Genomic DNA, 115,343 nt, shown 5'->3' with positions numbered 1-115,343 from the left:
GTCATCTTCCGTATGGCACTATACCAGTGGCAAGGGAGCAAGGTTTGCTGCAATAGGTATAGTTGCCTACGGAGGACTGTTTTGTAATAAGGGGAATAATTTAATAACAATATATACATAAAGACAAATTGAAAGAAATGAAAAAACAAGTACTTACAGTAGTAGCTACTGCGATGACATTGTGGGCAACAGCACAAACAACAGTAAAAGACACGGTGTCTTTAGGGGCCGGAGGAGCTAATCAAGTATGGTATAGTTTGAATAATGATGAGCAAGCTGTTCAAGCGAAAGAGAATTGGGATCTGGCTTTTGATACAAAGGGCGTAAATACAGGGATTCGTATCAATTCTGGTGCAGGTGTTGAGCTTTGGGGCTATCCTAAAGGTAAGGTGTCGGCTTGGAGCACAGTAGATACTACAGGGCTAAGTACTTGGCAAAAACGTTGGGACTCAGATACTTCATGGAACTATTGTGCAATGGGTAACTATGCTAATCCTAACGACCCGTTCGATCTAGATTGGGGTAGATACGATTTGAATACACATCATGTTTTAGGAGACTCTATATATATCATTAAGTTGACTGACGGCTCGTATAGAAAGTTGATCATCGAGTCGTTGATCAGTGCTAAGTACACCATTAAGTATGCGAACCTTGATGGTAGTAATGAAAAGACTGCAACTGTTGATAAGACAGGATTTAATGCAGCTGCATTCGGATACTATTCTATCGTGAATAATAAGACCGTACAAAGAGAGCCTACGCATGGCGATTGGGAATTGCTTTTTACAAAGTACACCGCATTTGTTCCTACTCCATATCCGGTAACAGGCGTGTTGCATGCAAGAGGTGTTAAAGCAGTAAAGGCAATTAATATCCCTAATGCAAATGCATACAATAATTACTATGCACACACCTTCAGTCATGAAATAAATACATTGGGTTATGATTGGAAAAAGTATACAGGTACAGGTTATGATATAGCTGACTCTACTGTTTATTTTTTACAAAAAGAAGATGGAGAAATATGGAAGCTTGTGTTTTCAGGATATGGAAGTGCTAACACTTCTATCATGTTCAGTAAAACAAAATTAGCAGCAGTAACAGTAAAAAATAAAGTGCAAGAAACTATTGCCACAGTAGCCGTATCTCCAAATCCTTCTTTTGGTAATGATGTTACGGTAGTGTATAGCTTTGCGAAAGATGAAAAGTTGGCGAATATCTCTGTATATAGTTTGACTGGGAAGCTGGTAATAAGCGAAAAGCTTGATAGTAGTAAAGGGTTGCATCAATATCTGATACCTGCTTCTAAACTAGTGTCGGGTACTTATGTAGTTGTTGTCTCTACTGCTGACGGACGTGCTACACAAAAACTGATTGTACGATAAGTATGATTTCTAAGTGATACATTGGTTTGTATACAACACCTGCTACACATGTAGTGGGTGTTTCTTTTTTAACAGAATTTGAAGGAAAGTCTTGTTCCCCTTAACATTGTGTCAACAAACAATCTTATAATTTTGTATTGTATTAATAAATGTGATGATGGGAAAAATTTCTACAATTAGTGGTGTTAAGCAAGTAAAAGAAGGTGTACAACTTTTCAAGAATAGAAAAACACTTACGTGTATGCTACGCGAGGTGTGGAAAGGGCGCTATAAAATGTCTTTTGCGACAAATTTATTTTTGATACTGGGTATCGTTTATGTTGTAACTCCTTTTGATTTTGACTGGATACCTTTCTTAGGATGGATAGATGATATCGCAGTTGTTATCTTCCTTATAAAGCGTTTACAAAAAGAAACTCAACGTTTTAACAGACATAAGGCTATGGAGCGCAAGAAGACTTGCTAAGTTACCTAACGCCATTTGCTACATAAGGAATGTGAATGCCATACTTCTTAGCAAACTTTATTTTCGCAATGTCTTGCTCTATTGGTGCAATATAAAACCGTTCTCTTAGTAGATTGATGCGAGAGAATGGTATGCCTTTATAGTGTCCTTCCATGTTTTCTATGTTGTTTCTTCTTACTATCAAGAAAAACTTTTCACCTTTCTTTATCTGAATATTTAATTTGTCACTATCGGCATTTCGTAATGGGAAATCGAGCATGTGAGCCATGTCTCTAGGGTGTATGTTCCCTTTCTTTATTTCTCTTAGGTAAAGAGTGTCACTATGTATTTGTGTAATTCCTTGTCTTTGATAATTATGCGCTATAACGGCATGCCATAAGTTAGAGGAAAACTTCCATTCATATTCCTGAAATTGCCCTTCGTTTATAGAGTAAGCACTGTTGTTTTTATTATTATGGTAGTAGTATATCAAGTCTTGGCTACTTAATTTCATTTCACTCATTATGTCATTTTGGTATATACCTATTGTCTTATCTGAGGGGAAACCATGACCCTCAATTAGTTTGGTGAGCTTGTCTATTCTTTGTTTTATTTGAGGTTTGTACCTTTTATTATAGTCAGTTTCCGATTCGTTTTTTAAAGGGTTTTTCTCCATTTGATCAAACGCAAAAATGTCATACATTTTCTGTAGCGCTATAGTGTCTATTCTATTTAGATAGTGAGGCCTGTTTCTATGATATAGTGTTATAATAGAGTCTTTGTGCTTTTTGTAGAAAGGGTGCTTTTGTATAAAATAAAACTTGATGAGATGGCGAGGAAGTAAGCCATTTTGTGTTGCCTTATCTGCTAAGGTCAGGAATGCTTGTTCGTTATTAGTTAACAATGATATTTGCATTGCCAACATGACATCGCTAAGAAAAACAAAGTCATACTGTTTAAAGGTGGTTAAGTAAGTCTTTAACCCCTCTTCAAGTTTCTCGTTGATGAACAGTTGCTTTTCAGCATTTATTATAGACTTATGGTATTGGGTGTAGTCTTGTGATAGGCCGCTTTGAGCTATTATGAACAGAGAGAAGAAGAGTAGCATGTTTCTCATTAGTACTAATTATAAAAAAGGAAAGGTTATAGTGTTTAGTTCTTGATGAGTAAATTCTTACTATGGAAGTTCTTAAAAGTGATATTTGTCATGTGTTAATATATTGGTTATTGTTAACTTGCCCTAATAACCAACCTTAATATTATCATGCAAGTAGTAAAAAAGAAAGTTGTAGAACGATCTTCTTCAGTTTACAGTATGGGTTTTGTTGGCGCGCTCATCTACTTTATACAACACGCTACAGGTTTTTGGGACGGTGTGCTAGGTGTACTGAAAGCAGTTGTATGGCCAGCCATTTTAGTATACAAGGCGTTGGAAGCATTAGGATAAAGATATCCCGCTCTAATAGTAAACAATAGCATAATTAAAGTATGTAAGAACTATTAGCTGTTCTTTTGTACTCGTGCCCTTATGTCTTTTAGCGTATGGTCTACTAATAGTACTCCGTCTTTGTATACCGTTTTTAGTTCACCTTTTTGCTCTTCATCTTTACTTACGCTGTCGAGCATTTTATATGCACCATTTTCTTTGATCAATGTTATCAGGCCCTTTGCAGAACGTTTGGTGCCATCATCAGTAATAGGGTTTTTATATATAGCCCTGCCTTCACTATTTACTTCTCCATATGTTGCCTTCATAGCAAACCCAAAGGTGTCTCTTGTGTTGTATTGATAAGTAAAAGAACCGATACCTAATACAATGTTTGTAGATGCAAAACCTTTGTCTTTTAATCTCTTACATATCTGTTCTGCTCTTTCTAGTGTTATGCTATCCCCATATATAGCTCCAATATGAGCATCCAATTCTTTATAACCTTTTGTGTTAGTTATACCTCCGAATACATCCCAAAGCAGTTCGATCACGCCCTTTTGCTCTTTTGTAGTTTTTCCATTAGGATCACCGCAAATGATATTAACAGGGTCTCCACTATCAGGTCTTATTACAACTTTGCCATCTCTTGCTAATATCTGTTCTTTAAGGTTTGGTAAGTACTCGGTCAGTACTTTCCACAAGTCCCATGTGTCAGATACTATAGATACTATACCATTAGGATATATTTGGGTTATTAGTCGTTCAAAAGTGTTTTGCTCACCTTCATTAGTGCCCATGCACATTACAGAATGCTCTGTAGCAGCTACAGAACCTCCAATGAGCTCTTGCCCAGCATCTGCGTTATAGTATTCTTCCAGGAAGTCAATAGCTGGTATCGTATCTGTTCCCGTAAAGCTTAGTAAATGACCAGCAGCACTCATCATTGCAGCTTCCAGCCCAGCCATGCCACGCATAGAAAAGTCATGACCTTGCCAGTTCACCATTTCTTCTGCTGTAGATGTTTCCTTAGCATAACTGTCTAATAGCCTTCTATATTGCAGTGCTATTGTGGCAGAGGTACAAGGTAGCCACACAGTAGTTGATAGAATGGTTTCAAAATAGTTGGTTAACCAAAAGAAATCAGGAAGTGTATTGTATACAGTGAACATAGGCGTTCTTAAAGGCACGCTATCTCCTTCCGGTATTGCTTTAATAATTATTGGTAAATATCCCAAGTCATGCAAAGCAGCAATGTGTTCTGTGCCTACTTTGTTTTCTCCAAGATAGTTGTTGATACGTTTGCTATACTGTGTTACGATCTTCTCTTTTGGTTGGTCAAAGAAGTTGTGTTGAAAATCTTCGATCATATACTTTTTTATGAAGTACTGTAAGCCAAATAGTATAACATTATCCACGCCTTTTATTCTACTCTGTCTTGGTGTCCAGTTAGAGTACACCATGGTTGTATGTTCAGGGTATTGTCTTCTGTGGTCTACTTTGTAGCCGTCGGTATATAATAGCGGATTCATAATCGTGTGTTTATAAAATTGTAGATAGGTTAATTTCTGTTAGTTGATCATCGGGTTCATTGGTTTTAAATGAATCAGTAGTGTAAATATGTTCGAACTGCTTTTTTAATTCATCAAGACCTTTGCTGAAAATACCATGACTTACTATAAGGTATAGTTTACCTGCATTCTTCTTTTTCAATTCTTTAGCAAGCCCTATGAACGTACCACCTCCATCACAAATGTCATCTACTATAACACAGTCTTGCTGGTTTAGATCTTTTGTATAAACCCTAAAGCCTGATAGCTGTCCTGTTGTTGTATCTCTTGTTTTAGAACATTCTACAACATCGTAATGTTTGAGGTAACTAGCTAGTTTGTATATTTTTTTCAGTGCACCACCGTCAGGAGAGATTAGTTTCAGGTTACTGCTCAATTTTTGGGTTATTTTTTTTACAAATTCATGGTTGTTGATCATATGACAGTTGTTCAACAAAGCAGGTGTTACGTCAGAGTGAGGGTCAAAGATAATAACCTTGTTCAACTGTAAACTATTGATCAGGTCAGTATATACTTTTATGGTCAATGCTTCACCAGTAGCATTTATTCTGTCTTGTCTTGCTCCTGGGAAATAGGGTATAGTTAACGATATATTGTTGATTCCCATGTTTTTTAATGCATCTACTGCAGTTAGTAAATCACCTATATCTCTAAAATCCTTTATCCTGCTAGTGATCATTACAGGAGTACTAGCGTCTATCTTTGTTAATATCTTTATATGAGGTTCTCCTCCAGCAAATCTGAATAATTCATATTCTATTCTTTCTCCTTTGTAAGGGCTGAATTGTTTATCTAGATGAAGTAACATTTGCGTTTAATTTACACAAATGTAGATGCTTTCTTCTATTCGACAAAATATTATTGCGTATTTTTTACGCTAATTTGATATCGAAGATGAAACCTTCTTTTTCTAGAGCTTTATATTTGGCTTTGTTGAACTTGTAAAGCCTTGCTGGGCGACCGCTTCCTATGTTTTGTATTTTGCTGGTTTCTTTTAGAATGTCAAAGCTTAATATCTTTTTCCTAAAGTTTCTGCGGTCAATTTTTTTGTCAAGTATCGTTTGGTATAGATTCTCTAAATCAGAAAAAGGGAATAATGCGTCTAGCAGTTCAAAGCCTATGGGTTGATAAATGATCTTAGCTTTAAGTCGTTCAAGGCCTTTGGGTATTATTTTATTATGGTCGTAAGCAAGTTTGGGTAGGTCGTCTATGTGATGCCATTTGGCGTCAATAGCGTCTGTAGTAGCTTTAAGTATATAGTTGCTAGGATTTAGTAGAGCCAAATAAGATACACTGATAACCCTTGCTCTTTTATCTCGATCTACATCATCTCCGAATGTATAGAGCTGTTCTATATAGTTAGCCTCAACTCCGGTTTCTTCTTTTAACTCTCTTAGTACAGCTACTTTTAAAGACTCCTTGTCTTGCACAAACCCTCCGGGCAAAGCCCAGTTGCCCTTCTGTTGTCCATATTTTTGTTTTATTAAAAGTACCTGCAATTGATTGTCAGTATAGCCAAAGACGACTGCATCAACCGCAACTTTTATATTTTGTTCAATACTCATCGGCGTCTATTTCTAAGAACAAAAGTATAATGTATCTGCTATACTATATTACTTTTATCAATACTGTTTTGTTTTTATACGGTATATGCCCGTCCAAACTAGGCATAGTAATATGAGAATAGATAAGGAAGGGAGTGTGAACCAGAAACTAAATAAAGTGCAAACAATAGCATTGTCGGGTTGGTCATAGATCACTTTAACCTTTTCTCCCATTTTGTACTCTTTAAAAAAATAAGCTCCAGTAGGTTCTGTTGTTATATAATCGGTGCTTTCTACTAATATGCTTCTCTTGTAGTCTAGGTAGTTGTTGATAGCATTTGATACACTAAACTCAGGGCCAGCTGCTGTTGCATATTGATGAATGGAGTCCAATTCTTGTCTGCTTAGTGACGAAAAATCAATATTAGGTCTTGTTTTTCTCGCAGGACCTTTAAACTTTGCTATGGGATATGGTACAATATCTCTGCCGCCACCACCTCTAAAAGCACTACCATAAGTAAAGGTCTCTTGGTCTATAACGGTGCCTTCAGTCTTTTCCATTTGAGCATAATTGCAGCCTTTGAAAAGTAGGTAGATAAGAAAAATGATAGCATAGCCTTTAATGCTGCCCATAATATAGTTGAGATTAAGGCTTTACAGCTTCTGGCAAAAACTCACTTACATCACCTCCATAACGTAACACTTCTCTTACCAGTGTAGAGGATAATGTGGAGTACTCAGGTCTACAGCTTAGGAAAATAGTTTCTACGCTATTCGTTAAAGATCGGTTCATGTCGGCAATAGCGCGCTCATATTCAAAATCTGTTATGTAGCGTATGCCCCTCATGATGAATTTTGCTCCTATCTCATTGCAGTAGTTTACTGTAAGTCCGCTATAAGTGCCTACTTCTACTTTAGGTTCGTTTTGGAAGATATTGTTTATCCACTCCATGCGTTGCTCTAAAGTAAACATGGGCTGCTTAGTGCTGTTGGTACCTATGCCTACTATTATTTTGTCAAATAGCGGTAGCGAGCGTTCTATCAGGTCTACGTGGCCTTTGGTTATCGGGTCAAATGTTCCTGGAAATAAACATATCCTTTCCATAAGCAGTTTAGTCTATGTTGTGAAAATAAGTAAAAACGGTTGTACCGTAGTTCTTCATCTTCAAAAAGTTGGGATGCTGCTGATAGTCGTTGCGAGGAGTGTGTTCATGCACAAAGATACCATCAGGTGCCAACATCTTTCTGTCAAACACTAACATCGGTATATCGTCGATGTTTTGTAAAGCATATGGAGGGCCGGCGAAGATAAAATCGTATTGGTCGGTACTGTTCTTCATAAAGCGAAAAACATCGCCTTTGATAATATTGAAGCGGTCTTCTATACCTAAAGTCTTTATCGTCTTTATGATGAAATTGATGTTTCCTCTATCTTGTTCTATTAGGGTGAGGTCTGTAGCACCGCGTGAGGCCAGCTCATAACTAATGCTCCCTGTACCGCCAAATATATCACAGGTTTTAGCGCCTTCAAGATCCATCATGTTCATAAGGGTGTTGAACAGTCCTTCTTTGGCTAAGTCTGTTGTAGGTCTTGCAGGAGTTTTAGCCGGCGGTGTAAATTTCCTGCCTCTAAATTCTCCTCCTATAATGCGCATGCGTATAATTGTTGTAATAAATAGATAGTGCTTGTCCAGCTACGGTCGTTAGATACTACATTGCTGCTGCCGTCTTTCAAATCAGGGAAGTATTGAGATAGTCCTGTTATCAGGTCTGAAAGATTACGATTGGTAGCGGTACATTGTAGGCTTAGCTCTCCATAGTCTATACCGTTCTCCTTACAAGCATGTTTCAAACGAAAGGCAATATCTTCCACATTGTTGTACGGGAATACCTGATGCCAATGTAATGTTCTGTTTTTGTAGAGAGTAGCATATACCTCATCACTGCCTATGCTGCATTGCATAGAGCATTCGGCCTTAAAAGGCTTGTAGAATTGATAAGAAGCGAATGGTAATATCTTAGCTCTGGTAAAGTATCTGCCTATCAGGCTTTGTATCGCCGATGGCCAAGCATACATATAGTAGGCATTGTCTTCGCGCACACTGTATGGAGATATTATTTCATTACTTTCTATAAAGTATAATTGCCTCAACCAGTTTTCTGCCTCCTCTTTTTTATACAGTGTGTCTGGTATCAAAAGAGATTTTTCCGTAGCTACAAATGTTGCTACTACCTTGTGCGGCGTAGACAGCATGGAGTCGTTTAAGAACTGATGCTCGAAGAAATCGAGTATCCATGTAGGCAGGTCACTTTTATAATCGTTGTAGCGTATCGTCAATAGATCGCCACGTTCACTAAAGCCAGCTACCGATATGCCTCTAGGAAATAATACCAAAATCACCTTCTCTACTTGAGAAAGTAGAGAATCTCCTGTATGGATCTTATAAACCTGTTGGTTAAATGCAGTATTTGTTAGCTCAGACATAGAAAGCACACAATTATAGAATAAATTTGCGACACTTACGAAAATGCAAGTGGGCACAAAATACAAAGTTCGTGCTTTTTACTGTGTTTTTAAAGCGAGTAACCAGAACTGTGCAATTATCTATATCAAATAAAGACATAATAAAGCTATCAGCCCCTATTGCGGTAGCTATGCTTATACCTCAGATTAGCTTTCTGACCGATACTGTTTTCCTGGGTCGTTTAGGGGAGCGTGAGCTTGGCGCCAATGGTATGGCAGGTATTTTCTATTTGATATTGGCGATGGTTGGTGTGGGGCTAACTAATGGTATACAAGTGCAGCTGTCTCGCAGGGCAGGCGAAGGTAATTATAAGGGTTTGGCCAAAACCTTTACCAATGGGATGATGCTGTGTCTGGTATTTGGTATCCTGCTTATGGGTATTGCGATGTTTGCTGCTCCTGCAATATTTACGGCAACACTTCATGATACAAAAAATGCTGATCTAAGTATTTCTTTCCTAAATGTACGTATGTGGGGCTTACCTTTTCTTATGCTTACGCAGTTGGCCAATGCGTTTTATATCGCTACTGGTCAGTCCAAATACTTGATTCATGGTTCTATTGCTGCTAATGCAGTGAATATAGTGCTGGACTACGGGTTGATATTCGGGGCTTTGGGCTTGCCTGAAATGGGTATGGAAGGTGCGGCTTTGGCCTCGGTGATATCAGAAGTGGTTTTCGTAATAGTGATGTATGGCATTTTTTATGCTAAGAAGATGCAGGTGAAATATCCTATACTAGAGTCGAAAAGCTTTGATTTCCCGTTAGCCAAGCAATCGCTTATAGTGGCAGCTCCTCTCATAGTACAGTTCTTATTCAGTATAGGAGGGTGGCAGATATTTTTTATATATGTAGAGCATCTTGGCACAAGAGAGTTGGCAGTAAGTCAAGTATTAAGAAGTGTATTTGGTGTAGCAGGTATTGGTCTCTGGTCATTAGCAGCTTCTTGTAATACAATGGTGAGTAATGTGATAGGGCAGGGCAAGCAACGGTTGGTGATCCCTGTCATTATCAGGACCATTAAAATAGCAGTAGCCTATGCCGCTATGCTAGGTATATTGCTGGTTATCTTCCCTGTTGAGTTTCTAAGCCTTTATAGGGACGACGCTGAAATGATAAAGCTAGCCATCCCTAGTTTGCGTATAGTAGCAATATCGTCGGTACTAATGGGCGTTGCCACAGTCTTGTTTAATGGTGTGATGGGGACAGGTAATACACGAGTGAACCTATTTATCGAAATAGGTTGTGTGCTTTCTTATATCTTGTACTGTACCATTGCCATTGAGCAAATGAGATTGCCGCTACACTGGGCTTGGATGTCTGAGTTTGTGTACTGGGGTACTTTGACCATAGCCTGTACACTTTATTTGCGTACAGGCAAGTGGAAAGGGAAATCGGTGTAGTTTAAGCAGCTTGCTCCGCTATTTCACTCATATTGATGCCGTTATGGCTTTCCTCAAAGGTACATTCGCCATTTTTGATAAGTAGTACTTGTGGGCTCTCATGGTGCACTTGAAATAGCTCTGCCACTTTATTAGAGATGTCTCTGTAGCGGATAAGGTCTAAATAATAGAATTTTATACCCTCTGGTTGTACCTCTCTTTCCAGTCTTGTTTTAGCCATAGAGCTGATAGAGCAGCGTATACTATGCTTGAAAATGACCACTGGTTGTGTCTTACTTTCTTCAATAATAGTGCTGAGTTGTGCTTCTTCGTGTAGTTCGTTCCAATTCATGGCATAAAATTAAGACGCTATTTTATTAGTTGTGTTATATCTCAATAAGTAGATGTTATAATTATATATGAGCTACGCTTTGCGCAATTCCTACATTCTCTCTACTTTAGCCCAATAGAAAATTGATTATCAATGAAGCATGCATTTGTATTTCCAGGACAAGGGGCGCAGTTCTCAGGAATGGGAAAAGAGCTGTACGAAGAGAGTACGCTAGCTAAAGAGTATTTTGAGCAAGCCAACGAAATATTGGGCTTCCGTATTACAGACGTTATGTTTAGCGGTACTGCAGAAGAGCTAAAGCAGACCAAAGTTACACAACCTGCGGTATTCCTACACTCCGTTATTCGTTTTCTTACTGCTGATGGTTTAAAACCTGATATGGTAGCAGGACACTCACTTGGAGAGTTCTCTGCTTTGGTAGCTAATAAAACATTGTCGTTTGAAGACGCATTGAAATTGGTAGCTAAACGAGCTGCAGCAATGCAACGTGCTTGTGAGATCAATCCGAGTACTATGGCAGCAGTATTAGGCCTTGAGGATGCTAAGGTAGAGGAAGTGTGTGCTACTATTACAGACGAGGTAGTTGTGCCTGCTAACTATAACTGCCCGGGTCAGCTAGTGATTAGTGGTAGTATAGAGGGTATCAACAAAGCCTGTGAGCTAATGAAAGAAGCAGGTGCTAAGAGAGCATTGGTGTTACCTGTAGGTTGTGCATTCCACTCTCCGCTGATGGAGCCTGCTAAGGAAGAACTAAAAGAAGCTATATTAAATACAAGATTTGGCAACCCTGCTTGTCCTATATATCAGAATGTGGATGCGAATCCATACATCACACCTGAAGATATACAGCAAAACTTGATCAACCAATTGACAGCACCTGTACGTTGGACGCAAACTGTAGAGCACATGATCAAAAACGGAGCTACTCAGTTTACAGAAGTTGGTCCAGGTAATGTATTGCAAGGGCTTGTGAAAAAGGTAGACCGCCAAATACCTACTGAAGGTATGAGCTAAATAAAAATGTACAATTCTTTAAAAGGCATACTAAACTAGTATGCCTTTTTTATGTCATATTATTGCTATATTGCATATAGCAACAGAGTTGATTCCCCTCCCAATTACTTATAGTTTGTAAACTGTTGTGCAATGAAAACAATTAATCTAATAATTACACTATTAGCATTATTGCTAGTTGTAAAAAATACATCAGCGCAAGAACATATTAACTCGATTAATAATTGTCCTGCATGTATTAAAGAGGCTAATGATGACGATTTGAAATGGGAGAAATATGCCAAAAATTTACAAAAAGCACCACGTAAAATAGTAAATACATCTAATGGTCCTTTGTATGAAATACCTGTGGTTGTTCATGTACTACATATGGGTGAAACTTTAGGAAGTGTAAACAATCCTACAGATGCTCATATTGTGAATTGGATCGAATACATTAATCAAGTGTTTGATTGTAAGTGGCAAGCTTATCCTGATGAAAATTCTGGAGGAGTTAAAGTTCCTATTAGGTTGGTATTGGCTCAGAGGGATGAAAATTGTAATTCAACAAACGGTATTACAAGAACAAATGGATTAAATATTTGGTCTAAATACATAAATGGTATGTCTGATACCGATTATGCGGGTCCTCTTCCAACACAAGTTAACTATCACGAAGTGCTCACAAAGCTCAAATGGGATAGGGGTTTGTACTATAATATCGTTATCGTTAATGAAATTGCTGATACAACAAAAGTGACGGGGCTAACAGGGTCCCCAAATTCTTGTTTTGGCCCAGTAATATTTATAGAAAGTGATGTAGCAGCGGCAGGTAACCCGGAAATACTAGCAGAGTTAGGGAAGGCCTTTTCCTTAGATTATACTTTTAATGGTGATGGGCAAGGTGCTACTTGTCCCCCCAATAATAATTGTTTGACATCAGGAGATAAAGTATGTGATACCGAACCGCATAAAAGAGGTTTTGTTTCTACTGGCTGTTCGGTAACAGACATCAATCCTTGTACAGGTAGCTCAATAAATTATACTGATGCGAACTTTATGAGTTTTTCTCCACGTGTTTGTCGTAATAGATACACACAGGGGCAAGTAAATAAAATGGAGTATAGTCTTAAAAACCATATTATGTGGAAGAATTATTTACTTGAATCTGATGCTGTATATCCTCCAGTTGTAAGCAATAATAGTTGTAAGACTGATTTTAGTTTATTTGACACCGCAAGTACTTCTGTGGCAGGTTTTAGTTGGTTCATTTTTAGTGAGATCAATGATTTTGGATATTATTACCAACATCAAAGAAAGAACCTATATGAAGACCATTCTTGTTGGCAAAAAACAAAAGTTTATCAAGGGCGTTCTTATCCTATTGAAATAGACTTAGGTAAAGATCTGCAATATGTGAAAGTATATATTGATTATAATAATGATGGGAGTTTTCATAGTACGCAGGAATTAGTTTCTTCCAGTATCTCATCTGGTCGGTACAAGGATACATTGTCAATACCAACAACTAATGTGGTTACTTGCAAGTATTTGCAAATGCGTGTTGTGACAGAAAGAGCTAGTGCTTCTAGCCCCGGCCCTTGTACTAATTTAGAGAGAGGGCAAGTTAGGGACTACAGTGTTTATATTAGTCCAGAATCTATATCGCAAATATCCATAAAGCATATAGGGGGTAAATTGCCAGCCTGTGAAGGAGATTCATTGCAGTTTGAAGCTACAATACTGAATGCTATTCAAGGTTCCCCAGTATATTGGGAGGTAAATAAGAAAATGGATTTAGGGTCGCTTAAGCCAGTAGTAAGCAATCATGTAAAAGATGATAAGATTAAAGCCGTATTGATATCCGCTAATCATGTTTGTGTAACACAAGAAGATAGTGTCTTTTCAAACATAATAAATATACCATATAAACAGCAAAATGTTCGACCAACAATTTCAATAGATAATGGGAAAATTGCATCTGATATATATCCTGTTGATTGGCATGAATCAATGAGTGGATTATTAGTGAAAAATTCTTTTACTACTTATTCGCCTTCCGTTACAGGTATCTATTATGCATATAATGTAGATACTACTGGTTGTAGTTCTATTAGGTCTAATAATCTATATAGTTTTCCTTTGAATGTAAAGGAAAGTGAAAATGACAGAATCAGTGTATATCCAAATCCTGCTTCTATATATTTTGAAATTAAAACATTGTATAAAACAATAAATACGATCTCTATTTCAAATAGTTTAGGACAAGTAGTTGGCTATTATACTAACGTAGGGCAGTCTTTATATGTAAATACTAAACAATGGCAAGCTGGTATATATACAGTTACGATTCTGCTAGATAATGGGATACAGCATGTTAGCAAAGTTATGATTGTAGAATAGTAACAAGTGTAAGTCTTTATTGGGATTTCCTTACAAAGTAGTTGGCAGGTCCGTCAACATATGTGCTCGATAATATAAGCTCGTTATTGCATAGCGCAATAGTGCCTTGTGTGTGTTCGTAGTCTTGAGTGAGTTGCAATTGCCATTCTGTACTTGATAGTTGTTTTAAACTCCACACACCAGTAGCTACAGTTACACCACTCTCTGTAATATGGTAGGTAGATGCATCATTAAAATGTATCAATACATGCTTAGATGCAAAGGTTGTTTTTTGCGTCCATGGGTTGAATGTTTTTTCCCATTGCCAATTGCCTAAAATGTTATTGGTTATTTGAGAAGGGTAAGGGTTACTTGCTTTATGGCAGTTGTGTATTGCATCAAAAGGTATGGGGTTGGTCTCGTTGTTGGGTGCTATAGTGTCGCTACTTTTCCTTGTGCAGGCACTTGTGCTAAGTAGCAGTAAGGTTAAAATGCTATATGTTATTAAGGATAGTGTATTGCGCATATAGTAGATCGGTTAGAGCTAACTAAGTTAAATGAAAATAGCGAGCCGTATGGCTCGCTATTTGTTAAAAATATTATGATGAGCGGTTATCTCATATCTACCACTTCCACATTTTCGTTGCCTTTTGCCTTTGTATCAAAAACAAAGAAGCTATTGTCTAATGCAGGGTTGGTTTTAAAGTTGCTAATATCGTAAGCGTAGTTGCTGCCTTCTTTACTGGTCATTTCGCTACGTATGATAATGTCTGTTTTCTTGTCAATATACAGCTTTACGGTCTTCATGTCTGCTGTGTTATTAATAGCGGTCATGGTAATAACGTCGCAAGCTTTACCATTAACAGTTTTTGTTCCGCCGTATACAGACTTGTACGATTTGGTGTAATCTCCCGCAAATATTTTTTGAGGGGAAATTTCTTGTTCTGATGCTACGTATTCGCTAATGGTAACTTCGCCCATCTCCTTCATATATCGGTATAGATTTTTGGCATCGGTCATTATTTGCATGCCTTCCATTTCTATACGGTACATCTCACCTTTAAGGTAAAAAGCACCTTTTTTGGTTTCGTTCAGTCCGTTATCGTTGGATATTTTCATTGTAAAGTCTGCTTTAAGCGACTTTAGTTTTTTAAAGTTTTTGTTCACCTGCTCCAGTACAGCTTTAGCTTTAGCATCGGTTTGAGCCATAGTTGGCAGTGCTAATAGCATAACAGCTGTTGTTATCGCAATCAAAATTCTAGTCATAATCTACGTGGTGTTATATGTTAATACAACTTTCTTGCTGCAAAGAAAGTGATTAGTTCTTTAAGGAAAGTTTAAAATAATGTTACCGTGTGCTATATAGTATTCAAAAACTGTTCCAATTCGCTTTCGGTATGCATTAAAACCTCTCTTGGTTTGCTGCCTACAGATGGGCCTACTATGCCAGAGGCTTCGAGTTGGTCCATGATACGTCCAGCCCTGTTATATCCAAGGTTAAAACGACGTTGCAACATAGAGGTGGAGCCAGACTGTGTTTGTACCACTTGGCGTGCACATTCGGCAAATAATTTATCTCTATTGGTAAGGTCTACATCTTTACTACTACCGCCTTCTTCGCCTTCGTACTCCGGAAGTTCAAAAGCAGAAGGGTAGCCTTGTTGTTCCCCGATAAATTCTACGATCTCTTCTACTTCGGGAGTGTCGACAAAGGCACATTGAAGTCTTAACAACTCACTGCCGTATGAGATAAGCATATCACCTCTTCCTATCAATTGCTCTGCACCGCCAGCATCTAATATCGTTCTAGAGTCGACTTTAGCAGATACTTTAAAGGCGATACGTGCAGGGAAGTTGGCTTTGATAGTACCTGTGATAACGTTAACAGAAGGGCGCTGTGTAGCGATGATCAAGTGGATACCTACAGCACGTGCCAGCTGCGCCAAACGAGCGATCGGCATTTCTACTTCTTTGCCTGCTGTCATGATCAAGTCGGCAAACTCATCGACCACTAACACTATGAATGGAAGGTATTGATGACCATTCTCTGGATTCAGACGACGTTTGATGAACTTGTCGTTATACTCTTTTATATTTCTAGCTCTAGCCTCTTTTAGCAGGTCATATCTATTATCCATTTCAATACACAAAGCATTTAGTGTATTGATCACTTTTTTAGTGTCGGTGATAATAGCTTCTTCCTCATTAGGCAGCATTGCTAAGAAGTGCTTTTCGATAGTTCTGTATACGGAAAGCTCTACTTTCTTAGGGTCTACCATTACAAACTTTAATTGTGCAGGGTGCTTCTTGTATAGTAGTGATACAAGTATTGTATTGATACCTACAGATTTACCTTGACCTGTAGCACCTGCCATAAGTAGGTGTGGCATTTTTGCCAAGTCTACTATGTAAAGTTCGTTGTCTATTTTTTTACCTAGAGCAATAGGTAAGCTCATTTTTGTATTACGAAACTTTTCACTAGCCAATAAGCTGTTGATGCGTACTATTTGCTTGTTGGCATTAGGTACTTCAATACCTATAGTACCCCTACCTGGTATAGGTGCAATGATACGTATGCCAAGAGCAGCTAGGTTTAGTGCAATGTCATCTTCAAGGTTACGGATCTTTGAGATACGTACACCCTCAGCAGGTACGATTTCGTATAGGGTTACCGTAGGGCCTACTGTAGCGCTAATGCGTTGTATCTCTATACCAAAACTGCGTAAGGTTTGGATGATTTGATTTTTGTTTTTCTCCAGCTCTGCCTTGTCTAGAACAATGGACTCTTGCGAGCGTTCTTCCAGCAGGTCTAGGGTAGGGAATTTGTAGTTTGGTAGGTCTAGCTCAGGAGCATAAGGTTCTCCGTCTTCTATGCTTATGTGTCCACCATGTTTTGGTGTGGTTTTCTCGTCTTCTTTTTTAGTGACTTCAAATGAGATGTCCTCTTCTTCAGTCTCTTCTTTTGCAGCTTTCTTTGGAGTAGGTGTCGGCGCAGGAGGTACTTCCATTGTTACCTCTGTACTCGCTTCTTCCACAGGTACTTCAACAACATCCTCCTCTTTTTCTGCGTAAAGCTCATTGATAGTTTTAGGAGTGTCTTCCTGTTTTTCTATCAGTTGCATATCGAGCTCTTCATCAATTTCTTCGTCTACTTCTTCTTCGCTATTGAATAGTATTGTTGCGTTATCGTTGTTTAGTTGATTGGCACTTTCAGGAGGTGCAGCCATCTCTTTTAGTGCGTCATCAGTATCGTCTTCCTCTAGTTCTTGATTTTCTTCTTTGGATGTGCTCTCTGTTTTCTCTGGCTTTAAGGCAGCAGCAGCTGTAGCCATTTTGTTGGCCGTTCTTCTTGCTTTTTTGATAAGAGGTGAAATATCTAAAGCAAATACAACGAATAAGAAAAAGCATACAATAGCAAAGAGTACCATCCCCGTACCCGCAGTGCCCATTATGCCATTAAGGTAGGTTATAGCCTCGTTGCCCCAAGCTCCACCAAAAGGAAACTTCGCGCTAGGCATGGTGTATGCTAGTATTGGCGCTATTAGTAGAAGTGCTATAGATAGCCAGCGTAAATATTTACTAAGGTTAGTTTTTTTGCTATTGTATAATAACCTAAAAGCGAAAAGGCATAAAATAATGCCAATTGCTAATGCAGCTATACCTACACCCTTGTATACGAGTACGTGGGATATAGCAGCGCCTAAACGACCACCCCAGTTGGCGACAGAGCTTTTGTCTTTAAAAACAAAATGATTTAATCCGTGTTCAGATAGGAGCAGGTCTTGGTCTACCTGCCAAGTGAAACAATAACTAATGATGGAAAAGCTGACGAATACACCAGCTAATAAGAATAAAATGCCCAACCCAAGTTTTGCTTGTTTTAGGCGTTCTGTATAGTCTATTTTTTCCTCCTTATTGTTAGAACGGTTGCCGTTATTTTTCTTCTTTGTTGTAGCCATTGTTGCGGTTAGCAGCAGTAAAAGTACAATTTTAATGAAGTTATAACCCAATATCGGGTCTATTAAAAGATTGATGTTTGAATAATTTGTTAAAAAAATTAATTTTAATAATAAATATTTCTCAGATATGTCCTGTAGGTAATATTAACCGAAAGTGTAATTATACCCAATGTTCATTAATAGACACAAGATTGCCCTAGGTAGACTGCCAATATATTTGGTAGTTGCGGTATGCTTATGTGTATTTAATAGTGTTAAGGCTCAAGTACAGGATTCGGTATGGATAACATCGAATCATACTGCACAAGTTTTGGCACAAAAATTTGCAGGCCCTGGAGTTATTGTTACCAACTCAAAACTTGTTTGCCCTTCAGGTGCTAGCGGTATATTCACTACACACAATAGTAATCTGGGTTTAGATAGCGGTATTGTGCTTACTACAGGGTTGGCTGCGTCTATTACACTGCCAACACCATCGGGGCCAGTACACTTTGCAGGTGCAAATGGAGATCCTAACCTTTTTGCTAGTAAAAGGCATTTTGCTATGGGAGATCAAGACCTGACCAATTACGTAGGCAAACCTACATACGATGCTTGCTATTTAGAGTTTGATTTTATTCCTCAGGCAGATAGTGTGACGTTCGAATATATTTTTGGTTCAGAAGAATATGTTGACTTCTCTTGTAGTGATTACAATGACGCTTTTGCCTTTTTTATATCTGGACCAGGTATTGTAGGGAAGAAGAACCTAGCATTGATACCTAATACAAAGATTCCTGTAAGCATTAACAGTACTACAGATGTAAATATTAATACTCCTGTACAATTATCGCATTGTACTAATATGGGGGCAGGATCTCCTTTTTATCAGTATTATGTGCAAAATTCAGGAACAACAGTTACTTACAATGGCTTTACTAAAGTGTTTAAAGCCTCGGAAGAGGTGATGCCTTGCAGCACTTATCATTTGCGTATGGTAGTGGCCGATGTGAGTGACGATAAACTGGATTCGGGAGTGTGGCTTAAAGAAGGAAGCTTGTCTACTAATGTACCAAAGATCACCTCTTCAGGAGAACCCAATTTAGGTAGTGGAAGGGCTGTGTGTTTAAGAGGGTGCACACCAGGTAAGTTTACGTTTACTAGAAAGTATGCTAATAATAAGCCACTTATCATAAAATATGTTATTACAGGGTCTGCTCAAAATGGTATAGACTACAAAAGGATCCCTGATTCGGTAATAGTGCCAGCCAATAGTGTAAGTGTGGACCTGCCCATAGAAGCGCTACGCAGATCACCTGCTGTAGGAGGGAGAACTGTGAAATTATTAATCTATGCTGGTAATAATTGTGGTATGCAGCCAACACCTATTGATAGTGCTGAAATCGATATTTGGGATGAGTTATATGTGGATATACTTACCCCAGACACAACAATATGTGAAGGTAACAGTATTGAGATAAGAGGATGGGGCGAAAAAGGGTATACTTATAAATGGTCGCCAACTAATGGAGTATTACACCCGTCTCATATAAATACAATGATAAAGCCAACATCTAAACAAACATATAAACTTACGGCTAGTTACCCTGGCTGTCAGGATATATATAGAAGTATTACGTTAGATATTGAGCCTTATCCTATAGTAGACGCAGGTGCTGATATTGATATTTGCCAGCACGACCAGCAGCTTATAGAAGTGAATGTTGCGCCTAAATCTTTTAATAATTATAGCTTTTTTTGGACGCCTGCAAACGATTTAAATAGCCCGAAAGGTAAATTGGTGAGATTGTTTGCTAACGTGAGCACTAAGCTTAAGGTAACGGCAAGAACACCAGCAGGTTGCGCAGGGTCTGACAGTATCAATGTGACCGTTCATCCAGGAGATTTCGGGTATATAGTAAGTGATACATTAGCATTATGTCCTTTAGATACATTAGGGCTTGAGGTGGCAGGAGGAATTTCTTATACATGGTCTCCTAATCAGTATTTAAGTACTACTGATGGGCCTAAGGTTAAAACTTTCCCTATAACCAGTATGTTGTATGATGTGAATATTGTAGATGCTTATGGTTGTAAAGATACGTTGAGAGTTCCTGTAGAGATGAGTGATGGGGCCGTTTTGTATTTAGGAGATGATGTTACGCTGCATCCGGGCGAACGCCATCAAATGCAACCTGAAGGAAATTGTGTGGAGTTTACATGGTTCCCATGGGTAGGTTTAAGTTCGCCTTATTCTGCAACACCTTTTGCACAACCTGAGGTAGATACAAGGTATGTGGCACATGGCATAACGAGAGATGGTTGTGCTACAGATGATACTATAAATATCTTTTTGAGGAACACTATATTAGATATACCTAACGCATTTAACCCCAACGGAGTAAATAAAGAATTAAAAATTATTAAGCGAGGCATTGCAACTTTGAAATATTTCCGTATTTTCAACCGTTGGGGAGAGAAAATATTCGAAACTTCGGATATAAATAAGGGTTGGGATGGTAAGTATAATGGTGTGGAACAGCCTGTTGGAGTATATATATATATGCTAATGGCAGAAGCAGATAATGGAGAGCCATTTATACAAAAAGGAAATATTACTTTATTAAGATAAACACTTATAAGGATTATATAACATGATCAGGAAAAATACCATTAGCCGTGTAAGCCTGGTAGCCGCATTGGCATTATCGATGTTTACAGGTAAAGCACAGGATGTTCACTTTACGCAGTTTAACGCAGCACCATTAACTGTCAACCCCGCTTTTACGGGTAACTTTGACGGTCAATATCGTGCATCTGCTATATACCGCGATCAGTGGAGAAGTGTTACGGTACCATTCAAAACATATGCAGTATCTTTTGACGCACCTATTGTGAGTGACCTTACTATAGACGATTACTTAGCAGCTGGTGTACAACTTTATAATGACCGTGCTGGTGATGGTAACTTGTCTAACCTAACAGCATTAGCGTCAATAGCATATCATAAATTCTTAGGTGCTAATACTAATAAGGCTTTATCTGTAGGTTTTCAAGGAGGTTATACTCAAAAGAGTATAGACCTTTCTAAATTATACTTTCAGGACGAATTTATAAATGGCGGTTTTCAACCAGGTGTTTCTGGTGAAAACCTAAATAACAAAGTAAACTATTTTACAGTAAATGCAGGTATCTCTTGGGCTCACATGGTAGGTTATAAGTTTAGCTATACTTTAGGCTTAGGGGCTAATAACCTTAACCAACCACAAGAGTCTTTCCAAAGACAAAAGAATAGTGATGTTGGTTTAGGAATGCGTTACACTGGTCAATTAGGTATCGTAGCTTATGTTAGCGAAAAATTGAGCTTAAGACCAGCTGTATTATACCAATCGCAATCTACAGCTAGCGAAATAGTTGCGGGTAATGAGTTTCACTACATCTTAGGAAACAACCCTGAGATCCGTAATTATACTACAGCTATCTTCTTAGGAGGTTGGTATAGAAATCAAGATGCTATCATGATTAATGCTGGTGTTGAGTTCAAAGGACTACGTGTAGGGTTGAGTTATGATTATAACACATCAGACCTTAAGAATGCATCAAACGGTAACGGAGGATTTGAAATATCATTAACTTATGTAGCACCACATCCATTGTCTTTTGCTCGTAAGCTGATATATCCTTGTACTCGTTTCTAATAACGAAAATGAAAAAAAGATAGAAAGGGTAAAAAAAAACACAAACTCTTTCTTTTATTTAAACCAATTTTTACTTTTATACCCATTAACAATGCTCACTCATATGAGAAAAAAATGGCTTTTACTGTTTCTAGCTACATTTGTAGTATCAACTTCAGTACAATTTGATGCATCTGCGCAGCGACAGAAAAAAAATAAATACAGAAATCAGGCAAACGATCCTGTAGAAAAACTTCCATATCACAGGAAGCTACGTTGGGCAGATAACCTTTTCCGTGCTGGTGGTTATTTTGATGCAATTCATTACTACCAACAATTGAAGCAAGAGCAGCCTCGTAATCCGTATTTGACTTATCAATTAGCAGAGTGTTATTGGTTAACTCGTGACTATATACCTGCAGCACACTATTTTGGTGAGGCTTATGGTATGGCTTCTAAACTTTACCCTGAAGCTATTTACAAGCAAGCGGTAATGACAAAGATGTCAGGAGACTATTCTAAAGCTGTAGATCAGTTCAATCAATTTATAAAAGATAATCCTAAGACATATAAAAAGCTTAAGAAAAGAGCTTTACGTGAGATAGAGGGTTGTAGTATGGCTGTTAATTCAATGAAAGATCCTCAGCCAGTTAATGTTAAGAATGCTGGACCTAATGTGAACAGTGCTTATACAGAATCTGCACCTTATCCATTAGGAGATACTGCACTTCTTTTCTCTACTATGCGTGCAAATGATCCTATCGTTATTGATAGAAGTACTGCTACGCAAAACTTCTTCTCAAGATTTATGGTGTCTAAGAAGCAGCAGTATACAAATGAAGTAGATTCTTTTGAATGGCCGCTATACTTTAATGACGGAGATTTTAATTCTAACAAAGAACACGTTGGTAATGGTGTATATAGCCCAGGTGGTGAGCGCTTTTACTTTACAAAATGTCGTAGAGGTGATTCTATGACTACTATGTGTAAAATATATGTATCTGAGTTCAAAGGTTCTTCTTGGAGTAGTCCTGAACTATTAGGTAACGATATTAACTCTTCAGGTTCTAGTAGTACACAACCTTTTATAGCTAAAGTGGGTAAGAAAGAAATTTTATTCTTCTCTTCAAATCGTACATTACAAAGTCGTGGTGGATATGATATATGGTATTCAGTAATTGACCCACGTAATAATACTTACCGTCGTCCTCAAAATGCGGGTAAGCAAGTGAATACGAAGCAAGATGAGGTTACTCCTTACTATAATACAGAAGAAAATACACTATACTTCTCTTCTAATGGATGGGTAACTATGGGTGGTTTTGATGTTTACTCTGCTGTAGGTGGTCCTTCTAGATATAAGAATGTACAGAACTTAGGTTACCCTATCAATACATCTGCTGATGAATTATACTTCATCAAAGATTCTTATGGTAAGCCTGATGCATATGTAGTTTCTAACCGTATTGGAGCTATTGCGCTTAAAAACCCTACTTGTTGTGATGACATATGGCGCATACAATATGAGCCAACATTAACAGTTCTAGGTCAAGTTAAAAACAACAAAACTGGAGAATTGATCAACGAGGTTGTTGTTAAAATGGCTGACGAATCAGGTAATGTTAAAAACTACAATTCTACAGATGGTACTTTCAGTTACAATCTTATGAGAGGACATTCTTATGTTCTTACAGGAGATAAAGCTGATTTCAGTACACACAGAGCTAGTATAAGCACTATGGACGTTAAGCGTACAGATGATGATGATACAGTTCGTGTTACTATCTACATGGATGAGATCATTAAGATCCCTACTTTTGAAGTACACAATATCTATTACGATTACAACAAAGATGAACTACGTCCATCTTCTGTAGCTTCTCTAGATACTCTTGTTAACTTCATGAATGATAACCCTTCATTAAGTGTTGAGATCTACTCTTTCGCTGATGCTCACGGTAATCCTGATTATAATAGAGATCTTTCTTTACGTCGTGCTGAATCTGTAATGAGTTACCTTGAGTCAGCTGGTATTGAAAGAAGCAGAATGACGGCTAAAGGCTTTGGTGAGTCTATGCCAGCAGCTGCGAACGAAAATGCTGATGGTAGTGATAACCCTGCAGGTCGTCAGTTAAACCGTCGTACTGAATTACGTATTATATCAGATGATGGAACTCGTAGAGTATTGTTTGATAGCTCTAAGCCTGGTAATATGAGTACTCAGAGTCAAAACTTAGAAATGTCTGAGGGTATGAGTGATGATGATGATATGGGTGGTGAAATGGATTATGGCGATCCAGGTAGCAGAGTGAACTAATATTGACACACTATAACAGATATATTATAGGCTGTACTTTTTGTACAGCCTATTTTTGTATGACAATCTATTTCTTGTATGAATTATATAAAAGTTTCTTTTCCTGATATTAATGAGGATTTGGCCGAAATGGTCATTGCTAGCTTAAGTGATATTGGTTTTGATGGTTTTGAAGAAACTGATACTCATTTAGCAGCATTTGTAGCAGAAGATAAATGGAGTGAGGAAGAGCTAAGCACAGTAATTGAACAGTATGGCATTAGTTATAGCACGGAAGATATCGAAAATGAGAACTGGAACGCTAAGTGGGAGAGTAGTTTTGAGCCTGTAATTGTAGGTGATTTTTGTGCAGTAAGGGCTGATTTTCATAAACCTGTAGATGGTGTGCAGTATGAAATTATAATAACACCTAAAATGTCTTTTGGCACAGGGCATCATGCAACAACGCAGCTGATGATAGAGTATATGAGCAGTATAGATTTCAAGCAAAAGACAGTACTTGATTTTGGTACGGGTACAGGCGTGTTGGCTATATTGGCAGAAATGCTTGGTGCTGATAATATAACAGCTATTGATAATGATGAATGGTCGTATGAAAATACGATTGAGAATAGTGAACGAAACAATTCATCGAAGATTACCACATATCATGCTACTTTAGATAAGGAGTATGGTAATAAATACAATATTATATTAGCGAATATTAATAGAAATATTCTACTGCAGTATATGACAGAAATGTATGCTATGCTTACTGATGAAGGAGTATTACTGCTTAGTGGTATTATGCCGGAAGATAAGGAGGTTATCTTAAATGCTGCTGATGAAGCAGGCTTTTTCCAATCTGAATATAAGGAGATGGGGAACTGGGTAGCGGTTAAAACATATAAATAGGCAATTTTGTTATACTTTTCTTAAAGCTCCTTTTTAACTATTTGATTGTCAGTGTTTTGTGTTTGTTTGTGGAATACTATCCTAGGATAAGTTGAAACAAAATAGTATATTCACCCCTTCACCGATTTAATATAAGTATGGATATAGCAATTCTGATTACCCTTGCATACTTGATTGGCTCGATACCTACAGCTGTTCTAGTAAGCAAAAGAATTTTTGGTATAGATATTCGTGAACACGGTAGTGGAAACTCCGGTGCAACGAATACATCAAGAATATTAGGGGCTAAAGCCGGGATTGCTGTAATGCTTATAGATGTTTTAAAAGGTGTCTTAGCCGTTAAATTATCTGTTATTTTTCTTTCAGGTTGGGATACTGAACAGTTAGTTAATTTACAAGTATTCTTAGGCTTAGCAGCTGTATTAGGTCATATTTTCCCTATTTGGGCAGACTTTAGAGGTGGTAAAGGTATTGCTACATTATTTGGAATGATCGCAGCAATACAGCCCTTAGTAGCAGTAAGTCTTATTGGGGTTTTCTTATTAATGCTTTTTGTAACACGCTATGTGTCTTTAAGTTCTATTAGTGCGAGTATAGCATTTCCTTTATTGATCCTTTTTATTTTTAGAGAGCCCGAGTTAAGCTATAGACTATTTGCCATAGCAGCAGCTTGTTTAGTGGTGTTAACACACTACAAGAATATCAATAGATTGATCCAGGGAAACGAAAGCAAAGTAGCCATGTTCAAAAAGCGAAAATTTCGCAGAAAGAATAATAGTTAAGACTTAGTTCATCCTGTTTAGCTACTTTTACAGTAATATTTACTATTTCTATAAATAACAGTTAGTTATGAAGCGTATATCTACTGCAACGAAGATATCAGTTTTATTATTGGCAGGTTTTCTGTCTGTGTCATTGGTTTCTTGTTTTAAAAATCCTGTTACAGGTAGAAGTTCTCTAAACATAGTAGGTGAAGGTGAATTGAGAAGTATGGCAAACAACCAATACGCATCTTTCCTTTCAGAGAATAAACCAATGCAAGGTACTAGAGATGTGGAAATGGTGAAAAGGGTAGGAGATAAAATGGCCAAGGCTGTTACTCAGTATTTAGCAAGTAGAGGGCAACAAAATCTCATTAGTGGCTACCAATGGGAGTTCAATCTTGTAAATGAAAATCAAGTGAATGCTTGGTGTATGCCAGGTGGTAAGGTTGTTGTTTATACAGGTATAATGCCCGTTGCACAAACCGAAACTGGTCTTGCCGTAATAATGGGACACGAGATAGCCCATGCAATTGCACGCCATGGTAACGAGCGTATGAGCCAGCAAATGGTAGCTCAAGCAGGTGGTGTTACATTATCTGCGTTGTTATCTACTAAGCCTGCACAGGCACAACAGTTGTTTAATGCTGCGTATGGTGTAGGTTCTCAATTAGGCGTATTAGCTTATTCTCGTTCTCATGAGAGTGAAGCCGATCGCATGGGTTTAATTTTTATGGCTATGGCTGGTTATAACCCAAATGAGGCAGTAAATTTTTGGGGAAGAATGGCGGCATTGAGTGGTGGTCAGGCTCCACCTGAATTTTTAAGTACTCACCCTAGCAATCAGCGTAGGATAAACGATATTAAAGGATTATTGCCAGAGGCAATGAAGTATTACAAACCTCAATAGTTATTATTGTATCGGGCTGCTTACTATAAAAGATTATTAAGCTATTTATTCCCCGTAAGGATAAAGAAGAGTTCTAGTACACATAACGATGTGCTGGAACTTTTTATTTATAGAGGGCAGTTTCAGTTGGCTACAGAAGATGCTTTGTATTCAGATGGGAAGAGGTATAAGCCCATGAAGATGGCATTCAAACATTTGAAGGCTCAATTGCATGATGCTAAGGAGATTCTATTTTTAGGTGGAGGGCTATGCAGTGGTATACAAATGCTTGAAGAAAAAAGTATTGCTGCTCAATATACTGTTGTAGAGATCGATGATAATATAATAGACTATGCCAAGGCCTTCTTTGATAAGGATGTTGCAGTTCGGTTTATATGTGCAGATGCTCAAGAGTATATGAGGACTATTGATAGAAAGTATGATTTAATTGTCGTAGATATATTTAATAGTAGAGTGCCTGCAGAGTTTGTAACAGAAGAGGGTTTTCTACTTCAATGTAGAAATGCATTAAACAATGGAGGTAGTTTTGTGCTCAACTATATAGTGAATGGCTATCCTCTTTGGGAGGATGCCCTAGAACAGATCAGCACCGTATTTCCTAGTAATACAGTGCTGAAATATGATATCAATCGTATAGTTATTGCTACAGTTTAGCAGACTGAATACGTAATACTTTTCTGTTTTTCTTTTGCACCCTCATTTTTTCAGGCACTAGATTACTGATCTCATCCATAAGGCTTTGTAGGAGAGATAAACGTACAAAGTGACTGTTGGTTACTAAAGCAATTTCACGAACAGGTTCTGGGTTTTCAAAATATCTAACTCTTTCCATACGATCTTCGTCAAATTCAAAGGTAGCTAACTCAGGAAGGATGGTAAGTCCTCCATTCTTATCCACCATTTTACGTAGCGTTTCTACGTTACTCGATTCGTATCTGTAAGCTCTATCAGCTTGAAGTTTCTGAATATTATCACTGCATAGGTCTAGAACCTGATTGCGCATACAATGTCCTTCGTTTAATAACCATATTTTATCAAGAGCAATATCTTCAGGTGTTACCATTCTCTTCTTTAAAACGGCTTTTTCATTTTCTGAAAAGTAGGCTATGAATGGTTCGTAAAACAATGGATATTCTTTGATACTAGATTGTTCCAGTGGTGTACTTAACAATCCTGCATCTATTTCATTATTGTTAAGAGCTGTAATGATCTGGTCGGTCTCCATTTCTTTAACCTGTAGTTTAACCTCGGGATAGTTTTCTGAATAGTGCTGTAGTAAACCAGGTAAAATATAAGGAGCAATAGTAGGTATTACCGAAAGTTTAAATGTTCCCGCAACTGAATTTTGTTGATTCAGTATAAGTTCGTTTACTTTTTCGCATTCAGAAAGAACAACTCTTGCTTGATCTACTATAGCTTCTCCCATAGCTGTTATTGCTATAGGGTGTTTATTTCTGTCAAAAAGTTTAACTCCTAGTTCATCTTCCAGCTTTTGTATTTGCATACTAAGCGTTGGCTGTGTTACAAAACATTTTTCAGCTGCCGCTACAAAACTTTTATAAGTAGCTACTGCTACCACATACTCAAGTTGCGTAATTGTCATAACAAAGTGGTTTGTGCGCTAATCTACGTCATAAAGTTGATAAGAACGACGAGTTTAGCAATGTATTAATACTTGGTTAAAATCATGCTTAGTAGCATTTTTCCGCCAACTAAAGGAAATAGTAGGGGTGTCTTTTTATATACGGTAATCTGTAAAAAATCCCGAATATGAAAAAAGCACATTTATTATCTCGAAGTTTAATGTTACTGTTGCTATTTGTTGGCATGTCTGTAGACGTGTTTGCTCAGGTAACAGTTACTATCAATGCCTCGTCAGGTAACTTGAAGACAGGCTCTGTAAACTCCTCTGGTACAAAGAATAGCGGCAATATGCTTAATATAAGAACACTAAGTTCTGGCTCAAGAGGCTGGGCTGTGTTCGACCTATCATCTATACCTGCTGGTGCTATTGTCACTTCGGCCAAAGTAAAGTTTAGAACATTCAACACCACAACATCAGGTGCAACTAATAGAATACGTGGTGTAAATGGTAACCCTGTAACAATGAGTGGAACAACATTGTTCAGCTTGTTAAATACAGGTACTGTTTTAAACGCTTCTTCATGGCCGGGTAATGCTGCAAATACAGAAACCGTAACTAGTGCAGGATTAACATATTTGGAAAATAATATTGGCGGTGATGTTTTACTAGGTTTTGTTCGTGGTTCTACCAACCAATACAATATATATGGTAACACAGCATCAGCAGCTAATATACCTAAGCTTGAAATAACTTATTTGACATTATGTACGGGTACGCCAACTGCAGGTAATATTATCAGTCCTACAAACGTTTGTCCTAATAAGGGTTTTAAAATTTCCTTGTCAGGGCATACAGTAGCTTCAGGTGTTACCTATCAATGGCAATCAAAGCCTAGCAGTGGTGGTGCATTTACCAATATTGCCGGAGCTACTGCTACTTCTTACAATGCTTCTATTAATACTCCAACAGATTTTAGATGTATTGTTTCTTGTGGAAATTCAGGTCAGTCTGCAACAACGGCTTCTGTTAGTGTTACAGTTAATAGTTTCTACGTATGTTACTGCAACGATAATTTAGGAGGTAATAACAATGTTCCTATTAATAATGTAACGGTGGTAGGTACTTCGTTGAACAATACTTCTACAGGTACAGCATCAGGTTTCTATACACAATATCCGCCAACTGGTAGTACCACTGCTAGTCTGCAAAAAGGTGGTATGTATGAAATAGCTGTCGCTTATGGTGCTAGTGCCGAAGGTGCTGTATGGATCGATGCTAATCAGAATGGTGTATACGAATCATCAGAGTGGACACGTATCAATACTTCAGGAACGTCAGGTACGGCTTTTGTTCAAGTACCTGCAAACGCAGTATTAGGATTGACAGGTATGAGAGTACGTAGCGCTGCTGCGGGTAATAGTTTAGGTGCAGGCAATGCTTGTAGTAATAGATCTTCAGGAGAGACAGAGGATTATATAATTAATATAACTCCCGCTCCTGCTAATGATGTTAGAGTGCTCACACTTTTAAATCCAAGTAATGATATAGCAATATGTCCTTACATCGATATTCCTGTACGTGCCATCATTTATAATAATGGTACAAATCCTCAAACTAACTTTGATATTTATGCAGTGTTAACAGGAGCGGGTGCTAATACTATTAATATTACTTACCCTGGTACATTAGCTCCATTTACATCGGACACATTGTTGCTTACTACATACAATATGCAGTTAGTATCTAACCATACAGTTCAAGCTTATACTGTATTGAGTAATGATCAAGATGTTGCTAATGACTCTTCAAAAACACATGCATTTAATATTAAGTTCTCTGCATCTGCACCATTTGTGTCAGACGATTCAGTATGTTTTGGAGAAACAGCAGTGCTTCCATTATTTGGGGATACGCTAGAGCATAAATGGTATGATAATGCAACAGGAGGTTCTGTAGTATTTAAAGGTGATACTATGTCTTTACCTAACCTGCAAACCAATCGTACTTTCTATGTTACTTCTCAAGAGGTAACATACAATAGTGGTTCTTTGGCTACTACTACTGCAACAGGAAATGGTTGTGGTGGAGGTACAATGTTTAATGTGATACCGAACTCAAATATGACACTAGATAGTTTTGCTGCAATATTTGGTAGCACGGGAAATCAAAGTGTAAGTGTCTATTATAAAAATGGCACGTTCTCAGGGTCGGAAACTAATTCTGGTGCATGGACGCTTTTAGGTTCTACTACCGTAAACGTAAGTAGTACTACAGCACAAACAGGTTTTTCTGTAAACACTCCTTTGGTATTACAAGCAGGTAATACTTATGGTATCTATGTTAACTATAATGCAAGATATACCAATGGTACTACGACTTTCTCTAATGCAGATATGAGTATCCAAACAGGTACAGGATTGTGTAGCCAATTTGGCGGTACTAATAATGGACGTATGTTCAATGGTACATTATTCTACTCTTCAGGTGCTATAGGTTGTGAAAGTCCTAGAGTGCCTATTAAAGCACATGTAGGTCCGAAGCCTGTGGTTAATCTAGGTCCTGATTTGAAAGTATGTGCGGATAAAAAGATCGTACTTGATGCAGGAAATTCAGGAGCATTATACAAGTGGAGTACAGGTGAAAAAACACAAACAATTGATGTGACTGGAAAGGCGGGTGTATATACAGTAGAGGTAGACCAATATTGTATAGAAAACGATACAGTTACAATACAACTAGATCCACTACCAAGTTTAGATGGTATATCGTTCGTGAAGTTTGGTAACGAGTATCAATATAAGACAGCAAACCTACAGCACACTGATAGGGTATTATGGTTGTTTGGTGATGGTAACACAAGTACTAGCTTGTCGCCTAAACATATTTATGCTACTGATGGTGCTTATACGGTTACTTTAATTGCTTATAACCAATGTGGCACAGATACCACTCGTCTGGTTATACCTCTTGATGTAAAAAATGTTGTAGTAGATAAAGGAGTGAAGATATATCCTAATCCTGCTAAGAACAATGTAGTTATTGAACTAACAGACGGCATAAGCATTAATGAAATAAACATAGTCAATGTGCTTGGTGCCTCTGTATATAAGCAAGGTATTACTAACTCTAATAAAATAAACATAGACATCAGTAATATGCCTGTAGGTAATTATATAGTTAGGATGAATACTGATGATGGAGTAATCAATAAGCAATTAATAATCGTACGATAAAACATCTACTGATAGTTCCTACATATGATAAGGGTCGAGCATTTTGCTCGACCCTTATCTTTGAAAAGAGAAATAATATAACTTTATACCAAGCATAAGGATATGAGTGTAATAAAGAAACTAAAGTTTACAGAAGACAAAGTTTTAACTGTAAATATGCCTGATAACTGTAAGGGCTTATTTGAAGACATGACTGTTGTTACTAAATATTCAGGTAGTACTAAATACAACCAAGTGTTATTGTTTGCTCAAGAGAAGAAAGTATTGGAAGCGGAGCTAAAAGGTATGGTAAGTAAGCTTAGTTCTACTGCTATGTTTTGGATCGCTTATCCTAAAAAGTCTGGTAGTATTGAGTCTGATTTGAGTAGGGATGATTTTTGGAATATATTAAAGAGTGATGGGTATGCACCCGTAATGCAAATTGCATTGGATAAAGATTGGTCGGTATTACGGTTTCGTAAAACAAGTGATATAGGAACAATGGTTAGAGATACGCCAATGAATGATCGCAACATAGAAGGCATAGATTTTGAAAAAAGAACAGTGACCTTACCTAAGGATGCTAGCACGGCAATAAAGAGAATAAAAGGGTTAGAGAAATTCTTTTATAGTATGTCATTCAGTCATAAAAAAGAGTATGTGCAAGCTATTGTAGAAGCCAAGAAGGAGGAGACAAGAAAAGGTAGAATTGATAAAATGATAGAAATGGTTGTAGCTTTACGGGAGAAAAAAGAACAGAAGAAGTAATGAGCTATAAGAATATACCATCTGGTCAAGTACTTGCCTATATGAAAGAGCGTTATTTAGGCAAAGAGGTAACGGATTCCCGTTCCCCTGCGGGTAACTGGTTGCAATTCACCCTTGATGAGATCGAGAAAGGTAAGGCTGTATTGTCTTTAAATGTAAAAACAGACATGACCAACCCTTACGGTAATATACATGGAGGGATGATGTCTCTGGTTATAGATGAAGCCATAGGCTGGGCTGTAGTGAGTTTGGATACTGATAATTTCTACACCTCACTTAATCTCAATGTTGATTTTTTATATGCTATAAAAGATGGAGAAAGACTTACAGCGGTGTCAGAAGTGGTAAGAAGAGGAAAAAAAATAATACATGTAGAGTGTAGGGTGTACAATACGAATAAGGATATTTTGGCCAAAGCTACAAGCAACTTGATAGTAACGGGTATGCGCCCTGTAGAAGGTGATCATAAGGTGGCTAACTAGTTCGAGTTATAATTTCGCTTTTTACTCATAGAGTTATACTTTTGACCGAATATCATGCTAAACGGAAAGAAAATAGTAGTAGTACTACCGGCATATAAAGCTGCGCTTACGATGGAGCGTACTTATAAGGAAATCCCTTTTGATATAGTGGATGATGTGGTATTAGTGGACGATAATAGTCCTGATGATACTGTAGAAGTAGGTAAACGCTTGGGGATAAAGCATATAATAAAGCACGAGGTAAATAAGGGATATGGTGGCAACCAAAAAAGCTGCTATGGGAAAGCCTTAGAAATAGGTGCTGATATTGTTATTATGCTCCATCCTGATTATCAGTATACACCTAAGCTGATACATGCTATGTCTTCTGTAATAGCCTATGATGTTTATCCTGTCACTTTAGGTTCAAGAATATTAGGTAAGGGGGCTCTTAAGGGAGGAATGCCAATGTATAAATACATAGCCAACCGTTTCCTTACTTTGTTTGAAAATATAATGATAGGGCAGAAGTTGAGTGAATACCACACAGGTTATCGCGCTTTCTCCGCAGAGGTGATCCGCTCTATTGATTTTACACATAATAGTGACGATTTTGTTTTCGATAATGAAATGCTCTCTCAAATATTCATGCATGGTTTTGAGATAGGTGAGATCACTTGCCCTACCAAATATTTTGATGAAGCATCCAGCATCAATCTTACCCGTAGTATGAAGTACGGTAGAGGAGTACTGAGAGTATCGCTAATCCACCGCTTGCACAAGTGGGGTGTAATAAAGAGTAAGCTATATAGTAGAAAGTCTTAATGCTGCTTGTTGTCAAATATATGGCTGAACAGCATTAATATTAGATACATTAATACTAGTGTTAGGTTTTTCATAGGGTATAGGTTTTGGTGAGCAAAGGGTGCTTTGTAAGCATTCAAAAGATAAGTCTAATCAGCCAAAACAAAATCAAGGTAATGTCATATTGTTAGCAACAAGAAGCCCACTAATTTGAGTGGGCTTCTTGTTGTCTTAGTAATTATTATTAGTTTGAATTTATACGCTCAAAGCGTATTTTTTTTGCACCACCCTTTACTATATATGTGTTCCTTTTATTTTTAAATACCCCAGTATCTTCATATAGGCTACAACCTTCAATATTCTCAATATTAATATCAAGGCGACTAGATACAGCATGGTTCCCACGAATAGAGTAATTTACGTCGTTAACATGTTTCCATTTCCCATGGTATATAGTAGTGTCATTGTTAAGTTTGTAATCGAGAGTTCTGTCTTTTTTAAAAGTAATTTCAGCGTATAAGTTTTTTTTTGCATACTGTTCTGCTTTTTCTTTTGTGCGAGCAGTACTTATTCCTCCTACCTTAATTTCCGTGATTTTCCATGTGCCTACAAGGGTCTTCTCTATAAAACTTAATTTCTTTTGCCCATAACAATTAATAGAAAAGGCGATAAGGCATAAATTGACAATCAATAAATTCTTCATACTAGATTTATAATATTAAAAAAAAGCCTGCTCTATTGAGCAGGCCTTAAAGATATTATTTAGTAGTTTTTTATTTCAACGTTACAGCATTTTCTTTTGCTGTTTCTACTACTTCTATTTGTTGTTTTACTGGAGTCTTAGCATGCTCTGCACTAGTACCGTTAATCTTAGCTAGAGTAGGTGCAATAACCAAAGCAACTATGGACATCAACTTAATTAAGATATTCATTGAAGGACCCGATGTGTCTTTAAATGGATCACCAACGGTATCACCAGTTACTGATGCCTTGTGCGGCTCTGAGTTTTTGTAATACGTTTCACCGTTGATGTCTACGCCTTGCTCAAAAGATTTTTTTGCATTATCCCAAGCACCACCGGCATTGTTTTGGAACATCCCCATCAATACACCACTTACTGTAGCACCAGCTAGTAAACCACCAAGCGCCTCAGGACCTACTAAGAAACCAACTAGGATAGGGGCGATGATAGTGATAGCACCAGGAAGTACCATCTTTTTGATAGATGCATCTGTAGAGATGGCAACACATTTATCATATTCAGGTTTACCAGTACCTTCCATAATGCCAGGAATGTCTTTGAACTGACGACGAACTTCAGCAACCATTGCCATAGCCGCTTGCCCTACCGCACGTATAGCTAATGAAGAGAAGATGAAAGGAATCATACCTCCTACAAATAGCATCGCCAAAACCTCAGCCTTATAGATATTGATACCATCGATACCTGCAACACCCACATAAGCAGCAAATAGAGCCAACGCTGTTAATGCAGCAGATGCAATAGCAAAACCTTTACCAGTAGCAGCAGTAGTATTACCTACAGCATCAAGTGTATCTGTTTTTTCACGTACTTCTTTCGGTAGCTCGCTCATTTCAGCAATACCTCCAGCGTTATCGGCAATTGGACCAAAAGCGTCAATTGCTAGTTGCATAGCAGTTGTAGCCATCATACCCGCAGCAGCGATAGCCACACCGTAAAGACCAGCCATTTCGTAAGAACCCCAAATACCACCTGCAAGTACAAGTATTGGTAAGAAAGTACTTTCCATACCTACTGCAAGACCTCCAATTACGTTAGTAGCGTGTCCAGTGTCAGACTGGCGGATGATACTTAATACAGGCTTTTTACCCATAGCGGTATAGTACTCTGTAATGATACTCATCAAAGCACCTACTACAAGACCAATAACGATAGCACCAAACACGTCAGTGTTGCTAAATTCAAAGCCACGAAGTGTCATTGTATCAGGAAGTATATATGCAGTAAGGAAGTATGCAGCAACTGCTGTTAGGATCATTGACCCCCAGTTACCCATATTCAATGCCTTTTGTACTGCTGTAGTGCTATTACCAACACTATCAGAAACTTTGATGAATAAAGTGCCTATGATAGAAAACACAATACCTACACCTGCTATCAGCATTGGCAAAAGTATTGGTCCGAACCCACTGAATTTTTCTGCTACGTTAGCTAGTGTAGCTGTTTCACGACCAAGTACCATAGTAGCTAGTACTGTAGCAACGTAAGAACCAAAAAGGTCAGCACCCATACCAGCTACGTCACCTACGTTATCACCTACGTTATCAGCGATAGTAGCAGGGTTACGTGGGTCATCTTCAGGGATACCAGCCTCTACTTTACCAACAAGGTCAGCACCTACGTCAGCAGCTTTAGTATATATACCACCACCAACACGTGCAAATAGAGCGATACTCTCAGCACCAAGAGAGAAACCAGTTAATACCTCAATAGCTTTTTCCATTTCGTGACTGCTAACAGCAGCACCTTCAGGAACAAACATCATTTTGAAAACGATGAACAAGCTACCCAAACCTAATACAGCAAGACCGGCAACACCCATGCCCATAACAGCACCACCGCTGAAGGATACATTTAGCGCTTTGCTTAGGCTGCTACGAGCTGCATGTGCCGTACGCACGTTAGCTTTTGTAGCAATACGCATACCGATAAAACCTGCAATAGCGCTAAAACAAGCACCAATAAGGAAGGCAATGGCAATTATCCAACTTGAATTTTCATTGTTGCTACCCATAATGGCAAGTAGGATACCCGCAATGATAACGAAGTAAGCCATTACTTTGTACTCTGCTTTCAAGAAAGCCATAGCTCCATCAGCAATGTGGTTAGCAATTTCTTTCATGCGGTCAGTACCTGCATCTTGCTTGCTCACCCAAGAGCTTTTGATCATCGTATACAACAAGGCTAAAATGCCGAATGCCGGAACGAGGTAGAACATGTCCATATATGTATAGTTATTTGAATAAGGTTGCAAATATAGGCGTTAGAGTCGAAAAACATAAGCAAAATATAGTGATGTATTTAACAATACAGACGAATTTTTCCACTATATTAGCCCCTGAATTTTTATATAAGTATATTCCACTGTTGTCGAAGGTTAAAAAAATACCACAAACCACGGTTCTAGCTGATTATCAAAAGCTTCCGGATGAGGAGCTGATACATCGTTATGTTCATCGTAACGAAGAATCAGCCTTCAGCTGCTTGTTTGGTAGGTATAGTCATCTGGTGTATGGTGTGTGTCTGAAGTATCTAAAAGATGTAGATGCAGCCAAGGATGCCAGTCAGCAGATATTCATTAAGCTACTGGAAGATTTAAAGAAATTCGAAATAAAGTTTTTTAAATCTTGGTTGTATCAAGTAGCTAAAAATCAGTGCCTTATGATTTTAAGGAAAGATAAAGCTACTGGTGAGCAAGAATTAGTGGAAGAGAATGTTGTGGAATTTGAAGACGATTGGCATCAAAGAATTGAGAAAGAAGATTTACTAGATCATTTGGAGAAGGCTGTAAAAGAGTTGAAGAGTGACCAACGTATATGTGTAGAATATTTTTATCTGCACAAAATGAGTTATGCAGAGATTGCAAGGCAAACCAGTTATGACCTGAACAGAGTTAAAAGCGCAATACAGAACGGTAAAAGAAATTTGAAATTAAAATTAACGCCAGTAGTAAAGGGTAAAAATGAGTAGCGATAAAATGAAACATATATTTGACCACAGTGCTTGCTTATCAGCCAAGCAGCTGAAGAGTTATGTTTCAGGCAGTATGGTGCATGAGGAAGCACATGCTGCTGAAGTGCACTTGTTGAGTTGCCCTTTGTGTTCTGACGCTGTAGAAGGGCTGCAAGAGAGTGGGAGTGTTGAGGCTATAAAAGCAATGGACTTGTTTCCTAAAGAGTTTTTAAAACAACACTTAGGTGAAACAAATGCTGAGGAATATATCAGCGCGCCAACTAAACCAGCTACTGCAGTAACTAAAGAAGAGGAAGTAACACCAAGGGAAAAAAGCTTTAAGAACATTCGTATATGGCGCATCACAAGTATTGCAGCAGCCCTTGTGATAGGTATTGGTGCTTTATGGCTATTGAGAGGGGTGCTAAAAGAAAAGAATACTACAACTGTAGCAGAAGCTGTAAATATTGAAAAGACTACACCTAAGCCTAGTTCTGAATTTACAGCACAGGTGGAAGAAGTAGATACAGCCACTTCTGGTATTGATGATGTAGTAGATACAATTGGTATAGCTAATAGTACTGACGCGCCTCCGGAACCCAATACACAAGAAGAGCAACTAGGTAAGGCGCAGCCTGAGGAGCAGGTAGCTACAGCTGCTATGGCCAAAGATAATGCTGCAAGAGAGCTGGCTAAAAAGGCAGATGTTGCAGATAAGAAACTAGTTGGGAAGCAGGAGGCTGAAAAGAAAGCAAAAGAACAAGCTGCGAAATTGGCTGCTGTAGAAGATAGAGATAAGGAGGTGAGGGCAAGAATGGGTAATAGCTTTGATGCTGCTAATAACAATTCCAAGTATTATGATAACGCTGCAGACACAAAACCTACCGTGGAAAAAGCAGCAACAGAACCTCCTAAAGAGTATACTGCTGACGAGCTATATGAGCAAAAGAACTATACTGCAGCACTAGCTAAGTATAAAAAGCAGATGAACTCTGCGGATAGAGAACAAAGAGATGAAGCCCGATTAAATATCTCACGATGTCATATTGCATTAGGGCAAAATGCTTCTGCCAAGGCAATTTTACAAAGCCTTGTAGATGAAAACAGTAGCCAGAAGAGAAAGGCTAAAAAGCTACTGAAGAAGATAGACTAATGAGCAGGAGGGTTTAGGTTAGCTTCTTTAGTTTTTTCATTTATTTCTTTCACTACCTTATCTAGTTCTTCAGTAGCTTGTTTTATTCCCTTCAATGCTTCAACTGCAGTTTTGTCGCTAATGTTCCTTTCATCAATGAACTGACATAGGCCTAATATGGTGGCAACCTGACTTCGTACTTTGTGAGATTGTAACCAAGATATTTCCTTAAGTTTCTCGTTTTGGTTTTCTATTCGGTGCAGATGCGTTTTTATTTCATTAGCTCTTTCGTCGGCAAGTCGTTTTTCTTTGGCAAAGCTATTGCGTAGGTGGATTGTGATAAGGTAGATAAAGAACAAGCAGAGAACGTAAGTACTTACTATATCAACATATTGGTCTTTCCTGGTATTATAAATATCTGTTATTATAGATGGGTTATAATATTCTACCAGCATTACTGCTACGGCAACACCAATGTGCAACACTGCCCACAATAGATGTTGAGACCTTTTTGTTAAAGCAATGATCAATTGGAAGGTGAGGAAAAATGTAAATATCGTAGGCCCCTTAATACCCGAATTATAAAAATAATTGGTACCCACAGCTACATAACTACAAATGGCAAAGACAATGATACCCAAATAATGTTTGTCTCTAAACCTAGATAAGTAGTAGATGAATACGGCGATAATAAGAATCGTCAAGTTGATGTATAATGGACCAGTAAAGTCCATAAATAAGTTCACTACTGTAACTAGGAATAAGAGCGCAATAGTAATTAGGCTGACCGAATTGAAGATACGGTTTGCATATGGCTTTACTCTTTCATCGCCAACAAGCTTGCGCCAAATATATGTAACAGAACTTTTGTTCATTATAGGATGTTGATTCGTGACAATACATTACATGTTCAACATGTTGGTATTGTCATGTTGTCTTTCTCTCTTGTTAAAAAACATCCCTTCAGATGAAGGTACGAAATTGTTAGATATTTAGTATCTAGACTAAAAAGTAGAAGCATACTTTTTAAAGTATGCTTCTTGTCCATTATGTAAGTGGATATTATGCTTCAGTCTCGTCTGATACAGTAGCGTCAGGTGCATTTTTCTTAACAGATGCAATGCCATTCTCTCTACTAGATTCAGATTCATACATTTCGCTAGAGCCAATTATTTGACCATTTGTAGCCTTAAGGTTAAAGTAAGGTTTGCCATTCTTTGCTTCTAGTCTGTCATAACGTTTATCTTCGCCTGCATTTTTTCTTACAGACTCAATACCATTATTACAAGCTGCTTTGGTTTTATATCCCTCACTTGTCAATATTACCTGACCGTTGCCAGCTTTAAGATTGAACTGAAATTCTCCGTTTTTACGTTTAGATATTACAAACTTCCCCATGAAATAGAATGTTTTGTTTTAAAAAAAAGTACTGCTATCTAATATAGAAATTTTTGTTCGCACTATACTAATGTCATGTTGCTTTTTTGGAAACTTAACTAACAAATAAAAAAAACCGCCTGTAAGCAAGCGGTCAAGATAAACATACTTAGTGAGAGCAGTATAAGGGGCTGCATGTATTATACCGAAGGTACAACGCTTAGTTGTATTATATGTAAATGTAATGTCAAAGTTTTGTTAGGAGTTAATAATTCTGCAAGTGAATTCACCCTTTTTGCTTTGCGCATCTTTTGTATTTTCATGCATTCAATTGATAAACCATATGAAGAAGTTCGCATTATTAGGGGTTGCGCTATTATATACAGTATTTGCTACGGCACAAGTAGTAACTGAATATAAGAGCAAAGCCAATCCGTTGTATTGGAAAAACCGTATGCCCGATGGCGCATATTGGCAACAAGATGTACACTATGATATTAATGCGCGTATAGATGAAACAAAGCATATAATAGAGGCTACAGAGTCGTTGGATTACTGGAATAACTCACCCGATACACTTTACTATGTCTACTTCCACATGTGGCAAAATGCCTTTGTGAAAGGGTCTTATCTGCATGGTTTGGAAAAAGCATTGAACCAAGAAGCCCGTATGGGTAAATATGAGTCGGAAGGGTTGGGTATTGTTGTTAAGGAATTGACTGTCGATGGTCAAGAAGTAGAGACTGTGTTAGATAATACTATTCTTAAGATAGTGTTGCCTAAGCCATTATATCCTAATAGCAAGATCTCTTTTAAGATGAACTTCACTACCTATTATGATAATGGTAGTACAAGACGTAGAATGAAGATGTATGATGCTTGGGGCTTTAAGCATTATAACGGTGTGCAATGGTTTCCTAAGATATGTGTCTATGATAGAAAGTTCGGTTGGGATACCTACCAACACCTAAATAAAGAATTCTATGCAGATTATGGCACTTATAATGTTAGCTTAGACTTTCCGTCTAATTATATAGTAGAGGCTACAGGTGCGCTACAAAATAGAGAAGAGGTATTGCCCAAGGAGCTAAGAGAAAAGCTGGATGTAAAAAACTTTAAGGATAAGCCTTGGGGAGAGAAACCATCTATAATTATACCTTATAAGAAGGGGGAGCGTAAGGTTTGGAAATTTGCAGCAAGCAATGTGCATGATTTTGCCTTTACAGCCGATCCTTCCTATCGTATATCAACCGCATATTGGAAGGGTATTGAATGTGTAGGTATTTGTCAAGAGCCTCACGCTTCTGGTTGGCAAAATTCGGGAGAGTATGTTTCAAAAATTATTAAAACCTTTTCTGAAGATATAGGCATGTATCAATATCCTAAGATGGTGGCTGCCGATGCAAGAGATGGAATGGAATATCCCATGCTCACATTGGATGGTGGTAGCGATCCCGGATATCGTGGATTGTTCATTCATGAGATAGGTCATAACTGGTTTTATGGTATGGTGGGTAATAATGAGACCTACCGTGCGGCACTAGACGAAGGCTTTACACAGTTTCTTACTGCATGGGGAATGAGAAAGCTGGAAGGAGATACCTTGCCAGACTATAAGGGGAGAAGTAAATTTGAGCAGGCATTTTTTGTGCCTAATACAGTTTTGGATAAAAGAGTGATGGGACCTTATTTATATGATGCACTTAATAAAGACGAGTTGCCTATAAATACTCATTCTAACGATTTTAGAAATGCATTAGGACACGAAGGCGGGTACAGACAAGTATATTATAAAACTGCTACAATGCTGTATAATCTGCAGTATGTATTGGGCGACTCGCTATTCCTATCGGCAATGCAACACTATTTTGACCAATGGCGTTTTGCGCATCCTTATTTTGATGATTTTAGAACATCTATTATTCAATATACCAAAGTAGACCTAAACTGGTTCTTTGATCAATGGATAGAGACAACTAAGAGGATCGATTATGGTATAGGTAAAATAAAAAAGTTGTCGGGTAAGGATGAGTTTTCTATCACCCTAAAAAGAAAGGGGTTGATGCAAATGCCTATTGATTTTACCGTTACCGCAAAAGACGGTAAACTATACAGTTACCATGTGCCTAATACATGGTTTGAGAAAGAGACAGAAGCTACTGTTTTACCTAAATGGTATGGCTGGGACAAAATGAATGAAACCTATGATGCAACTGTTACAATTCCTACTGGTATTAAACATGTACAAATAGACACCTCGTGGAGACTAGCTGATGTCTACTCTTTAGATAACTATAAAACAAGAGGTCTACCTTTCTCTCCTAAAGCGATACAGTTTAAAGGCGATGCAGGTAGAACAATACCTTGGAACAGGAGACTACACATACCTATGCTTAGGCCAGATGTGTGGTATAATCCTGTTGATGGTGTAAAGTTAGGCTTGCATATAGAAAGTGAATACATGGCAACTATGCATAAGCTGTCTGCGACAGTTTGGTTCAATACACACCTGTTGCAAGACAAAAGATATTGGGTAGGGCAAACTGGAGGATTGTTCAGTAAGCATACGCCTATTAGCTACATAGTCAATTATGAGTCTCCTATTAATAGAAATAATCCAAAGCTGAAGCTTGTTTTGAACAGTAGATTGCTAGATGGTATGTGGTATCACAAAGGTGGTTTCAGATGGTGGATGAATGCTGAAAACACGTTCAGTGTATATGCACAAACAATGTGGCGCAACCGTACTACAGACTTTGATTATTTGATCTACGCTAACGAATGGAGTAGTATACAAGCACGACCAAACTCTTCCATCAATGCTGCATGGACACATAACTACAAGTATAAGAGAGGTGCAGGTCGTTATACCTTAAGCTTGAGAGCGCCGCTGTTAACAGGTAATAATGCAGCTTCGTTTAACTATTCCTATGTGCAGGCAGAAGCTATTAACTACAATAGGTTAGGGAAGTTAGAGATAAGAACAAGATTCTTCGGTCGTTATGGTACAGGTAATAGTGTGCCTTATGAAAGTGCACTATGGCTGGCTGGTGCCAACCCAGAAGAGTTGATGGATAATAAGTATACAAGAAGCAAAGGTTTTGTGCCTGAAGAGTGGCATAGTATCTCAAGGTATGAGACCAATCATTTTCAACAAGGTGGTGGTCTGAACCTGAGAGGTTACGCAGGTTACTTCATTGCCGATGAACGTAATGGTCAGATATTAATTGGTTATAAGGGGCGTAGTGGAGCTTCAGCAAGTGCTGAGGTTGATTTTGATAAGTACATTAAATTCCGCCCTCGTATTACTAGAAAATGGTTGAGTGCAGATATCTATGCTTTTGCTGATGCAGGAGTGATAGAGCTAAGTAATGCACCTAACTTAAATAACTATTGGAATGTAACGCCAACTACGATGTGGAGTGATTTGCGTTTAGACGCTGGTTTGGGTATGGCACTAACAGTAAAGCGCTGGGGTAAATTCTCAAAGGCTAAACCATTAACATTAAGAGTTGATGTGCCAGCATTCTTGAACAGACCTCCGTACGCTAATCCTGAGTATGCGGCATTCAGATATGTTGTAGGTATTAACAGGACTTTTTAGTTCTGTTAATACTTTAAAATTTGTTGTACAAAACTGGTATTCTCCGTTTGAAAGATCAGTGTATATATTCCTGTAAGCAGGTTTTTAAGTTCGATATTCAGGTTGTCGTTAGGTTGCATTACGGCTTCGTAGTGGACACGTCCGTTTAAGTCTACCAACATCAAAGTGCACTCTTCAGGTTCTTTGTTCTTTATATTAATCATTTAATCAGGGCTTCAATTATTAATACAACAATTCACTATCTACTCATAAGAGTAGACCTCTTTTTGATATTTGTAATGGATGAAACAGCTAAAGCATCAACGTCTTCCGCACAAGTTGTTTCAATGTAGTTCAATTCTGAATGGCCTACAAAGATAGGTAAAACAGAAGATGTGAGAAAATATAATATTAATATCCTCTTCCTTCTTTGCGTTCCATGAAGTTCATAAACGCTTTATTAGCTACTCTGTTACCACCTTTGGTAGGGTAGTTACCTGTAAAATACCAGTCTCCATGATTGTTAGGGCAGGCATCTTTAAGTCCACCTATTGATTGGTAAATGATGTCTACTTCGGCATTTACGTCCTCATGTCTTAGCATTTCAGCGATCTTTTTGCTGACCTCGCTAGGAGAGAATGGTTCGTACACCGCCTGTACAAAGTTTTGGCTGTCTAGTAAGCCTTTTTCAGCAGCATCTACACATGCTTGGTAGGTATCTTGTAGTATATGTTCTTTGCCTTGGTCTTTAAGTAGCTCTATAGCTGCTCTGAAGGCAATGAAATCACCCATCTTGCTCATGTCAATACCATAGCAATCAGGGTAACGTATTTGAGGGGCAGAAGAAACAACAATGATACGTTTTGGTTTCAAACGGTCAAGCATCTTAATGATACTTTCCTTTAATGTAGTGCCACGTACAATAGAGTCGTCGATAACAACAAGAGTGTCTACTCCGTTTCTTACAGTGCCATAGGTAATATCATAAACGTGCTGTACCATTTCATTACGAGCAGCATCTGCTGTAATGAATGTGCGCATCTTCACGTCCTTTATAGCTACCTTTTCTATACGTACTCTTCTGCCAATTAGTTCCAGCATTTCCTCATCGGTCATGTTTTTACCATTAGCACGAATACGGTCAAGCTTTATTTCGTTCAGATAATCTTCAAGGCCTTTTATCAGACCATAAAACGCAGTTTCTGCAGTATTAGGTATAAAAGATACTATCGTATTTTTAAGGTCGTAGTCTACAGCTTTTAATACACGTTTAGCTAGATTCCTACCTAAGTGCATACGCTCTTTGTAGATGTCTTTATCGCTACCACGGCTAAAGTAAATACGCTCGAAGCTACAAGCGGTCACTTCTCTTTCCGGTAATATTCTGGTATTGGTAAAAGTACCGTCAGCTTTAGTTATGATGGCATGACCTGGTTGCAATTCATGTACTTCTTCAATAGGTACATTAAATGCAGTCATTATTGCGGGGCGTTCTGAAGCGGCTACAACAATTTCGTCATCCTTATAGAAGTACGCCGGGCGTATACCATTAGGGTCACGCATTACAAAACCATCACCGTTTCCTACTAGTCCGCCGCATACATATCCTCCATCAAAGTGGGTAGTAGCTTGTTTAAGTATACCCTCAATATTTAAATTCTCTGGATTGGTCTCGTCGGCCAAGCAGAGGTAGTATTGTATTGTCTCGATCATAGCTCCTAGGTCACTATCTCTAACGGTAGTGGTAGGGTGGGAGTCTAGCATCTTAAATAGCTCGTCTGTATTAACAAGGTTGAAGTTACCTGCCATTATCAGGTTACGAGTAGGATTAATATCCGACTTGATAAATGGATGGCAAAACTCTACATTGTTTTGTCCTTGCGTACCGTAACGAAGATGGCCGATCAACGATTCGCCCATGAAACGCATATAGCCTTTTAGCAAACCTGGGTGGTTGCCAATTTCAGGATACATCTTCTCAAGGTCGCTGGTCTCTTTCTGTACCTCTTCAAAAAGTTTGCGAATAGCATTAGCACCACTAATACGTAAACGGTGCATGTTTTGGTGTCCTGCTTCCACGTTTAGCTTAACAGCTGCAATCCCCGCACCGTCTTGGCCGCGGTTATGCTGTTTCTCCATTAGGAGGTATAGTTTGTTAAGTCCGTAGAAAGATGTACCGTATTTACGGTGGTAATATGCTAGTGGCTTTAAAAGGCGGATGTAAGCTAATCCGCACTCGTGGCGTATCGCGTCTGACATGAGGCTGCAAAGATACTAAGCTTTATTAGTTTTCCGTACTTCTAAATAATTGTTTTTGCCAATGTGTGAATTACCAACACATTAACTAAAGTGTAAATTGAAGAAGGTGCTTAAAAATAGAGCGATACCGAAGGATAATATTATGGCTGCAGATGTTTTTTGCAGGTACATGATTCGCCTAATAGTGAGCTTTTTACGTATAGTGTCGGCTAAGAATACTTTTGCAAAATCGATACTAAGCACCAAAAGAAGACAAGAACCAAACATTACGGTTCTATACCAAGCAGAGGTGTTGGCAGTAGCTGTTACAGCACCTAGCCATATTATGATGACAGCGGGGTTAATGGTATTGATCAAAAAACCACTTGTCCAAATCTTTACATAATCTGCTTTGCTAATAGTAAGCACAGCAGCACTGGGGCGTACGGGTTTATATTTGCTCACTAAGCCCGCCAATCCTACAATAATAAGTACTACAGCACCGCCATAAGCTATCTCTTTGGCAAATTCGTGTAGTACTTCTAGCCATGATGCAGCTACGTTGGCAACAACTACATATAATATATCGCTAATGGAAACCCCAAGTATGAATGCAATACCTGCCTTATAGCTGTGGTTAAGACTATACCTAAGGACAGCAAAAAGAGTTGGGCCCACAGATATAGCCATAAACAGGCCAAGTGTTATTCCTTTTATGAGTGCATCAAGCAAATGCATGCTCTAAGGTAAAAAATATAGTGTGCTAAACTTAGCGTATTGAGTATTAATCTTTTACCCATACGTTCATCGTACGCTCATTATCGCCATTGTTTGCAATACTTACCCATAGATGTTTCTTGGGTAGCAGCTCAATGGCTTTTTCTGGCCATTCTACTATAGAGTAGCAGTCTGTACGAAGTATAGTGTCTTCTACACCGGCATCAATGGCTTCGTCTGCATCTTTTAGTCTATACCAGTCCATATGGTATATTTTTTTAGCAATACCGTTTTGTTGGAAGGTATATTCATTGATGAGCGAAAACGTAGGGCTGCTAACGGTATCTTCTACTTTTAGGTAATGACATAGTGCCGTAATGAATGTGGTTTTGCCGGCACCCATATCGCCACTAAAAGCAAATACTTGGTATTGATGTGCATATTGCCAGAACTGATGCACTGCATTTTCTATATTGGCTAAAGAATAGGAAATTTGTAATATCGGTTGTGCCGCCATGATGCAAATATAAGCGGTAGGCCATATAACTATATCATATGGATAAGACATATTCTACAGTTGTTGAAGGAATGACCTGCGGCAACTGTGCTATTACAATATCAAAGCTCTTGGAAAAAAAAGGAGCTTCAAATATATCTGCTAATGCAGCATCGGGAGAGGTGAGCTTTACCATCGTAGAAGAAGAGGAGGTGGATAATGTTTACAACGCTATCGACGATTTGGGCTATCGAGTTGTGCGGGACGATGATAATGCAATTGAAGGAACAGGTACCAATACAGGAAGGTCTGATAAGACATCACTGTATTTAATTATTTGTGCGATGCTTACTGTTCCATTGTTGCTGCACATGTTTGTTAACTGGCATTATTTGCACAACCCTTGGGTGCAGCTAGTATTATCTACGCCAGTATATATAATAGGTCTAATTGTTTTTGGTAAGAGTGCTTTTCGTTCATTAAAGCATGGTATACCTAATATGGATGTGCTGATAATTATTGGCGCTTCTGCTGCATATATCTATTCTCTTATCGGGCTGTTTTATTATACAGATGCTGTTAGGGATTATATGTTCTTTGAAACTACAGCCTCTATTATCACTTTGGTTATGGTTGGTAACTGGCTGGAACATAAAACTGTAAAAGCTACTACTACGGCTATAGATGCGCTAGTAAACTTACAACCACAGAAAGCTAAAATAGTGATGACTGACAGTATAGGTAAGGAGACCATGCTGGAGGTGGAGAGTAAGTATGTAAAGAAGGGGGATATGATATTAGTAAATACTGGTGATAGTATACCAGTAGACGGAGTCGTGATAAGTGGCGAAGCGGAAGTGGATGAGCATATGATAACAGGGGAGAGCCTGCCGATAAGAAAGAAGGAAACAGAAGAAGTGATAGGCGGAACAATGGTGATGGATGGTAATATAAAGATAGAAGCCACCACAGTTGGTAGCCAGTCAATATTGTCTAACATCATTAAACTAGTAAGAGAAGCTCAGGGTACTAAGCCACCATTGCAGAAACTTGCCGATAAGATAAGCGCCATTTTTGTGCCTGCAGTTTTAGGCATTGCTCTACTTACTTTTCTAGTTAGCTGGCTGGCATTTGATGTTAGCTTCGAAAGTGCTATGATGCGTAGCATAGCCGTGATGGTTATCTCTTGCCCGTGTGCTATGGGCTTGGCTACCCCTGCTGCAGTTGCCGTAGGTCTTGGTAGGGCGGCACGTAATGGTATGTTGGTGAAGGGGGGAGACACTCTAGAACGCTTAAAGCAAATCAAACAGGTCGTATTTGACAAAACAGGTACGCTAACTACGGGTAAGCTGGAGATATCTTCTTTTGATACAGTGATGGAAGCTGCAACGTTTAAGTCTATAGTAGCAGCTATAGAGTCTTATTCTTCTCATCCTATTGCTAAGTCTATATCAAAGCAATGGAGCAATACGGAGAATGTACAATTAGAAAAAGTTGATGAAGTGAAGGCTAAGGGAATGGAAGCAGTAGATGCCAATGGAGATAAATGGCAGTTGGGCTCGGAGCTTTGGTTGCATACTAGTGTAGAAAAGCTCACAGGGTATGATCTATACTTGTATAAGAATGGCTCTTATGCAGGCGCTATAAAAATAACGGACACCTTACGACCTGATGCTAAAGAAACGATTGATGAGCTGAAACGTATGGGGTACAAAACCATACTGCTTAGTGGCGATAAAAAAGAGAAATGTGAGCACTTGGCTAATGAACTAGGCATTGAAGAAGTGTATGCACAACAAACTCCTGAGCAAAAAAATAAAAAACTAGATGAGCTTTTAGAAGCAGCACCTACAGCTATGGTGGGCGATGGTATAAACGATGCTCCTGCATTGGCTAGGGCCACAGTAGGTATCTCTCTAAGTGAATCTACTCAAATAGCCATCCAGTCGGCAAATATCATATTATCTAATAACCAACTATCAACACTGCCTAAGGCTATACGTTTAGGTATTTATACCGACCAGACCATTAAGCAAAACCTTTTCTGGGCATTTATTTACAATATCGTGGCAATACCTGTAGCGGCTGCCGGCATGCTAAAGCCTACCTATGGGGCAGGTATCATGGCGTTGAGCGATGTGGTGCTTATTCTTAACTCTTTGAGGTTGGGTATCAGAAGCCTGAAGAAGTAGTACTGTTGTGACTCTCTTTTTCGTATTTTTATAGCTAAGTGTATATTTAGTGTTCATGAAGAAGATTTTTACAATAGCTATTGCTGGAGTAATACTGTCGGCGTGCAATGGGGCAGAAAAGCTAACCGATAATAATAAGACAAAGGCTACTAAGAAGAAGGTAGCTTGTGCCGATATGCCTGTTGGTGTAGGGAAAGAGCATTTGGACTGGGTCAAAGAAAAGCAATCTGTTTTGTACGACGATACGAAAGTGGTTGTCTTGCCCAAAGTTTACAAAGTGTATACTTTAAGTAAAGAGCAATTGAATGCTTTTTTTCTTGCGGTAAAAAATAATAAAACTACTCAGCCGTTAGAAACCGTAGTGCCGTTGCCTTATGGGTGTATCGTATTTCCTGTAGAACAGCGTAAAGATGTTAGTCCTAAAATGCTGAAAATGTACCCCAATACTATACTAGCAAAAGGGGAGAAAGATGGCTATGAGTTGAATCTGTCTTTTGATGGAACCAAGATGAGTGGGCAAATAAGATCGGCAACACAACAGTATGATATTATGCCCATGGAAGCTAATGGTAACTTCTATTATGTTGTGTATGAGAAAGCCCAAGAGATGGAAGCCAATAAAGAAGGTGTGTATAAGGAAACTCCTAAAATGAAGTCTCATAAAATACGATACGATCGTTAATAGATAATATAAACCAGAATGAAAAAACTAACCTTATTTCTTTTGCTTTTTACCGTAGGTACATATAGTGCTAATGCTATAGAGATGACTATGTGGCGCTCTGTGGCTAGTAATAATGTTCCCGCAAAAGGTGAAAGAGAACTCTATCCGCAAAAGTCTTTGGTCTATGCTTTAAGTGTAGACTATATGAAAACACAATTGACAACAGCTTCTTCTTTTGAAAACGCAGTAGTGCTACAAATTCCTAATCCTAAGGGTGGGATGATGAATTTTAAAGTTTGGGAAGAATCAATAATGGCTGAAGAGCTTGCTGAAAAATATCCTGAGATAAAAAACTATACAGCTGTAGCTGTTGACGATCCTAGAGTTACTGCCAAGATAAATATTACTGCTTTTGGCTTTGATGCAATGGTGTATACGGGTACTGGTAACGATTATGTTATTGACCCTTATACCAAATCAGACGATAGGTACTATCTCTGCTATTATAAAAGTGATTATGCCAAGCCTGCTGGTAAAGAGCATTTTTGTGCTAATAGCGATGCTAACGATGGCCCTGAAGATATAAGTAATGCAAGGTTTGACCTTTCTAATGGTGGTCTACCAAAAGTAGCTTTGAAAACTAATGGAGCCACCAAAAGAAAATATAGACTCGCACTTGCTTGTACAGGAGAATATGCCAATGCTGTAACGCCGGGTACGCCTACAAAACCTTTGGTGCTTAGTGCCATGAATACAACAATGGCTAGAGTGAATGGTGTATACCAAAGAGAGTTTGGCGTTACTATGGAGCTGGTGGCTAATAACGACCAATTAATATTCCTAAATAGTAATGATGGTTATACCAACTCGAGTGGTGTAACTATGCAAGCAGAGAATCAAACGAAGATCGATAATGTAATTGGTAAGATCAATTACGATATTGGACATGTATTCAGCACAGGTGGTGGTGGTATTGCCGATCTTCAAAGTGTTTGCGATTTTAATGCGAAAGCAAGAGGTGTAACAGGGCAAGCAAAACCAACAGGAGATCTTTTTGATATAGATTATGTTGCTCATGAAATGGGGCATCAATTTGGAGCAACACATACCTTTAACGCGGCAACGGGTGCTTGCGCAGGCAACGGTACAAATATTAGTGCTTATGAGCCGGGTGGAGGTTCTACGATAATGGCATATGCTGGTATCTGTAACGGTAATGATGTGGCCAACCAAAGTGATGATTATTTTCATGCAAAGAGCTTAGACCAAGTGTCTGACTTTATTACGAACATAGTTACAGGTGGTAGCTGCGCTACTACTAGTGCTGCTGGTAATACACCTCCTGTTGTAGCTTCTATAAAAAAGACTTATGATGTCCCATATTTAACTCCTTTTGAGCTAGAAGCTCCGTTGGCAACTGATGCAGATAACAATGGTATTACCTACTGTTGGGAAGAGTATGATCTAGGTGATTTTGGAAAAAGTTTTAGTGATACTAAACAGGATGGTCCTTTGTTCCGTTCGTTTAAACCAACAGCTAGTCGCTGGCGTGTATTTCCTGTCCTAGATTCTATATTGAATAATAACTTGAATTACTTAGGAGAAAAGCTACCTGAAGTAGGGCGTAAGTTAGAATTTAAACTCACCGTTAGAGATATGTTCAATGGTACAGGAACATTCAATCTTTCTGATGAAACAGTTCGTTTACATGTTACTACAACTTCAGGGCCTTTTTTAGTAACTGCTCCGAATCAGTCTTCAGACTATTGGCAGATAGGTAGTACGCAAACCGTTACTTGGGATGTGGCACAGACGACTACAGCTCCTGTTAACTGTAGTAATGTTACGATATTATTGTCTGTAGATGGAGGGTATACATATCCTTTTACATTGGCAGCTAATACCGCAAATGATGGTAGTGAAACCATTACTGTTCCAACAGGTACAAACACCAATACTGCTAGAGTAAAAGTTAAAGCAGATGGCAATGTGTTTTTTGATGTGAGTAATAGTAATTTCAAGATAAACAATTGGCCAGCTGATATTGCTTCTGTATCGTTTAGTAATCACATTACTGTATTTCCTGTGCCTGCTACTAAGCAGCTTAATATAGTTTCAGATACTAATTATTCTTATGATTATGGCTTGTTTAACGTTGTGGGACAAAGAGTAGCAGAGGGTGGCTTTAAAGACTTTGCAATAATCGATGTTTCATCGATGGCTTCAGGTGTTTATACATTAAGATTGCATAGCTCGGCGGGTGAGAAGATCAGCAGAAAAGTATTAGTACAATAACAAGGAAAATATGTGAAATAAATAAAGGGCAGTAATTACTGCCCTTTATTTATAATTCTAGTTTTAAGAATCTACCCGTATGGCTTTTACTTGCTTTAATAACATTTTCAGGTGTTCCTTTAGCTACTACACTTCCTCCTCCTTTGCCACCTTCTGGTCCCATATCAATAATATAGTCGGCAACTTTTACAACATCTAAGTTGTGTTCTATTACCAATACTGTATTCCCTTTGTCTACCAGTCTATTTAGTACATCAAGTAAGTGTTGGATGTCTTGAAAGTGCAAGCCAGTAGTAGGCTCGTCAAGTATATATATCGTTTGCCCTGTGTCTCTTTTAGAAAGCTCTGTTGCTAGTTTAACCCGTTGTGCTTCTCCTCCGCTAAGTGTTACAGCGCTTTGTCCTAGTGTTACATAGCCCAAGCCTACATCTTGTAGCGTCTTTATCTTTCTGTATAGGTAGTGGATATTCTCGAAAAAAGACACAGCTTCATCAACGGTCATGTTGAGTATGTCAGAAATAGATTTTCCTTTATACCTAATTTCTAATGTTTCTCTATTATATCTCTTGCCATTACATTTTTCGCAAGGCACATATACATCAGGTAAGAAGTTCATTTCTATAGTACGCATACCCCCTCCTTGACATTCTTCACACCTTCCGCTTTTTACATTGAAGGAAAAGCGCCCTGGATTATAACCTCTGATCTTTGCTTCGGGTACTTGTGCAAAAAGCTGTCTTATATCGGTAAAGAAACCACAATAGGTAGCAGGGTTGCTTCTAGGTGTTCTGCCTATAGGGCTTTGGTCTATTTCTATCACCTTGTCAATATGCTCCAGTCCTGTAACCTTCTTAAAAGGCATGGGTACTTTCTTGAACTTTGGATAACAATGCTTGGCTAGAGTAGGGTATAACGTTTCATTGATTAATGTACTCTTGCCGCTTCCTGAAACACCTGTTACACAAATAAATGTCCCTAAAGGGAAACTAACGTTCACATTTTGTAAGTTATTACCGCTTGCTCCTTTTAGCTCTAGTTTGTTGCCGTTACCTTTTCTTCTGTTTTTAGGAATCTCAATGGCTAACTCGTGGTTGAGGTAGCCAGCAGTTGTTGTGTTTGTTTTTAAAACTTCCTTAGGTGTTCCTGAACTTACTATCTGCCCGCCATGTACACCTGCTGCCGGACCAATATCTATTAAATGGTCTGCAGCGAGCATGATGTCTTTGTCGTGCTCTACAACGAGTACCGAATTACCTCCGTCTCTAAGATTTTGTAATGCGGTTATTAGTCTTTGATTGTCTCTTTGGTGCAGTCCAATACTTGGCTCGTCAAGTATATAGGTGATGCCTGTTAGTTGCGAGCCTATTTGTGTGGCTAGTCTTATTCTTTGCGATTCACCTCCACTTAGTGTACGTGTAGGTCGGTCGAGGTTGAGGTAGTGTAAGCCTACGTCCAATAAGAAACTTAAACGGTCTCTTATTTCTTTAAGGATGTCTTTGGCTATTGTGTTTTGCTTTTTGTTTAGTTTTTGTTCAACGTTTGCAAACCAGTCGGATAGTTCTTGTAAAGAAAGTGCCGATAGTTCAGCAATATTTTTGTCGGCTACTTTAAACCATCTACTTTCTTTTTTTAGTCTGGCTCCTTCACATTCAGGGCAGGTGTCTAGTTGCATGAACTTCTCCGCCCAATCTCTTATAGCCTCTGAGGTAGTCTCGTTAAACCAGCGTAATACCATGTTGATGATACCCTCGTAGCTGTGCTCTGTAATGGCTTCTTCGTAGTTGCCGGCTTCTGCGGCTTCCTCATAAGTAATTACCCCTTCCTCATTACCATAGAGCAGAATATTTTTCTGTTTTTCAGATAAGCTCTTTAAAGGTTTGTTTAGGGGTATTTTGTTTTTCTTGGCGAGTATGGTTGCTTGCTTAAAGGTCCAAGCATCACGCTCTTCTCCTAGTGGTGCTATAGCTCCGTCTTTTATGCTTAAGTTCTCATCGGGCAGCACCTCTTCCATATTTACCAAATAGACACTACCCAAACCTTTACATTTAGGGCAAGCACCGTACGGAGAGTTGAAAGAGAACGTGTTGGGTGATGGCTCTTCATAGGAGATGCCAGTATCGGCACACATTAATTGACGGCTATATTGTTTAATGTCCTCTTGTTCCATATCCAAAACAAAGAGTAGCTCTTTACCTAGTTGTAGTGCTTTTTGTATGCTTTGGCTTAGTCTTGCCGTAGCATCGTTCTGAACAATTAGTCTATCAATCACCAGCTCTATATCGTGGATCTTATACCTATCCACTTGCATGCGTTCTTTTAGTTCTTTTATCTCTCCATCTATTCTTACACGTAAGTATCCTTGTTTGCGAAATTGTTCGAATAGCTCACGGTAGTGTCCCTTTCTTCCTCTTACTATAGGAGCCAGTAATACTATTTTCTTGTCTTTAAAATGCTCTTGCACATGGGCTACTATCTCTTCCTCGCTAAAGCGTGTCATTTTTTTACCCGTGTTGTAAGAGTAAGCTTCACCCGCACGAGCAAATAAGAGACGCATAAAGTCATATACTTCAGTTACAGTACCGACAGTGGAACGAGGATTGCGATTCGTAGTTTTTTGTTCAATAGAAATTACAGGAGAAAGGCCCGACACTTTATCTACATCAGGGCGGTCAAGATCGCCCATGAATTGACGAGCATATGCCGCAAAGCTTTCCATGTATCTTCTTTGCCCCTCTGCAAAAATGGTATCGAATGCTAAAGATGATTTTCCGGAACCGCTAATGCCTGTAATGACCACCAGCTTGTTCTTAGGAATGGAGACGTCTATGTTTTTTAAATTGTGTACTCGAGCTCCAAGCACCTCAATATTGTTCTGACTCACAAATAGTCCTTTTGTATAGTATGGAAATAATCAAGAGATGCAATTTAAGGAATCCTATCAGGAAAAAAGGAAGTGAGTAATGATCCTGATATTAGTATTTCCTATCAATGACGTAGTCTACTAGTTCTTTCATGGCATCTTTAGCCTCAGAAGGGGGAAATTTATCAAGCATGCTTAATGCCTTGTTCTGGTAGTCCTTCATTTTTTGAACAGAGTATTCAATACCGCCCGACTGTTGTACGATGTCTATCACCTCGTTTACCTTCTTTTTGTCGGTATTGTTGTTCTTAACTATGTAAATGATCTTTCGTTTGGTCTCTTTATCTACATTTTGCAATGTGTAGATAAGGGGTAGGGTCATTTTCTTCTCTTTAATGTCTATCCCTGTAGGTTTGCCAATATTATCTTTTCCGTAATCAAATAGGTCGTCCTTTATCTGAAAGGCAATGCCTACATTCTCCCCAAATTGGCGAAAATGCTCTGTTAGTTCCTTGTCCTCGGTAGCAGAGAATGCGCCTGCAGAGCAAGCGGCAGATAGTAAGGAGGCTGTTTTTGCCTTTATGATGTCAAAGTAAATGTCTTCTTTAATGTCTAGTTTTCTAGCCTTTTCTATTTGTAATAACTCCCCCTCGCTCATTTCCTTAACAGCTCTAGAGGTGATTTTCAAGATATCATAATCTTCATGTTCTAGAGAGAGCAGGAGCCCTTTTGATAATAAGAAATCGCCTACAAGGACGGCTATTTTACTCTCCCATAAGGCATTGATAGAAAAGAAGTTACGCCTTATCATGGCATTGTCTACCACATCGTCATGAACTAGAGTAGCGGTGTGTAATAACTCTATAAGAGAAGCTGCCCTGTAAGTATCTTCTTTTATGCTACCGGCAATTTTAGCAGAGAGAAAGACAAACATTGGTCTCATTTGTTTTCCCTTTCGTTTTATTATAAAGCGTAAAACCCTGTTTAGTAATGGATTAGATACCCAGACGTTCTCCGCAAATTTCTTTTCGAATAATTTAAGTTCTTCTCCTATTACCTTTTTAACAAGTTTCATGAAATATTGTAGACTAATGCGAAAAAGTATGCAAAACGTTGTAGCTTTGCGTCAGATTATTTTTGGAGTTAAAAGTAATCTAATGGCATGAATATTGCATTAGCTGTGGGAAAAAACAATTAAACAATTATGTTTTGTTCTTTGTTTTTTTGATTGCTCTGATATATCTTTGTCATTGTATTTGAAAAATTTAACCAAAATTCTTTAAATAAACAAATCTGTTATGGTCAACAAAAAGTACCTATTACTAGCTGGTTTATGCTCTGTTATGGCAGCACAGCCAGTTTTCGCACAAGAGGCGGCACAGTGGTCAGGTCGTGATATGACTTATCGCGGTCAAAGCTACGATGTGCTTGATTCTAATTATGTGCCACGTTCTCGAATGGATCAACACCGTAAATTCTTGAACCATCAATATGCTTTCCCAGCAAAACCACGTAACATGTGGGAGATTGGTGTAGGCGGTGGTCTATATAATGTTTCTGGTGACGTTCCTTCGCTAATGTTATGGCAAAAAGGTGGATACGGTCTACATGCACACATCCGTAAGGCATGGGGTTATGTATTCTCTTCTCGTTTACAATATAACTACGGTATAGCTAAAGGCTTACAGTGGCAAGAAGATATCAACTACAGATTTAACAAGGCTTGGACTAACAATGGTTACACTCCACAGTGGGCTCTAGCGCCTAACTTTGGTGGTACTAACAGCCAAGGTGGTGTTGGTGGTACTCAAGTTCCTACGCCAGATCCAATTATGCACAACTATCGTATGGAGTCTCACCAATTGAACTTCGATATGATGGCGTCATTAACTAATATCAAATTCCACAAAGCGCAAACAGGTCTTTCTCTGTATGCATTTGTAGGTGTTGGTGCTCTAGCGTTCAATACTCGTGTTGACGCATTAGATGCTAACTATCAAAGATATGATTTCCGTTCTAACGCTTTAACTGGTGGTGGTCCTGGTGTTCTTCCTCAAATTCATGAGAATAAGAAGCAGATCCGTGACCTACTTCAAGCAGGTTTAGACGGTACTTACGAGACTGATGCTGAAAACGAGCGTGATGGTCGTCGTCCTGAGATATTCAACAACAAAACTTTGGTATTTGCTCCAAGTTTCGGTGGTGGTGCTCAGTTCCGCGTTAGCAAACGTTTCAACATCTCTATTGAAGATCGTATAACAATGCCAAGTGAAGATCTATTAGATGGTCAACGTTGGGCTTCAGGTCAAAATACTGGTTCTCCAGTACTTTCTAGAAGCAACGATATCATTAACTATCTTAGCTTAGGTCTTAACTTCAACTTGGGTAACAAAACTAAGAGTGTTGAGCCTCTATACTGGTTAAATCCACTAGATCACGCTTACAACGAGCTTAGCTACCCACGTCATATGCAACTTCCTGATCCAATTCTACCTGATTCTGACGGTGACGGTATTACTGATCAATTCGACAAATGTCCTGGTACTCCTGCAGGTGTTGCAGTTGACAGCCATGGTTGTCCTCTTGATACTGATGGTGACGGTGTTCCTGACGATCGTGATAAGCAATTAATCACTCCTACTGAGTGTCAACCAGTTGATGCTGATGGTGTTGGTAAATGCCCTTGCCCAGAAGATTGCGGTACAATGGCTCCTCCATGTGGTACTATCGGTGCTGGTAGCATCTCATTCTCTGGTAGCTCTTCTCGTTTGAGTCAAGCTTCTAAGGGTATGCTAGCTGTTCTTGCAGCTCAAATGCAAGCTAACCCAACTTGTAAAGTAGTTATTACAGGTTCTGGTAACAGCAGTAAAGTACAACAACAACGTTCTTGGGATCGTGTTAACTCTATCATAGAGTACATGAGCGAAACTCACGGTGTAGACCGTAACCGTTTCATCTTCCAATATGGTCAAGCAGGAGATCCTAACTCTGTTATGTATCGTTCGGCTATGCCAGGTGAAGAAGGACCAGCTAACGTTGCTCCTCCATTCCCGAACTTAAGAAGAAACTAATATAAGTTCTCTTATAGATAATATTAAGCCCCGCATTTAGCGGGGCTTTTTCATGCCATGTACTTTTGTATTGCATTCATAAGTTTATTAGAATCACAGAAGAGTTTACGCATAAAAATAAATGCCTCTTGAAATACAAGAGGCATTTATTAATTATAAAAGATGACGCTAAAGGCTACTTGATTTATTTCTTTGTGGCTTCTAGCATTTTATTTTTATGATACTTGATAAGGCTAGCCATAGGGCTTTTCTCTATTTTGCCAAGAGTAAGTCCGCTTTGCTCACAGATCTTTTTGATAAGGTCTCTAAACTCATAAGCTACTGAACCAGTGAAGCTGATAGGCATGTTCCAACTCTCTCTATATTTAAGTACATGTTGGGTGAAGAATTCATTCAAGCTGTCTTCAATGATGTTTTCCACCATATAATGCCCTCTGTTTTGAGATAAGAAGGGTACAAAACTAGCTAGGTATCTATTAGGGAATAGTTCTTTATATAGCTTGTCTAATATAACAGGTACATTATCGCCAAACATATATTCAAACTGAGCTTTAAGTTCCATATCGAATGTATTGTAAGCGTAATAGCGTAAAATACGTTTACCCATATGGTTTCCACTTCCTTCGTCGCCAGCGATATAACCTAGAGAGGCATGTTGTTTCTTTATTTTGCTACCATTATAATAGCAAGAGTTGCTACCCGTGCCTAAGATACATACTACACCTTTTTCGTCGCCACATATACCTTTAGCTGCCGCCATCATATCTCCATCTACTTCAACTTTTCTTACTTTGAAGTATTCCTTAAGGTAGCCTTTAAGCTCTTTCTGCTTAAGAGGATTGCCAGCGCCAGCACCATAAAAAACAACTGAATTTATTGTTGCTTTTTTACTTGGCCATTTTAGCTCTTCGTCAAGTACCTTGAATATGTCTTCCTTTGTTTGTATATAAGGATTGATACCTGTTGTCTTGTACTTAGTAGTTTTGCCTGAATCGTGTATCAAACACCAGTCTGTTTTTGTTGATCCACTTTCGGCTAATAATATTGCCATTATTATTTTTTCAAGTAAATTATATAATGCTGTAAAACTATTTTATTGTTAGCTCTCTACCAATGAGAAATTTGTTTTTTTACTATAAACTTTCATAAAAAATAAGCCCACTTGTCTTAATCTCTTTATATATCCAGAATAGCCATTAACTTCGCAGCTATTATATTATATAATGAGTAATACAGGCAAGGAAAGGTTAAAGGTTTGGACTCCAATATTATTTTCTCTCATACTGATATTGGGTATGATCTTAGGTTTTAACCTAAGAGACTCCTTAAGAAATAAAAGAAACCTTACCACAATAATTCAGCGTAGTGATAGGCTGGAGCAACTAATTGACCTGATAAAGGATAGATATGTTGATACTGTTGATGGTAATGCCTTGTATGCTGATGCCGTTGAAGGTATTCTAAGCCACTTGGACCCTCATACATTATACATCCCTGCTGATGAACTAGGCGCTGTGGAAGAAAAACTAAGTGGACGCTTTTTTGGTGTTGGTGTAAGCTTTATAGTTATCAATGATACAATGCTGGTTACTAATGTAGTAAAAGGTGGTCCGGCAGATAAAGCAGGTGTAGAGAAAGGCGATAGAATTATAAAAGTGGCTGATAGTGTAATTGCCGGTAAGCAACTGTCTTCTAATGTAATTCCAGATTTATTAAAAGGTCCGGAACATACTGTTGTTTCTGTGTTGTTGAAAAAAGTAAATACAGATAAGATAGATAGTGCAGTAATAACAAGAGGTGCTATTCCTATAGTTAGTGTTGATGCTGCTGTAATGCTAGATAGCAATACAGGTTTTATCAAGATCAATAGGTTTAGTAACACTACATATGATGAGTTTGCAAAAGCACTTAATAAACTGAAGGCTGATGGAATGGAGCATTTGGTGTTAGACCTTAGACAGAACCCCGGCGGTTATTTAGATCAAGCTATCAATATAGCAGACGATTTTATTAAGGGTGATAAACTACTAGTGTATACTAAGGGTAATAAGTCGGTATACAAAGAGTACAAGGCTGGAGAAAAAGCAGGCTTTGAAGATGGCAAAATAGTGATACTTGTAGATGAAAGCTCGGCTTCTGCTAGCGAAATTTTAGCAGGCGCTGTACAAGATTGGGATAGAGGAATAATAATGGGTAGAAGAACGTATGGTAAGGGTTTAGTACAAGATAGATATTCTTTGCAAGATGGTGCTGAGCTTCGTTTGACAATCGCTAAATATTACGTCCCATCGGGTAGAAGTATCCAAAGGTCTTTTGAGAATGGTAAGCAAGCTTATAGAGAGGATTTGTTGGATAGGTATGAGTCGGGTGAACTAACAGGAAATGATAGTGTAGTCATAGTTGATACAACACGTTATTATACCGCCAATAAAAGAGTGGTGTATGGTGGTGGTGGTATCATTCCTGATGTGTACGTGCCATACGATACTACAAAGATATCTGCAGGTCTGTTAGAACTTCTTTACAGTATAGATATGCGCAATAAGCTTTGGCAGTACTATTTCGAGCATAAAAAAGAGCTTAGTATATACAAGTTACCAAGTGCCTTCAAGAAAGAATTTGATGCTAAGGTTATCTATAACTATTACGTCAAAAACAGCGATGCTACTACCAAACAACTACTTAAGCTGCAGATGAAAATAAAAGATAATCAAGACTACTTTTTATTGCATATGAAAGCCCAACTTGGTCGTATCCTGTTTGATAATAATGGTTATTACAAAGTAATCAATGACGATGATATAATGGTGCAGAAAGCACTAACTATCATGGGCAGTAATAACTACGACTCAACTATAGCTAGGTAGGGCATTCAGCCATTTAATATTGTTTATATCGCATGCATCAGCACAAAAGTTTTGATGACCATTGGTGATAACCCAATAGGAACATTGTGCTGTTTGCTGATAGCTTAATAGCTGGTTTAATGTCAACTCTGTAATAGGTACTTCAGGCGCTTTACATTCTATAAGCATCCATGGCTTATGATCCCTGTTATATACAATGATGTCAAAGCGTTTTCTTAAAGAACCTACGACTATTAGTTTTTCTACCGCTATTAAACTTGAAGGATATTGTAATGTTTCTGTGATATAATGCAAGAAATATTGCCTTACGTGCTCCTCTGGTGTTAATACATACCATCCTTTACGAATAATGTCAAAGACATAAGTTTTATTATGCTCTTTCTTTAGTCTTAGTGCAACCGATGAAAAGTCAATATCAATCATTATAAACTAACCTGTGAATATATTAAGAGCTTATTATGACATAAGCAGGCTGGTATTTCGTAAATTTAGGTAAGTATATGAAAACAAAACAAGAAATAGTTGAAAATTGGCTGCCTCGATATACAGGGCTGGAGTTGAATAGTTTTGGCGAATATATTTTACTCTGCAATTTTAGTAAGTATGTAGAGCTGTTTGCTGCAATGCATAATGTGCCTGTAGTGGGTAAAGGAAAACCTATGCAGTGTTCTACAGCTAATGGTATTACTATAATTAACTTTGGTATGGGGAGTGCTTCTGCAGCTACTATTATGGACCTGCTGGCGGCAATATCTCCTAAAGCAGTTCTATTTTTGGGTAAGTGCGGAGGTTTGAAGAAGAAAAATAAAGTTGGTGATCTAATACTGCCTATTGCTGCTATACGTGGCGATGGTGCCAGTGATGATTACTTTCCTCCCGAAGTACCTGCCTTACCTTCCTTTGCTTTACAAAAAGCCATATCGACTACAATAAGGGATAATGCAAAAGATTATTGGACCGGTACTATATATACTACCAATCGTAGGGTTTGGGAGCATGACTCTAAGTTTAAAACCTATTTGCGAAAGATAAGAGCAATGGCCATAGATATGGAAACGGCAACAATATTTTCTGTAGGCTTCTATAATAAGATTTCTACAGGGGCGTTGTTGTTGGTATCCGATCAGCCTATGATCCCTGAGGGGGTAAAGACCGCTGAAAGTGATATGACCGTAACTAAGAGTTATGTAGACACGCATTTGCGTATTGGTATCGATTCTTTAAAGCAGCTAATCAATAATGGTCAAACAGTAAAGCATCTTAAGTTTTAATGCTGGAAGGAGATAAAATACTAGATGTAGAGCAGTTGAGTATCTCCTTTGGGGATAAGGATGTATTTGTTGCTGTAAATGACTTGTCCTTTAGTTTAGAAAAAGGTAAAACGCTAGCAATAGTTGGAGAGAGTGGTTCAGGAAAATCTTTATCAGCACTTTCCATAATAGGCTTGTTGCCTAAAGAGGCTCATGTGACAGGAACGGCTACACTTTGTATAGCAGGTGCTGATTATGTTTTGATGGGTAAGGAACATAAAAAGGGTGTAAGAGGTAAACTAATAGGTATGGTTTTTCAGGAACCGATGAGTGCGTTGAACCCTGTGATGAAAATAGGTAAGCAGCTTAAGGAATCTATTACGATACATCAGCAACTTAATAATAATGAGGCCAAAACTCTTGCTGTAGAATGGTTAGGAAAGGTTAAGCTTCCTAACCCCTCTGGTATTTATGATAGATATCCACACGAACTATCGGGAGGACAGAAGCAAAGGGTTATGATCGCTATGGCTATGTGCAATAACCCTAGTTTGCTAATTGCGGATGAGCCTACGACGGCATTGGATGTTACTGTACAGCAAGAGGTAGTGTTGTTAATGAAAGAGTTGCAACGAGAACATAATACCGCAATGATCTTTATTACACATGACTTGAACCTTGCAGCAAAAACTGCCGACAGTTTGTTAGTAATGTATAAAGGAGATGTAGTAGAACATGGTGCTATTAAAGCAGTACTTGAACAACCACAGCATAAGTACACAAAGGCATTGTTAGCTTGTAGGCCATCTCCTGATCAAAAAGGGAAACAGCTACCCGTTGTTGCTGATTTTCTTAATGATACTCTACCCAAGGATAGAGCTTATAAGGTTACAGCTACAAAGGACAGTATACTCGAAGTAGATGAGTTGAAGGTATATTTTGAACAGAAAAAAAGTCTATTTAGCAAAGTTCCTAATTTCTTCAAGGCGGTAGACGGTGTTTCTTTTCAAATAAAAAAGGGAGAAGTGCTAGGGCTTGTAGGAGAGAGTGGTTGTGGTAAGAGTACAATAGGCAAAGCCTTAATGGGATTGTTGCCCATTACTGATGGTAAAGTGTTGTATGAAGGTAAGGACTTGGCATCGTTAGATAGTAAGGGCTGGAATGCCATGAGAACAGAAATGCAAATTATTTTCCAAGATCCGTTTGCATCACTAAATCCAAGAATGACTATAGGGGCTATGCTTATGGAACCAATGAAGGTGCATCATATAGTACCAACTCAAGAACTGGAAGATGAGGCTAAAAGGCTTTTAGATATGGTGCATCTACCTCACGATGCTATGAAGAGGTACCCTCATCAATTTTCAGGTGGTCAGAAGCAACGGTTAGGTATTGCCAGAGCATTAGCGCTAAGACCTAAGCTTATTATATGTGACGAAATCGTTTCTGCGTTAGATGTAAGTGTACAAGCGCAGATATTAAACCTGCTTAAAGAATTGCAAGAAAAGTTGGGCTTGTCTTACTTATTCATTTCTCACGATTTAAACGTGGTGCATTATATAAGTGATAGGGTGATGGTGATGCAGTCAGGTAAAATAGTAGAAATTGGTAATGCTGATCAAGTCTTACTACATCCCTCCCATGAGTACACACAGGCATTAGTAGAAGCGATACCATAATAATTTGTTCAAGTAAGTGGTTGTTGCTTAGAAATAGGTTTGCCTTAATTCTGTTTTCGTTATCTTGAAAATTGTTTTAGAAGAACATTTATGGTTGAAAGTACTATAGGCTTTTTGGTGTGTGTTATCGCTATTTTGTATGCTGGCAATAGGTTGTCTTATTATGGCGATCAGATGTCTGATATAATGGGCTGGGGTAAGATGTGGGTAGGTATGATACTTATGGCAGGAGTTACTTCTTTGCCAGAGTTAGTGACAGGTATTAGCTCTATTAGAATTGTAGATTCGCCAGACATGGCAGTTGGTAATGTGATAGGTAGCTGTGCGTTTAATATTCTTATCATCTCTTTACTAGATATCATTTTTCCTAAGCGACCCCCTATGACCTATACGGCACAAACAGGTCATGTAATAGCAGCCTCTTTTGGTATTGTGTTATTAAGTCTTGTGGTATTCTCCATACTACAACCCGGTGTGTTTGGTCGTATAGGCTGGATAGGAGGAGATAGTTTGGTGTTTATGCTTATTTACTTTTTTGCGATAAGATCGGTTTATAACTATGAAAAAAGGCCAAAGACCAATCAAGCAACATTAGAACTAGAGCATGCTGAAGAAAAGGAGACTAAAAATTATTCTAAGCAATTCGTTATCAGTAGGTATATTTTCTTTGCATTAATAGTAGTTGTTGCGGCCATGTTCTTGCCTTATTATGGAGAAACCATTGCTGCAAATACGGGTATGGGCGAAGGTGTGTTTGGAACGGTTTTTTTAGCCTTGTCCACTTCATTGCCAGAAATCGTTATCAGTATTATGGCGGTTAGGCATGGCTCTGTAGATATGGCTGTAGGCAATGTGCTGGGTAGTAATGTGTTTAATATTTTTGTATTGGCGCTTAATGATATGGTTTACACCAAGGGGCCTTTGCTGGAGAATATATCGCAAGAGTTACTAGTGCCATCTATGGGCACAATACTTATTACTACTATAGGTATCATAGGTTTGGTATACAAGAGCAAGTTGAAGTGGATGATGGCAATAGACACCTTTTTTATACTGCTAGTATACGTTCTAATGACCAAGCTTATGTTTGCCCCTTAAAGTTTTATAGGTATTGGCCCGTATAGCTTTCCTTTACTTTTTTTAGATCTTCAGGCTTGCCGGAGAATAATAGCTGTCCGCCACCTGCACCGCCTTCTGGACCTATGTCAAGAATATAGTCGGCACTTTTTATAACATCGGTATTATGTTCTATGACTATAATGCTGTGTCCTTGTTCTATCAACGCGTCAAAAGATGTAAGTAGTTTTTTGATGTCGTGAAAATGTAAGCCTGTAGTTGGTTCGTCAAAAATAAAGAGCACCTTTTCTTTTGATTTCCCTTTGCCAAGGAATGATGCCAGTTTTACACGTTGTGCTTCACCACCACTAAGGGTATTGCTACTTTGTCCCAACTTTACATATCCAAGCCCCACATCGCTTAATGGTTGTAGTGCTGTAGCCAGTTTCTTCTCGTCTTTAAAGAAGTCGATGGCTTCGTCAACACTCATCTCCAATACATCGTAGACGTTTTTCTCTCGATAGGTTACGTCTAGTACCTCGTCTTTAAAACGTTTGCCTTTACAGCTTTCGCATAGTAGGTGTACGTCTGCTAAGAATTGCATTTCTACTACTACTTCGCCTTCGCCTTTACAGGTGTCACATCTACCCCCATCAGTATTGAAAGAGAAGTGCTTTTCTTTAAAACCGCGCATTTTAGCAAGCGCTTGTTTGGTGAAAAGTTTCCTTACTTCATCCCAAGCTTTGATATAAGTAACGGGGTTACTACGTGAAGATTTACCAATTGGGTTTTGGTCTACCATTTCCACCATAGTGATATTGTCTAAATCTCCACTTAATGTTTTGTGTAGGCCCGGTCGGTCAGTGCTTTCTCCAAGGTGTTGTTGTAATGCAGGGTATAGCGTTGTTTTTACTAGTGTTGTTTTTCCACTTCCACTTACACCACTTACCACACATAGTACGTTGAGCGGGAAGGTGGCATCGATATTTTTAAGGTTGTGTTGTCGGCAGCCCTCAATAGTAATATGACCATGAGGTTTACGTTTTATTTTAGGTGCTTCTATTTTTAAGTCTCCTTTTAGGTACTGACCTGTTAGACTCATCTTGTTTTTGATGATGTCCTTATATGGACCATATGCTACAATTTCCCCTCCTAAATGACTGGCTAACGGACCAACGTCGATAATGTAGTCTGCCTGTTCCATCATCATTTCATCATGCTCTACCACTACTACAGTATTGCCGAGATCGCGTAGATGTTTTAAAACTTTTATAAGTCGCTTTGTGTCTCTTGAGTGCAAGCCAATGCTAGGCTCATCCAGAATGTATAGCGAGTCTGTTAAATTGCTGCCCAAGAATTTTGTTAGCTGTAAACGTTGGCTCTCACCACCACTCAAAGTATTGGCAAGCCTGTTTAATGTCAGATAGCCAAGTCCTACATCTAATAAGGTCTTCAAGCGTTGCTTTACTTCTATTAATATCCTTTTGCCTATTTGCTCTTGATGAGGTGTTAGACTCAACTCTTCGAACCAAACCGATAAGTCTGATGTTGGCATGAACATCAAGTCAGCAATGGTAGTGCCGTTGATATTTACATATTGGGCATCTCCCCTTAGTCTGCTGCCTTTACAGGTAGGGCATGTGGTACGACCTCTATATCTGGCTTGCATTACTCTATACTGCACCTTGTATAAGTTCTGCTCCACCATTCTAAAGAAATCGTCAATGCCGCTCACCGTATCACTACCTTCCCATAATAATTTATATTCCTCTTCAGAAAGATCTACAATTGGTTTATGAATAGGGAACCCTTCTTTTGTGGCAGTACGCATGAAGCTTTGTTGCCACTCACTCATTTTTTCTCCACGCCAACAGGCTACAGCGCCTTCATAAATGCTTAATTGTTTGTTGGGTATTACCAGATTGTCATCAACGCCTAGCACCATGCCAAAGCCCTCACATTTGGGGCAAGCACCATAAGGATTGTTGAATGAAAACAGATTAGGGCTTGGCTCTTCAAAGGTCATTCCATCTGCTTCAAATCTGTTGTTGAATATTATTGGTTTGCTACCATCAACTTCTAAATAACATTCGCCCTCACTTTCATAGAATGCCGTTTGTATACTATCTGCCAAGCGGTGAAGATCATCTTCTTCAAACTCTTTGGTCACGATACGGTCTATTAAGACGTAGACATCTTTTTGTGGCAACTCTTCTTCACCATTCAGGATATCTTCTATTCTGGTCGGTTTGCCTACTTTAGGCGCATAAACACGGCTAAACCCTTTTTGCATTAAGATGTTTAGTTCTTCTTCACGACTCCTATCATATTTTGTAGTGAAAGGAACAATAATCTGCACTTTAGCTCCATGTTCCAGCTTTTGTATATGATCTACTACATCACTTATGTCATCCTTTTTTACTTCCTTTCCACTAATGGGAGAGTAGGTTTTCCCCACTCTTGCAAATAGTAACCTTAGGTAGTCGTAGATCTCCGTCATACTACCCACAGTACTACGAGGTGTGCGGGTGGTTACTTTTTGTTCGATAGCTATGGCAGGGCAAATGCCTCTTATATAATCAACATCAGGCTTATCCATACGCATGAGGAACTGACGAGCATAGGCGCTAAGGCTTTCCGCATACCTTCTTTGGCCTTCGGCAAATAAGGTGTCCATAGTAAGGCTACTTTTACCCGAACCTGATACACCGGTTACTACTATCAGTTGATTTCGGGGTATGCTCACATCAATATTCTTCAGGTTGTGCATGCGCGCTCCTTTTATGAATATAGCATCGTCAATTTGTGTTTCTTTAGCCTTTTTTGTCGTAACTGTTTTCTTTGTAGCCATGATATCGAAGGACGTAAAAATAACATTTTTACCAGTCAATAGTTGAGGAGCAATAGCTATATTGTAAATACATATAACTACTATGAAAAATCTGATAATAGGCTGTCTCTTTTTGTCGTCTTGTGTATCTAATACCAATGAAGAGGTAGGTAGTATAGACACAGCCATTGAGATAAAAGAGCCAGAAACGATTGTTTTGCTGGAAGGGGAGAGTTTTATGGTTTGGGGGCATGACACAGTGGACTATGAAAGCATTAAGCAAGCTGAGGTAAAGTTTGAACCATATATCAATTTCTCAGACTTTAAAGTGGGAGAGATATATAAAGGTAAAAGGCCTCTACTCCAACTGAAAAGAGAAGATAGTAATTTCTGGAGTTATAGGACCAAAATAAGAAATGGCTATAAAGAGCCTGTTAATTTTGCTGGACATTATCGCTTTGTGTATTGGGGCTGTGGCTCACCTTGCCAAGCAGCTGTGCTTATAGACGTAAAAACAGGTAAAATATATAATGCACCAAGCGCTTCTCTGGGTTATGAGCACTTTAAGGATAGTCGAATGTTAATAACGAATCCTCCTTTGAGAGAAGATGAAGAAAGCTCCTTATATGGATCAAAAACTGGTTTTTATAACGTTGCCTGTGCTTATTGTCATCCCTATATCTTTATATGGAATGAAGAAAAGAAGCGTTTTGAGGAACGCAAGCCATCGCCTTATTAGCCAAGAATTTTCAAAATATCTTCTATTTTTGCCCTACGCATGCGGAAAACTATAGTAATATATGGCTTGGCACTAGCAGCGTTGACCTTTCTACTAAAAGCGGTCGAATATAAATACCTCATACATGATATGCGTATGGAAGTATATATAGGTATAATTGCTGTTTTGTTTACTGCTGTAGGTATATGGGTAGCTACCAAAATAATAAGAAGAAAAACAGATACGGTTATTAAGGAGGTAGTGGTTACCGTTCCTGCTCAAGAATATGTACAGAATGATGCCCTTATCGAAAAACTAGGCATCAGCTCTAGAGAGTATGATGTATTGGAACAGATGTCTCAGGGTTTATCCAATCAAGAAATAGCTGATAAGCTTTTTATATCTTTAAATACAGTGAAAACACATGCGGCTAATTTGTATGTGAAGTTGGATGTAAAAAGAAGAACACAAGCAGTACAAAAGGCAAAAGAGCTGCATATAATCCCATAAACTCACTACTACTTTAGGATGAAAATGCCTATGAATAGGGTAATTCATACTAAAGTATGAATGGAAAAATGGCGTAGTGTCGTTCATTTGTATCATCACAAAAAAATATTGATATGAGAAAAATTGTATTAACGTTCGGAATAGTAGCTGGTGCTATAGTTGCTACTGTAATGCTTATTAGTATGTATTTAGTAGAAGCGGGTAAAATGGAAGCTAGTTTGCTTCTAGGCTACGCTTCTATGGTATTGGCATTGTCTGTAATATTTCCAGCTATAAAAAGCTATAGGGATAAAGAGCAAGGAGGAGCTATAACTTTTGGTAAGGCTTTATTGATAGGCCTTATCATATCAGCGATAGCCAGTTGTATATATGCAATAGGTTGGGAAATCTTTATTAGCTCGTCAGGTATGTCAGCTGTAGATTTGACGAACAAAATGTATGAGGGGCAAGTAACAGCTATGAAAGAAGCCGGAGCTACAGCAGAGGAGCTTGCTCAGTATCAGATAGGTGATTGGTATAATACTTTTATTCTTAGGTATCTGTTTACAGCATTTGGTGAAATGTTTCCTGTGGGGCTCATTATTTCATTAATATGTGCAGCTATACTTAGAAAGAAGAGTGTATTGCCTACAACTACTGCTGTATAAATCTTTACAACCAATTAAAATGCAAAATAATGAGTGATAACAATATAAAAGTAGGCCAGGTAGCATGGATGGACTTGACCATTGATGATGCAACTTCTGTAAGTCAGTTTTACCATAAAGTTGTAGGCTGGGATGTCCAGAGCTTTGATATGGGAGGATATGAAGACTATTGTATGAACGACCCTAAAACCGGAGATACAGTTGCCGGTGTTTGTCATGCCAAAGGGGTTAATGCGTCAATACCTCCACAGTGGATGATGTATGTAGGTGTGGAAAGCATAGATCAAAGTATGGAAGCTGTCATTGAAGAGGGAGGAAAAGTGCTAGGGGAGAAAAGAAGTGATGGTAAAGGTGGTTATTACTGTTTAATACAAGACCCCGCAGGTGCTCACATTATGCTCTGGGGGAAATAGAGGTTCAATCGGTCTTAAAATATAACAGGCCCGGCAGAAGCCGGGCCATTTTTTACATTAGTTTAAATACTAAGTAAATGAAGCACCAATTTTTATCTTTTATTAGAACTCTTAATTCAAGCTCTTATTGTATAAGACAATATAAAGTTCAGAAAAGTTAGGTGATTGATTGTCATAAAGTTGTGTTAATAGGAATGCATATTAATATGATTAAAGGTTTTAGGGCATTGATTTAATTATAGATTAATATTTGAGCCCATTTTTGATAATAATATGTGATTTTAGTTTACAATAAGTTTTTAGTGTTTATCCATTGCTTTTTTCGTAGTTGCGTAGTAAATTCACAAGTCATGAGAAAGATTGTACTTATTTCAGGCGTTTTATTCGCCCTAGCATTAGTAGTTGATTCTTGCACACCAAAGCGTGGTCTACCACGTCCTCAAGGTCGTCCAACTCCACCTTCTAAATTTACGCAAGTAGAGAAGCCTGTTGATAACCAGCATACTATATCAGTTTTCGGGTAAGCCGTATAGCATGATTCGTATTATAATATTAAACAGCAAACGCGTTGTTTAAATTTTTATATAAAAACATTTAGCAGACTACTGTCTGATGAATCTACCTGTTATTTTGCAGGTAGATTTTTTGTTTAAACTTGATTCAAACTACCAGAATGATAACACATATGTTGAAGAAGGTTTTATTATTGTTACTGCTTTTAGTTTGCTCTGTTAGCAATTATGCACAAGATCTTATTACCGTTTTTGAAAGAAGCGGTGGAGATAGTTCTGCAACTTATAAGCAAGCAATTGATTACTATAAAAAGCTGGCAGGTAAGTATAAAAATGTATCAATAAATCCTATTGGTAATACCGATACTTATTACCCTTTGCATGTAATATTCTACACCCAAGATGGTAATCTGAATATTAAGGATTGGAAAAAAGAAGAACGGATCATTATTCTTATAAACAACGGTATACATCCCGGTGAACCAGACGGCATTGATGCAAGCATGATGTTGCTTAGAGATGCAGCAATGGGAAAGGTAAAAGTGCCGAAGAATATTGTCTTGGCTGTAATACCTGTATTCAATATTGGTGGTGCACTTAATAGAAATAGTTTCAGTAGAGCTAATCAGAATGGACCGGCAGCATATGGCTTTAGAGGTAATGCCAAAAACCTCGATCTGAATAGAGATTTTATCAAGATGGATGCAAAGGAGACACAGACTTTAATTAAGCTGTTTCACATGTTAGATCCTGATGTCTTTATTGATAACCATGTTAGTAATGGTGCCGACTATCAGCATACACTTAGTTTATTGTCAACACAGCATAGCAAACTAGGAGGTGAAATGGGAGCATTTCTACATGACAGTTTCGAGTCCTTGATATTTGAAGATATGAACTCGAGAGGGCATGATATTGTTCCTTATGTAAATGTTTGGGGCAAGACCCCGGATAATGGCTGGCCTGCTTTTATAGAAACACCACGTTTTGCCAGTGGCTTTGGAGCGTTATTTCAAACCTACTCCTTCGTTACCGAAACGCATATGCTTAAACCTTTTAAAGATAGGGTAGCGGCTACATACGATTTAATGCTGAGTTTCATAAAAGTATCGTCAGAGCAGGCCAATAAAATACAGACCACTAGAAAAAGAGATAGGAATAATATCGTTAAAGCCAAGCAGCTGCCTCTTGACTGGACTCTAGATACCACACAGCATGATATGGTTCATTTTGATGGCTACGAAGGGAGATATGAACCTAGTAGTTTGTCGTCAAAGCCAAGATTGTTTTATGATAGAACTAAGCCGTATTCTAAGCAGGTACCTTATTATAATACTTACAACGTAAGTAGAGACGTAACCACTCCTAAAGCTTATATCTTAAAGCAAGGTTGGGAAAATATTATAGAGAAAATGAGGCTAAATGGAGTAAGTGTGAGAAGAGTAGAAAGAGATACCGTTATGGAATTGAGCGTCTATTACATTAAAGATTATAACACAACATCTTCACCATACGAGGGGCATTATCTACACAGCAATGTTACGGTTAAGAAAGTGACAAGAACAGTTAAAGTATTGAGGGGTGATTATGTGATAAAAACAAATCAGTATGCAAAAAGGTACATCATGGAGACATTGGAACCGCAAGCACCTGACGCCTTTTTTGCTTGGGGCTTTTTTGATGCCGTATTGCAACAAAAAGAACATTATAGCTCTTATGTGTTTGAAGATGTAGCCTATCAACTTGTTAAGGATAATGAAGTGTTAAGAGACAAGTATAATGCTATGTTGGAGGCAGACTCTACATTTGCAAACAATGGTGCTGCCCAGCTAGATTTTATTTATAAGAACTCTCCTTACTATGAGGAAACCCACAAACAGTACCCCGTGTTTAGGGTAGAGTAGTTTTATAGTAACTGGTCAATGTCTTTTGCTAAAGCTCTGTCTTTTTCTGTAACGACATTGCCTGCATCATGTGTTGTCAGGGATATCTCAACAGTATTCCAAACATTACTCCAGTTAGGGTGGTGATCGTGCTTTTCAGCAAGTATAGCAACACGTGTCATAAAGGCAAATGCTTCAGAAAAATCTTTGAAGGTAAATGTTCTGTTTAATGTGTCATTTTCTTCTTTCCAGCTCATAAAAGTATCATACAATGGATGGGCTTTTAAAGTAAAGAAAAAAATACTTTATTTGCGCAACCTTAACTCTAATATGATGATAAAGTACCTAAAGGCAACCCTATTTGTTTTCTCTTTTTTTATTTGCACAACTACAGTAGCTCAATATGGTGATTGGGATGCAATGTTGACTAAATATAAAGGTCTTGAGATAGGTTTTTCAAAAGGCATTGCCGGTGGAGCAGTTATAAAAACAACTTACAAGCGTGACGGGAAAGAAATAGAAGATTATAAGAATGCTAAAAATAACTATAACTGGGGTATCTATATGGGACACTCAGGGCGTCTGGCATCACTAGGTCGCAACCAAGCTTTGGGAATAGATTTTGGAACAATGATTAACCTTGTGAAATTTACACCTGATGGAGGTTCTTATTCTGTAGAGTATACAGATAACAGTGGTAGAAGTCATCTCGATATTGGAGAAGTAGAATATACTTGTGCAGGGTTTCTACTAAGTTTAGATTACAAGATTGGTTCAGAGGCAACTTGGGATAGGGAAAATAGTAAAGGTCGTATGTTTGCATTAGGTGTAGGTTTGGCACCTAAGATATATACTCCGGGCATATTTGGTGGTATCCCTTCTGCAGCTTCATTAAGGCCATATATAAAAGCAGAGTATGGTTTCTTTCTGGGTATAGCATTTAAAGTGAGGGCAACCTACTTTACTGGTGAGCAGGTTTATGCAGATAATGCACCAGCATTAGAGGGGTTGGGATACTATCATGGTACTTTTGGCCCTAATTTTCTACCTAGTGTAAATGTATCTACAGGAAGTGAACTTATGGTTAGTTTATTAATCATGCCTTTTTCGAGAGGTTGGACGTTTTAGAGTTTATTCATCATCTAGTGTAAACCATACATCGTCTTTGTTGTCCCAATCGCCATTATAGTTAACCAATAGTTCTTCATTAGCAGCTACGGCCCTTATTGTTTTTATCATCATGGTTTCATTATCGTAGTCCATGAAGTATTCACAGTTGGCTGTTTTAGAATGGTTGTAGACTGAGATGTAACCTTGCGCCATGCAACATAGTTGTTGCCCGTTAGGCTCCCATTCAAAAATATAGTCGTGTAGTAGTGTTTTGTCTAATAATAGTTTTTCTTCAGCAGACATTACAATCACAGGAGATTCTTCTATAATAGTATTTTCTGCTAAGGCTTTTAGTGTAAACATGCCATTTCCTTTGGCTACTGTTTTTCCTACATATATAGCGGGGTGCATCATGATGTTGAGAAGATACATTAATAATATTAGGGGCACAAAAAAAGCCGTAGCGTATGCTACGGCTTTTATGATAAATGAAAATCTCTTACAAGTTATTGTCTTCAGGCTGCTGGTGTTGCTTTCTACTAGCTCTTTGTGCTAATATACCTTCCTGACCTTCTTTTTTAGATACAACCTCTACTTTTACCTTGGCTAAGCCATCGTAGTGATAGCCCAACTCCTTCGCACAAACACTAGCCATGTCTATAAGGCGTTTGTTGTCTTTATGCATTCTGTCATTGATACGTACATAGATGTACTCACCATTTTTAAGGTTGGTCACCTTAACATAGGTGTTTAAAGAAAGTGTGTTACTAGCAGCGGTATATTTATTATTATCAAAGATCTCTCCTGTAGAGGTCTGTCTTCCAACAAACTTATCGTGATAATAACTAGCTATGCCTTTTGCTATTGGGTCATCAGAAATAACCCTACCAGCTGCGTCCGTTCTAGATTGGGCAGATGCCAATATAGAACTACAAACCAATAAAATTAATACTGCTATCCTCATAACTCGGAATTTTGTGCAAATTTCGACCTTTTAGCTTATATAAAGAAATAACAAATGTTAAAATTTTATCTGTTAGTACGCTTTCTGGTTCTTTGGCGACCGCTATCTCTCTTATTATCAGATGATTGTGCATATTTTCTACCACCATCTCTGTTGCCAAAGCTTCTTGTTCTGCCACCACTTTTAGATTTGCCACCACCTTCTGCTCCTTTTCCTCCACGGAAACGGTCTCTGTCACGCTGTTCGGCCTCTTCTATCCTTACTTTGCGTCCTTTATGCTTCTTTTGGCTTAGTGCGGCCATGATAAAGTCTGCTGCATCAGAAGGCACATTGAAGAAACTGCTTAGTTCTCTAATTGTTATCCTTTGAATGATATTAGACTCAACATCGCTAGCCTCTGTTACAAACTGTAGCAGGTCTTGAGGGCTTTTAATACCGTCTTTCTCACCCATGTTCATGAAGAGACGTACGCTATCTCCACGTTCTCTACCTCCACTTCTTTCTTTTCCAGCACTAGCATTCAGGTCTTGGGCGTTATGGTATGCATCAATTGTTTCTTTCAATTGCATCCATAATAGACGACGAATCAACTCGTCTTTATCCATATCCTCAAAACGCTCGTGTATTGAAGATTGGTAGATAGAAGCAAAATCATCTTTTGGTTCAGCAGCTTCTATTTGCTCTAAACAGTAGAATAATCTTTTACGAACAACTTCTGCACCGTCAGGTATATCACTCTTGTTGAATTTCGTTTTGATCATTCGCTCTATTTGGCGAATTCTCGAAATTTCTTTCGGAGAAGTAATAGACATACAAATACCAGACTTGCCGGCACGTGCTGTACGTCCACTACGGTGAGTATATACTTCAGGATCGTCTGGTAGCTCGTAGTTGATGACGTGTGTAATGTCACTAACGTCAATACCGCGTGCTGCTACATCCGTTGCTACAATAGCTTGTAATGTTCTGTTTTTAAAACGCTCCATTACTTTGCTACGCATTTTTTGGTCCATATCTCCATGCAATGCACTTACATGGTAGCCCATACGCATCAATCGTTCAGATACATCATGTGCATCTTGCTTGGTACGTGTAAATATTACACCATAGATACCGGGGGTAAAGTCTAGTAGTCTTTGTAGTGTGTTGAAACGGTTATGATGCTGTGTAACATAATATTGATGGTCAATATTCTCGTTAGTAGTATTCTCTTTAGCTACTGCAAACTCTTGAGGGTCTCTCATAAAACGCTTTGCAATGCGTCTTACATCGTTAGACATAGTTGCAGAAAATAGCCAAGTATGTTCGCGCTCTGTAGTGTTCTGTAGAATAAACTCAATATCCTCTCTAAAGCCCATGTTCAACATCTCATCGGCTTCGTCCAGTACCATGTACTTTACTTGCTCAAGATGTAGCACTTTACGTTCTATTAAGTCTATAAGACGTCCCGGAGTAGCCACAATTACTTGAGGTCCTCTTTTTACATCACGTATTTGCCCACTTATAGGCACGCCACCATATACAGCTACGGTACGAAGACCGCGCATATGACTGCTATACTTTATAAACTCTTCCTGGATCTGCATACACAATTCACGTGTAGGACTTAAAACCAGGGCTTGCACATGTTGCTGTGCAGGATCGGTGTGGTGCAATAGCGGAAGACCAAAAGCGGCAGTTTTGCCGGTGCCTGTCTGTGCCAGGCCAATAATGTCTGAAGGTTGTGAGGTGAGATGTGGTATTACCTTTTCTTGAATAGGCGTCGGGGTCTCAAAACCCATTTCCGTTACGGCACTAACTAATTCTTCCCTAAGTGGGAAGTCTGAAAATGTTGCCATTAATAAAGAACTAAAATTTAATAGGGCGCAAAGGTACATGTATTAATCGGTATAAAAACAATTTTTTATCATTTGTTAGACCTGAGGAGGAGGATGTAACCAGTTTTTCTTCTGTATGATAATATAGAAAGGCATTTAGCAACCTTATAGATTAATTGAATAACGCCATAATGTCCAAAACGTCAATAAGTTCTAGACTTGCATCTGAAACAACAAAACTCATACAGATGAAAAAAGTAGCATTAATAACAGGTGCCAATAAAGGCATAGGACTCGAAACTGCAAGACAATTAGGTAAGAAAGATATGGTTGTTTTGATAGGGGCAAGAAGTTTAGATAAAGCCAATAAGGCTGTAGAAGAGCTAGCTAACGAAAATATAGAAGCAAAGGCAGTACAGCTTGATGTGACCAAAAATGAAGACATACAAAATGTTGCCAAAACTATTGAACAAGAGTATGGTCATTTAGATGTGTTGGTGAACAATGCTGGTATTATACAAGGAGAAAGCTTTTATGGAGACTCTACACAGGAAGTAGCTGTAGCTGATCTACAAGATACTTTCAATACTAACCTGTTTGGCGTAGTGAATACAACACAGCAGTTGCTACCACTAATTAAGAAGAGTGAGGCTGGTAGAATAGTTAACCTGTCGTCTATATTAGGTTCGTTAACGATGCATGGAGATGAGAAGTCTCCAATATATGGTTCTAAGCCATTTGCTTACAATGCGTCGAAGGCTGCATTGAATCAATTTACAGTACACTTGGCAGCATCACTTAAAGACACAAACATAAAAGTGAACAGTGCGCATCCTGGATGGGTGAAGACTGATATGGGAGGTGAGCAAGCGCCAATGGATATAACAATGGGGGCTAAGACTTCGGTAGCGTTAGCAACATTGCCAGATGATGGGCCAACAGGAAAGTACATGCATCTTGGTGAAGAGCTACCGTGGTAGAAATAATAAAGCCCCACAATGTGGGGCTTTATTATTTCTATAGTTTTTGTGTGTCAGGTCTATTCTTTTAGGTTTATGCTAAAGGCTTTTACCGTTATGGTATTCATGTCGGTACAGTCAGCACAAGAAGCGGTTAGTCGTTCAATAAAAATACGTGTACCGTCACTCTTATAGTTTTTTATTTCAGGCATATTTTTGAGGTCGCTAATATTGCCATTCCCTCTTGTTGCATTAAGTACTAAAGGACCAATAAGATCATTTCCTTTTTTGGGGAGGATAGATATCTCAAAGCTTTCGATGGTATAAACTTTATTATCTTTGGTAACATGTAGTGTCCCATCTTTAGCGAAGCTAGCCACAGATATTGTTTCAGCAACGCCTGTTTCATTTACTCCGTGAGGAATGCCTTTAGTTCCTATTTTTATTTGAGGTTGGTTTTGTGCAGTTGCTATTAAAGGAAGTATAGCAACAAAAAGAAGGGTAATGATTTTGTGCGGTTTCATATTTTATAGGTGTTGGTTTACATTAAAGTTAAACAAAAAAAGAGCTACATTAAATGTGTAGCTCTTTTAAAATATTAATTGTGCTTTACTAGTCTTTTAGTACTGTTCTGCTGATCACAATTTTCTGTACTTCACTTGTTCCTTCATATATCTGAGTGATCTTAGCATCACGCATCAAACGCTCTACGTGGAATTCTTTTACATAACCATAACCGCCATGTATTTGTACTGCTTCGTTAGTTACCCATTGCGCTATTTCAGAAGCATAAAGCTTAGCTATAGATGCAGAAAGTGTATAGTCTTCACCTTGGTCTTTAGTCCATGCAGCTTTGATGCAAAGTAGACGAGCCGCTTCAATTGCTGTAGCCATGTCTGCTAGTTTGAAAGCAACCGCTTGGTGGTTAGATATTTCTGTACCAAAAGCTTTACGCTCTTTAGAGTATTTAAGCGCTAATTCATAAGCGCCACTTGCGATACCTAATGCTTGTGCAGCAATACCGATACGGCCACCTGCTAAAACTTTCATTGCAAATTTGAAACCAAAGCCATCTTCACCGATGCGGTTCTCTTTAGGAACCTTTACATCTTGGAACATAATGGTGTGTGTATCACTACCACGAATACCAAGTTTATTCTCTTTAGCACCAACGGTTACACCAGGCCAGTCTTTATGTACAATAAGTGCATTGATGCCTTTGTGGCCTTTTTCAGGGTATGTTTGTGCTATTACTAAATAGTAAGACGCTGTACTACCGTTAGTGATCCAGTTCTTAGTACCATTAAGGATATAGTGATCTCCTGCATCTTCAGCAGTAGTGCGTTGCGATGTAGCGTCAGAACCAGCTTCAGGTTCACTTAATAGAAAAGCTCCTATCTTTTGACCACTAGCTAACTCTGTAAGGTATTTTTGTTTTTGTTCTTCGTTACCATAAGTTTCTAATCCCCAGCATACCAATGAGTTGTTTACACTCATACAAACAGATGTTGAAGCATCTATCTTAGAGATCTCCTCCATTGCTAGAACATAAGAGACACTGTCCATCCCCGAACCACCATATTTTGGGTCTACCATCATGCCCATAAAGCCAAGTTCTCCAAGCTCTTTTACTTCCTCTGCAGGAAACTTTTGCTGGTCGTCACGCTCAATAACACCTGGTAGTAATCTGTTCTTTGCAAAGTCTCTAGCCGCCATCTGTACGGCAATCTGCTCTTCTGTAAGTTGAAAATTCATATATAGAAATACCTAGTTTGTAAAGAAAAATATGCTGCAAAAGTAGCTTTTTTAGCCTATTTCTCAAGTAGTGTATATATAACTATTATATAATAATATGTGTGTTATGATGTTTTGTACTCACTTTTGAGGATAGCATAGCAGGCAGAATCTTCATAAAGGCCATTTTTTAGAAAATGTTCTTTCATCAAACCCTCATAGCTCATTCCCAGTCCTTCAAGTATTTTTATTGATGGGGTGTTGGTGGGGCTTGCAAAGGCTTCTATTCTATGCATTTTCATCTCTTCAAAGCCATATTTCAATATTCTTTGTGCAGCTTCTTTCATTAGTCCTTGCTCACGATAACTGATGCCTGTCATTACATAGCCTATCTCAGCACGGTCATGATCAGGATATACACGGTAGAAGCCACACGTGCCTATGGTATTATTATTTGTTTTGTCTTTTAATAACCAGTATTTGAATGTGATGTGATAGTAGGTCATCCCTTTCTCTAATCTTTCTTTAGCAAGAGCAAGTCCAGCATCATCATAACCCATAATATTCTTTATCTCTTCATCTGTATTATTAGCCATTATATATGCTAGGCTTTCTGGTGTTATTTCTTCCAATACCATCCTAGGGGTCGTTAATATTTGTGTAGTCGGTTTCATCGTTTTAGTTTTTTGCAAAAAAATATCCTGACATAGGCCAGGATACAATTAATAAGGTGTTGTTTCTTTTATCTATGCCTATGATATGTATCCCACCATCCGTGTCTTTGCCATGCCCAAGAGAACGGCATAATAATAAAGCTTATTGCAACAGGTGGCGTTCCTTTTAGTGTGAATGATTCTGCTAGGTTGTCATCAAGCGTACTTGTATTGAACTGCTTCATGTACTCTACGTCAAGAAATGAATAGGTGACCCTTAGTTTCATCGCAAGTCCTGCAAGTACGCCTGCTTCAAATCGAAGAAAGGGATGTACTGTAGCCACACCTACACTATGTGCTTCCATTTCAGTAAAAGAGTAGGTGGGAGTAAAACCTGTTCCTATGGATGCACAAAATCTATTGTTCTTATTCATGGTAGCATCGCAGCCAAACTTGAAATCGAAACCAATGGGTAGTGATAATTGTCTGGTCTTACCACTAATCGCTAAGTTGGTTCCCTGATAAAACTCTTCTCCTATGTTTTGCCATTTGATCTGGTTATACATGCCCGTAAAGGATAAGGTAAGCATACTTACTTTTCCCAGCCTTGTTATAGGCATAAACGTGCCAAAGGAAATTCCATAACCAGTACTTCCTACAGTTTGGCTATGCATACTGTCTTGTAGGTAGTTGCCGTTATCATATAATCTTAACCTGCCTGAATATTCTGCCGTAGAAGCTGAATTGACATAGCCTACCTCAAAACGAAGTATTGATCCCGGTAGCTCATACGCCATCAGTCCATACTGAGCATAGCTGGTAAAAGAGGCAATGCAGAGCAGGCAAATGAAAACTATTTGGCGTAAAGCGGTCATATGTTAGCGGTTTATTATTACAAGATAATGATTTTTGAAGAATACCTCATTGGTTGTTAGTCTATTGGGAAGAACAATTTATGTAGTGTCTTCTTTTATGGAAAGTATTTTTTATTGCATCTTTATAGAGAACCTTCTTTTTGATTTGATAGCAAAAGATAGAGATATTAACCTTACTGATGATGAGATCATTGCCCTACATAGAAAGGCCAATGATAACAAATGGTTGGGTGTTTTACTAGAGCGTTATACGACTTTGCTACTCGGTGTTGGTATCAAATACTTAAAAGATAAGGATGCTTCAGCAGATGCTGTGCAACAAGTGTTTCTGAAGGTGCTCACTTCTTTACCATCAGGAGAAATAAAGAATTTTAAAGGTTGGCTGTATATATTGATGCGCAACCACTGCTTTCAGGTGCTAAGAGATAATAAACAAGAAAGGGCGATAGATGCTTTTTATGACCTGCCTGCTGATATGCCTGCCAGTGAGGCGGAGTTATATAAGCAAGAAGCAGAGTTGACACAAATGAAGGTAGCTATTGAAGAGTTGGATGAGGGGCAGCGAGAATGTGTTAAAATGTTCTATCTTGAAAAGAAGAGCTATCAAGATATAATGACAAGGTATGGCTATACGTTCAAGCAAGTGAAAAGCTATATCCAGAATGGGAAAAGAAATTTAAAGAAACTAATAATTGAACGCCGAAATAATGGCGGCAATCATGAGTGATATAAATGATATATGGAGTAATGCTGACGGACTACTATCCGAAGAAAAGCTTGAGGCGTATTTGGCCGGCAAGCTTTCGGAAGAAGAGGTGCGTGAAGTAGAATTGTATCTATCCGACGAAGGTATGGAGAGTGACGCTGTAGATGGGCTAGCTGATATGTCCTCACAAGAGGTGCAGGAGTTGACACAGAAGATCAACCATAAGTTGCAATATGAGCTTAGGAAGGAGAAGTACCGTCATAAAAAGCACTATAAAGACAATAAATGGGGCTTGATAGCAGTACTTATCATTATTGTACTTTGTATTTTGGGTTATTATATACTTCAATTGATTATATAAAGGTTTTCTGGTCTATATTTGTAATAAATATACATTATGAAATATCTATACTCCTATCTATTGGCATTAGCCTTTACCCTTAGCGCTACTGCGCAAACAACTATCCCGATACATAAATATGAGTCTTTTATAGCTACACCCCAAGACTCTGCTGCTGCAATTGTCTTTAAAATATTAGGATGTCCATCATCTCACCATTACTATAAGTTTGAAGATTCTGTTGTTCCTATTTATGATGAGATCACTTGTACGGCATGGACCTACAATTCTGGGGGGTGTAGTGATGGTTATGTAAGGTCTTTACAAACATTTCCTCAATTAGCAACTTTGCCATCCAATATCACTATTGATAGTGCAAGGCTGAAACTGACAGGGAAGACACTCCCTTTCATTAGTAATACTTATGGCAACTCCTATCATACCGGTTCTCCTTATTTTTCTTCGGGTTCCAATGAGGTAGAAGTGCAACGTATATTGCAAAATTGGTCTGTAAAAACAACCACATGGAATAACCAGCCAGCTACTACGCCTACCAATATGGTAGTTATACCTGCCTCTACCAGCAAGGATCAATATCATGTTACATTAGATGTAACAGGTATGATTCAGGACATGGTAGACTCTTCTCAACCTTATGGCTTTTTGTTTAAAACTCAAGTAGAAGCATACTATAGAAGCATGGTCTTTTATTCCAGTAATACAACTGCTGGTTCAGAAACCGTGAATAAAAGACCTGAATTGGAGATATACTATCATTATGATAGTACAATTAGTACTTCTATAGCTAATACAAGTGTTAATGCACTATCCCTCAAACTATATCCGAATCCAGCGAGAGATAGGATAGTTCTTGGTATTCAGTCGCTTAAGTCATTTAACTTAAAGTGTAATGTAATTAATTACAACGGTCAGGTATTAAAGCAAGAAAGTTATCAGGTTGACAAAGGGTATAATACAATTCCTATTTCTGTAGAAGAGTTGCCTTCAGGCACTTATATGCTCTCTATAAATGATGGGATAAATACTCAATATAAACGATTTACAAAGCTATAATACTTAATAAGCTAACAAATAAGCCGGCATTTGCCGGCTTATTTGTTTCTATAGATACTCTTTAAAAAGCAGTAACTTGCAGTTACTTATGCAATTAGCAGGTAAAAAAATAATACTGGCTGTAACCGGCAGCATTGCGGCATATAAAACTCCTGAGCTGGTAAGACAGCTTATAAAAGCAGGGGCTGAAGTGCGTGTGATAATGACCACAGCAGCGGCAGATTTTGTTAGCCCTTTAGCGTTAGAAACAGTTTCTAAGCATGAAGTGTTGAGTAATGTTAGCGATGGTTCGGCTTGGAACAATCATGTAGCACTTGGCCGCTGGGCAGATGTTATGTTGGTGGCGCCATGTAGCGCTAATACACTAGCTAAAATGGCTAATGGCTTATGTGATAATTTAGTAGGAGCAGTATACTTATCAGCAACCTGCCCGGTATTAGTTGCCCCGGCTATGGATGAAGATATGTGGCATCATAATAGCACTAAGGCTAACTTGGAGAAGATCAGGTCTTTTGGTAATAAAATCATCCCTGTTGGGCATGGAGAACTGGCTAGTGGATTAGTAGGTGAGGGGCGTATGGCTGAACTGGAAGATATAGTCAACTATATCACAGATTTTTTTTTGAGTAGCAGAGATGCTGCTTTAAGTGGGCTAAAGGCGTTAGTAACTGCAGGCCCTACATATGAACTAATTGATCCTGTTCGTTTTATAGGTAATTTTTCTTCTGGTAAGATGGGTGTGGCAATAGCTGAAGCACTGGCTGACAGAGGGGTTGCTGTTACATTGGTATTAGGCCCTTCTAATGTGAGTGTTGATAATAAGTCAATAGATGTGGTAAATGTGGTAGGTGCGGAAGATATGTATCAGGCTTGTGTGGAAAGGTATGCTTATATGGATATGGCTATCATGTCAGCCGCTGTTGCCGATTATAGGCCAGCAAATATGGCTGATGAGAAAATAAAGAAGAAAGGTGATACGTTAGATATACAACTGGAAAAAACGAAAGATATATTAGCTACATTAGGGCAGCAGAAAAAGGACGGGCAGTTGTTGATCGGTTTTGCATTGGAAACAAACAATGAGTTGGAAAATGCAAAAGATAAATTAGCAAGAAAAAATGCAGATATGATCGTGCTTAATTCGCTGCAAGATAAGGGTGCTGGGTTTGGTCATGATACTAATAAGGTGACCTTGATTAGAAAAAATGGTAAGCAAGATGACCTACCATTAATGAGTAAGAATGACGTGGCTATTACTATTGTAAATACTATTAAGGAGATATTAAATGCTGAAAAAACTATTTAGCACTATTTTATTGACACTATCTACATTGTCCATATTACAGGCTCAAGAGCTGAACTGTAATGTGCGGGTAATGCATGATGCTATACAGAATGTAGACAAGGAGCTTTTTGTGCAAATGGAGAAAGCCATAACTGAGTTTTTAAACACTAGGAAGTGGACCAATGACCAGTTTAACCCCAATGAAAAAATTGAGTGTAATGTATTGCTTAATGTTACAGAACCTCTAAGCGGTGTGCAAAATGGTTTTAAAGCTACTCTTAATATTCAAGCATCAAGACCGGTATATAATACTTCTTATAATAGCCCAATTGTCAACTATATAGATAGGGATGTTATTTTTAGCTATTCTCAATTTGCTCCTTTGCAGTACGATGATAATAGAGTGGCAGGAACAAATGCCTTTGCTTCAAACCTAACAGCTATACTGGCTTATTATTCTTATTTGATCATTGGTTTAGACTATGACAGTTTTAAGCCCAATGGCGGCTCGGAGTACTTAAAGAAAGCGCAAAACGTAGTGAATAACGCACCGGAGCAAGGTAAGTCAATAAGAGGCTGGAAAGCAGTAGAGGGAAATAGGAATAGGTACTGGATATTAGACCAGTTGCTTAATCCTCGTTTCAAGGCACTTAGAGCATATTGGTATAATATGCATAGAGTAGGGCTGGACAATATGTATAAGAAGCCCGAAGAGTCTAGAATGGTAATACTTCAAGGAATAAATACACTAAGCCAGTTGCAGAGAGAAAATCCCGGAGCTGTTTTACTTCAGTTTTTCTTTAATGCTAAAAGTGATGAAATTGCCAGTGTAGTAGCTCAAATACCTAAAGACCAGAGAGGGCTATATATTACAATGCTACAACAGGTAGATGTGCCTAATGCCCAAAAGTATAACTCTTTAAAAAAGTAGGATGAAGCAATTCTTGTTTTATTTCTTGTGTTTGGTAGTGCTTGTTGCTTGCGAACCCAAAGAGCAACCTGCTCCTGTATCTAAGGAACAAATGCAGCAGATATTAACTGATATTAACTATGCAGAGGTGTATAGTACTATGGTTAATGATAGTCTACAGCAGATTATGAATAAGAATAAAGACTCTCTGGCGGTATATTACAATACAATACTAACGCATCATGGTATCACAATGGATGAGCTAATAGAAAGCTTTAGCTGGTATCAAAAACATCCAGATGTCTTGGAAGCAGTATATCAGGATATGATACCTGATATTACAACACAGCAAGATTTGCTCGACGTTAAGCAGAATAACTAATTTGCTATTGTAGGTCAGCCAAAGCCTTTTGTATACGACTCATAGCATCCTTTAGCTTTTCCATAGAAGTGGCAAATGATATACGGATACAGTTGCCATTGCCAAAAGCAGAACCTTTAACAGTACTAACATGAGCGCTATGTAATAAGTACATGCATAGATCCTCGTCGTTGTTGATTATAGTATCTCCATTTTTCTTGCCGTAAAAACTGCTAACGTTAGGGAAGGCATAAAATGCCCCCTGTGGCATATTTATTTGTATGCCTTCTATTTCTTTTAGTGATGCTATTACAAAATCTCTACGTTCATGAAAAGCTTCCCTCATAGCTATAGTTGGTGCCAAGTCTTCTGTAAGGGCTGTAATAGCTGCACGTTGTGCTATAGAATTGGTACCAGAGGTAAATTGTCCTTGTAGTTGCTCGCAAGCCTGTACCAGATCTTGTGGCCCTGCAACATAGCCAAGACGCCAGCCTGTCATTGCAAACCCTTTAGAAAATCCGTTTACGATAACTACTCGGTCTTTTATTTTATCAAACTGGGCAATTGATTCATGCTTTCCAGTATAGTTGATATACTCATATATTTCATCACTAACGATAGCACATTTAGGGTATTCTTTAAAAACATCTACCAATGCTTTTAATTCATCTTTAGAGTATACACTGCCACTTGGGTTACAAGGAGAAGAGAATATGAACAGCTTTGTTTTTTCAGAGATAACGGCTTTTAGTTTGTCAGCGGTCAACTTAAAGTCGTCTTCTATAGGACAGGTAATGAAAGTAGGCTTGCCTTCTGCCAACTCTACTAATGCACTATAGGTTACCCAGTATGGAGTGGGAATGATTACTTCGTCATTAGGGTTTACAATGCTTAGTATAACGTTGGCTAATGATTGTTTAGCACCTGTTGATACAATTATTTGTTCAGGTTTGTAGTCTAGGTTATTATCTCTCTTTAGTTTGTTGCAAATTGCCGCTCGTAGATCAGGGTAGCCGGCTACGGGTGTGTATTTGGTATATCCATCTGCCATAGCTTGGGTAGCAGCATCACATATATGTTTAGGTGTGAAAAAGTCGGGTTCGCCCAAGCTTAGGTCGATCACATCAATACCTTGAGCGCGTAGTTCGCGACCAAGTTTAGCCATTTTTATCGTCTGTGGTTCTGATACTCTGTCTAATCTATTAGCTAATTGCATGTCTAAAACTATATGAAAATAATAATACGGCAAACCTACTAATAAGCTGCCGTATTATTGAATATGATAAATATTACTTAGTTGGATATACTAGAGTAGGCGGTTGTAAAAAAGCCTAGGTATATAGCAAGAACTGTAATTAGGAATATTACTACACCTAAGAATACAATAGTGCGCTTATACGCATTGTTTATTGTTCTCACTTTATGCAGCTCACTAACGTTATTAATAACGTTTTCTATACGAGAAAAGGCTGTTTCTCCTTTTACCACATAGTCATAAGCGCCATATTTCATGCTGTCTACAGCTACTTCTAGCTTGTCTTGACCAGATAACATGATGACTTGCTTGTCAGGATATTTCTCTTTTATTTCTTTTAATATCTCAACACCGTTTTTAGCATCCTTTTTATGGGCGCTCAAGTGATAGTCCAGAACAACTATCTCGGTATTTAGATCCATATGCTTTAAAGCTTCTTCTCCATTGTCAAATACTTTGATGCCGTATAAGAAGCGCTCTGATAAATAATCTTTTAGCATTTCATTCTGGATAGGCTCGTCATCTACCAGATATATATAACGCTTGTCATCTGTTGCCATAATGGTTAGTATTCAATTAAAATGAAAAATAGAAAAAAATATTGCAAAATAAAACTAGTCAATCAAAAACATATTTGAAAGATAATAATGAAGTTCTTTTATCGTGACTTCAATTCTTCAAATGCCTTATCACAAACGGCATTTAAATTTGCTATCAACTTCGGCAACCTGTCATAGTGAGCAGATTCTCCCGAGGTTTGCTCTATGAGAAATATATGGCTAACTTCTTCTTTTACACCTATATAAGAGAGTTGTGGCTTCATAGAATGTGCTGCAATTTTTACTGCTTGGTAATCTTTTTCCTCCATTGCTACAGCAATATTGTTCAATAACCTTGGGCAGTTCTCTAAAAACATACCGATGTATTTATTCATCTTTTCGGGTTGACTATTAGTCAGTTGTTTTAAAAACTGCATATTGGTCACCTTATCCGGTAGCTGCTTTGTTGCTACTTTTGGTGGTTCAACAGGGTCGGGTAGTGTATTGTTATTGCCTTTCTTACTATCATGATCCCATACCGCAGCCATTTTTAGTAGTAACTCATCGGTTTGGAAAGGCTTGGAGACATAAGCATTCATGCCTGCTTCAAAGTATTTTTTCACATCCTCCTGCAGCACGTTGGCCGTCATAGCTATGATATATACATCGGACGCCGGGCTAGGTAGCTCTGATCGTATTTTCTTTGTAGCGGCAACACCGTCCATTACAGGCATTTGAATATCCATTAGCACTATGTCATAATGGTTATGCGCTATTTTCTCAACAGCTTCTTCTCCATTTGAAGCATGAATAATGGTAATACCGGGTAAGGTCTCTTTTAGTATATCTTCAGCAACCATCTTGTTGAATTCATTGTCTTCTACCAAGAGTACCTTTACGTTTTTAAGTTTGTCTATAGTGTCGGTATCTACAATGTTCTTTTTTACTTCTGGTTCTTGATTGTCTGCCAGTGCCAATGGTATGAGTACACTAAATGTTGTCCCTTCTCCAAGCTTGCTTTTTAGGCTTATATCGCCATTCATTAGGGTGGTGAGTTGCTTGGATATGGTTAGTCCAAGTCCAGTTCCTCCAAACTTCCTGGCAATGTCAGTACCTGCTTGCGTAAAGCTTTCAAAGATATTCTCTACATATTCAGGAGAGATACCTATACCTGTATCTGATACATCAAATTTTATCCAGTGTTTATTATCGGCTACTTTTTCCAGTGTAGCGTCAATGCTTACATGTCCTTTGTCGGTAAACTTCACCGCATTACCTGCAAGATTCATCAATATCTGGTTGATACGGGTAGGGTCTCCAACAACCCTAGTAGGTATGTCTTCGGCAACGGAAACCTTAAGTTCAATACCTTTTTCCTCAGCTTTGAAGAGTAAGACATCCTTAACACTATCGATGATTTCCTGTATTGTAAAGTCGGTTTGTTCTATTTCTATTTTCCCCGCCTCTATTTTTGAGAGGTCTAAGATGTCGTTAATAATTACTAAAAGGTTGTCAGCTGATTGCTGAATGGCATTTAGGTAGCGCAATTGGTCTTCTCTTGGCTCCTTGCTGAGTAAGAGCCTACTCATGCCCACTATCGCATTCATCGGAGTACGTATTTCATGGCTCATATTTGCCATGAATTGCTGTTTGAGTTCAGCAGTGCGTTGTGCTACTTCTTTCTCTTTTTGTGCAAGCTCTACACGCTGGCGTATTTGTAGGTTACGTAGTTTGTTAAATGTAGTTTGCTTAAATATCTCTTCCTTGAGTAGCTCGTAAGCTTTAAGGTGGTGGAAGGCTTTGGGTATATCACCCATTCTGTCGTAAAGCATTGATAAGCTTTCGTGTATGCTCATCATATCATGCTTACGCATATAGTCATCTGCCATGTCAAAGGCAGTATTCATATAGTCTAAAGCCTGCCTATAGTCTCCCTCGGCAACAGCTATGCGCCCAAGGTAGTAGTTACAGATGATCTGTACTTCTGCATTTTCATGTTCCTCCGCTTCTGATTGTGCTTTTTTAAGGTAGCTTTTGGCTTTATCGTAGTTACCTATCCTAAAGTTGATCTTACCGATGCCGCTAAGTGCCATTACATAAGCAGATGTGCCGGGGTTGGTGTTCTCGATATTGAGGTCAAAATAACGTAAGGCCTCATCGTATTGTTTTTGCTTAAAGTAGATGTTGCCAAGTGTATTATATAGCGTACTTACTCTAGTCGTATCGTGAGCTCTTTCAAATATAGGCAAACAGCGAAGGGCATATTCTAAGGCACTATCAAAATCATTAAGGTCGTAAAGCAGTACGGCAATACTTGTCATGTTTACCGATTGCGCCAGCTCGTCTCCCAATTCTTCGTTGATGGCCAGTGCATCTTCAAAATAGTTAAGTGCTTTAGCAAGGTCGCCAAGATCTCGATGGATATTCCCAAAGTTGTTAAGTACGCGTGCTTTTAGTTGCCGTTCATTGATTCGCTTAGCTATGATATATGCTTTCTGCAATTCTTCAAGGCCTTCATCATAATCTCCTTGTAGCCAATAGCAGGAGCCTTTAAGGTTTAGTCCTCGTCCTTCTCCTTTTGGGTATCCTAGCTTACGAGATCTTTCTATTATCTCATCAGCTATTTCCGATGCACGGTCTGCGTCAAAGTTTCTTATTTCAATACCGAGATCTACTAGTGTGTCCAGTTTGCTACGCTCATCTACAAGCGAGTCATATTCTTTCTGTAATTGCTTAATTTTTTGCGATTCCATTAGTAGTTGGTATTAGATAGTAAAAATAAAAAACCCCTTGCGCTACAGCAAGGGGTTCAATATCGTTAATTTATATATTTATCCATTTTTTACTTGACGGTTGAACTCGTCATGTCCTGGGTCTTCGTAGCTAGTATATACAGCACACCAGTGACCGATAAGAGATAAACCCCAAGCAGCAGTTGTCCATGCCGGCCAAGGGTAAGCCCATCCTTCTACACCTTTATCATATACCATCCAAGTAATCGCAGTGATCACTGCAAAAACTAATGCGTGTACATAAAATATGCTTTTTTGACGTCCTGTTGGTTTTATCTTTTTTGGCATTATTAGCTGCTTTTGTGCAAATATAATTTCAAGACTTGATAAAAAGAAATAGAAACGACGGAAACTAATACACATATTAATTAAACAACTTTGTTTTTTGTAGGGTAGAAGCCTACTTATAAGAGGAGATGTATATAAAAGTTTCCATTATTTAAGGAATTAAGACTCAACTGTCGTATTTTCGAAGTTCGCCGAGCATCATTTGAAATGAGTAAAAAGTGATTATTCGCTTTTTGCAGCCTTGTTTTCTCATTCGTTTTTCTCTCTTGCCTATAAGCCCACCTGATTAGCTAATAGATAATTAGTTGATGAAAATTTATATAAAACAGCTGTTTTGATATATTTTTAACGTTTGTGTAATTAAAAATTAATATGAAGAAACTCTCCATTTTTATTCTGAGCCTTGCTGTAGGAGGTAACTTGTATGCGCAAGTACCCGATATGGGTAATGGCAACCAACCTGTAAAGCTGCAGGATGTGGTTGATGAATACATGAAGCAGCATAATAATGCTGGTGAAGTAAAAATAATAGACGGTAAATACGTTGAGGAAACTGGCGACTACCATTTTAATAGATGGTTATGGTATCAAAGCCATAATACCGACGAAAATGGTTACATCGTTTCTCCTCTTAAGAAAATGAAAGAGTGGACTAAATTCAAAGCAAATAGACAGAATTTAAAAACCACAGCAAGCCAGGCTAACTGGACTTTTCGTGGCCCTACCAGCTCTCCTGGAGGTTATAACGGAATTGGACGTGTTAACTGTATCGAATTTCACCCAAGCAATGTAAATACCTATTGGGTAGGTACTGGTGGCGGTGGCGTTTGGAAAACTGTAAACGACGGTGTTAACTGGACAAGTGTTACCGACGATCTTCCTGTTTTGGGTGTTTCTGATATTGACGTCAATCCAATGAACCCTAATACTATTTATTTATGTACCGGCGATAGAGATGCTAGTGATACTTATAGTATAGGAGTATTAAAATCAACAGATGGTGGACTTACTTGGGATACTACAGGCTTGCAATGGCAAACTTCTCAAAATAGATTGACTAACTGCCTTGTAATAAACAGGTTAGATACCAACTCTTTAACATTAGCAGCAAGCAATGGTATCTACAAGTCTTATGATGGTGGTAAAAACTGGAGTTTTGTACAAACTTCAGGTCATTTCAAGCAACTAGTATATCACCCGATAGATACTAATATCATATACGCAGCAAGATCTGGCAACAATAGCGGTCATGTTTATAGAAGTACTGATGGTGGTGCTACATGGTCTCTTGAGTTAAGTGGTAATAATAAAAGAAGAGCAGCAATAGCTGTTACTCCTGATAGACCTAATATAGTAAAAGTTGTTATTTGTAACAACAGTAATGGTTTAGAGGGTATATATCACTCTTCTAACTCAGGAGCTAGCTTTACAAGAATATATCAAGCTTCTTCAGGTTCAAACTGTAATGGTAATTTGTTGACAGGTACTTTAAGTGGTAATTCTTGCGGCGGACAAGGTTGGTATGACTTATGTATTGCTATTAGCCCTGCTGATAGTAATGAGGTATATGTAGGTGGTGTAAATACATGGCACTCTAATAACGGAGGTACGTCTTGGAGCCTTACTAACCAATGGTACTACACTAGTAGCGGTAGTATAAATGTACATGCTGACAAACACTGGTTAGCCTTCCATCCTTTAAATTCGAATAGACTATTTGAGTGTAATGATGGTGGTGTGTATAAAACAGATAATCCTCAAAGTAAATTATGGACGGATATAACGAATGGAATGGGGATTACGCAGTTTTATAGAAATGCTGTAAGTGATGTTGCTAGTTTCCAAATCGCAGGTGCTCAAGATAATGGTACTAAGGGAAGAGATGCCTCAGGTGCTTGGGATGAATTAACTGGAGGAGACGGTATGAACTGTGAAATGGATTATGCCGATTCTAATACATTCTATACTGCAATACAAAACGGAGAGTTGAGACGTACAACGAATCGTGGTAATAACTTTACAGATATTCAGAATAATATACCAGGTAGACCAAAAGGGGCATGGATCACTCCTTATGTGATCAGCCCGCATAATAACCAACATCTTATTGCTGGTTATGAGCAAATATGGTTTAGTTCCAATAGAGGTACTTCTTGGACAGAGGTAACTCCTACAAATGTGACTGGTACAAGAGATGCAAGAAGATTGGCAATGACTGCTGATTCTTCAGGTACTATATACGCTTTGTATGAAAATTCAGGAATAGTGTACTATACGCACGGTTTTGTGCCAGGAGATACTATCTCTTTGGATACCATTCAGGTACCTTATGGTGGTACAATTTCTGATATCAAAGCAGACCAAAAGAAGTATAATCACTTCTGGATAACATTTAGTGGTTATAACAACACAAAAGTGGCTGAGTACGATAATGGTGTTTGGACCAATAGAAGTTCAGGTTTACCTAATGTGCCTATCTACTGTTTTGAAGCTGATTCTTCTTTAGATATAACTTATGTTGGTACTGCAGTAGGCGTATTCTATATAGATTCTGCATCAAACAATAAATGGGAGCCATTTACAGGAGGCATGCCAAGTATTGAGGTGGCAGACTTAGGTATTAACTATACTACTAAGGAGATATGGGCAGCTACTTACGGACGTGGTTTGTGGAGCTCTCCAAAGCAGTTCTACCAAGCAGATACTACTAAGCCTGTAGATACTACATTAGGGCTATCTGTTATCCCTTACGTAGACGATGCTTTTGAAATAGCGCCTAACCCTAACCAAGGTAAATTTATACTAGTGGCATCTAAGGCGGCATTGCGTAACGAGCAAGTGCATATCAGAATCTTAGATTATACAGGAAGAGCTGTTTGGGTAGATAACAAGATGTTAGGAAGCAATGGAGTAGTAGAGCTAGAGGTTAAAGATGTACCAGCAGGAGTGTATATTGTAGAGCTAAGCAATAGCAAAGCTGTGATAGGAAGAAAAAGGGTAGTGATACAATAAGTGATAGCATAAGAATTGAACATAAAAATAAAAGCCTGGCAATAATGCCAGGCTTTTATTTTTATTATGAAGTAAGTTTTATTGAGCTTTTTCCTTTACTAATCGTTTTGACATAGTTTGTTGTAAAACAGCATAAGCGCCAAATAGAACACCGCTAAATATTAAATCGCCAACAAAAGAGTTAACAAATAGTCTTGTGCCCATTTCTGTATAGAAAGGTAGTGCATTAGTAAAAGTAACAACTAGTCCACTAAATGTTACTCCGTACCAACCTTGTAACCAAACACCAAGATTAGAAACAATGAAGAAGATAGCAGAACCAGCGATAGAGTAACCGAATATTTTTAATGCTTTAGGCTGTCCCATCTTAGTGCCAAGAAGTGTTACCAACATCATACCTCCATATACAAATAGCTGTGATATACCATAGAAGCCATCCATACCAGTGAATAGTTGGATGTATAGGTCTGATATCAACTGAGCGATCAAAGTAAATAAGAAAGCAAAACGCTTATCTTTTACTACTGCGCCACTAAATAATCCTAATGCGGCAACAGGTGCAAAGTTGTAGATATGTGCTTCTGTATTAGCAATACGTGCAGCTACTGCGATCAATATCAAGCCAGCAGCAATGGCGATGTTTGTATATTTTCTATTCATCATATTTCTTCTATATAAGTTGCAAAAGTAAACAGTAGTATTTCAATTTTCAAAACTAAATAAAAACTGTTTGTGGATAACCTCGTTTAAATACTACAAAAGCCCTGTTGACAGGGCTTTTGCTATTAATTGTATATTGTTTTATATACTATTTGCCGTGGCATTGCTTGTATTTTTTTCCGCTTCCACAAGGGCAAGGATCATTACGTCCTATCTTGGGGCCTGCTTGTACAGGAGTGCGTTGTACAGGTTCGCCACTATCATAAATGTCATTTTCATCAGCGGCATAGCTTTGTCCGGCCTCATCAATCTCTTGCTTATTCATCCTCATTTTACTCATGTCAGTATGTTGAGGTACTTCAGCAGCTTGTTGAGGTGCTTCTTCCATTGGTATGTTGGCACGAAGTAGGAAGGATACGATATTCCTATTCGTTTCTAGCAACATTTGTTTGAACAGATTGAAAGCTTCAAACTTATAGATCAATAGTGGGTCTTTTTGCTCGTACGATGCCATCTGTACCGATGTACGTAAGTCATCCATTGCTCTAAGGTGATCTTTCCAAGCTTCATCTATCATAGAAAGTGTAATTGCTTTCTCTAAAGACTCTATCACAGGTTTACCTTGTCCTTCAATAGCCTCATCTAGCTCAGAATATACTTGTATGCCTTTTACGCCGTCGGTAAATGGAATAACGATATTGGCAACTCTGTCGCCATTGTCTTGTTTTACTCGCTGTAGAGTAGGGTGTACGATCTCTGCTATAGTGTTGCTCTTTCTCGTATATGCCTCTTTTACTTGATGGTAAAGATCATCTCCTACTTGGTTAAGGTCTACTTTGTCAAAACCTTCAGCAGTAATGAAATTAGGCTCAACAGCTAAGTGCTTCATCGCCTCTAGCTTAAAGGTTTCGTAATCTCTATGTTCTTCAGCTTGTAGTGCTATGTCAGTACATACATCATACATTGCATTGTCAAGGTCAATAGAAAGACGGTCTCCAAATAAGGCGTGTCTACGACGTTTGTAAATAACGTCACGTTGAGAGTTCATTACATCATCATACTCTAGTAGACGCTTACGTATGCCAAAGTTGTTTTCTTCTACTTTCTTTTGAGCACGTTCTATCGATTTGGTGATCATGCTGTGTTGTAACACTTCACCTTCTTTATGGCCTAATTTATCCATCATTCCTGCAATACGGTCTGATTGGAATAAACGCATTAGATCATCTTCTAAAGAAATAAAGAACTGAGAAGAACCAGGATCTCCTTGACGACCGGCACGACCACGAAGCTGTCTATCTACACGACGGCTCTCATGTCTTTCTGTACCGATAATAGCTAAACCTCCAGCTTCTTTCACACCCTCGCCTAATTTGATGTCCGTACCACGACCAGCCATGTTGGTAGCTATGGTCACATTACCAGCTTTACCCGCTTCTTGTACTACAGTAGCTTCACTTGCGTGTTGTTTCGCGTTTAGTACTTGGTGCGGTATCTTCTTTTGCTGTAGCATACGGCTAAGTAGTTCGGATATCTCTACCGATGTTGTACCTACAAGTACGGGTCTGCCAACAGCCCTAAGTGCTTCAATTTCGTCAATAACGGCTTTATATTTCTCACGGGTGGTTTTATATACCAAGTCTTGTTGGTCGTTACGCGCTATTGGTACGTTAGTAGGTATGCCTACTACGTCTAATTTGTAGATCTCCCATAGCTCACCTGCTTCAGTTTCTGCAGTACCCGTCATACCCGCTAGTTTGTGGTACATACGGAAGTAGTTTTGTAGCGTTACTGTTGCGTGTGTTTGCGTAGCAGCCTCTACCTGAACGTCTTCTTTAGCTTCGATCGCTTGGTGTAGTCCGTCACTATATCTACGGCCTTCCATGATACGCCCAGTCTGCTCGTCAACGATCTTCACTTTACCATCCATAACTACATACTCGTCATCTTTTTCAAACAACGTATATGCTTTCAGGAGTTGTTGTATAGAGTGTATCCTTTCAGACTTGATAGCATAGTCTTGAAGTAAATGGTCTTTTAATTTTGCTTTTTCTTCCGCATCAACTTCTTTCTTCTCTATTTCTGCTAACTCTGAGCCTATGTCAGGAAGAATGAAGAAGTCAGGATCTTCACCAGACTCGGTTATGAGTGCAATACCTTTATTGGTTAGGTCTACACTATTGTTCTTCTCGTCTATGGTAAACAATAAGTCTACATCTACTTTAGGCATGTGTCTTTGTTGCTCGCCTAGGTAGTGGTATTCTGTTTTTTGTAGTATTTGGCGGTTACCCTCTTCACTTAAGTATTTAATTAAAGCTTTGTTTTTAGGTAAACCTCTATGAGCTCTATATAAATGAAGACCACCACCTTCTTTATCTACATTGCCTGAAGCTATTAGCTTCTTCGCTTCTGTTAAGTTGGCGTTGATTACTTTACGCTGAGCCTCTACTAGTTTTTGGATACGAGGTTTAAGCTGGTGGAATTGATGTTCATCACTACGAGGTATAGGACCTGCGATGATAAGTGGTGTACGTGCGTCATCTATCAATACGCTATCCACCTCATCGACCATTGCATAGTGGTGTTTACGCTGCACCATCTCTTCAGGGCTATGTACCATGTTGTCACGTAGGTAGTCAAAACCAAATTCGTTATTGGTACCATATATGATATCCGCTTTATAAGCATGCTTACGTTCTTCAGAGCTAGGTTGGTGCTTGTCAATACAATCTGTTCTTAATCCTAAGAATTCAAATATTGGTGCATTCCACTCTTGGTCACGTCGTGCCAGATAGTCATTGACTGTAACTATATGTACTCCTTCTCCCGAAAGTGCATTAAGGTAAGCTGGTAGTGTAGATACTAGTGTTTTACCTTCACCCGTAGCCATCTCTGCTATCTTCCCTTGGTGCAATACCATACCACCTATTAGCTGTACATCGTAGTGTACCATGTTCCACACTACAGTATTACCTGCGGCATTCCATGAGTTATTATATATAACCTTATCACCTTCTATACGTATATGGTCTTTCTCTACGGCAAAGTCTTTATCTAGGTCTGTTGCTGTAGCTATAATTTCTTTATTCTCACTAAAGCGTCTTGAAGTTTCTTTTATTACTGCAAAAGCCTCAGGGAGCAACTCATCTAGAACAACTTCCAGCTGCTCATCTTTCTTTTTGATCAGCTTATCTACTTCTTGATATATAGATTCTCGGTTTTGTAAGTCAGCTTCAGGGTGGTCTACAGCTTCGGCTTTTTTGGCCGCGATCTCATTATTGATATCGCTAAGAGCGTCCTTTATTTTACTACGAAACTCACTGGTCTTATTACGAAGTTCGTCGTTAGATAAAGAGTGTAGTTGTTCATATATTTTATTGATTTCGGCAACCTTAGGAGTTAAAAGCTTTACGTCTTTATCAGACTTACTGCCACCGAAAATTTTAGAAAGAAAACCGATCATTTTTTATGTTGTTGTGTTGTATAAGTTATTTGTGTTTAATCTATTGATTCTATGCAGCTTAGTTATAGACTTTTGCTGCTTTGTTACAATATTAATCAAAAGCCGTGCAAATTTTTATTACTGCCAAGCTGTCTTGTAAAAGGGGGCAAAGGTACGCCAAATGGGGCATTTGAGCAAGAATGTACTGCCAACTAATAGTTCTTGAAAAAAAAATTAGGACAATCACTTGCAGGGCTAGAAATTTTTTATGTATTTTGGAAAACAATTACAGAAAAAAGCATTCAATTATGAAAAAAACCTTCATCCTCGTTACTACTGTATTGTCATTATTCGTGGCTAATATGGGTTTTGCTCAAGATGATGAACTTGTTAGAGTGTACCGTTGGTACAATCCTGATGATCAGAATTATGTAACTGTTGCCGATGGGCAATATCAAGAAGGACAAATCCTAAATTGGGGTTGGAAAGATAAGACACAAGTATTTGTTGCTTACCGCAATCCGGGTCCTGGACGTGTACAAGTAAACAGCTGGTACAATCCTGATACTAAAGACTACGCTAGCATTGCCGCTGACGAGTTTTCTGATGACCAAATGATTAAAATGGGTTATACCCACAAAACAACTCAGTTCTACGCACTAACACGTCGTGGTCCTAACACTGTTGCTGTATATCGTTGGTATGTACCTAAAAACCGTGATTGGGTAACTATTTCTGAAGAAGGTAATACTGATACTTATTTTAGAAGAGGATATCGTCGTAAGACTTTCCAATTCTATGGTATCAACCGTCGTCCAGACGCTAGAATCTACAATCAACTATAATAATAGTTTATTATAACATTTGAAAAGGGAGACCATTGGTCTCCCTTTTAGTTTATCTGTAGTATATAGAAATGTAAATGCTGTGTGGTAGGTATCTGCCATGCTATTGGGTGGTCTGCAGATTGAGTGTTATAGTATACAACCCTGACTTGTCTTTTACTATCTTTTGCAGCATTTGTTATGCAGTGGTTGAAGTCTTCAAGTGAGATAAGGTTGCTAGAGGAAGACGTAACTAAAAAACCTCCCGGTTTTATCAATTGCATACCCCTTCGGTTTATTTCTTTATAACCATTAAGAGCAGTATCAATTTTTTGCCTGCTGCTGGCAAATGAAGGAGGATTAAGAATAACCACATCATATTTTTTGTGATTATTTACTTGCTCTCGCAGCACATCGAAGGCATTAGCTTGTTCGAAGCGACAAATCTGCTCATAATTATTGAGTTGTGCATTTTTCTTAGCCATATTGACAGCTTCCTGCTCTATATCTAAGCCCAATACTTCTTTGGCTCCATAATGAGCCGCATGTATAGAAAATGACCCTGTATTGCAAAAGGCGTCTAAAACATTTTTCCCTCTTACTATTGGTTGTATTGCAGACCTATTGAAGTGTTGATCAAGGAAATAACCTGTGCGTTCGCCATGGGCTACGTCTACAGTAAATGAAAGGTTATGTTCTTTTATTTTTATTAAAGTGTCAAATGCTGGAGTTAAAAAAGCACTTTGTGTATCTAAGCCTTCAATTTTACGGCTTCCTAAATCATTACGTGTATAAATGCCCTTGGGGTTGAAGAGTTGTTTTATAGCATCAACAATAGCGCCTTTCCAAACCTCAATCCCTAATGTTTGTATTTGTATAACAAAATAGTCGCCATATCTATCAATGATCAGACCTGGTAGGCCATCTCCTTCAGCATGTATTAAACGATAATTATCTGTAAACGAAAGAGTTTCTCTATATGCTTGTGCTTTTTCTATTTTATTTAGGAAAAACTGCTTGTCAATTTGTTCTTCTTTGTTGTAAGTAAGTAACCTGATACGAATAGCAGATTTTGGGTTAATGTAACCTTTGCCAACAAAAGAGCCGTTGTAGGAATAGAGCTCCACAATATCTCCTGCATTATAAGTGCCGGTATTATCGCCCAGTTCGTTGGCAAACACCCAAGGGTGGCCATTTGCTATTCTATCACCAACTTTCTTTCTCAGAAAAAACTTAGTCATGCAGTAAAAATAGGTAAAGGAAAAACTATTCTATACAATGTAAGATAATACCTTTAGTCTTCGTTATTTTTGCGCTAGAGTTAATATATGTTACAGAAACTAGTCATAAAGAATTATGCCATAATTGATGAGCTGACGTTTACACCCGATAGTCAGCTAAATGTGATAACTGGTGAAACAGGTGCAGGTAAAAGTATTATAATAGGAGCATTGTCTTTAATTCTTGGTGCAAGGGCAGATACAACGGTGTTGATCAATAAAGAGGAAAAATGTATCGTTGAAGCTACATTTGATGTGAGGGGGAATAAAGTTTTTCGTGCCTTATTGACTAAAAATGAACTGGATGAAGAGGATGATTGTGTGATAAGGAGAGAGATAAACAAAAACGGGAAATCCAGAGCATTTATAAATGATACACCTGTTAACTTAACGCAGTTAAACGACCTTACTTCTTATTTGGTTGATCTTCATCAGCAGTTCGATCATCTGGCACTTGCAGATAATGATTTTCAAATGAACGTTCTTGACGCTGTAGCTGAAAATAGTAAGTTGAAAGAGATGTATAGGCAAGTGTTTAGCAGCTATACGGTTTCAAAACAGGAGTTAGCATCATTGAAAATACAGCAGGCTGAAATACAAAAGGAATATGATTATAAACATTTTCTTTTTGAGGAACTAAGCCAAGCCTCTTTTACAAAAGATGAGATTGAGAATGCTGAGCAGCAACTCAAGCAAGTGGAAAATGCTGAGCATATACATGCTGCTATGCAGCAGGCTATAGTCTTTTTAGAAGAAGGTGAAACACCTGTAATTAATGAATTGAGAAGGGTATCGCAATCATTAGAAGCGGTAAGTAAGTATGCTTCAGGTTTAGACGCAATCACTAAAAGGTTGAACTCTGCACAAATAGAATTAAAAGATATAGTAGAGGAGATAGAGGCATTAAGAAGTGATATTTCAGTTGATGATGAACTTATGCATCAACTGAGCGAGCGGGTAGACCTAGGATATAAGCTATTGAAAAAACATAGTGTAAATAGCACAAATCAGCTTTTAGAAATACAAGAAAAGCTAAGTGAAGACTTAGGACAAAGTGTTGATCTGGAAAACAAAATAAATACGCTAGAAAAAGAGTTGGCTAAACTTTATGATAGCTTAATAGTAGAAGCAAAAAAGCTTACGAAGAGTAGAGCCAGTGTTGTAGATAATTTAGTTGACCAGTTGAATAGCTTGCTCGTATTAGTAGGCATGCCTAATGCAAGGTTATCCATTGATTTGATAGAGCAAGAAGAGCCTACCATAAAAGGGAAAGATGATGTTGCTTTTCTTTTTGACGCTAACAAAAGTGGACAATTCAATCCCATGCACAAGGTTGCTTCGGGTGGGGAGATGAGTCGTATCATGCTTTGCATTAAATCTATTATTGCAAAGGCTGTTAAATTGCCAACATTGATATTTGATGAGGTTGATACAGGAATATCCGGTGAGGCAGCCAAGCAGGTTGGTATATTGCTGAAAGACCTATCTGCATTGCATCAGGTAATATGTATTACTCACCAACCTCAGATAGCGGCAAGAGGGTCAAGACATTTTTATGTGTATAAGGAAGAGGGGAGCACAGGTAAAATAAAAACGAATATAAGAGTGCTGGAAAAAGAAGAAAGAGTCAATGTTATAGCAAGTATGATAGGGGGTGATAACCCTAGCTCTGCTACTATAAAAAATGCAAAAGAGTTAATAGCACAATAAAAAAAGGAGGATTTTAAGCCTCCTTTTTTTATAGAAAAGTATTACTGATTATAATACAGTCATTTTGTTTTTTGCAAACACCACATTGTTGGCAATAACTTCTACAATGTAGTTTCCTTTCGGTAAATCTGCTGTGATGGCAACATTGCCATTATTACTAAAGTTAACAGCATTTTGCCATATAACACTTCCTGTCATGTTTATGATCTTTACTGTAGCATTGTTTCCTTTTAGCGTTTCATTTTTCGTGTTGATATTGAAATGCCCTTTACTAGGGTTGGGGTAAATGGAAATAACATCTAGTGCTAAAGGAATTGTGTTAATACCATTAGTAGGTGGGGTGTATTTGTGCTTAGGAGACTTCCAAGCACCTCTACCATAAGTCGCTATCCAAACTTCGTTAGTAGTATTGTTTATTTCTATGTCAAATACTTCTACGTTAGGGAGGTCATTGCTAAAAGATTCCCATTGTGTCATGCTGGTATCCATATAGAATACACCTAGATCTGTACCTATGTATTTTGTACCATCTGCACTATCTATTACGATACAGTTTACCGGTACGTCTGGCAATCCTGCTTTATGGTTTACCCAGCCTGTGGATTGTCTGTAATCTAGCACTTTGTTGTTGCCAAAGCCACTGTGCGTAGCCCAAACATGCGAAGGATCCCAAGGGTCTACATGTATGTCGGATACTGTACCGCTAGGCATGCCTGGTAAATAAGACCAACTGCTACCAAAATTTGGAGAGTTGTAAACACTATCCCTCACTACTATGTATATATTGTCATTGTCAGCAGGTGTCATTGCTATACGGTGTATATTGGAGGAGTGTGGGTTCGATATAGCAGTCCAGTTATTACCAGTATCTGCAGAAACAAATACTTGATTATATCCTGCAATTATTATTGAAGGATCGTTAGGGTGAAGAATAAAAGGTGTAACCCAAGCTCCTTTAGGTTTGCCAGGTATGTTTGCCTGAATGTCTTTAAAATTGGCACCACCGTCTGTAGAGCGTCTTAATTCTCCATATTGTATCGAAGTATAGATGATATTACTGTCTATAGGGTTCATTTGACAGTCCATGCCATCTCCTCCCGTAAGGTTGTTATATGTTTTGTTGTTGAAGACCTGTATAGAGCCATTGTCTTGGGCGCCACAAACAGCAAAGCTGGCTACTGGGCTAACAGCTAGACGGTAGAATTGAGTTATGCCTAATCCGTTAGATAGATCCGTCCATAAGTTGCTGCTAGGGTCTGAGGTTTTATAGATGCCTCCATCGTTACATTCGTATAGTTCATTCTTGCGTAAAGGGTGATATCTATGGTAATGTTTATCGGCATGTACTACTTTTATACCAGGTAGGTTGCTTGTCCATTGGCTAGCTATGGTCCATTGTCTTCCGCCGTTTTGAGAGTACCAAGTGTTTACACCGCCTATTACCATTTCGTTAGGGTCGATTGGGCTAATAGCTATAGATATATCGTACCAGCCTTGTCCGCCACATTTATCACCTTTTGGCGCACTTGCTAAAATGTTTCTTTTACAGCTACTATCATTGAAAATTTCAACAAATGTTTTTCCTGTATCTGTAGATTCATAAATGCCTTGTAGACCGTTACTGCCATTAACAACAACGGCTCTAACTATACTTACATTAGCAGGTGTTGCAGCTATATGAACTCTGCTGTTACCACTAAATCCAGTTTGCATATTCCAGCTATTTCCGCCGTCTTTTGAGCGAAATACTTGTCTTGTTCCAATAGGGTCTAACCCCGCAGCGTATATTATACTAGTATCTGTAGGGTGATACACAATTTCTTTAAAATCGCCGTTTTGTCTCTTGCTCCATGTTTTTCCTGCATCGTATGATTTATAGATACCGTCACTAGCACCTAATGTTAGAGAGCTGGTATCTAATCGGTTTACAAGGAGACTGTTGGCTAAACGGAAATCTTTTATTTTCCATTGTAGCCCAGTAGTATCCCAAGTAACACCACCATCTGTAGATTTTAACACACCTACGCTATAGGTGTCAGAAGCGTCCCTGTCACCAGTGCATATGTATATTGTATTAGGATTAAGTGGATTAAAATCAATATCAGAAACACCTAGTACAGGGAATTTATCATTTACAGGAGTCCAGTTTAAACCATTGTTAGTCGTTTTCCATGCCCCGCCACCAGCACTGCCTATCCAAAATGTATTGGTGTCTGTTGGGTGAAATTCAACTATATTTATCCTGCCTATCCCATTATAGCCACCTGGTGTTTGGTCAGGTCCTTGAAAGGCCCATTTAGAATCGTCGGCAGTGGTTTTAGATACAGAAGCGATCAGGTTTTTGGCATGTTGCCATTTTTGCCATTCCTGTACCTTCTTTATAGGTGAAACTATATAGCCATCCTTATCCGTATGATGAGACCAATACCAAGCCCATCTGTCAAAATGGTAACCGTCTCCTTCTTCCTCATCATTACTACTGTTAGCTTGTTTTTTAGCTTCGTGAGCTTTTATAAGGTCATTGATATTGACAGGTTTTGTATCTATATCCCTCAACCACTCTTGCGCAGTAGCACCTATGCTAAGTAGTATAGCACTCGTTATTAAAACTATTTTTTTCATCGTTTACCTATTGCATTATTATGTCCGGTCTTTCCACGAATTTTTCAACCGGTATTGTTAACCAATTTGTTTTTTCTGCCTTGTAGAATATTGTGTTTTTTACATTGTCGGCTACACTTTCAGGTATAGGGTATTTACCTCCTAGTGTTGGTGTTAATTCAAGCGTATCGTTCATTTTTACGTTTTCAAGAGACACTTGTTCTGCAGTATAGCCTGTAGCGAAAACATTCTTTTCGTCAACTAGCTTTTTGATATCATAATTAGATACTTTAGAGACATCGCAAGGAAGCCATCCGCTATTGCCTCTCCAAAAAAACTGTGTTGGTGGTGTTTTACTTTTCCATATCACAAGAAGTTTTTGAGTTGTCGTAGGCTGCATTTCGGGTCTTCCCGGCAGAGTGGTTTGTTCTGTAGCAATAAGAAGCGAGGCGTAATTTTTATTTCGCTCACCATTCCCTATTGCTATTCCCTTTTTTTGTTGTGCACACGAAGACACGACAAAAGCCATTGTAGCAACAATAGCTAATACTTTTACTTTAGTGTTCATTTACTTATTTATGGTATAACCAGAATCTTGTAAATATACGTAAAAACAAAGTGCAGACGACTGTCTGCACTTTGTTCTATTATTTCCTTACGTTTCTAAGACAATTGGGAGAGGGGTAGTGTTATTGCTTAATATTCATTTCATCCAATAGCCAGCCTGCACCTCCAAATTTGTCTATTATGAAAAGAGTGTATCTAATGTCTACACTTATATTTCTACAAAGGTTAGGGTCAAAATATAGGTCGCTCATTGTTCCTTCCCATATTCTGTCAAAGTTAGTGCCTATCAACTCCCCTTTGCTATTAAGAACAGGGCTACCTGAGTTGCCACCTGTTGTATGGTTGGTAGCAATAAAACAGCTAGGTACAGTCCCATCTACAGCCCATCTGCCATAGTCTTTGTTGCTATGTATTGTTCTCAGTTTCTCAGGCATGTCAAACTCCTCTACGTCAGGGTTGTGCTTGGCAACAGCTTCGTCAAGGTTGGTTAAATAAGAATAGCCTGCGGGGCCATCAGGGTCAATGCCTTTTACAGTTCCGTAAGCCAGTCTTAGTGTTAGGTTTGCGTCTGGGAAGAAGTCTGTTTGATTGTCTAATGTCATTTGCGCTTTCATGTACAACCGATTAAGATATTGCATGCGCTCATAGTAGGTGGATATAGTAGGCGTAATGCGTTCACTTCTAGCAGTAGCTATCATTTTATATAACTTATATGCAGGGTCGTTGGTGATGATAGAACCATCAGTATCTGCTATAATAGCAGATAGTTTTTGAGGTGACGTTGCTATTGATCTGTAAATGTAATTAGCCCACCTGTCGTAATCATTAGAAAAGCGATTTAACTCTGCTACAACCTCTGGCATATAAGCACTACAGTTTTTTATCAAAATTGGCATAAGTGTTTTAAACACATCCTTATCTGTAGCCAAGTCGTAGTTTTTAAAGTAGCCATTCCATCCATTAACAGCATTGGTCAGTTTTTTCTTTAATTCTTCTCCTTTTGATCCTGATTCATAAAGTTTTAACAGTTTTTCAAGTGCTGCACCTCTCCTTATTAGTTCTATGCCGTAGGCGGCTTCACTAATGTAAATGTCAGTCTTGAGTTTATCCGTTACTGCTATTGAAAGCCCTCCGATCTTAGGTAGTAGGTCTTCTGCATAAGGTATATCTGCATTACTAGTGGCTTTGTTTTGAAATGCACCTTCAGCTTGCTCTTTTTTGGCTACTACATTGTTGATTTTCAGTCCTCTAACTTCTCCTTGCCATTTTTTCCATCCATTAGAAGTACGCTTGTATTTAGAGGTGTATTTTAGAAAAACATCTCTTGATGCACTCATGTGTTTATCCCATGTGTTTAGCAATGCAGTACGAACTTCTATTCTAGTAGGGTCTATAGTAGAGTATACATGGTCTAGTTGATAAGAAGATATGTACTGCATTGTTCTGCCAGGGAAGCCATATACCATAGTAAAATCACCTTCTTTGTATCCTGACGCATTAATGTTGAAGAAGGCCTTAGGGGCATAAGGTTTATTATCTTCTGAGAAGTCTGAAGGTTTATTTTCTTTATCAGCATAAACTCTAAATATGCTAAAATCTCCAGTATGTCTCGGCCACATCCAATTGTCAGTATCTCCGCCAAAAGTACCTATCCCATTTGGGGGGAAACCTACCAGTCTAATATCCCTAAATTTCTCGCTAAGTATTACCCAGTACTGATTACCATTATAGTATGGTTTAATAGTAGCATCATATTTTGTGGCATATTTATAGCCTTTTTCCAGTTGTTTTATTCTGACATCTATTATTTGAGCTCTGGATTTTTCGTCTAGTGTATCTGGTATACCAATAGTGATTTGATCAGTTACATTTTCCATTTTTCGGATAAATGTGACCGTAAGTCCAGGGCAAGGAAGTTCCTCACCATTGTTCATAGCCCAAAAGCCTTTAGCAAAGTAGTCTTTCTCTTTGCTACTCAAACCTTGTACGGTGCCATATCCACAGTGGTGGTTGGTTAATAATAGGCCTTTAGAGGATATTATTTCGCCAGTACAGCCGCTGCCAAAGAGTACTACGGCATTATTTAGCCCTGTGCCATCAGGATTGTAAAGCTTTTCTATAGGTATCTCTAGGCCCATTGACTTCATTTGGGCTTCTTGGCTTTTTATTAATGGGGGTAGCCACATCCCTTTTTTAGCAAAAATGTCATTACTATGACCAACTAATAGTAGGCAAATGGTAGTCTTTACAAGAAGTAGACTAAAACGTTTAGAAACAAGCATATAGTATATTTTTTCCTTGGGGAAAATAAATATAGTGCATTGCTATAAACTTTTTATGCAAATTGTTATATTAGCCGAATAGAAAGTGAAATTGTTTTCAATACTATGAGAAAATGCCTACTCTTTGTTGCACTAATTCTAGTGTCTCAAATAAATGTTGTTTTAGCGCAATCATTATTTGTCGCGCCAGATACTTTATGTGCCAAGCAACCCGTTAAGTTGATGAGCAACGCGCAAGGCGTTAGTTCTCACTATTTTGGCTTTTGTTCAGGATATATCTTTCATTCCCCGACAGGTGATAAGTTGAAAGACGCTGCGAGGTATAAAATGCAAAGGCCAGGGTCAACAATGGAAGTTATCAAAGAAGGTAATCAGTATTACGGCTTCATGACCACTGTTGATGCAGCTAATAACGAACAAGACTTTTTAAGATTCGAATTTGGAACTAGCTTGGCTAATAACCCTGTAGTTACCAGCTTTGGTAATATGGACAGTGTTTTATTGTCTTCAAACAATTCGATATATATCGTTAAGGATGGAGCTAATTGGCATATATTTTTAGCAGGTGGTACCAATGTTGCAGATTCTCGTATCGCTCGTATCGATTTTGGTAAGAGCCTTGCTAATGATCCTAATATTGTAAACTTTGGTAATCTTGGTAATATGCTTAATGGCGCTACAGGTATTTTTGTAGCTAAAGAGGGCAATAAATGGCATGGCTTCTGTGTGAATAAAGGAACTGGTACTTTATTGAAATTAGATATGGATACCAGTATATCTATCACGCCTACAGTAACAAGTCTTGGAAATGTCGGCGGTTTAAGTGCGCCTACAGACCTTAATGCAGTTTTAGATAACGGTAATTGGTACTTCTTCGTTACTAATGGAGGTTCTAACTCCGTATCTAGAATAGATATGGGTAATACATTAACTAATGCAACGCCAGCAGGAAATAACCTAGGAAATATTGGTAACTTATTTTCTGCTCCAAGTGGTATAACATTCATTAGAGATTGTGATAGTCTAGTAGCCTTTATTACCAACAGAGGTTCTAATGCCTTGGTGAGAATGGAGATGACAGATGTGATGGGGCCTTACACAACTACAAGCTATAGTAGTGTAAGTGGAAATTTGCAAGGTCCTTTAAGTATCTCTACTATCGTTAGAGATAGAGACAACTTGTATACATTCGTGGTGAATTCTGATACTTCTTTTGCACGTATAAAGTTTGAACAATGTAAGAACTCTAGTATTGAATTCTCATTATCACATAGACCACCTGAATATTCATACGACCAGCCTGGGGTGTATAATATTTATTATGCTGTAGACGAAGGTTTGCCAACAATGAAGGTGGAGTGTAAGTTAATAACCGTATTGCCAATTCCTTCTATTATTATTAGCAACGATACTACTATTTGTCAAGGTGATACAGTAAGCTTAGAAGCTAGCTCTGTAAATGCTATAAGTCACACTTGGACTCCTAATAGAGAGATTTCAAGTACGAGTAAAGATAAGATACAAGTATGGCCATCATTTACTACTAGATACAGAGTGGTAATGCCTTTCCCTAAAAATTGTATTGTAGATACAGGGATTACTATTAAAGTACATAAAGTAAAAGCAGATGCTGGTCCTGATAGACAAATAATTGATGGAGCTACTACATTACTAGGCGGCCCAGAGAACACACTTGGACCAAATTATACTTACGAGTGGATACCTGATCAGTATATCTCAGACAGGTTCTCAAGAAACCCAGTAGCTCGTCCTCCGTTCGACTTTACTTACTACTTTGAGGTTCGTGATACTTCAGGATGTAAAGATGTAGATACAGTTGTTATTAGAGTAGACTGCAATGATTTGAATTTGCCAAATGCATTTATTCCAGAAACAACAGGTCCTAGATCTAAGTTCGGTCTTGTAAACCAAAAGATTGTTAAGCTTAACTATCTAAACGTATACGACCGTTGGGGACAACAAGTATTTACAACTACTGACCCTACTAAGAAGTGGGATGGTACTATAAATGGAGAAATGGCGCCGATGGGGGTTTATGTATGGGAAGCTGATGCATTCTGTGTATCTGGAAAACGAATACATAAATCAGGAAACGTCACCTTAATAAGGTAATTTATTTTAGATAATATATTTCAAGAGGCTGCATTGCAGCCTCTCTTTTTATTTAAGGGATTCTACAAATTGATAACCTTTATTTTTTTATAAGGAAACCTAATAGGCTAGGGCTTTGTTGTCGTTTTTTAAAAAGCGACCTTTGCGCAAATTATTAAATTACAATACATAAAATTAAGAAATGAGTAACTGTGTATCAGTAGGAAGTCAGTTTCCTGAGTTTAACAAAAAATCTGTAGTCTCAATTGAGAAGGGTAAAGAATTTCAGAATATCAGTAATGCTGATATCAACGGTAAGTGGGCAGTAATGTTTTGGTGGCCGAAAGATTTTACATTTGTTTGTCCTACTGAGATTGCTGAATTCAATAATAAGTTTGAAGATTTTGAAGATCGTGATACTGTATTGTTAGGAGCATCTACAGATAGTGAGTTTGTACACCTTGCTTGGCGCCACGACCATGATGATCTTCGTGGTCTTAAATTCCCAATGATTGCTGATACTTCTAAGAGCCTTGCTGAAGATCTTGGTATTTTGGAAGCAGGAGAGAAAATTGCTTACCGCGCTACGTTTATCATCGATCCAGAAGGTATTATCCGTTGGGTAAACGTTAATGACCTTGCTGTAGGTCGTAACGTTGATGAGGTTTTAAGAGTGCTAGATGCTTTGCAAACAGATGAGCTTTGCCCATGTAACTGGAATAAAGGTGAAGAAACATTAACACAGCAACTACAAACTGCATAAGAATTGTTTTAATATCCTGATTGATTATTATCCACTCTGTCTTTTTGATAGGGTGGATTTTTATAACAAGTAAATGAATGAAGATGTTAAATGATACCGCTAAAAGTTTATTAGAAAAGTTAGGTATAGATGCGGACTACAGCACGGTAAGCCTGGAGCGCTTGTCGGCTATCGATAACCGTTTTCTTAGAGATTTAAAATTGAATGTTGGAGGTGTGCTAGGTAGTAAAAACTTTACTACAAAAGAGAGTAGTTTATTAGCATTGTCGGTAGCAATAAATGAAAAATGTGAAGTACTGATCATGGCATTTGAGAAAATGGCTAAAGCCGAGGGCGCAACAGAAGAGGAGATTGCTGAGACTTTTGCTTGTACTTCTTTATTGAACGTGAATAACGTCTTTTATCGTTTTCGCCACTATATGGGTAACGTTGATTATTATAATAATACTCCTGCGGGTATTAGAATGAGTACAATGATGAACCCTGTGTTAGGCAAGGAGTTTTTTGAATTGATGAGTTTAGCAGTGTCAGCATTAAATGGTTGTCAGCGTTGTGTTACTTCACACGAGCATTCGGTGAAAGAACATGGTGCAACGGAGCCAAGAATTTATGATGCTATTCGTTTGGCAAGTGTTATTAAAAGCTTGACCGTATTAATGTGATTAAGCTTGATTGGCTAAAGGGAAGTACACGGAAAAGGTGCTTCCCTTTCCTAATGCGCTTTCTACCTTGGCTTTACCTCCATGAGCTTCAACTATGGCTTTAACATAGCTTAGGCCAAGTCCAAAACCTTTAACGTTGTGTAGGTTACCAGTATGAGCTCTATAGAATTTTTCAAAAACACGAGCTTGTGTTTCTCTATTCATGCCTACTCCGTTATCTTTTACTTTTACCACTAGCATATTGCTATTGTTTTTAGTAGATACGGTTATTTCGGGGCTCTCGTTAGAATATTTAATGGCATTGTCTAAAAGGTTGAAGACAACATTGGAGAAGTGTACCTCGTCTGCCATAACGATATGATTAATAGCGTCTAAGTTTATGTTCAATTGTCCTTCTTTTTCTTGTATTTGTAACGAAAGGTTTTGAGCTACTTTACTAATTATTTGATGTGCATTAAGCTCTTGTAAGTTTAGTTTTACATCTTGCTTCTCTATTCTTGCCGATTGTAGGATCTTCTCTACTTGTTTGTTCATCCTTTTGTTCTCATCCTTGATCATACTGCTGTAATACTTGATCTTTTCGGTGTCATGTATTACTTTCTCATTGGTTAAAGAATCTATGGCTAAGGATATTGTAGCCAAAGGAGTCTTTAGTTCATGAGTCATGTTGTTGATAAAATCAGACTTGATCTCAGAGATCTTTTTCTGATTGAACATGGTGCGTATCGTCAAAGCAAAAGCTGAAAGTATAATAGTTGTAAATAAGATTGAACCAGCTATGTACCAGCCCATACTATGCATTACGGTATTTTTATCATCATTTACATATAAGTAAAGTGTTTCAAAAAAGTAGCTATTGTTATCTATTGTAAGGGTGAGTTCTTTAGCTTTTGTATAATGCTCTTTGTCGAACCCTGGTGATTGAGATATGGGCATTCTGAAGATGTTGGTGATCACATATTCATAAGGCTCTTTGATATTGTATTTAAGAACAGCTCTTTCTATTATTTGGCTGATCTCATCACTAGTGAATTTTTGAGTCGTAAATCCCTTTAAGTAGAATTGTTTTGATTCTTCATCATTGTAGCCAACTTGCCCTATTTTAATAAGGAATAAGCGATACATGGATTCCCTGATCTGTGTTACAGCATGTTCCATATCTTGAGCACGTTGTTGCTGTCTAAGTTTTACAGCATTTTGTATCCAAGACATTTGAATGAAAAATATACCCAATACCGATAAGGTAATAAGTACAACTATTAAAGGGAAAACTTTTCTCATGTCAAAAACAAAATTACACGTATAGGCGTTGCAACGCTACATTTCCTGGTCTAGTTTAACTACAGTTTAACGGCAAGTAGCTAAGATATGCTCTTATGTTCAATATATGAACATTGTCCTAAAATTCATGATTTATACTGCTTATATTAATGTTCTATAGTATTTTGCAAAGTATAATGACTGAGGATATAACACATATAATAGAGGCAAAAGGTTTGTCAAAATCTTTTGGTTCTTTTCAAGCGGTAGACGACTTGTCTTTTTCGGTAGAGAAAGGAGATGTCTATGGGTTTCTTGGGCAGAATGGAGCAGGGAAGAGTACCACTATTAGAATGATCACAGGTTTGATAAAACCATCTAGTGGAGAGGTGTACATCAACGGTCAACGTTTTAGCAATAACAATAGAAGTTTATTAAAACATGTCGGTGCAATTATAGAACGACCTGACATGTATGGTTTCCTCTCAGGGCTGGATAATTTGAAGATGTTTGCAAAGATGAGCAAAGTGCCAATAGCTAGAAGTAGAATTGGGGAGGTGTTGGAAATAGTAGGCTTGTCAGGCAGGGAAAATGATAAAGTGAAGGCATATTCACAGGGGATGAAGCAGCGTTTGGGTATAGCTATTGCGTTGATTCATAATCCTGATTTGCTAATATTAGATGAGCCTACAAATGGTTTAGACCCTCAAGGTATAGCTGAGATGAGAAATTTGATCGTCAGTCTTAGTAAAGAACATGGTAAAACCATATTGATCTCATCACACCTTCTTTATGAAATAGAGCAAGTAGCTAATAGAATGCTCATCATTCATAAAGGGCAAAAAGTTGTAGAAGGTGCTGTTAAGGAATTGCTCAACCCTAATGATACATTGATGGAAATAAAAATGCTTCCTGATGATGAGGTAGTCAATAAACTGGAAAAAACACAATGGGGTGAGTATATTAAGGAGATGAATTCCTCTTCTATTGTTTTGAAAATGCACCCTAGAAAAATGCCTGCATTAAATAAGATGCTGGTAGCTGAAGGGGTACACGTTTTAGAAATTAGATCTAAGCACTCGTTAGAAGCATATTTTTTATCCTTAACAAGTAATGCCGATGCTCCGGTTGGAATTATATAAAATATTTAAAAGACCCCGAACCTATATAAGTTTTGGTGTAGTTACAGCTATTACCTGTTTAATACAGCTGGCTATGTTGGCTGATGGCAAGAGCTTTATACAGTTCATCCTTCAATCAGCAAGCAATGATTTCTCCATAGAAGGCAATGTCCTGAATGGGTATTTGATCACCTATATCATTCTACAGTCATTATTAATACAGATACCGCTGTTGGTTGCATTAGTGGCAGGCGATTTGATTGCTGGGGAAGCTAATATGGGAACATTAAGGTTATTGCTAACCAAGCCTATATCGCGAACAAGACTAGTTTTGGTCAAGTTTGCAGCGGGCTTGGTATATACTATGTTGCTACTGATATGGTTCGCTATTATAGGTCTTGGGCTTTCGGTATTATTGTTTGGTAGCGGAGATCTTATCAATATCAAGAGCGACTCTATAGTGTTCTTATTAGAAAATGAGGTGCTATGGAGGTATGGATATGCATTTGGCTTTGCGTTTTTAGCTATGTCTACAGTCACTGCACTTGCTATATTTTTATCCGTCCTTGCAGAAAATTCAGTAGGTCCTATTATCGGTACTATGGGAGTCATTATAGTGTTGATGATCTTTACAAATCTAGAGTTGCCATTGTTTAATCTGGTAAAGCCATATCTGTTCACAACTCATATGATAGCATGGAAAGGCTTCTTTGATGCTCCTATTCAATATGGTGAGATTATGAATTCGGCTATTATTTTGGTGCTTTATATAATCGGGTTTTTATTGGCGACAATTATCATTTTCAATAAAAAAGATATCAAGTCATGATAAAGAGAGTAGGGTACATCGTTATGGTCTTAATTTTTTCGACTATAAATGTGAAAGCGGCTGATACAACAAGCTATAGTGCTGATGAACTATACCAAAAAATGAAAGCCAAATTGGCTTTAGTCTCCGACTATAGTGCAGATGTGAAGATGAAGATCAATATCTCCTATATGCGGGTACCCACACTTTCGGGTAAGTTATATTACAAGGCGCCAAATAAGATGAAACTTGATAGAAGGGGAGGCATAGCTATAATGCCTAAAAAGGGAGTTAGTTTTAATATAAACAGCGTTGTACCAGAGGATGATGCAACTGTAATAGATGCAGGGTTTGATGTGATAGATGGACGTAAGTTGCACATTATCAAGATAATACCTAATAGTGATGAAGGAGATGTTATTCTTACCAAAATTTGGGTAGATGAATCTCGCTTATTGGCCTTAAAATCAGAAACAACAACTAGGGAAAATGGCACTGTGAAGATGGAATTGGAGTTTGAAGCTTATGAAAAACTGGCACTGCCAGATAAGGTTACATTTTATCTTGATGAGCAGGAATATAAGCTACCAAAGGGCATGACTATGGATTATGAAGTGCCTGACATGGCTTCTAGTATAAAAAATGCTAAGGATGGGAAACGTAAAAAAGGGAAAATAGAGATAACATATCTCCGTTATGAGGTGAACAAAGGGTTGGAAGACAGCTTATTTGAATAAAAAAACTAGAATATTTTCTGCCATAAAGCTTTTACAACACTAATATATTCCTTAGCTTTAAGGGTTAATTAGGTTAAAATTATGAGATATATTTTCTTACTAGTGGCAACAGTTTTAGTTGTTTCTTCTTGCGATAAGGTAGAAGTTCCTGCATCTAAACAGGAAATGCTACGTAATGGTCAATGGATGCTAACAAGCGGATCTACAAAGGTATATAATGCTGCCACCAAGAAATATGATACTACTGCAATAGTAATAGACGAGTGTAAAAAGGATGACCGCCTTGTTTTCAGAGAAAACTATGATGGTGTACACACTCCAGGAGAAAATCGTTGTAATGCTAGCGAAACAGCAGAAATGCCATTCCGTTGGGGTTTATTAGACGATGATAGAAAAATGTATATATATGACGGTAAGTCGTTCTTTAATCTGGATGTAAATGCAGAAGTAAAAGAATTTACAGAAGGGTCATTTACTATAACATACAATCAATACACAACTGTTGACAATGTTCCTAGAACAGATACAGTTATGTACACGATGACATTCAAGAAGATTTGATCGAAGTAATTATAATAATTACCCACCGGTCAAAATAAGACTTGGTGGGTTTTTTATTTATAATAATTCCGTCGTCTTTCAATCAATTAGTAGCTTTGCACAAAATTAGAAATAGGTTTAATCAACTATAATGATAAAAATTACATTACCAGATGGCGCCGTACGCGAGTACGAGCAAGGTAGTACAGCATTGGATGTAGCTATGTCAATAAGTGAAGGACTAGCAAGAAAAGTATTGGCAGCAGAAGTAAATGGAGAAGTATGGGATGCCACCCGTGCTATAGATACAGATGCAACATTGAAATTGCTGACATGGGGAGAGAAGGATGCGAAGTCGACTTTTTGGCACTCATCTGCACACCTAATGGCTGAAGCCTTAGAAGCGTTATACCCTGGTGTACGTCTTGGTATTGGTCCTCCAATTGAGAATGGTTTTTATTATGATGTAGACCTAGGAAATAGAACTATAAAAGAAGAAGACCTAGCTCAGATAGAAAAGAAAATGAAGGAGCTTGCTAAAGCTAAGAGTGAGTATATCCGTAAGGATATCTCTAAGGCTGATGCTATAGCTTATTTCAAAGAAAAGAATGATCCCTATAAATTGGACCTTTTAGAAAACCTTCCTGATGGGGAGATCACTTTCTATACTCAAGGTGGATTTACCGATTTGTGTCGTGGACCGCACATCCCTAATACTGGTTTTATCAAGGCTATAAAACTAATGAGTATTGCGGGTGCATATTGGAGAGGTGATGAGAAGAATAAGATGCTTACTCGTATCTATGGTATCACCTTCCCTGCTCAAAAAGAGCTGGAAGAGTACTTGGTATTGTTAGAAGAAGCGAAGAAAAGAGACCATAGAAAGCTAGGTAAAGAGTTGGAACTATTTGCTTTTTCTGAAAAAGTAGGTAGTGGTTTGCCTTTGTGGTTGCCTAAAGGAGCAATGCTTCGCGAACGGTTACAACAGTTCTTACAAAAAGCACAAACAGAAAGCGGTTATTTACCAGTAATAACTCCACATATAGGTGCTAAGCAGTTATACGTAACATCAGGCCACTGGGATAAATATGGTGAAGACAGTTTTAAACCGATCAATACACCACAAGAAGGTGAGGAGTTCTTATTAAAACCAATGAACTGCCCGCACCACTGTGAAATATATAAGTCGCAACCACGCTCTTACAAAGATCTACCACTTCGTTTGGCAGAGTTTGGTACTGTATACCGTTACGAGCAATCG

General features: G+C 38.3%; 98 protein-coding genes (1 of these 98 only partly in view). 53 read left to right on the top strand and 45 right to left on the bottom strand.

The window, feature by feature from the left end; translation table 11 throughout:
• Window positions 1-137 precede the first annotated feature (137 nt).
• Both R2800_07365 and R2800_07360 read left to right on the top strand, forming a co-directional pair.
• A complete protein-coding gene (locus R2800_07365) occupies window positions 138-1,388 on the top strand; it encodes a T9SS type A sorting domain-containing protein (GenBank protein MEZ5016854.1) in 1,251 nt (416 codons plus the stop codon).
• Window positions 1,389-1,542: 154 nt separating this feature from the next.
• Window positions 1,543-1,854 (top strand): YkvA family protein, encoded by a 312-nt coding sequence (locus tag R2800_07360; GenBank protein ID MEZ5016853.1) that lies wholly within the window; start codon window positions 1,543-1,545, stop codon window positions 1,852-1,854.
• A 1-nt stretch (window position 1,855) separates the two neighbouring features.
• On the opposite strand, the gene R2800_07355 is transcribed toward R2800_07360, so the two are convergent.
• Entirely contained in the window at window positions 1,856-2,950 is a 1,095-nt protein-coding gene (locus tag R2800_07355) for a hypothetical protein (protein ID MEZ5016852.1), read from the bottom strand.
• A 147-nt stretch (window positions 2,951-3,097) separates the two neighbouring features.
• Between R2800_07355 and R2800_07350 the strand changes: the two genes are divergently transcribed.
• Complete coding sequence (locus tag R2800_07350; protein ID MEZ5016851.1) at window positions 3,098-3,280, top strand: hypothetical protein; 183 nt, start codon at window positions 3,098-3,100, stop codon at window positions 3,278-3,280.
• Between the two features lie 53 nt (window positions 3,281-3,333).
• Here the strand turns inward: R2800_07350 and R2800_07345 are convergent, their stop codons facing one another.
• From R2800_07345 to R2800_07315, 7 genes are all read right to left on the bottom strand, one after another.
• Window positions 3,334-4,791 (bottom strand): nicotinate phosphoribosyltransferase, encoded by a 1,458-nt coding sequence (locus R2800_07345; protein ID MEZ5016850.1) that lies wholly within the window; start codon window positions 4,789-4,791, stop codon window positions 3,334-3,336.
• Window positions 4,792-4,801: 10 nt separating this feature from the next.
• Complete coding sequence (gene prs / locus R2800_07340) at window positions 4,802-5,638, bottom strand: ribose-phosphate diphosphokinase (GenBank protein ID MEZ5016849.1); 837 nt, start codon at window positions 5,636-5,638, stop codon at window positions 4,802-4,804.
• Between the two features lie 64 nt (window positions 5,639-5,702).
• Complete coding sequence (locus R2800_07335; protein MEZ5016848.1) at window positions 5,703-6,395, bottom strand: NUDIX domain-containing protein; 693 nt, start codon at window positions 6,393-6,395, stop codon at window positions 5,703-5,705.
• A 57-nt stretch (window positions 6,396-6,452) separates the two neighbouring features.
• A complete protein-coding gene (locus tag R2800_07330) occupies window positions 6,453-7,007 on the bottom strand; it encodes a hypothetical protein (protein ID MEZ5016847.1) in 555 nt (184 codons plus the stop codon).
• Between the two features lie 13 nt (window positions 7,008-7,020).
• A complete protein-coding gene (coaD, locus tag R2800_07325) occupies window positions 7,021-7,479 on the bottom strand; it encodes a pantetheine-phosphate adenylyltransferase (GenBank protein MEZ5016846.1) in 459 nt (152 codons plus the stop codon).
• A gap of 7 nt (window positions 7,480-7,486) precedes the next feature.
• Complete coding sequence (locus R2800_07320; GenBank protein MEZ5016845.1) at window positions 7,487-8,029, bottom strand: RsmD family RNA methyltransferase; 543 nt, start codon at window positions 8,027-8,029, stop codon at window positions 7,487-7,489.
• Window positions 8,017-8,859 carry a DUF3822 family protein gene (locus R2800_07315; protein MEZ5016844.1) on the bottom strand — a complete coding sequence of 281 codons (843 nt, stop codon included), beginning with the start codon at window positions 8,857-8,859 and terminating at the stop codon, window positions 8,017-8,019. The genes R2800_07320 and R2800_07315 overlap by 13 nt, the downstream gene beginning before the upstream one ends.
• Window positions 8,860-8,930: 71 nt before the next feature.
• Between R2800_07315 and R2800_07310 the strand changes: the two genes are divergently transcribed.
• Entirely contained in the window at window positions 8,931-10,301 is a 1,371-nt protein-coding gene (locus R2800_07310; GenBank protein ID MEZ5016843.1) for an MATE family efflux transporter, read from the top strand.
• Window position 10,302: 1 nt separating this feature from the next.
• On the opposite strand, the gene ytxJ is transcribed toward R2800_07310, so the two are convergent.
• Complete coding sequence (gene ytxJ, locus R2800_07305) at window positions 10,303-10,632, bottom strand: bacillithiol system redox-active protein YtxJ (protein MEZ5016842.1); 330 nt, start codon at window positions 10,630-10,632, stop codon at window positions 10,303-10,305.
• 132 nt (window positions 10,633-10,764) lie between these two features.
• Between ytxJ and fabD the strand changes: the two genes are divergently transcribed.
• Together fabD and R2800_07295 are read left to right on the top strand one after the other, a co-directional pair.
• A complete protein-coding gene (gene fabD, locus R2800_07300) occupies window positions 10,765-11,646 on the top strand; it encodes an ACP S-malonyltransferase (GenBank protein MEZ5016841.1) in 882 nt (293 codons plus the stop codon).
• A gap of 132 nt (window positions 11,647-11,778) precedes the next feature.
• The gene (locus R2800_07295; GenBank protein ID MEZ5016840.1) at window positions 11,779-14,028 is read left to right on the top strand and encodes a GEVED domain-containing protein; all 2,250 of its coding nucleotides are present in this window, start codon (window positions 11,779-11,781) and stop codon (window positions 14,026-14,028) included.
• Window positions 14,029-14,044: 16 nt separating this feature from the next.
• Here R2800_07295 and R2800_07290 read toward each other — a convergent pair whose 3' ends face one another.
• The 3 genes from R2800_07290 to R2800_07280 all read right to left on the bottom strand — a co-directional run bounded on the left by R2800_07290 (window position 14,045) and on the right by R2800_07280 (window position 17,966).
• A complete protein-coding gene (locus R2800_07290; protein ID MEZ5016839.1) occupies window positions 14,045-14,533 on the bottom strand; it encodes a hypothetical protein in 489 nt (162 codons plus the stop codon).
• An 86-nt stretch (window positions 14,534-14,619) separates the two neighbouring features.
• Window positions 14,620-15,273, bottom strand: a complete 654-nt coding sequence (locus tag R2800_07285; protein MEZ5016838.1) for an outer membrane lipoprotein carrier protein LolA — start codon at window positions 15,271-15,273, stop codon at window positions 14,620-14,622.
• Window positions 15,274-15,365: 92 nt separating this feature from the next.
• On the bottom strand, window positions 15,366-17,966 hold the full coding sequence (locus R2800_07280; GenBank protein MEZ5016837.1) for a DNA translocase FtsK 4TM domain-containing protein: 2,601 nt from the start codon (window positions 17,964-17,966) through the stop codon (window positions 15,366-15,368).
• A gap of 169 nt (window positions 17,967-18,135) precedes the next feature.
• On the opposite strand from R2800_07280, the gene R2800_07275 reads away from it, so the two are divergent.
• From R2800_07275 to R2800_07245, 7 genes are all read left to right on the top strand, one after another.
• Window positions 18,136-20,577 (top strand): choice-of-anchor L domain-containing protein, encoded by a 2,442-nt coding sequence (locus R2800_07275; protein ID MEZ5016836.1) that lies wholly within the window; start codon window positions 18,136-18,138, stop codon window positions 20,575-20,577.
• Window positions 20,578-20,599: 22 nt separating this feature from the next.
• Window positions 20,600-21,643 carry a PorP/SprF family type IX secretion system membrane protein gene (locus R2800_07270; GenBank protein ID MEZ5016835.1) on the top strand — a complete coding sequence of 348 codons (1,044 nt, stop codon included), beginning with the start codon at window positions 20,600-20,602 and terminating at the stop codon, window positions 21,641-21,643.
• 103 nt (window positions 21,644-21,746) lie between these two features.
• Window positions 21,747-23,939 (top strand): OmpA family protein, encoded by a 2,193-nt coding sequence (locus tag R2800_07265; protein MEZ5016834.1) that lies wholly within the window; start codon window positions 21,747-21,749, stop codon window positions 23,937-23,939.
• A 78-nt stretch (window positions 23,940-24,017) separates the two neighbouring features.
• Complete coding sequence (prmA, locus tag R2800_07260) at window positions 24,018-24,833, top strand: 50S ribosomal protein L11 methyltransferase (GenBank protein ID MEZ5016833.1); 816 nt, start codon at window positions 24,018-24,020, stop codon at window positions 24,831-24,833.
• 137 nt (window positions 24,834-24,970) lie between these two features.
• The gene (plsY, locus tag R2800_07255; GenBank protein MEZ5016832.1) at window positions 24,971-25,615 is read left to right on the top strand and encodes a glycerol-3-phosphate 1-O-acyltransferase PlsY; all 645 of its coding nucleotides are present in this window, start codon (window positions 24,971-24,973) and stop codon (window positions 25,613-25,615) included.
• Between the two features lie 67 nt (window positions 25,616-25,682).
• Complete coding sequence (locus tag R2800_07250) at window positions 25,683-26,504, top strand: M48 family metallopeptidase (protein MEZ5016831.1); 822 nt, start codon at window positions 25,683-25,685, stop codon at window positions 26,502-26,504.
• Between the two features lie 90 nt (window positions 26,505-26,594).
• On the top strand, window positions 26,595-27,158 hold the full coding sequence (locus R2800_07245; protein ID MEZ5016830.1) for a fused MFS/spermidine synthase: 564 nt from the start codon (window positions 26,595-26,597) through the stop codon (window positions 27,156-27,158).
• On the opposite strand, the gene R2800_07240 is transcribed toward R2800_07245, so the two are convergent.
• Window positions 27,148-28,107: a LysR substrate-binding domain-containing protein gene (locus tag R2800_07240; protein MEZ5016829.1), complete on the bottom strand. Its 960-nt coding sequence runs from the start codon at window positions 28,105-28,107 to the stop codon at window positions 27,148-27,150. The genes R2800_07245 and R2800_07240 overlap by 11 nt on opposite strands.
• Before the next feature lie 167 nt (window positions 28,108-28,274).
• Here R2800_07240 and R2800_07235 point away from each other — a divergent pair, with 167 nt between their 5' ends.
• The 4 genes from R2800_07235 to R2800_07220 all read left to right on the top strand — a co-directional run bounded on the left by R2800_07235 (window position 28,275) and on the right by R2800_07220 (window position 33,355).
• A complete protein-coding gene (locus tag R2800_07235; GenBank protein ID MEZ5016828.1) occupies window positions 28,275-31,322 on the top strand; it encodes a GEVED domain-containing protein in 3,048 nt (1,015 codons plus the stop codon).
• Between the two features lie 102 nt (window positions 31,323-31,424).
• Window positions 31,425-32,069, top strand: coding sequence for a YdeI/OmpD-associated family protein (locus tag R2800_07230; GenBank protein ID MEZ5016827.1), 645 nt, complete (start codon window positions 31,425-31,427; stop codon window positions 32,067-32,069).
• Window positions 32,069-32,551 (top strand): PaaI family thioesterase, encoded by a 483-nt coding sequence (locus R2800_07225; GenBank protein MEZ5016826.1) that lies wholly within the window; start codon window positions 32,069-32,071, stop codon window positions 32,549-32,551. Before R2800_07230 ends, R2800_07225 begins: the two co-directional genes overlap by 1 nt.
• 54 nt (window positions 32,552-32,605) lie before the next feature.
• Complete coding sequence (locus R2800_07220) at window positions 32,606-33,355, top strand: glycosyltransferase family 2 protein (protein ID MEZ5016825.1); 750 nt, start codon at window positions 32,606-32,608, stop codon at window positions 33,353-33,355.
• Between the two features lie 223 nt (window positions 33,356-33,578).
• On the opposite strand, the gene R2800_07215 is transcribed toward R2800_07220, so the two are convergent.
• Both R2800_07215 and R2800_07210 read right to left on the bottom strand, forming a co-directional pair.
• Complete coding sequence (locus tag R2800_07215; GenBank protein ID MEZ5016824.1) at window positions 33,579-34,037, bottom strand: DUF5004 domain-containing protein; 459 nt, start codon at window positions 34,035-34,037, stop codon at window positions 33,579-33,581.
• Window positions 34,038-34,107: 70 nt separating this feature from the next.
• A complete protein-coding gene (locus R2800_07210) occupies window positions 34,108-36,321 on the bottom strand; it encodes a sodium-translocating pyrophosphatase (GenBank protein MEZ5016823.1) in 2,214 nt (737 codons plus the stop codon).
• Window positions 36,322-36,464: 143 nt separating this feature from the next.
• On the opposite strand from R2800_07210, the gene R2800_07205 reads away from it, so the two are divergent.
• The gene (locus tag R2800_07205; GenBank protein ID MEZ5016822.1) at window positions 36,465-37,067 is read left to right on the top strand and encodes a sigma-70 family RNA polymerase sigma factor; all 603 of its coding nucleotides are present in this window, start codon (window positions 36,465-36,467) and stop codon (window positions 37,065-37,067) included.
• Between the two features lie 7 nt (window positions 37,068-37,074).
• The gene (locus R2800_07200) at window positions 37,075-38,202 is read left to right on the top strand and encodes a tetratricopeptide repeat protein (protein MEZ5016821.1); all 1,128 of its coding nucleotides are present in this window, start codon (window positions 37,075-37,077) and stop codon (window positions 38,200-38,202) included.
• Here the strand turns inward: R2800_07200 and R2800_07195 are convergent.
• Entirely contained in the window at window positions 38,199-39,056 is an 858-nt protein-coding gene (locus R2800_07195; GenBank protein ID MEZ5016820.1) for a hypothetical protein, read from the bottom strand. The genes R2800_07200 and R2800_07195 overlap by 4 nt on opposite strands.
• 187 nt (window positions 39,057-39,243) lie before the next feature.
• Window positions 39,244-39,579: a YegP family protein gene (locus R2800_07190; GenBank protein MEZ5016819.1), complete on the bottom strand. Its 336-nt coding sequence runs from the start codon at window positions 39,577-39,579 to the stop codon at window positions 39,244-39,246.
• Window positions 39,580-39,901: 322 nt separating this feature from the next.
• Here R2800_07190 and R2800_07185 point away from each other — a divergent pair, with 322 nt between their 5' ends.
• Window positions 39,902-43,162, top strand: coding sequence for a M1 family aminopeptidase (locus R2800_07185; protein ID MEZ5016818.1), 3,261 nt, complete (start codon window positions 39,902-39,904; stop codon window positions 43,160-43,162).
• A 5-nt stretch (window positions 43,163-43,167) separates the two neighbouring features.
• Here R2800_07185 and R2800_07180 read toward each other — a convergent pair whose 3' ends face one another.
• The 4 genes from R2800_07180 to tsaE form a co-directional block, all read right to left on the bottom strand.
• Complete coding sequence (locus R2800_07180) at window positions 43,168-43,365, bottom strand: T9SS type A sorting domain-containing protein (GenBank protein MEZ5016817.1); 198 nt, start codon at window positions 43,363-43,365, stop codon at window positions 43,168-43,170.
• A gap of 187 nt (window positions 43,366-43,552) precedes the next feature.
• The gene (locus R2800_07175) at window positions 43,553-45,400 is read right to left on the bottom strand and encodes an amidophosphoribosyltransferase (GenBank protein MEZ5016816.1); all 1,848 of its coding nucleotides are present in this window, start codon (window positions 45,398-45,400) and stop codon (window positions 43,553-43,555) included.
• An 81-nt stretch (window positions 45,401-45,481) separates the two neighbouring features.
• Window positions 45,482-46,117, bottom strand: coding sequence for a LysE family transporter (locus R2800_07170; GenBank protein MEZ5016815.1), 636 nt, complete (start codon window positions 46,115-46,117; stop codon window positions 45,482-45,484).
• A 46-nt stretch (window positions 46,118-46,163) separates the two neighbouring features.
• On the bottom strand, window positions 46,164-46,664 hold the full coding sequence (gene tsaE / locus R2800_07165) for a tRNA (adenosine(37)-N6)-threonylcarbamoyltransferase complex ATPase subunit type 1 TsaE (protein MEZ5016814.1): 501 nt from the start codon (window positions 46,662-46,664) through the stop codon (window positions 46,164-46,166).
• Between tsaE and R2800_07160 the strand changes: the two genes are divergently transcribed.
• Genes R2800_07160 through R2800_07150 form a run of 3 tightly spaced genes read left to right on the top strand, consistent with a single transcriptional unit; the run spans window position 46,652 to window position 51,743 of the window.
• The gene (locus tag R2800_07160) at window positions 46,652-48,784 is read left to right on the top strand and encodes a cation-translocating P-type ATPase (protein MEZ5016813.1); all 2,133 of its coding nucleotides are present in this window, start codon (window positions 46,652-46,654) and stop codon (window positions 48,782-48,784) included. The two genes, tsaE and R2800_07160, sit on opposite strands and share 13 nt — an antisense overlap.
• Before the next feature lie 55 nt (window positions 48,785-48,839).
• Window positions 48,840-49,466, top strand: a complete 627-nt coding sequence (locus tag R2800_07155; GenBank protein ID MEZ5016812.1) for a hypothetical protein — start codon at window positions 48,840-48,842, stop codon at window positions 49,464-49,466.
• 18 nt (window positions 49,467-49,484) lie between these two features.
• The gene (locus tag R2800_07150) at window positions 49,485-51,743 is read left to right on the top strand and encodes a M12 family metallo-peptidase (GenBank protein ID MEZ5016811.1); all 2,259 of its coding nucleotides are present in this window, start codon (window positions 49,485-49,487) and stop codon (window positions 51,741-51,743) included.
• A 49-nt stretch (window positions 51,744-51,792) separates the two neighbouring features.
• On the opposite strand, the gene uvrA (R2800_07145) is transcribed toward R2800_07150, so the two are convergent.
• Entirely contained in the window at window positions 51,793-54,624 is a 2,832-nt protein-coding gene (gene uvrA / locus R2800_07145; GenBank protein ID MEZ5016810.1) for an excinuclease ABC subunit UvrA, read from the bottom strand.
• A gap of 91 nt (window positions 54,625-54,715) precedes the next feature.
• A complete protein-coding gene (locus tag R2800_07140; GenBank protein MEZ5016809.1) occupies window positions 54,716-55,678 on the bottom strand; it encodes a polyprenyl synthetase family protein in 963 nt (320 codons plus the stop codon).
• A 223-nt stretch (window positions 55,679-55,901) separates the two neighbouring features.
• On the opposite strand from R2800_07140, the gene R2800_07135 reads away from it, so the two are divergent.
• Entirely contained in the window at window positions 55,902-57,674 is a 1,773-nt protein-coding gene (locus tag R2800_07135) for a hypothetical protein (protein ID MEZ5016808.1), read from the top strand.
• A 184-nt stretch (window positions 57,675-57,858) separates the two neighbouring features.
• Here the strand turns inward: R2800_07135 and R2800_07130 are convergent, their stop codons facing one another.
• Entirely contained in the window at window positions 57,859-58,725 is an 867-nt protein-coding gene (locus R2800_07130; protein MEZ5016807.1) for an N-acetylglucosamine kinase, read from the bottom strand.
• A gap of 172 nt (window positions 58,726-58,897) precedes the next feature.
• Here R2800_07130 and R2800_07125 point away from each other — a divergent pair, with 172 nt between their 5' ends.
• Window positions 58,898-60,541, top strand: coding sequence for a S41 family peptidase (locus tag R2800_07125; GenBank protein MEZ5016806.1), 1,644 nt, complete (start codon window positions 58,898-58,900; stop codon window positions 60,539-60,541).
• Here R2800_07125 and R2800_07120 read toward each other — a convergent pair.
• A complete protein-coding gene (locus tag R2800_07120; protein ID MEZ5016805.1) occupies window positions 60,524-60,964 on the bottom strand; it encodes a type I restriction enzyme HsdR N-terminal domain-containing protein in 441 nt (146 codons plus the stop codon). The two genes, R2800_07125 and R2800_07120, sit on opposite strands and share 18 nt — an antisense overlap.
• Window positions 60,965-61,041: 77 nt before the next feature.
• Between R2800_07120 and R2800_07115 the strand changes: the two genes are divergently transcribed.
• From R2800_07115 to R2800_07105, 3 genes are all read left to right on the top strand, one after another.
• Window positions 61,042-61,812: an AMP nucleosidase gene (locus R2800_07115; protein ID MEZ5016804.1), complete on the top strand. Its 771-nt coding sequence runs from the start codon at window positions 61,042-61,044 to the stop codon at window positions 61,810-61,812.
• Entirely contained in the window at window positions 61,812-63,470 is a 1,659-nt protein-coding gene (locus R2800_07110) for an ABC transporter ATP-binding protein (GenBank protein MEZ5016803.1), read from the top strand. Before R2800_07115 ends, R2800_07110 begins: the two co-directional genes overlap by 1 nt.
• Before the next feature lie 90 nt (window positions 63,471-63,560).
• A complete protein-coding gene (locus R2800_07105; GenBank protein MEZ5016802.1) occupies window positions 63,561-64,568 on the top strand; it encodes a hypothetical protein in 1,008 nt (335 codons plus the stop codon).
• A gap of 4 nt (window positions 64,569-64,572) precedes the next feature.
• On the opposite strand, the gene uvrA (R2800_07100) is transcribed toward R2800_07105, so the two are convergent.
• Window positions 64,573-67,377, bottom strand: coding sequence for an excinuclease ABC subunit UvrA (gene uvrA, locus R2800_07100; GenBank protein MEZ5016801.1), 2,805 nt, complete (start codon window positions 67,375-67,377; stop codon window positions 64,573-64,575).
• Between the two features lie 82 nt (window positions 67,378-67,459).
• Here uvrA (R2800_07100) and R2800_07095 point away from each other — a divergent pair, with 82 nt between their 5' ends.
• The 6 genes from R2800_07095 to R2800_07070 all read left to right on the top strand — a co-directional run bounded on the left by R2800_07095 (window position 67,460) and on the right by R2800_07070 (window position 72,060).
• Window positions 67,460-68,095, top strand: a complete 636-nt coding sequence (locus tag R2800_07095; GenBank protein MEZ5016800.1) for a hypothetical protein — start codon at window positions 67,460-67,462, stop codon at window positions 68,093-68,095.
• A gap of 39 nt (window positions 68,096-68,134) precedes the next feature.
• Window positions 68,135-68,584, top strand: coding sequence for a LuxR C-terminal-related transcriptional regulator (locus R2800_07090; GenBank protein ID MEZ5016799.1), 450 nt, complete (start codon window positions 68,135-68,137; stop codon window positions 68,582-68,584).
• Between the two features lie 113 nt (window positions 68,585-68,697).
• Entirely contained in the window at window positions 68,698-69,231 is a 534-nt protein-coding gene (locus tag R2800_07085; protein ID MEZ5016798.1) for a DUF4199 domain-containing protein, read from the top strand.
• Between the two features lie 29 nt (window positions 69,232-69,260).
• Window positions 69,261-69,644 carry a VOC family protein gene (locus tag R2800_07080; protein MEZ5016797.1) on the top strand — a complete coding sequence of 128 codons (384 nt, stop codon included), beginning with the start codon at window positions 69,261-69,263 and terminating at the stop codon, window positions 69,642-69,644.
• Between the two features lie 350 nt (window positions 69,645-69,994).
• Window positions 69,995-70,168, top strand: coding sequence for a hypothetical protein (locus tag R2800_07075; GenBank protein MEZ5016796.1), 174 nt, complete (start codon window positions 69,995-69,997; stop codon window positions 70,166-70,168).
• Between the two features lie 161 nt (window positions 70,169-70,329).
• Window positions 70,330-72,060: a hypothetical protein gene (locus R2800_07070; protein MEZ5016795.1), complete on the top strand. Its 1,731-nt coding sequence runs from the start codon at window positions 70,330-70,332 to the stop codon at window positions 72,058-72,060.
• Between the two features lie 2 nt (window positions 72,061-72,062).
• Here R2800_07070 and R2800_07065 read toward each other — a convergent pair whose 3' ends face one another.
• Entirely contained in the window at window positions 72,063-72,296 is a 234-nt protein-coding gene (locus tag R2800_07065; protein ID MEZ5016794.1) for a 4a-hydroxytetrahydrobiopterin dehydratase, read from the bottom strand.
• 73 nt (window positions 72,297-72,369) lie between these two features.
• On the opposite strand from R2800_07065, the gene R2800_07060 reads away from it, so the two are divergent.
• Window positions 72,370-73,167, top strand: a complete 798-nt coding sequence (locus R2800_07060) for a hypothetical protein (GenBank protein MEZ5016793.1) — start codon at window positions 72,370-72,372, stop codon at window positions 73,165-73,167.
• Between the two features lie 3 nt (window positions 73,168-73,170).
• On the opposite strand, the gene R2800_07055 is transcribed toward R2800_07060, so the two are convergent.
• The 3 genes from R2800_07055 to R2800_07045 all read right to left on the bottom strand — a co-directional run bounded on the left by R2800_07055 (window position 73,171) and on the right by R2800_07045 (window position 75,951).
• On the bottom strand, window positions 73,171-73,581 hold the full coding sequence (locus tag R2800_07055) for an SET domain-containing protein-lysine N-methyltransferase (GenBank protein ID MEZ5016792.1): 411 nt from the start codon (window positions 73,579-73,581) through the stop codon (window positions 73,171-73,173).
• Window positions 73,582-73,648: 67 nt separating this feature from the next.
• A complete protein-coding gene (locus R2800_07050) occupies window positions 73,649-74,113 on the bottom strand; it encodes a septal ring lytic transglycosylase RlpA family protein (protein MEZ5016791.1) in 465 nt (154 codons plus the stop codon).
• Between the two features lie 65 nt (window positions 74,114-74,178).
• Complete coding sequence (locus R2800_07045) at window positions 74,179-75,951, bottom strand: DEAD/DEAH box helicase (GenBank protein MEZ5016790.1); 1,773 nt, start codon at window positions 75,949-75,951, stop codon at window positions 74,179-74,181.
• A 227-nt stretch (window positions 75,952-76,178) separates the two neighbouring features.
• On the opposite strand from R2800_07045, the gene R2800_07040 reads away from it, so the two are divergent.
• A complete protein-coding gene (locus tag R2800_07040; GenBank protein ID MEZ5016789.1) occupies window positions 76,179-76,910 on the top strand; it encodes an SDR family oxidoreductase in 732 nt (243 codons plus the stop codon).
• A gap of 59 nt (window positions 76,911-76,969) precedes the next feature.
• Here the strand turns inward: R2800_07040 and R2800_07035 are convergent, their stop codons facing one another.
• From R2800_07035 to R2800_07020, 4 genes are all read right to left on the bottom strand, one after another.
• A complete protein-coding gene (locus R2800_07035; GenBank protein MEZ5016788.1) occupies window positions 76,970-77,413 on the bottom strand; it encodes a hypothetical protein in 444 nt (147 codons plus the stop codon).
• 88 nt (window positions 77,414-77,501) lie between these two features.
• On the bottom strand, window positions 77,502-78,644 hold the full coding sequence (locus R2800_07030; GenBank protein ID MEZ5016787.1) for an acyl-CoA dehydrogenase: 1,143 nt from the start codon (window positions 78,642-78,644) through the stop codon (window positions 77,502-77,504).
• A gap of 104 nt (window positions 78,645-78,748) precedes the next feature.
• Window positions 78,749-79,297 carry a GNAT family protein gene (locus R2800_07025; protein ID MEZ5016786.1) on the bottom strand — a complete coding sequence of 183 codons (549 nt, stop codon included), beginning with the start codon at window positions 79,295-79,297 and terminating at the stop codon, window positions 78,749-78,751.
• Between the two features lie 68 nt (window positions 79,298-79,365).
• On the bottom strand, window positions 79,366-80,151 hold the full coding sequence (locus tag R2800_07020) for a hypothetical protein (protein MEZ5016785.1): 786 nt from the start codon (window positions 80,149-80,151) through the stop codon (window positions 79,366-79,368).
• Window positions 80,152-80,248: 97 nt separating this feature from the next.
• Here R2800_07020 and R2800_07015 point away from each other — a divergent pair, with 97 nt between their 5' ends.
• The 6 genes from R2800_07015 to R2800_06990 all read left to right on the top strand — a co-directional run bounded on the left by R2800_07015 (window position 80,249) and on the right by R2800_06990 (window position 84,848).
• Complete coding sequence (locus tag R2800_07015; protein MEZ5016784.1) at window positions 80,249-80,878, top strand: sigma-70 family RNA polymerase sigma factor; 630 nt, start codon at window positions 80,249-80,251, stop codon at window positions 80,876-80,878.
• Window positions 80,871-81,218, top strand: coding sequence for a hypothetical protein (locus R2800_07010; protein ID MEZ5016783.1), 348 nt, complete (start codon window positions 80,871-80,873; stop codon window positions 81,216-81,218). The genes R2800_07015 and R2800_07010 overlap by 8 nt, the downstream gene beginning before the upstream one ends.
• Window positions 81,219-81,254: 36 nt before the next feature.
• Entirely contained in the window at window positions 81,255-82,271 is a 1,017-nt protein-coding gene (locus tag R2800_07005) for a DNRLRE domain-containing protein (protein MEZ5016782.1), read from the top strand.
• A gap of 76 nt (window positions 82,272-82,347) precedes the next feature.
• Window positions 82,348-83,577 carry a bifunctional phosphopantothenoylcysteine decarboxylase/phosphopantothenate--cysteine ligase CoaBC gene (gene coaBC, locus R2800_07000; GenBank protein ID MEZ5016781.1) on the top strand — a complete coding sequence of 410 codons (1,230 nt, stop codon included), beginning with the start codon at window positions 82,348-82,350 and terminating at the stop codon, window positions 83,575-83,577.
• Window positions 83,558-84,487, top strand: a complete 930-nt coding sequence (locus tag R2800_06995; protein ID MEZ5016780.1) for a DUF4835 family protein — start codon at window positions 83,558-83,560, stop codon at window positions 84,485-84,487. The genes coaBC and R2800_06995 overlap by 20 nt, the downstream gene beginning before the upstream one ends.
• A 1-nt stretch (window position 84,488) precedes the next feature.
• Window positions 84,489-84,848: a DUF4296 domain-containing protein gene (locus R2800_06990; GenBank protein ID MEZ5016779.1), complete on the top strand. Its 360-nt coding sequence runs from the start codon at window positions 84,489-84,491 to the stop codon at window positions 84,846-84,848.
• A gap of 4 nt (window positions 84,849-84,852) precedes the next feature.
• On the opposite strand, the gene R2800_06985 is transcribed toward R2800_06990, so the two are convergent.
• The 4 genes from R2800_06985 to R2800_06970 form a co-directional block, all read right to left on the bottom strand.
• A complete protein-coding gene (locus R2800_06985) occupies window positions 84,853-86,043 on the bottom strand; it encodes a pyridoxal phosphate-dependent aminotransferase (protein MEZ5016778.1) in 1,191 nt (396 codons plus the stop codon).
• A gap of 77 nt (window positions 86,044-86,120) precedes the next feature.
• Entirely contained in the window at window positions 86,121-86,642 is a 522-nt protein-coding gene (locus R2800_06980) for a response regulator (GenBank protein MEZ5016777.1), read from the bottom strand.
• Between the two features lie 98 nt (window positions 86,643-86,740).
• Window positions 86,741-89,374 (bottom strand): tetratricopeptide repeat protein, encoded by a 2,634-nt coding sequence (locus tag R2800_06975; protein ID MEZ5016776.1) that lies wholly within the window; start codon window positions 89,372-89,374, stop codon window positions 86,741-86,743.
• Between the two features lie 78 nt (window positions 89,375-89,452).
• Window positions 89,453-89,701, bottom strand: a complete 249-nt coding sequence (locus R2800_06970; protein MEZ5016775.1) for a 2TM domain-containing protein — start codon at window positions 89,699-89,701, stop codon at window positions 89,453-89,455.
• A 372-nt stretch (window positions 89,702-90,073) separates the two neighbouring features.
• Between R2800_06970 and R2800_06965 the strand changes: the two genes are divergently transcribed.
• On the top strand, window positions 90,074-92,713 hold the full coding sequence (locus R2800_06965; protein ID MEZ5016774.1) for a T9SS type A sorting domain-containing protein: 2,640 nt from the start codon (window positions 90,074-90,076) through the stop codon (window positions 92,711-92,713).
• A gap of 78 nt (window positions 92,714-92,791) precedes the next feature.
• Here the strand turns inward: R2800_06965 and R2800_06960 are convergent, their stop codons facing one another.
• Both R2800_06960 and secA read right to left on the bottom strand, forming a co-directional pair.
• The gene (locus tag R2800_06960; GenBank protein ID MEZ5016773.1) at window positions 92,792-93,376 is read right to left on the bottom strand and encodes a DUF6580 family putative transport protein; all 585 of its coding nucleotides are present in this window, start codon (window positions 93,374-93,376) and stop codon (window positions 92,792-92,794) included.
• A gap of 145 nt (window positions 93,377-93,521) precedes the next feature.
• On the bottom strand, window positions 93,522-96,836 hold the full coding sequence (gene secA, locus R2800_06955; protein ID MEZ5016772.1) for a preprotein translocase subunit SecA: 3,315 nt from the start codon (window positions 96,834-96,836) through the stop codon (window positions 93,522-93,524).
• Between the two features lie 287 nt (window positions 96,837-97,123).
• Here secA and R2800_06950 point away from each other — a divergent pair, with 287 nt between their 5' ends.
• On the top strand, window positions 97,124-97,660 hold the full coding sequence (locus R2800_06950; GenBank protein MEZ5016771.1) for a hypothetical protein: 537 nt from the start codon (window positions 97,124-97,126) through the stop codon (window positions 97,658-97,660).
• 47 nt (window positions 97,661-97,707) lie between these two features.
• Here R2800_06950 and R2800_06945 read toward each other — a convergent pair whose 3' ends face one another.
• On the bottom strand, window positions 97,708-98,880 hold the full coding sequence (locus R2800_06945) for a class I SAM-dependent rRNA methyltransferase (GenBank protein ID MEZ5016770.1): 1,173 nt from the start codon (window positions 98,878-98,880) through the stop codon (window positions 97,708-97,710).
• Between the two features lie 87 nt (window positions 98,881-98,967).
• Between R2800_06945 and recN the strand changes: the two genes are divergently transcribed.
• Window positions 98,968-100,629 carry a DNA repair protein RecN gene (gene recN, locus R2800_06940; GenBank protein ID MEZ5016769.1) on the top strand — a complete coding sequence of 554 codons (1,662 nt, stop codon included), beginning with the start codon at window positions 98,968-98,970 and terminating at the stop codon, window positions 100,627-100,629.
• Between the two features lie 48 nt (window positions 100,630-100,677).
• Here the strand turns inward: recN and R2800_06935 are convergent, their stop codons facing one another.
• From R2800_06935 to R2800_06925, 3 genes are all read right to left on the bottom strand, one after another.
• Window positions 100,678-103,251 carry a T9SS type A sorting domain-containing protein gene (locus tag R2800_06935; protein ID MEZ5016768.1) on the bottom strand — a complete coding sequence of 858 codons (2,574 nt, stop codon included), beginning with the start codon at window positions 103,249-103,251 and terminating at the stop codon, window positions 100,678-100,680.
• A 7-nt stretch (window positions 103,252-103,258) separates the two neighbouring features.
• Window positions 103,259-103,798 carry a hypothetical protein gene (locus R2800_06930; protein MEZ5016767.1) on the bottom strand — a complete coding sequence of 180 codons (540 nt, stop codon included), beginning with the start codon at window positions 103,796-103,798 and terminating at the stop codon, window positions 103,259-103,261.
• 121 nt (window positions 103,799-103,919) lie between these two features.
• Window positions 103,920-106,079, bottom strand: a complete 2,160-nt coding sequence (locus tag R2800_06925; protein MEZ5016766.1) for a S46 family peptidase — start codon at window positions 106,077-106,079, stop codon at window positions 103,920-103,922.
• 105 nt (window positions 106,080-106,184) lie between these two features.
• Between R2800_06925 and R2800_06920 the strand changes: the two genes are divergently transcribed.
• The 3 genes from R2800_06920 (at window position 106,185) to R2800_06910 (ending at window position 109,616) form a co-directional block, all read left to right on the top strand.
• Window positions 106,185-108,212, top strand: a complete 2,028-nt coding sequence (locus tag R2800_06920; GenBank protein MEZ5016765.1) for a gliding motility-associated C-terminal domain-containing protein — start codon at window positions 106,185-106,187, stop codon at window positions 108,210-108,212.
• Between the two features lie 181 nt (window positions 108,213-108,393).
• On the top strand, window positions 108,394-108,954 hold the full coding sequence (locus tag R2800_06915) for a peroxiredoxin (GenBank protein ID MEZ5016764.1): 561 nt from the start codon (window positions 108,394-108,396) through the stop codon (window positions 108,952-108,954).
• Between the two features lie 77 nt (window positions 108,955-109,031).
• Window positions 109,032-109,616: a carboxymuconolactone decarboxylase family protein gene (locus R2800_06910; GenBank protein ID MEZ5016763.1), complete on the top strand. Its 585-nt coding sequence runs from the start codon at window positions 109,032-109,034 to the stop codon at window positions 109,614-109,616.
• Here R2800_06910 and R2800_06905 read toward each other — a convergent pair whose 3' ends face one another.
• Window positions 109,617-110,897: a HAMP domain-containing sensor histidine kinase gene (locus R2800_06905; protein MEZ5016762.1), complete on the bottom strand. Its 1,281-nt coding sequence runs from the start codon at window positions 110,895-110,897 to the stop codon at window positions 109,617-109,619.
• Between the two features lie 176 nt (window positions 110,898-111,073).
• Between R2800_06905 and R2800_06900 the strand changes: the two genes are divergently transcribed.
• From R2800_06900 to thrS, 5 genes are all read left to right on the top strand, one after another.
• The gene (locus tag R2800_06900) at window positions 111,074-112,018 is read left to right on the top strand and encodes an ABC transporter ATP-binding protein (GenBank protein ID MEZ5016761.1); all 945 of its coding nucleotides are present in this window, start codon (window positions 111,074-111,076) and stop codon (window positions 112,016-112,018) included.
• On the top strand, window positions 111,996-112,826 hold the full coding sequence (locus R2800_06895; GenBank protein MEZ5016760.1) for an ABC transporter permease subunit: 831 nt from the start codon (window positions 111,996-111,998) through the stop codon (window positions 112,824-112,826). The genes R2800_06900 and R2800_06895 overlap by 23 nt, the downstream gene beginning before the upstream one ends.
• Window positions 112,823-113,542, top strand: coding sequence for a hypothetical protein (locus R2800_06890; protein MEZ5016759.1), 720 nt, complete (start codon window positions 112,823-112,825; stop codon window positions 113,540-113,542). Before R2800_06895 ends, R2800_06890 begins: the two co-directional genes overlap by 4 nt.
• A gap of 81 nt (window positions 113,543-113,623) precedes the next feature.
• The gene (locus R2800_06885; protein ID MEZ5016758.1) at window positions 113,624-114,103 is read left to right on the top strand and encodes a hypothetical protein; all 480 of its coding nucleotides are present in this window, start codon (window positions 113,624-113,626) and stop codon (window positions 114,101-114,103) included.
• Between the two features lie 130 nt (window positions 114,104-114,233).
• Window positions 114,234-115,343: the 5' portion of a threonine--tRNA ligase gene (gene thrS / locus R2800_06880; protein MEZ5016757.1), read on the top strand. It continues 828 nt past the right edge of the window; 1,110 of the gene's 1,938 nt are visible here — the first part of the coding sequence; its start codon is at window positions 114,234-114,236; its stop codon lies beyond the right edge, outside the window.

Source organism: Flavipsychrobacter sp., assembly GCA_041392855.1.
Taxonomy (GTDB): domain Bacteria; phylum Bacteroidota; class Bacteroidia; order Chitinophagales; family Chitinophagaceae; genus UBA5543.
The sequence above is the reverse complement of the archived record's forward strand: the minus strand, read 5'-3'. Positions and strand labels throughout refer to the sequence as shown.

Bases quoted from the DNA above. Each gene is read 5' to 3' on its own strand.
- R2800_06945 (MEZ5016770.1), bottom strand. From the start codon at position 98,880: ATGACTAAGTTTTTTCTGAGAAAGAAAGTTGGTGATAGAATAGCAAAT.
- R2800_07155 (MEZ5016812.1), top strand. From the start codon at position 48,840: ATGAAGAAGATTTTTACAATAGCTATTGCTGGAGTAATACTGTCGGCG.
- R2800_06935 (MEZ5016768.1), bottom strand. From the start codon at position 103,251: ATGAAAAAAATAGTTTTAATAACGAGTGCTATACTACTTAGCATAGGT.
- R2800_07055 (MEZ5016792.1), bottom strand. From the start codon at position 73,581: ATGTATCTTCTCAACATCATGATGCACCCCGCTATATATGTAGGAAAA.
- R2800_07090 (MEZ5016799.1), top strand. From the start codon at position 68,135: ATGCGGAAAACTATAGTAATATATGGCTTGGCACTAGCAGCGTTGACC.
- R2800_07365 (MEZ5016854.1), top strand. From the start codon at position 138: ATGAAAAAACAAGTACTTACAGTAGTAGCTACTGCGATGACATTGTGG.
- R2800_07180 (MEZ5016817.1), bottom strand. From the start codon at position 43,365: ATGATTAATATAAAGAACAAAGAACCTGAAGAGTGCACTTTGATGTTG.
- R2800_07220 (MEZ5016825.1), top strand. From the start codon at position 32,606: ATGCTAAACGGAAAGAAAATAGTAGTAGTACTACCGGCATATAAAGCT.
- R2800_07315 (MEZ5016844.1), bottom strand. From the start codon at position 8,859: ATGTCTGAGCTAACAAATACTGCATTTAACCAACAGGTTTATAAGATC.
- R2800_07320 (MEZ5016845.1), bottom strand. From the start codon at position 8,029: ATGCGCATTATAGGAGGAGAATTTAGAGGCAGGAAATTTACACCGCCG.
- R2800_06995 (MEZ5016780.1), top strand. From the start codon at position 83,558: ATGCTGAAAAAACTATTTAGCACTATTTTATTGACACTATCTACATTG.
- R2800_07040 (MEZ5016789.1), top strand. From the start codon at position 76,179: ATGAAAAAAGTAGCATTAATAACAGGTGCCAATAAAGGCATAGGACTC.
- R2800_07115 (MEZ5016804.1), top strand. From the start codon at position 61,042: ATGAAAACAAAACAAGAAATAGTTGAAAATTGGCTGCCTCGATATACA.
- ytxJ (MEZ5016842.1), bottom strand. From the start codon at position 10,632: ATGAATTGGAACGAACTACACGAAGAAGCACAACTCAGCACTATTATT.
- R2800_07240 (MEZ5016829.1), bottom strand. From the start codon at position 28,107: ATGACAATTACGCAACTTGAGTATGTGGTAGCAGTAGCTACTTATAAA.
- R2800_07110 (MEZ5016803.1), top strand. From the start codon at position 61,812: ATGCTGGAAGGAGATAAAATACTAGATGTAGAGCAGTTGAGTATCTCC.
- R2800_06975 (MEZ5016776.1), bottom strand. From the start codon at position 89,374: ATGGAATCGCAAAAAATTAAGCAATTACAGAAAGAATATGACTCGCTT.
- R2800_06915 (MEZ5016764.1), top strand. From the start codon at position 108,394: ATGAGTAACTGTGTATCAGTAGGAAGTCAGTTTCCTGAGTTTAACAAA.
- R2800_07065 (MEZ5016794.1), bottom strand. From the start codon at position 72,296: ATGAGCTGGAAAGAAGAAAATGACACATTAAACAGAACATTTACCTTC.
- R2800_07215 (MEZ5016824.1), bottom strand. From the start codon at position 34,037: ATGAAGAATTTATTGATTGTCAATTTATGCCTTATCGCCTTTTCTATT.
- R2800_06950 (MEZ5016771.1), top strand. From the start codon at position 97,124: ATGAAAAAAACCTTCATCCTCGTTACTACTGTATTGTCATTATTCGTG.
- fabD (MEZ5016841.1), top strand. From the start codon at position 10,765: ATGAAGCATGCATTTGTATTTCCAGGACAAGGGGCGCAGTTCTCAGGA.
- R2800_07060 (MEZ5016793.1), top strand. From the start codon at position 72,370: ATGATGATAAAGTACCTAAAGGCAACCCTATTTGTTTTCTCTTTTTTT.
- R2800_07235 (MEZ5016828.1), top strand. From the start codon at position 28,275: ATGAAAAAAGCACATTTATTATCTCGAAGTTTAATGTTACTGTTGCTA.
- R2800_07190 (MEZ5016819.1), bottom strand. From the start codon at position 39,579: ATGGGGAAGTTTGTAATATCTAAACGTAAAAACGGAGAATTTCAGTTC.
- R2800_07120 (MEZ5016805.1), bottom strand. From the start codon at position 60,964: ATGATTGATATTGACTTTTCATCGGTTGCACTAAGACTAAAGAAAGAG.
- R2800_07185 (MEZ5016818.1), top strand. From the start codon at position 39,902: ATGAAGAAGTTCGCATTATTAGGGGTTGCGCTATTATATACAGTATTT.
- R2800_06890 (MEZ5016759.1), top strand. From the start codon at position 112,823: ATGATAAAGAGAGTAGGGTACATCGTTATGGTCTTAATTTTTTCGACT.
- secA (MEZ5016772.1), bottom strand. From the start codon at position 96,836: ATGATCGGTTTTCTTTCTAAAATTTTCGGTGGCAGTAAGTCTGATAAA.
- R2800_06980 (MEZ5016777.1), bottom strand. From the start codon at position 86,642: ATGGCAACAGATGACAAGCGTTATATATATCTGGTAGATGACGAGCCT.
- R2800_07150 (MEZ5016811.1), top strand. From the start codon at position 49,485: ATGAAAAAACTAACCTTATTTCTTTTGCTTTTTACCGTAGGTACATAT.
- R2800_06965 (MEZ5016774.1), top strand. From the start codon at position 90,074: ATGAAGAAACTCTCCATTTTTATTCTGAGCCTTGCTGTAGGAGGTAAC.
- R2800_07085 (MEZ5016798.1), top strand. From the start codon at position 68,698: ATGAGAAAAATTGTATTAACGTTCGGAATAGTAGCTGGTGCTATAGTT.
- uvrA (MEZ5016801.1), bottom strand. From the start codon at position 67,377: ATGGCTACAAAGAAAACAGTTACGACAAAAAAGGCTAAAGAAACACAA.
- R2800_07225 (MEZ5016826.1), top strand. From the start codon at position 32,069: ATGAGCTATAAGAATATACCATCTGGTCAAGTACTTGCCTATATGAAA.
- R2800_07010 (MEZ5016783.1), top strand. From the start codon at position 80,871: ATGAGTGATATAAATGATATATGGAGTAATGCTGACGGACTACTATCC.
- R2800_07290 (MEZ5016839.1), bottom strand. From the start codon at position 14,533: ATGCGCAATACACTATCCTTAATAACATATAGCATTTTAACCTTACTG.
- R2800_07135 (MEZ5016808.1), top strand. From the start codon at position 55,902: ATGGTCAACAAAAAGTACCTATTACTAGCTGGTTTATGCTCTGTTATG.
- R2800_06900 (MEZ5016761.1), top strand. From the start codon at position 111,074: ATGACTGAGGATATAACACATATAATAGAGGCAAAAGGTTTGTCAAAA.
- R2800_07050 (MEZ5016791.1), bottom strand. From the start codon at position 74,113: ATGAGGATAGCAGTATTAATTTTATTGGTTTGTAGTTCTATATTGGCA.
- R2800_07295 (MEZ5016840.1), top strand. From the start codon at position 11,779: ATGAAAACAATTAATCTAATAATTACACTATTAGCATTATTGCTAGTT.
- R2800_07095 (MEZ5016800.1), top strand. From the start codon at position 67,460: ATGAAAAATCTGATAATAGGCTGTCTCTTTTTGTCGTCTTGTGTATCT.
- coaD (MEZ5016846.1), bottom strand. From the start codon at position 7,479: ATGGAAAGGATATGTTTATTTCCAGGAACATTTGACCCGATAACCAAA.
- R2800_06985 (MEZ5016778.1), bottom strand. From the start codon at position 86,043: ATGCAATTAGCTAATAGATTAGACAGAGTATCAGAACCACAGACGATA.
- R2800_07200 (MEZ5016821.1), top strand. From the start codon at position 37,075: ATGAAACATATATTTGACCACAGTGCTTGCTTATCAGCCAAGCAGCTG.
- R2800_06960 (MEZ5016773.1), bottom strand. From the start codon at position 93,376: ATGATGAATAGAAAATATACAAACATCGCCATTGCTGCTGGCTTGATA.
- prmA (MEZ5016833.1), top strand. From the start codon at position 24,018: ATGAATTATATAAAAGTTTCTTTTCCTGATATTAATGAGGATTTGGCC.
- R2800_07175 (MEZ5016816.1), bottom strand. From the start codon at position 45,400: ATGTCAGACGCGATACGCCACGAGTGCGGATTAGCTTACATCCGCCTT.
- R2800_07105 (MEZ5016802.1), top strand. From the start codon at position 63,561: ATGGTTGAAAGTACTATAGGCTTTTTGGTGTGTGTTATCGCTATTTTG.
- R2800_07350 (MEZ5016851.1), top strand. From the start codon at position 3,098: ATGCAAGTAGTAAAAAAGAAAGTTGTAGAACGATCTTCTTCAGTTTAC.
- R2800_07280 (MEZ5016837.1), bottom strand. From the start codon at position 17,966: ATGGCTACAACAAAGAAGAAAAATAACGGCAACCGTTCTAACAATAAG.
- R2800_07125 (MEZ5016806.1), top strand. From the start codon at position 58,898: ATGAGTAATACAGGCAAGGAAAGGTTAAAGGTTTGGACTCCAATATTA.
- R2800_07030 (MEZ5016787.1), bottom strand. From the start codon at position 78,644: ATGAATTTTCAACTTACAGAAGAGCAGATTGCCGTACAGATGGCGGCT.
- R2800_07195 (MEZ5016820.1), bottom strand. From the start codon at position 39,056: ATGAACAAAAGTTCTGTTACATATATTTGGCGCAAGCTTGTTGGCGAT.
- prs (MEZ5016849.1), bottom strand. From the start codon at position 5,638: ATGTTACTTCATCTAGATAAACAATTCAGCCCTTACAAAGGAGAAAGA.
- R2800_06970 (MEZ5016775.1), bottom strand. From the start codon at position 89,701: ATGCCAAAAAAGATAAAACCAACAGGACGTCAAAAAAGCATATTTTAT.
- R2800_07265 (MEZ5016834.1), top strand. From the start codon at position 21,747: ATGAGAAAAAAATGGCTTTTACTGTTTCTAGCTACATTTGTAGTATCA.
- R2800_06920 (MEZ5016765.1), top strand. From the start codon at position 106,185: ATGAGAAAATGCCTACTCTTTGTTGCACTAATTCTAGTGTCTCAAATA.
- R2800_07075 (MEZ5016796.1), top strand. From the start codon at position 69,995: ATGAGAAAGATTGTACTTATTTCAGGCGTTTTATTCGCCCTAGCATTA.
- R2800_07045 (MEZ5016790.1), bottom strand. From the start codon at position 75,951: ATGGCAACATTTTCAGACTTCCCACTTAGGGAAGAATTAGTTAGTGCC.
- R2800_07345 (MEZ5016850.1), bottom strand. From the start codon at position 4,791: ATGAATCCGCTATTATATACCGACGGCTACAAAGTAGACCACAGAAGA.
- recN (MEZ5016769.1), top strand. From the start codon at position 98,968: ATGTTACAGAAACTAGTCATAAAGAATTATGCCATAATTGATGAGCTG.
- R2800_07035 (MEZ5016788.1), bottom strand. From the start codon at position 77,413: ATGAAACCGCACAAAATCATTACCCTTCTTTTTGTTGCTATACTTCCT.
- R2800_07130 (MEZ5016807.1), bottom strand. From the start codon at position 58,725: ATGGCAATATTATTAGCCGAAAGTGGATCAACAAAAACAGACTGGTGT.
- R2800_07270 (MEZ5016835.1), top strand. From the start codon at position 20,600: ATGATCAGGAAAAATACCATTAGCCGTGTAAGCCTGGTAGCCGCATTG.
- R2800_07335 (MEZ5016848.1), bottom strand. From the start codon at position 6,395: ATGAGTATTGAACAAAATATAAAAGTTGCGGTTGATGCAGTCGTCTTT.
- R2800_06885 (MEZ5016758.1), top strand. From the start codon at position 113,624: ATGAGATATATTTTCTTACTAGTGGCAACAGTTTTAGTTGTTTCTTCT.
- R2800_07070 (MEZ5016795.1), top strand. From the start codon at position 70,330: ATGTTGAAGAAGGTTTTATTATTGTTACTGCTTTTAGTTTGCTCTGTT.
- R2800_07015 (MEZ5016784.1), top strand. From the start codon at position 80,249: ATGGAAAGTATTTTTTATTGCATCTTTATAGAGAACCTTCTTTTTGAT.
- R2800_07360 (MEZ5016853.1), top strand. From the start codon at position 1,543: ATGATGGGAAAAATTTCTACAATTAGTGGTGTTAAGCAAGTAAAAGAA.
- R2800_07080 (MEZ5016797.1), top strand. From the start codon at position 69,261: ATGAGTGATAACAATATAAAAGTAGGCCAGGTAGCATGGATGGACTTG.
- R2800_06990 (MEZ5016779.1), top strand. From the start codon at position 84,489: ATGAAGCAATTCTTGTTTTATTTCTTGTGTTTGGTAGTGCTTGTTGCT.
- R2800_06895 (MEZ5016760.1), top strand. From the start codon at position 111,996: ATGCTCCGGTTGGAATTATATAAAATATTTAAAAGACCCCGAACCTAT.
- R2800_07285 (MEZ5016838.1), bottom strand. From the start codon at position 15,273: ATGACTAGAATTTTGATTGCGATAACAACAGCTGTTATGCTATTAGCA.
- R2800_07250 (MEZ5016831.1), top strand. From the start codon at position 25,683: ATGAAGCGTATATCTACTGCAACGAAGATATCAGTTTTATTATTGGCA.
- R2800_07005 (MEZ5016782.1), top strand. From the start codon at position 81,255: ATGAAATATCTATACTCCTATCTATTGGCATTAGCCTTTACCCTTAGC.
- R2800_07230 (MEZ5016827.1), top strand. From the start codon at position 31,425: ATGAGTGTAATAAAGAAACTAAAGTTTACAGAAGACAAAGTTTTAACT.
- R2800_07275 (MEZ5016836.1), top strand. From the start codon at position 18,136: ATGTTCATTAATAGACACAAGATTGCCCTAGGTAGACTGCCAATATAT.
- tsaE (MEZ5016814.1), bottom strand. From the start codon at position 46,664: ATGTCTTATCCATATGATATAGTTATATGGCCTACCGCTTATATTTGC.
- R2800_07160 (MEZ5016813.1), top strand. From the start codon at position 46,652: ATGGATAAGACATATTCTACAGTTGTTGAAGGAATGACCTGCGGCAAC.
- plsY (MEZ5016832.1), top strand. From the start codon at position 24,971: ATGGATATAGCAATTCTGATTACCCTTGCATACTTGATTGGCTCGATA.
- R2800_06930 (MEZ5016767.1), bottom strand. From the start codon at position 103,798: ATGAACACTAAAGTAAAAGTATTAGCTATTGTTGCTACAATGGCTTTT.
- R2800_07330 (MEZ5016847.1), bottom strand. From the start codon at position 7,007: ATGGGCAGCATTAAAGGCTATGCTATCATTTTTCTTATCTACCTACTT.
- R2800_07140 (MEZ5016809.1), bottom strand. From the start codon at position 55,678: ATGAAACTTGTTAAAAAGGTAATAGGAGAAGAACTTAAATTATTCGAA.
- R2800_07170 (MEZ5016815.1), bottom strand. From the start codon at position 46,117: ATGCATTTGCTTGATGCACTCATAAAAGGAATAACACTTGGCCTGTTT.
- R2800_06910 (MEZ5016763.1), top strand. From the start codon at position 109,032: ATGAAGATGTTAAATGATACCGCTAAAAGTTTATTAGAAAAGTTAGGT.
- R2800_07355 (MEZ5016852.1), bottom strand. From the start codon at position 2,950: ATGAGAAACATGCTACTCTTCTTCTCTCTGTTCATAATAGCTCAAAGC.
- R2800_06905 (MEZ5016762.1), bottom strand. From the start codon at position 110,897: ATGAGAAAAGTTTTCCCTTTAATAGTTGTACTTATTACCTTATCGGTA.
- R2800_07020 (MEZ5016785.1), bottom strand. From the start codon at position 80,151: ATGACCGCTTTACGCCAAATAGTTTTCATTTGCCTGCTCTGCATTGCC.
- R2800_07210 (MEZ5016823.1), bottom strand. From the start codon at position 36,321: ATGGACATGTTCTACCTCGTTCCGGCATTCGGCATTTTAGCCTTGTTG.
- R2800_07025 (MEZ5016786.1), bottom strand. From the start codon at position 79,297: ATGAAACCGACTACACAAATATTAACGACCCCTAGGATGGTATTGGAA.
- R2800_06925 (MEZ5016766.1), bottom strand. From the start codon at position 106,079: ATGCTTGTTTCTAAACGTTTTAGTCTACTTCTTGTAAAGACTACCATT.